The organism is Citrobacter sp. C348 (assembly GCF_047467975.1).
GTDB lineage: Bacteria > Pseudomonadota > Gammaproteobacteria > Enterobacterales > Enterobacteriaceae > Citrobacter > Citrobacter gillenii.
Genome location: NZ_JASJUJ010000012.1, coordinates 1 through 115,343, shown reverse-complemented (window position 1 = coordinate 115,343; position 115,343 = coordinate 1). Strand labels below are relative to the sequence as shown.

The 115,343-nt window shown below is 53.4% G+C and carries 102 protein-coding genes and 1 pseudogene (1 of these 103 running past the window's edge); 49 read left to right on the top strand and 54 right to left on the bottom strand.

Going from position 1 to position 115,343, the window contains the following annotated elements; translation table 11 throughout:
• A protein-coding gene (locus QNN86_RS20260; protein WP_174361432.1) for a YjbH domain-containing protein crosses the window boundary here: on the top strand, nucleotides 1–883 show its end. The gene continues 1,214 nt to the left of window position 1, outside the view; the window shows 883 of its 2,097 coding nt (coding positions 1,215–2,097); its start codon lies off the left edge, out of view; it ends in the stop codon at nucleotides 881–883.
• Between the two features lie 170 nt (nucleotides 884–1,053).
• Nucleotides 1,054–1,464 carry a phosphate-starvation-inducible protein PsiE gene (gene psiE / locus QNN86_RS20255; protein WP_096758732.1) on the top strand — a complete coding sequence of 137 codons (411 nt, stop codon included), beginning with the start codon at nucleotides 1,054–1,056 and terminating at the stop codon, nucleotides 1,462–1,464.
• A gap of 44 nt (nucleotides 1,465–1,508) precedes the next feature.
• On the opposite strand, the gene xylE is transcribed toward psiE, so the two are convergent.
• From xylE to malE, 4 genes are all read right to left on the bottom strand, one after another.
• Complete coding sequence (xylE, locus tag QNN86_RS20250) at nucleotides 1,509–2,984, bottom strand: D-xylose transporter XylE (protein WP_181618071.1); 1,476 nt, start codon at nucleotides 2,982–2,984, stop codon at nucleotides 1,509–1,511.
• 323 nt (nucleotides 2,985–3,307) lie between these two features.
• On the bottom strand, nucleotides 3,308–4,198 hold the full coding sequence (malG, locus tag QNN86_RS20245) for a maltose ABC transporter permease MalG (protein ID WP_043018069.1): 891 nt from the start codon (nucleotides 4,196–4,198) through the stop codon (nucleotides 3,308–3,310).
• A 14-nt stretch (nucleotides 4,199–4,212) separates the two neighbouring features.
• Nucleotides 4,213–5,757, bottom strand: a complete 1,545-nt coding sequence (malF, locus tag QNN86_RS20240; protein ID WP_414212284.1) for a maltose ABC transporter permease MalF — start codon at nucleotides 5,755–5,757, stop codon at nucleotides 4,213–4,215.
• Between the two features lie 186 nt (nucleotides 5,758–5,943).
• Nucleotides 5,944–7,134, bottom strand: a complete 1,191-nt coding sequence (gene malE / locus QNN86_RS20235; protein ID WP_096758727.1) for a maltose/maltodextrin ABC transporter substrate-binding protein MalE — start codon at nucleotides 7,132–7,134, stop codon at nucleotides 5,944–5,946.
• A 371-nt stretch (nucleotides 7,135–7,505) separates the two neighbouring features.
• Here malE and malK point away from each other — a divergent pair, with 371 nt between their 5' ends.
• The 5 genes from malK (at nucleotide 7,506) to ubiA (ending at nucleotide 12,680) form a co-directional block, all read left to right on the top strand.
• On the top strand, nucleotides 7,506–8,615 hold the full coding sequence (gene malK / locus QNN86_RS20230) for a maltose/maltodextrin ABC transporter ATP-binding protein MalK (protein ID WP_414212283.1): 1,110 nt from the start codon (nucleotides 7,506–7,508) through the stop codon (nucleotides 8,613–8,615).
• Between the two features lie 75 nt (nucleotides 8,616–8,690).
• A complete protein-coding gene (locus tag QNN86_RS20225) occupies nucleotides 8,691–10,052 on the top strand; it encodes a maltoporin (RefSeq protein WP_096758725.1) in 1,362 nt (453 codons plus the stop codon).
• Between the two features lie 113 nt (nucleotides 10,053–10,165).
• On the top strand, nucleotides 10,166–11,116 hold the full coding sequence (gene malM, locus QNN86_RS20220) for a maltose operon protein MalM (RefSeq protein WP_115259707.1): 951 nt from the start codon (nucleotides 10,166–10,168) through the stop codon (nucleotides 11,114–11,116).
• Nucleotides 11,117–11,296: 180 nt separating this feature from the next.
• Complete coding sequence (ubiC, locus tag QNN86_RS20215; RefSeq protein WP_414212282.1) at nucleotides 11,297–11,794, top strand: chorismate lyase; 498 nt, start codon at nucleotides 11,297–11,299, stop codon at nucleotides 11,792–11,794.
• Nucleotides 11,795–11,807: 13 nt separating this feature from the next.
• Nucleotides 11,808–12,680, top strand: a complete 873-nt coding sequence (ubiA, locus tag QNN86_RS20210) for a 4-hydroxybenzoate octaprenyltransferase (RefSeq protein ID WP_096758722.1) — start codon at nucleotides 11,808–11,810, stop codon at nucleotides 12,678–12,680.
• Between the two features lie 52 nt (nucleotides 12,681–12,732).
• On the opposite strand, the gene plsB is transcribed toward ubiA, so the two are convergent.
• Complete coding sequence (gene plsB / locus QNN86_RS20205) at nucleotides 12,733–15,153, bottom strand: glycerol-3-phosphate 1-O-acyltransferase PlsB (protein WP_181618068.1); 2,421 nt, start codon at nucleotides 15,151–15,153, stop codon at nucleotides 12,733–12,735.
• Between the two features lie 170 nt (nucleotides 15,154–15,323).
• Between plsB and QNN86_RS20200 the strand changes: the two genes are divergently transcribed.
• The 4 genes from QNN86_RS20200 to QNN86_RS20185 all read left to right on the top strand — a co-directional run bounded on the left by QNN86_RS20200 (nucleotide 15,324) and on the right by QNN86_RS20185 (nucleotide 18,207).
• Nucleotides 15,324–15,692 (top strand): diacylglycerol kinase, encoded by a 369-nt coding sequence (locus tag QNN86_RS20200; RefSeq protein WP_045438520.1) that lies wholly within the window; start codon nucleotides 15,324–15,326, stop codon nucleotides 15,690–15,692.
• A 109-nt stretch (nucleotides 15,693–15,801) separates the two neighbouring features.
• Complete coding sequence (gene lexA, locus QNN86_RS20195; protein WP_096758720.1) at nucleotides 15,802–16,410, top strand: transcriptional repressor LexA; 609 nt, start codon at nucleotides 15,802–15,804, stop codon at nucleotides 16,408–16,410.
• Nucleotides 16,411–16,541: 131 nt separating this feature from the next.
• Nucleotides 16,542–17,861 (top strand): MATE family efflux transporter DinF, encoded by a 1,320-nt coding sequence (gene dinF, locus QNN86_RS20190; protein ID WP_414212281.1) that lies wholly within the window; start codon nucleotides 16,542–16,544, stop codon nucleotides 17,859–17,861.
• Between the two features lie 136 nt (nucleotides 17,862–17,997).
• Nucleotides 17,998–18,207 carry a CsbD family protein gene (locus QNN86_RS20185; RefSeq protein WP_096758718.1) on the top strand — a complete coding sequence of 70 codons (210 nt, stop codon included), beginning with the start codon at nucleotides 17,998–18,000 and terminating at the stop codon, nucleotides 18,205–18,207.
• Between the two features lie 44 nt (nucleotides 18,208–18,251).
• Here the strand turns inward: QNN86_RS20185 and zur are convergent, their stop codons facing one another.
• Nucleotides 18,252–18,770 carry a zinc uptake transcriptional repressor Zur gene (gene zur / locus QNN86_RS20180; protein ID WP_096758717.1) on the bottom strand — a complete coding sequence of 173 codons (519 nt, stop codon included), beginning with the start codon at nucleotides 18,768–18,770 and terminating at the stop codon, nucleotides 18,252–18,254.
• Nucleotides 18,771–18,887: 117 nt separating this feature from the next.
• On the opposite strand from zur, the gene QNN86_RS20175 reads away from it, so the two are divergent.
• The 3 genes from QNN86_RS20175 (at nucleotide 18,888) to pspG (ending at nucleotide 20,842) form a co-directional block, all read left to right on the top strand.
• Nucleotides 18,888–19,376 carry a cupin domain-containing protein gene (locus QNN86_RS20175; protein ID WP_414212280.1) on the top strand — a complete coding sequence of 163 codons (489 nt, stop codon included), beginning with the start codon at nucleotides 18,888–18,890 and terminating at the stop codon, nucleotides 19,374–19,376.
• A gap of 91 nt (nucleotides 19,377–19,467) precedes the next feature.
• Nucleotides 19,468–20,466, top strand: a complete 999-nt coding sequence (gene dusA / locus QNN86_RS20170) for a tRNA dihydrouridine(20/20a) synthase DusA (RefSeq protein ID WP_096758715.1) — start codon at nucleotides 19,468–19,470, stop codon at nucleotides 20,464–20,466.
• A 133-nt stretch (nucleotides 20,467–20,599) separates the two neighbouring features.
• On the top strand, nucleotides 20,600–20,842 hold the full coding sequence (gene pspG / locus QNN86_RS20165) for an envelope stress response protein PspG (protein ID WP_096758714.1): 243 nt from the start codon (nucleotides 20,600–20,602) through the stop codon (nucleotides 20,840–20,842).
• A gap of 228 nt (nucleotides 20,843–21,070) precedes the next feature.
• Here pspG and QNN86_RS20160 read toward each other — a convergent pair whose 3' ends face one another.
• Nucleotides 21,071–22,054 carry a quinone oxidoreductase gene (locus QNN86_RS20160; RefSeq protein ID WP_181618066.1) on the bottom strand — a complete coding sequence of 328 codons (984 nt, stop codon included), beginning with the start codon at nucleotides 22,052–22,054 and terminating at the stop codon, nucleotides 21,071–21,073.
• A 61-nt stretch (nucleotides 22,055–22,115) separates the two neighbouring features.
• On the opposite strand from QNN86_RS20160, the gene dnaB reads away from it, so the two are divergent.
• The 5 genes from dnaB to QNN86_RS20135 all read left to right on the top strand — a co-directional run bounded on the left by dnaB (nucleotide 22,116) and on the right by QNN86_RS20135 (nucleotide 27,404).
• Nucleotides 22,116–23,531, top strand: coding sequence for a replicative DNA helicase (gene dnaB, locus QNN86_RS20155; protein WP_096758712.1), 1,416 nt, complete (start codon nucleotides 22,116–22,118; stop codon nucleotides 23,529–23,531).
• Nucleotides 23,532–23,562: 31 nt separating this feature from the next.
• Complete coding sequence (alr, locus tag QNN86_RS20150) at nucleotides 23,563–24,642, top strand: alanine racemase (protein WP_115259702.1); 1,080 nt, start codon at nucleotides 23,563–23,565, stop codon at nucleotides 24,640–24,642.
• Between the two features lie 131 nt (nucleotides 24,643–24,773).
• Nucleotides 24,774–25,967 (top strand): aromatic amino acid transaminase, encoded by a 1,194-nt coding sequence (gene tyrB, locus QNN86_RS20145; RefSeq protein WP_117343605.1) that lies wholly within the window; start codon nucleotides 24,774–24,776, stop codon nucleotides 25,965–25,967.
• A 239-nt stretch (nucleotides 25,968–26,206) separates the two neighbouring features.
• The gene (gene aphA / locus QNN86_RS20140) at nucleotides 26,207–26,920 is read left to right on the top strand and encodes an acid phosphatase AphA (protein ID WP_117343604.1); all 714 of its coding nucleotides are present in this window, start codon (nucleotides 26,207–26,209) and stop codon (nucleotides 26,918–26,920) included.
• 127 nt (nucleotides 26,921–27,047) lie between these two features.
• On the top strand, nucleotides 27,048–27,404 hold the full coding sequence (locus tag QNN86_RS20135) for an MmcQ/YjbR family DNA-binding protein (protein WP_096758708.1): 357 nt from the start codon (nucleotides 27,048–27,050) through the stop codon (nucleotides 27,402–27,404).
• A 97-nt stretch (nucleotides 27,405–27,501) separates the two neighbouring features.
• On the opposite strand, the gene uvrA is transcribed toward QNN86_RS20135, so the two are convergent.
• Nucleotides 27,502–30,324, bottom strand: coding sequence for an excinuclease ABC subunit UvrA (gene uvrA / locus QNN86_RS20130; RefSeq protein ID WP_096758707.1), 2,823 nt, complete (start codon nucleotides 30,322–30,324; stop codon nucleotides 27,502–27,504).
• A gap of 251 nt (nucleotides 30,325–30,575) precedes the next feature.
• Between uvrA and ssb1 the strand changes: the two genes are divergently transcribed.
• Together ssb1 and QNN86_RS20120 are read left to right on the top strand one after the other, a co-directional pair.
• Complete coding sequence (gene ssb1 / locus QNN86_RS20125; RefSeq protein ID WP_181517652.1) at nucleotides 30,576–31,109, top strand: single-stranded DNA-binding protein SSB1; 534 nt, start codon at nucleotides 30,576–30,578, stop codon at nucleotides 31,107–31,109.
• A gap of 378 nt (nucleotides 31,110–31,487) precedes the next feature.
• Nucleotides 31,488–33,797, top strand: a complete 2,310-nt coding sequence (locus QNN86_RS20120; protein ID WP_174361436.1) for an autotransporter outer membrane beta-barrel domain-containing protein — start codon at nucleotides 31,488–31,490, stop codon at nucleotides 33,795–33,797.
• Between the two features lie 81 nt (nucleotides 33,798–33,878).
• Here the strand turns inward: QNN86_RS20120 and QNN86_RS20115 are convergent, their stop codons facing one another.
• Complete coding sequence (locus QNN86_RS20115; RefSeq protein ID WP_096758704.1) at nucleotides 33,879–34,160, bottom strand: YjcB family protein; 282 nt, start codon at nucleotides 34,158–34,160, stop codon at nucleotides 33,879–33,881.
• A gap of 548 nt (nucleotides 34,161–34,708) precedes the next feature.
• On the opposite strand from QNN86_RS20115, the gene QNN86_RS20110 reads away from it, so the two are divergent.
• Nucleotides 34,709–36,295: an EAL domain-containing protein gene (locus QNN86_RS20110; protein WP_115259698.1), complete on the top strand. Its 1,587-nt coding sequence runs from the start codon at nucleotides 34,709–34,711 to the stop codon at nucleotides 36,293–36,295.
• A 2-nt stretch (nucleotides 36,296–36,297) separates the two neighbouring features.
• Here QNN86_RS20110 and soxS read toward each other — a convergent pair whose 3' ends face one another.
• Nucleotides 36,298–36,621: a superoxide response transcriptional regulator SoxS gene (gene soxS, locus QNN86_RS20105; protein ID WP_096758702.1), complete on the bottom strand. Its 324-nt coding sequence runs from the start codon at nucleotides 36,619–36,621 to the stop codon at nucleotides 36,298–36,300.
• An 86-nt stretch (nucleotides 36,622–36,707) separates the two neighbouring features.
• Between soxS and soxR the strand changes: the two genes are divergently transcribed.
• The 3 genes from soxR (at nucleotide 36,708) to QNN86_RS20090 (ending at nucleotide 40,920) form a co-directional block, all read left to right on the top strand.
• Nucleotides 36,708–37,166, top strand: coding sequence for a redox-sensitive transcriptional activator SoxR (gene soxR, locus QNN86_RS20100; protein ID WP_096758701.1), 459 nt, complete (start codon nucleotides 36,708–36,710; stop codon nucleotides 37,164–37,166).
• 599 nt (nucleotides 37,167–37,765) lie between these two features.
• Nucleotides 37,766–39,115, top strand: a complete 1,350-nt coding sequence (ghxP, locus tag QNN86_RS20095; RefSeq protein ID WP_096758700.1) for a guanine/hypoxanthine transporter GhxP — start codon at nucleotides 37,766–37,768, stop codon at nucleotides 39,113–39,115.
• A gap of 158 nt (nucleotides 39,116–39,273) precedes the next feature.
• Nucleotides 39,274–40,920: a Na+/H+ antiporter gene (locus tag QNN86_RS20090; protein WP_181618061.1), complete on the top strand. Its 1,647-nt coding sequence runs from the start codon at nucleotides 39,274–39,276 to the stop codon at nucleotides 40,918–40,920.
• A gap of 82 nt (nucleotides 40,921–41,002) precedes the next feature.
• On the opposite strand, the gene QNN86_RS20085 is transcribed toward QNN86_RS20090, so the two are convergent.
• Nucleotides 41,003–41,893 carry a LysR family transcriptional regulator gene (locus tag QNN86_RS20085; RefSeq protein ID WP_096758697.1) on the bottom strand — a complete coding sequence of 297 codons (891 nt, stop codon included), beginning with the start codon at nucleotides 41,891–41,893 and terminating at the stop codon, nucleotides 41,003–41,005.
• Between the two features lie 101 nt (nucleotides 41,894–41,994).
• Here QNN86_RS20085 and QNN86_RS20080 point away from each other — a divergent pair, with 101 nt between their 5' ends.
• Both QNN86_RS20080 and QNN86_RS20075 read left to right on the top strand, forming a co-directional pair.
• Nucleotides 41,995–42,405, top strand: a complete 411-nt coding sequence (locus tag QNN86_RS20080) for a CidA/LrgA family protein (RefSeq protein ID WP_414212279.1) — start codon at nucleotides 41,995–41,997, stop codon at nucleotides 42,403–42,405.
• Nucleotides 42,398–43,087, top strand: a complete 690-nt coding sequence (locus QNN86_RS20075) for an LrgB family protein (protein ID WP_115259693.1) — start codon at nucleotides 42,398–42,400, stop codon at nucleotides 43,085–43,087. Before QNN86_RS20080 ends, QNN86_RS20075 begins: the two co-directional genes overlap by 8 nt.
• A gap of 15 nt (nucleotides 43,088–43,102) precedes the next feature.
• Here the strand turns inward: QNN86_RS20075 and QNN86_RS20070 are convergent, their stop codons facing one another.
• The 4 genes from QNN86_RS20070 to acs all read right to left on the bottom strand — a co-directional run bounded on the left by QNN86_RS20070 (nucleotide 43,103) and on the right by acs (nucleotide 48,704).
• Entirely contained in the window at nucleotides 43,103–44,392 is a 1,290-nt protein-coding gene (locus QNN86_RS20070) for a Gfo/Idh/MocA family protein (RefSeq protein ID WP_279277382.1), read from the bottom strand.
• A gap of 154 nt (nucleotides 44,393–44,546) precedes the next feature.
• Nucleotides 44,547–46,196: a cation/acetate symporter ActP gene (gene actP / locus QNN86_RS20065; RefSeq protein ID WP_096758694.1), complete on the bottom strand. Its 1,650-nt coding sequence runs from the start codon at nucleotides 46,194–46,196 to the stop codon at nucleotides 44,547–44,549.
• Nucleotides 46,193–46,507, bottom strand: a complete 315-nt coding sequence (locus tag QNN86_RS20060; RefSeq protein ID WP_096758693.1) for a DUF485 domain-containing protein — start codon at nucleotides 46,505–46,507, stop codon at nucleotides 46,193–46,195. The genes actP and QNN86_RS20060 overlap by 4 nt, the downstream gene beginning before the upstream one ends.
• Before the next feature lie 238 nt (nucleotides 46,508–46,745).
• Nucleotides 46,746–48,704, bottom strand: coding sequence for an acetate--CoA ligase (acs, locus tag QNN86_RS20055; protein ID WP_181618059.1), 1,959 nt, complete (start codon nucleotides 48,702–48,704; stop codon nucleotides 46,746–46,748).
• A gap of 436 nt (nucleotides 48,705–49,140) precedes the next feature.
• Between acs and nrfA the strand changes: the two genes are divergently transcribed.
• From nrfA to gltP, 8 genes and pseudogenes are all read left to right on the top strand, one after another.
• Nucleotides 49,141–50,577 (top strand): ammonia-forming nitrite reductase cytochrome c552 subunit, encoded by a 1,437-nt coding sequence (gene nrfA / locus QNN86_RS20050; RefSeq protein WP_096758690.1) that lies wholly within the window; start codon nucleotides 49,141–49,143, stop codon nucleotides 50,575–50,577.
• A gap of 44 nt (nucleotides 50,578–50,621) precedes the next feature.
• A complete protein-coding gene (gene nrfB / locus QNN86_RS20045) occupies nucleotides 50,622–51,188 on the top strand; it encodes a cytochrome c nitrite reductase pentaheme subunit (protein ID WP_146718042.1) in 567 nt (188 codons plus the stop codon).
• Nucleotides 51,185–51,856: a cytochrome c nitrite reductase Fe-S protein gene (gene nrfC / locus QNN86_RS20040; protein ID WP_135912720.1), complete on the top strand. Its 672-nt coding sequence runs from the start codon at nucleotides 51,185–51,187 to the stop codon at nucleotides 51,854–51,856. Before nrfB ends, nrfC begins: the two co-directional genes overlap by 4 nt.
• Nucleotides 51,853–52,809 carry a cytochrome c nitrite reductase subunit NrfD gene (gene nrfD, locus QNN86_RS20035; protein ID WP_414212278.1) on the top strand — a complete coding sequence of 319 codons (957 nt, stop codon included), beginning with the start codon at nucleotides 51,853–51,855 and terminating at the stop codon, nucleotides 52,807–52,809. Before nrfC ends, nrfD begins: the two co-directional genes overlap by 4 nt.
• A gap of 13 nt (nucleotides 52,810–52,822) precedes the next feature.
• The gene (locus tag QNN86_RS20030; RefSeq protein ID WP_414212292.1) at nucleotides 52,823–54,550 is read left to right on the top strand and encodes a heme lyase CcmF/NrfE family subunit; all 1,728 of its coding nucleotides are present in this window, start codon (nucleotides 52,823–52,825) and stop codon (nucleotides 54,548–54,550) included.
• Nucleotides 54,551–54,632: 82 nt separating this feature from the next.
• Nucleotides 54,633–55,052: pseudogene (gene nrfF, locus QNN86_RS20025) on the top strand (heme lyase NrfEFG subunit NrfF); the annotation flags it as partial.
• The gene (nrfG, locus tag QNN86_RS20020; RefSeq protein ID WP_414212277.1) at nucleotides 55,049–55,666 is read left to right on the top strand and encodes a heme lyase NrfEFG subunit NrfG; all 618 of its coding nucleotides are present in this window, start codon (nucleotides 55,049–55,051) and stop codon (nucleotides 55,664–55,666) included. The pseudogene nrfF and the gene nrfG, both read left to right, overlap by 4 nt.
• 344 nt (nucleotides 55,667–56,010) lie before the next feature.
• Nucleotides 56,011–57,324 (top strand): glutamate/aspartate:proton symporter GltP, encoded by a 1,314-nt coding sequence (gene gltP, locus QNN86_RS20015; protein ID WP_279277380.1) that lies wholly within the window; start codon nucleotides 56,011–56,013, stop codon nucleotides 57,322–57,324.
• Nucleotides 57,325–57,432: 108 nt separating this feature from the next.
• On the opposite strand, the gene yjcO is transcribed toward gltP, so the two are convergent.
• Together yjcO and fdhF are read right to left on the bottom strand one after the other, a co-directional pair.
• The gene (yjcO, locus tag QNN86_RS20010; protein WP_182270591.1) at nucleotides 57,433–58,116 is read right to left on the bottom strand and encodes a Sel1 family TPR-like repeat protein YjcO; all 684 of its coding nucleotides are present in this window, start codon (nucleotides 58,114–58,116) and stop codon (nucleotides 57,433–57,435) included.
• Between the two features lie 182 nt (nucleotides 58,117–58,298).
• A complete protein-coding gene (gene fdhF / locus QNN86_RS20005) occupies nucleotides 58,299–60,446 on the bottom strand; it encodes a formate dehydrogenase subunit alpha (RefSeq protein ID WP_279277379.1) in 2,148 nt (715 codons plus the stop codon).
• Nucleotides 60,447–60,734: 288 nt separating this feature from the next.
• On the opposite strand from fdhF, the gene QNN86_RS20000 reads away from it, so the two are divergent.
• Entirely contained in the window at nucleotides 60,735–61,466 is a 732-nt protein-coding gene (locus QNN86_RS20000) for a response regulator (RefSeq protein ID WP_414212276.1), read from the top strand.
• An 87-nt stretch (nucleotides 61,467–61,553) separates the two neighbouring features.
• Here the strand turns inward: QNN86_RS20000 and QNN86_RS19995 are convergent, their stop codons facing one another.
• Genes QNN86_RS19995 through QNN86_RS19985 form a run of 3 tightly spaced genes read right to left on the bottom strand, consistent with a single transcriptional unit; the run spans nucleotide 61,554 to nucleotide 64,113 of the window.
• Nucleotides 61,554–62,558 carry a carbohydrate kinase family protein gene (locus QNN86_RS19995; RefSeq protein ID WP_414212291.1) on the bottom strand — a complete coding sequence of 335 codons (1,005 nt, stop codon included), beginning with the start codon at nucleotides 62,556–62,558 and terminating at the stop codon, nucleotides 61,554–61,556.
• Nucleotides 62,555–63,415 (bottom strand): ketose 1,6-bisphosphate aldolase, encoded by an 861-nt coding sequence (locus tag QNN86_RS19990; protein WP_181618055.1) that lies wholly within the window; start codon nucleotides 63,413–63,415, stop codon nucleotides 62,555–62,557. Before QNN86_RS19990 ends, QNN86_RS19995 begins: the two co-directional genes overlap by 4 nt.
• A gap of 14 nt (nucleotides 63,416–63,429) precedes the next feature.
• The gene (locus QNN86_RS19985; RefSeq protein ID WP_115259680.1) at nucleotides 63,430–64,113 is read right to left on the bottom strand and encodes a D-lyxose/D-mannose family sugar isomerase; all 684 of its coding nucleotides are present in this window, start codon (nucleotides 64,111–64,113) and stop codon (nucleotides 63,430–63,432) included.
• 559 nt (nucleotides 64,114–64,672) lie between these two features.
• On the opposite strand from QNN86_RS19985, the gene QNN86_RS19980 reads away from it, so the two are divergent.
• From QNN86_RS19980 to QNN86_RS19950, 7 genes are read left to right on the top strand one after another with little or no spacing between them, the layout of a single operon-like run.
• On the top strand, nucleotides 64,673–67,213 hold the full coding sequence (locus tag QNN86_RS19980) for a type VI secretion system Vgr family protein (protein ID WP_414212275.1): 2,541 nt from the start codon (nucleotides 64,673–64,675) through the stop codon (nucleotides 67,211–67,213).
• Nucleotides 67,206–69,302, top strand: a complete 2,097-nt coding sequence (locus tag QNN86_RS19975) for a DUF3274 domain-containing protein (RefSeq protein ID WP_414212274.1) — start codon at nucleotides 67,206–67,208, stop codon at nucleotides 69,300–69,302. Before QNN86_RS19980 ends, QNN86_RS19975 begins: the two co-directional genes overlap by 8 nt.
• Nucleotides 69,303–69,311: 9 nt before the next feature.
• The gene (locus QNN86_RS19970) at nucleotides 69,312–70,091 is read left to right on the top strand and encodes a hypothetical protein (protein ID WP_414212273.1); all 780 of its coding nucleotides are present in this window, start codon (nucleotides 69,312–69,314) and stop codon (nucleotides 70,089–70,091) included.
• A gap of 46 nt (nucleotides 70,092–70,137) precedes the next feature.
• The gene (locus QNN86_RS19965) at nucleotides 70,138–70,923 is read left to right on the top strand and encodes a hypothetical protein (protein WP_414212272.1); all 786 of its coding nucleotides are present in this window, start codon (nucleotides 70,138–70,140) and stop codon (nucleotides 70,921–70,923) included.
• Between the two features lie 46 nt (nucleotides 70,924–70,969).
• Nucleotides 70,970–71,749, top strand: coding sequence for a hypothetical protein (locus QNN86_RS19960; protein WP_414212271.1), 780 nt, complete (start codon nucleotides 70,970–70,972; stop codon nucleotides 71,747–71,749).
• A gap of 1 nt (nucleotide 71,750) precedes the next feature.
• Nucleotides 71,751–72,011, top strand: a complete 261-nt coding sequence (locus QNN86_RS19955) for a PAAR domain-containing protein (protein ID WP_096758672.1) — start codon at nucleotides 71,751–71,753, stop codon at nucleotides 72,009–72,011.
• Nucleotides 72,008–73,414, top strand: coding sequence for a hypothetical protein (locus tag QNN86_RS19950; RefSeq protein ID WP_414212270.1), 1,407 nt, complete (start codon nucleotides 72,008–72,010; stop codon nucleotides 73,412–73,414). Before QNN86_RS19955 ends, QNN86_RS19950 begins: the two co-directional genes overlap by 4 nt.
• A 71-nt stretch (nucleotides 73,415–73,485) precedes the next feature.
• On the opposite strand, the gene QNN86_RS19945 is transcribed toward QNN86_RS19950, so the two are convergent.
• The 3 genes from QNN86_RS19945 to QNN86_RS19935 all read right to left on the bottom strand — a co-directional run bounded on the left by QNN86_RS19945 (nucleotide 73,486) and on the right by QNN86_RS19935 (nucleotide 77,027).
• Nucleotides 73,486–74,427 (bottom strand): ABC transporter substrate-binding protein, encoded by a 942-nt coding sequence (locus tag QNN86_RS19945; protein WP_279277376.1) that lies wholly within the window; start codon nucleotides 74,425–74,427, stop codon nucleotides 73,486–73,488.
• Nucleotides 74,428–74,515: 88 nt separating this feature from the next.
• On the bottom strand, nucleotides 74,516–75,511 hold the full coding sequence (locus tag QNN86_RS19940; protein ID WP_096758670.1) for an ABC transporter permease subunit: 996 nt from the start codon (nucleotides 75,509–75,511) through the stop codon (nucleotides 74,516–74,518).
• Complete coding sequence (locus QNN86_RS19935) at nucleotides 75,504–77,027, bottom strand: sugar ABC transporter ATP-binding protein (protein ID WP_096758669.1); 1,524 nt, start codon at nucleotides 77,025–77,027, stop codon at nucleotides 75,504–75,506. The genes QNN86_RS19940 and QNN86_RS19935 overlap by 8 nt, the downstream gene beginning before the upstream one ends.
• A 114-nt stretch (nucleotides 77,028–77,141) precedes the next feature.
• On the opposite strand from QNN86_RS19935, the gene QNN86_RS19930 reads away from it, so the two are divergent.
• Nucleotides 77,142–79,406 carry an ATP-binding protein gene (locus QNN86_RS19930; RefSeq protein WP_414212269.1) on the top strand — a complete coding sequence of 755 codons (2,265 nt, stop codon included), beginning with the start codon at nucleotides 77,142–77,144 and terminating at the stop codon, nucleotides 79,404–79,406.
• A 69-nt stretch (nucleotides 79,407–79,475) separates the two neighbouring features.
• Complete coding sequence (gene yjdP, locus QNN86_RS19925; RefSeq protein WP_414212268.1) at nucleotides 79,476–79,805, top strand: DDRRRQL repeat protein YjdP; 330 nt, start codon at nucleotides 79,476–79,478, stop codon at nucleotides 79,803–79,805.
• Here yjdP and QNN86_RS19920 read toward each other — a convergent pair.
• The 18 genes from QNN86_RS19920 to QNN86_RS19835 all read right to left on the bottom strand — a co-directional run bounded on the left by QNN86_RS19920 (nucleotide 79,802) and on the right by QNN86_RS19835 (nucleotide 92,285).
• A complete protein-coding gene (locus QNN86_RS19920) occupies nucleotides 79,802–80,089 on the bottom strand; it encodes a type II toxin-antitoxin system RelE family toxin (RefSeq protein ID WP_414212267.1) in 288 nt (95 codons plus the stop codon). The two genes, yjdP and QNN86_RS19920, sit on opposite strands and share 4 nt — an antisense overlap.
• Nucleotides 80,086–80,337 carry a type II toxin-antitoxin system Phd/YefM family antitoxin gene (locus tag QNN86_RS19915; RefSeq protein WP_414212266.1) on the bottom strand — a complete coding sequence of 84 codons (252 nt, stop codon included), beginning with the start codon at nucleotides 80,335–80,337 and terminating at the stop codon, nucleotides 80,086–80,088. Before QNN86_RS19915 ends, QNN86_RS19920 begins: the two co-directional genes overlap by 4 nt.
• Nucleotides 80,338–80,420: 83 nt before the next feature.
• Nucleotides 80,421–81,179, bottom strand: coding sequence for a phosphonate metabolism protein PhnP (gene phnP / locus QNN86_RS19910; protein ID WP_414212265.1), 759 nt, complete (start codon nucleotides 81,177–81,179; stop codon nucleotides 80,421–80,423).
• A gap of 8 nt (nucleotides 81,180–81,187) precedes the next feature.
• Nucleotides 81,188–81,622 (bottom strand): aminoalkylphosphonate N-acetyltransferase, encoded by a 435-nt coding sequence (phnO, locus tag QNN86_RS19905; protein ID WP_182270586.1) that lies wholly within the window; start codon nucleotides 81,620–81,622, stop codon nucleotides 81,188–81,190.
• A complete protein-coding gene (gene phnN / locus QNN86_RS19900) occupies nucleotides 81,609–82,163 on the bottom strand; it encodes a ribose 1,5-bisphosphokinase (RefSeq protein WP_182270585.1) in 555 nt (184 codons plus the stop codon). Before phnN ends, phnO begins: the two co-directional genes overlap by 14 nt.
• Nucleotides 82,164–82,165: 2 nt before the next feature.
• The gene (gene phnM / locus QNN86_RS19895) at nucleotides 82,166–83,302 is read right to left on the bottom strand and encodes an alpha-D-ribose 1-methylphosphonate 5-triphosphate diphosphatase (protein WP_182270584.1); all 1,137 of its coding nucleotides are present in this window, start codon (nucleotides 83,300–83,302) and stop codon (nucleotides 82,166–82,168) included.
• Nucleotides 83,299–83,979: a phosphonate C-P lyase system protein PhnL gene (phnL, locus tag QNN86_RS19890; RefSeq protein WP_414212264.1), complete on the bottom strand. Its 681-nt coding sequence runs from the start codon at nucleotides 83,977–83,979 to the stop codon at nucleotides 83,299–83,301. Before phnL ends, phnM begins: the two co-directional genes overlap by 4 nt.
• Nucleotides 83,980–84,085: 106 nt before the next feature.
• A complete protein-coding gene (gene phnK / locus QNN86_RS19885) occupies nucleotides 84,086–84,844 on the bottom strand; it encodes a phosphonate C-P lyase system protein PhnK (protein ID WP_182270582.1) in 759 nt (252 codons plus the stop codon).
• Entirely contained in the window at nucleotides 84,841–85,632 is a 792-nt protein-coding gene (locus tag QNN86_RS19880) for an alpha-D-ribose 1-methylphosphonate 5-phosphate C-P-lyase PhnJ (RefSeq protein WP_279278129.1), read from the bottom strand. Before QNN86_RS19880 ends, phnK begins: the two co-directional genes overlap by 4 nt.
• Before the next feature lie 46 nt (nucleotides 85,633–85,678).
• Nucleotides 85,679–86,746 carry a carbon-phosphorus lyase complex subunit PhnI gene (locus QNN86_RS19875; RefSeq protein WP_414212263.1) on the bottom strand — a complete coding sequence of 356 codons (1,068 nt, stop codon included), beginning with the start codon at nucleotides 86,744–86,746 and terminating at the stop codon, nucleotides 85,679–85,681.
• Nucleotides 86,746–87,342 carry a phosphonate C-P lyase system protein PhnH gene (phnH, locus tag QNN86_RS19870; protein WP_182270580.1) on the bottom strand — a complete coding sequence of 199 codons (597 nt, stop codon included), beginning with the start codon at nucleotides 87,340–87,342 and terminating at the stop codon, nucleotides 86,746–86,748. The genes QNN86_RS19875 and phnH overlap by 1 nt, the downstream gene beginning before the upstream one ends.
• The gene (phnG, locus tag QNN86_RS19865) at nucleotides 87,339–87,791 is read right to left on the bottom strand and encodes a phosphonate C-P lyase system protein PhnG (RefSeq protein WP_279277367.1); all 453 of its coding nucleotides are present in this window, start codon (nucleotides 87,789–87,791) and stop codon (nucleotides 87,339–87,341) included. The genes phnH and phnG overlap by 4 nt, the downstream gene beginning before the upstream one ends.
• Entirely contained in the window at nucleotides 87,792–88,517 is a 726-nt protein-coding gene (gene phnF / locus QNN86_RS19860) for a phosphonate metabolism transcriptional regulator PhnF (RefSeq protein ID WP_414212262.1), read from the bottom strand.
• Nucleotides 88,518–88,537: 20 nt separating this feature from the next.
• Nucleotides 88,538–89,317, bottom strand: a complete 780-nt coding sequence (gene phnE, locus QNN86_RS19855) for a phosphonate ABC transporter, permease protein PhnE (protein ID WP_414212290.1) — start codon at nucleotides 89,315–89,317, stop codon at nucleotides 88,538–88,540.
• A gap of 104 nt (nucleotides 89,318–89,421) precedes the next feature.
• On the bottom strand, nucleotides 89,422–90,438 hold the full coding sequence (gene phnD, locus QNN86_RS19850) for a phosphonate ABC transporter substrate-binding protein (protein WP_182270577.1): 1,017 nt from the start codon (nucleotides 90,436–90,438) through the stop codon (nucleotides 89,422–89,424).
• A gap of 23 nt (nucleotides 90,439–90,461) precedes the next feature.
• Nucleotides 90,462–91,250 (bottom strand): phosphonate ABC transporter ATP-binding protein, encoded by a 789-nt coding sequence (gene phnC, locus QNN86_RS19845; RefSeq protein ID WP_117343576.1) that lies wholly within the window; start codon nucleotides 91,248–91,250, stop codon nucleotides 90,462–90,464.
• 132 nt (nucleotides 91,251–91,382) lie between these two features.
• On the bottom strand, nucleotides 91,383–91,832 hold the full coding sequence (gene yjdN / locus QNN86_RS19840; RefSeq protein WP_414212261.1) for a VOC family metalloprotein YjdN: 450 nt from the start codon (nucleotides 91,830–91,832) through the stop codon (nucleotides 91,383–91,385).
• Between the two features lie 117 nt (nucleotides 91,833–91,949).
• Nucleotides 91,950–92,285: a zinc ribbon domain-containing protein YjdM gene (locus QNN86_RS19835; protein ID WP_414212260.1), complete on the bottom strand. Its 336-nt coding sequence runs from the start codon at nucleotides 92,283–92,285 to the stop codon at nucleotides 91,950–91,952.
• Between the two features lie 553 nt (nucleotides 92,286–92,838).
• Between QNN86_RS19835 and crfC the strand changes: the two genes are divergently transcribed.
• Nucleotides 92,839–95,193: a clamp-binding protein CrfC gene (gene crfC / locus QNN86_RS19830; protein ID WP_414212259.1), complete on the top strand. Its 2,355-nt coding sequence runs from the start codon at nucleotides 92,839–92,841 to the stop codon at nucleotides 95,191–95,193.
• Complete coding sequence (locus tag QNN86_RS19825; protein WP_414212258.1) at nucleotides 95,190–96,083, top strand: diguanylate cyclase regulator RdcB family protein; 894 nt, start codon at nucleotides 95,190–95,192, stop codon at nucleotides 96,081–96,083. The genes crfC and QNN86_RS19825 overlap by 4 nt, the downstream gene beginning before the upstream one ends.
• Nucleotides 96,084–96,109: 26 nt before the next feature.
• On the opposite strand, the gene kdgT is transcribed toward QNN86_RS19825, so the two are convergent.
• On the bottom strand, nucleotides 96,110–97,108 hold the full coding sequence (gene kdgT, locus QNN86_RS19820; RefSeq protein WP_096758648.1) for a 2-keto-3-deoxygluconate transporter: 999 nt from the start codon (nucleotides 97,106–97,108) through the stop codon (nucleotides 96,110–96,112).
• Nucleotides 97,109–97,807: 699 nt separating this feature from the next.
• Between kdgT and proP the strand changes: the two genes are divergently transcribed.
• Entirely contained in the window at nucleotides 97,808–99,310 is a 1,503-nt protein-coding gene (gene proP, locus QNN86_RS19815; protein WP_115259664.1) for a glycine betaine/L-proline transporter ProP, read from the top strand.
• Nucleotides 99,311–99,467: 157 nt separating this feature from the next.
• Entirely contained in the window at nucleotides 99,468–99,557 is a 90-nt protein-coding gene (gene pmrR / locus QNN86_RS19810) for an LpxT activity modulator PmrR (protein ID WP_096758646.1), read from the top strand.
• Here the strand turns inward: pmrR and pmrB are convergent.
• The 12 genes from pmrB to QNN86_RS19750 all read right to left on the bottom strand — a co-directional run bounded on the left by pmrB (nucleotide 99,551) and on the right by QNN86_RS19750 (nucleotide 115,080).
• A complete protein-coding gene (gene pmrB / locus QNN86_RS19805) occupies nucleotides 99,551–100,633 on the bottom strand; it encodes a two-component system sensor histidine kinase PmrB (protein ID WP_414212257.1) in 1,083 nt (360 codons plus the stop codon). The two genes, pmrR and pmrB, sit on opposite strands and share 7 nt — an antisense overlap.
• A complete protein-coding gene (gene pmrA / locus QNN86_RS19800; RefSeq protein ID WP_414212256.1) occupies nucleotides 100,634–101,302 on the bottom strand; it encodes a two-component system response regulator PmrA in 669 nt (222 codons plus the stop codon).
• Between the two features lie 4 nt (nucleotides 101,303–101,306).
• Entirely contained in the window at nucleotides 101,307–102,944 is a 1,638-nt protein-coding gene (eptA, locus tag QNN86_RS19795) for a phosphoethanolamine transferase EptA (RefSeq protein WP_414212255.1), read from the bottom strand.
• Nucleotides 102,945–103,080: 136 nt separating this feature from the next.
• On the bottom strand, nucleotides 103,081–104,418 hold the full coding sequence (adiC, locus tag QNN86_RS19790) for an arginine/agmatine antiporter (protein ID WP_096758642.1): 1,338 nt from the start codon (nucleotides 104,416–104,418) through the stop codon (nucleotides 103,081–103,083).
• A gap of 127 nt (nucleotides 104,419–104,545) precedes the next feature.
• Complete coding sequence (locus QNN86_RS19785) at nucleotides 104,546–105,307, bottom strand: AraC family transcriptional regulator (RefSeq protein ID WP_096758641.1); 762 nt, start codon at nucleotides 105,305–105,307, stop codon at nucleotides 104,546–104,548.
• A gap of 313 nt (nucleotides 105,308–105,620) precedes the next feature.
• The gene (adiA, locus tag QNN86_RS19780) at nucleotides 105,621–107,888 is read right to left on the bottom strand and encodes an arginine decarboxylase (RefSeq protein ID WP_414212254.1); all 2,268 of its coding nucleotides are present in this window, start codon (nucleotides 107,886–107,888) and stop codon (nucleotides 105,621–105,623) included.
• A 217-nt stretch (nucleotides 107,889–108,105) separates the two neighbouring features.
• The gene (locus tag QNN86_RS19775) at nucleotides 108,106–108,738 is read right to left on the bottom strand and encodes a DUF2238 domain-containing protein (protein WP_414212253.1); all 633 of its coding nucleotides are present in this window, start codon (nucleotides 108,736–108,738) and stop codon (nucleotides 108,106–108,108) included.
• 160 nt (nucleotides 108,739–108,898) lie between these two features.
• Nucleotides 108,899–110,545 carry a class I fumarate hydratase FumA gene (gene fumA, locus QNN86_RS19770; protein ID WP_182270573.1) on the bottom strand — a complete coding sequence of 549 codons (1,647 nt, stop codon included), beginning with the start codon at nucleotides 110,543–110,545 and terminating at the stop codon, nucleotides 108,899–108,901.
• 95 nt (nucleotides 110,546–110,640) lie between these two features.
• Nucleotides 110,641–111,981: an anaerobic C4-dicarboxylate transporter DcuB gene (gene dcuB / locus QNN86_RS19765; protein WP_182270572.1), complete on the bottom strand. Its 1,341-nt coding sequence runs from the start codon at nucleotides 111,979–111,981 to the stop codon at nucleotides 110,641–110,643.
• 154 nt (nucleotides 111,982–112,135) lie between these two features.
• On the bottom strand, nucleotides 112,136–112,435 hold the full coding sequence (locus QNN86_RS19760) for a hypothetical protein (protein ID WP_414212252.1): 300 nt from the start codon (nucleotides 112,433–112,435) through the stop codon (nucleotides 112,136–112,138).
• A gap of 297 nt (nucleotides 112,436–112,732) precedes the next feature.
• Nucleotides 112,733–113,452 carry a two-component system response regulator DcuR gene (dcuR, locus tag QNN86_RS19755; RefSeq protein WP_096758636.1) on the bottom strand — a complete coding sequence of 240 codons (720 nt, stop codon included), beginning with the start codon at nucleotides 113,450–113,452 and terminating at the stop codon, nucleotides 112,733–112,735.
• Complete coding sequence (locus QNN86_RS19750) at nucleotides 113,449–115,080, bottom strand: sensor histidine kinase (RefSeq protein WP_117343563.1); 1,632 nt, start codon at nucleotides 115,078–115,080, stop codon at nucleotides 113,449–113,451. Before QNN86_RS19750 ends, dcuR begins: the two co-directional genes overlap by 4 nt.
• Nucleotides 115,081–115,343 lie beyond the last annotated feature (263 nt).

The window sequence follows — 115,343 nt, the reverse complement described above, 5'->3', positions numbered from 1 at the left end:
GCCCGTGGTGCCGCAGACCACCGAGCAGGGCTGGTATATCGATAAATCACGCTTTGATTTTCATATCGATCCGGTGCTCAACCAGTCGGTGGGCGGCCCGGAAAACTTCTATATGTATCAGTTGGGCGTCATGGGGACGGCAGATCTATGGGTGACAGACCATCTGCTGACGACTGGCAGTCTGTTTGCTAACCTGGCCAATAACTACGACAAGTTTAACTACACCAATCCGCCCAGTGATTCACATTTGCCGCGGGTCCGTACTCACGTGCGTGACTACGTGCAGAACGATGTGTATGTGAATAACCTGCAGGCCAACTACTTCCAGTCACTCGGCAACGGGTTTTACGGACAAGTGTACGGTGGCTATCTGGAAACCATGTTTGGCGGCGCAGGGGCTGAAGTGCTGTACCGTCCACTGGACAGCAATTGGGCGTTTGGCGTTGACGCCAACTATGTGAAGCAGCGTGACTGGCGGAGTGCGCAGGACATGATGAAATTCACCGACTACAGCGTGAAGACCGGACATCTGACGGCGTACTGGAACCCGTCGTTCGCCCAGGATGTACTGGTAAAAGCCAGCGTGGGGCAGTACCTGGCGGGCGATAAAGGCGGGACCCTTGAAATCGCCAAACGCTTCGACAGCGGCGTGGTGGTCGGCGGTTATGCAACTCTCACCGATGCATCACCGGATGAGTATGGGGAAGGTGATTTCACCAAAGGCGTGTATGTCTCCGTGCCGCTGGATCTCTTCTCTTCGGGACCAACCCGCAGCCGTGCGGCAATTGGCTGGACACCGTTGACGCGTGATGGGGGCCAGCAGCTTGGACGTAAGTTCGGTCTGTACGATATGACCAGCGATCGGAGCGAGAATTTCCGCTAATACCTGCTTGCCCGGTGGCGCTACGCTTACCGGGCCTACGGTAGGCCGGATAAGGCAAAGCCGCCATCCGGCAAGAACCGTTGTGTGAACAAAACATAAACAAAAAATGTAGATCTCCGTCACATTTTTGCGTTATACAGGAACTTCGCCATTGAGCAAAAGGGGCTGCTATGACGCCGATATCTCGTCCGCGCGTGGAGTTTATCTCCACGATGTTACAGACTGTGTTGAATCTTGGGCTACTGAGTCTGGGGCTGATTCTGGTGGTATTCCTCGGCAAAGAGACGCTGCATCTGGCGGATGTGCTGTTCGCGCCGGAACAAACCAGCAAATACGAGCTGGTGGAAGGGCTGGTGGTTTACTTCCTCTACTTTGAATTTATCGCGCTGATTGTGAAGTACTTTCAGTCAGGTTTTCACTTTCCGCTGCGCTACTTTGTTTATATCGGGATCACGGCGATTGTGCGATTGATCATCGTCGATCATAAAGCACCGATGGATGTGCTGATCTATTCCGCGGCGATCCTGCTGCTGGTGATCACGCTGTGGCTGTGTAATTCCAAACGGTTGAAGCGTGAGTAAAAAATAACACGCCGCATTGCGCTGCGGCGTGTTATTCACGTTGATTACTGCGCAGACGCGGGCTGCGTTTTCTCTGCAGCGGGTTCCCACAGCTCTTCGAGTTCTTCCAGCGTTTTGCCTTTGGTTTCCGGCACGAACTTCCACATAAACAGCGCTGCCAGAATGCCCATGCAACCGTAAATCCAGTAGGAGAAACCGTTGTGGAAATGGGCAACCAGCCACGAATTTTTGTCCATCATCGGGAAGGTCCAGGAGACAAAGTAGTTCGCCAGCCACTGAGCGGCTACCGCAATGGCGAGCGCTTTGCCGCGAATGGCGTTCGGGAAGATTTCTGCCAGCAGTACCCAGCACACCGGGCCCCAGGACATGGCGAATGCCGCAACATAAAACAGCATCGACAGCAGCGCCACCAGACCAGAAGCCTGGGTATAAAACGCAGTACCGAGGCTGAACATGCCGATGGCCATACCCAGCGCGCCAATAATTTGCAGCGGTTTACGGCCAAATTTATCCACCGTCATGATTGCCAGCACGGTGAAGCTCAGGTTGATCACGCCCACGATGATGGTCTGCAACAGCGCGACGTCGGTGCTGGCGCCCAGGGTTTTAAAAACTTCCGGCGCGTAGTACAGCACAACGTTGATGCCGACGAACTGCTGGAAGATGGATAGCATCACGCCGATGACGATGACCGCAGTGCCAAACATCAGCAGACGCCCGCCCGTTTTGCGACCGTGATCCAGTGACTGATTGATCTCCTGCATCGCCTGGGTAGCAAGATTGCTGCCCATAATTTTGCGCAGAATACCTTCTGCCTGCTCGTGTCTGCCGCGCGCCATCAGCCAGCGTGGGCTTTCCGGTACGGTATACAACAGGATTAAAAACAGCAGGGCGGGAATACTTTCAGAAGCAAACATATAACGCCAGCCATCGGTATTCAGCCAGCTGGCGTCGCCGGAACGGGCAATGAAATAGTTCACGCAGTACACCAGTAGTTGGCCGAAAATAATCGCGAACTGGTTAAAGGAAACCAGTTTTCCACGAATATGTGCCGGGGCCAGTTCAGCAATATACATCGGTGAGAGCATGGAGGCTAACCCGACGCCGATACCACCAATAATACGATAAATAACAAATTCGGGGACGTATCCGGCTAAATAAACAGGAACAGCGTTATCCGGATTAATGGCGGTAAAACCTAATTCCGGCCATGCGGAACCGATGCCGGAAATAAAGAACAGGATCGCGGCGATTTTGAGCGAATCGCGACGACCAAAGCGGTTACTGCAATAGCCCCCCAGCGCACCACCAATGATACAGCCAATCAACGCGCTGGCGACACAGAAGCCTAGCAGTGAGTTTGCGGCGGATTCGCTCAGATGTTGTGGGGCGACAAAAACCGTATTTAAGGACTCGACGGTACCGGAGATGACAGCGGTGTCGTAGCCGAATAACAGCCCTCCTAATGTGGCAACTAATGTAATCGAAAAAATATAACTGGAATTATATTGGGTATTCATTCAGACCTGCCTTAGAAGATACAGCTCTTTTTATCAGTGTTGTGATGGTGGATTTAACAGGCAGGTATGACAATTATCATTTTTTACATTGCAATTACGTTTTGTCTTTTCTGTGATCTTCACTCTGTTTAATTAATGTCCGCTCAGGCGAGAAATAAAATTGCAGTGATGGCGAGCACGAAAGAAAATAATCGTAACCGCAATGCAAAATTACATAAAAAAAGGGCGCTCCGTAGAGCGCCGAAAAACAGTCACAGGTTGGGATAACATAAGTTGAGGGTTGCAGTGGCATGCCCGTTGCCGGGCGGGTACATCGATGAAACTTAGCCTTTCACACCGCCTGCCGTCAGGCCGTTAACCAGCCAGCGCTGGGCCAGCAGGAACACCAGGGTGATCGGAATAGCAGAAAGCACGGCTGCAGCGGCAAAGTCGCCCCACAAATAGTTCTGTGGATTGAGATACTGCTGCATACCGACTGCCAGGGTATAGCTGTTCACATCACGCAACAACAGTGAGGCGACCGGGACTTCGGTAATTGCGGCGATGAACGACAGAATGAACACCACCGCCAGAATCGGCACCGACAACGGCAACAGCACCAGGCGGAATGCCTGCCACGGCGTTGCGCCATCCAGCGCAGCCGCTTCTTCCAGTGAACCGTCGATGGTTTCGAAATACCCCTTGATTGTCCAGACGTGCAGCGCAATGCCGCCAAGGTAGGCGAAGATCACGCCACCGTGGGTGTTCAGACCGATAAACGGAATGTACTGGCCCAGACGGTCAAACAAGGCATATAACGCCACCAGCGACAGTACCGCCGGGAACATCTGGAAAATCAGCATGCCTTTCAGCAACGTGGCTTTACCTGGGAAGCGCATGCGGGCGAAGGCGTAAGCACAGGTGGTGGAGAGGGTCACGATACCGATCGCGGTAATGGTGGCCACTTTCACCGAGTTCCACAGCCACAGCAGCACCGGGAACGGAGGCGGCGTCACGCGGCCATCCGCGTGTTCCACGCTAAAGCCCAGCGCCAGTTTCCAGTGCTCCCAGGAGATATTTTCCGGGATCAGACTGCCGGTGGCGAAGTTACCTTCGCGCAGCGAGATGGCAATGACCATCAGCAGCGGGAACATAATTGCCGCGATAAAAATCAGCAGACCTAAGTGCGTTGCGAATAAACGTAACTTTTGTGATTTCGGTTGGACCATAGCCATTGTCGTTATCTCCCTTAATCAAACTTCATACGTGTGGCTTTCAGGTTCACAATGGCCAGCGCACCGACCAGCAGGAAGATCAGGGTGGCTATCGCCGCCGCCAGACCGAAGTCCTGACCGCCGCCGCCTTCAAAGGCGATACGGTAGGTGTAGCTGACGAGCAGGTCGGTATAACCGGCTGGCGTGGTGGTACCGAGTCGGTCCGGACCACCGTTGGTCAACAGCTGAATCAGCACGAAGTTGTTAAAGTTAAAGGCGAAGCTGGCGATCATCAGCGGCGTCAGCGGCTTGATCAGCAACGGCAGCGTAATCTTAAAGAAGTTCTGGAATGGGCCAGCGCCATCCATTGCCGAGGCTTCATACAGATCGTCGGGAATCGCCTTCAGCAGCCCCATGCACAGGATCATCATGTACGGATAGCCCAGCCAGGTGTTGACGATGATAATCATCGAACGCGCGGTGGTTGGGTCGCTGAACCAGGCCGGCTTGATGCCGAACAGCGCGCTCAACATCATGTTGATTTCACCGAAGCTCTGGTTAAATAACCCCTTGAAAATCAGTATCGAGATAAACGATGGCACGGCGTAAGGCAGAATCAGCAGCACGCGATAAATCGCTTTGCCTTTCAGCGATTCCCATTGCACCAGACAGGCCAGAATCATACCGACGGCAACGGTCAGGATGACGGTGAGCACCGAGAAGACAACGGTCCAGATAAAGATCGCGAAGAACGGTTTCTGAATGCCTTCATCGGTAAAGACACGGGTGAAGTTATCCCAGCCGATGGCGACGGTATAGCCTGGGCTGAGTTTCTCTGTACCCCAGTTACCGTCCGCCGCGAGTGACTGATAGTAACCAATATCGTTATTGGCACGGTATTTTACGCCGCTCTGATTGTTGGTGAGCGTGCCGTCATCAGCAAGCGTATACAGCGGCTGCGTACCGGAGAACTGGCGCAGCGAGCTCATAATCACCTTGCTATCATCCGGCAGCACGGCGGTCAGTTGGGTCAGCGCTTGGCGGTTTTGCGTGATGATACGCAGCGTGGCGCGTTCACCTGCTGGCAGCGCTTCGGCTTCTTTCAATTGTAGTTTCTGCTCGCCGCCAAATTTAAAGGCGTCGGAGACATAATTTTTACCTGTTTCACCGTCGGTGAGGGCAAGTTGCCACTCCGTACCCGCCGGATACAGGCCAAAGTTGTAGGTTTTACCCGCCTGATAAGAACGGTCCATCAGGACTTCCTGGGCGCGCTCAAAGGTCAGTTGGTTGGTACTGCTGTAGTTGGTAAAGGCAATTGCAATGGTGCAAATGAGTGGGAACAGAACAAATAACCCCATACCAGCCACGCCAGGATAGACATAGCGCCAGGCATAGGCTTTACGGTTGGCGAAAATATACAGGCCAGCAGAGCTTAAAATAAGCGTCATGATGGCAAACAGGTACTCCCCCTGAGCGTACATCAAAACAACAAGGTAGCCCACCAGCAGACCCAGCAGACCCATCACTGACCATTTCAGCGTGTCGCTTTGCCACCAGTATTTCTTTTTAATGACATCCATGGGGATCTTCCTCTTTACGCTTTATCCTTCGCACTACCTCTTTGTTGGCTGCGGAAGCGCACCCCAGTCACTTACTTATGTAAGCTCCTGGGGATTTGCCTCCTTGCCGCCTCGATGTAGCGCGAATGATTTCGCGTAACAACGTATTCAATAAACCTGATTCCCTAAGAAATAAGGGAAACCGTATTACTTGGTGATACGACCTTGTGCATCTTTCAGCGCAGCATCGACGGTTTGACGACCGCTGGCGGCGTTGATCACTGCGGTACGAACGGCATACCAGAATGCAGACATCTGCGGGATGTTCGGCATGATTTCGCCTTTCTCGGCGTTACCCATGGTGGCCGCGATACGTGGATCTTTCGCTAACTCTTCCTGGAAGGATTTCAGCGCGACGGCACCCAGCGGTTTGTCCTTGTTCACTTCATCCAGACCCTGATCGGTCAGCAGGTAGTTTTCGAGGAACTCTTTCGCCAGTTCTTTGTTCGGGCTGGCGGCGTTAATACCGGCGCTCAGTACGCCGACAAACGGTTTAGACGCTTTGCCTTTGAAGGTTGGCAGCAGCGTTACGCCGTAATTCACCTTGCTCTTATCGATGTTCGACCAGGCCCACGGACCGTTGATGGTCATCGCGGTATCGCCTTTGTTAAAGGCCGCTTCAGCGATGGAGTAGTCGGTATCCGCGTTCATGTGTTTGTTCTTAATCAGATCGACCAGGAAGGTCAGACCCGCTTTCGCGCCAGCGTTATCCACGCCCACGTCTTTGACGTCGTATTTGCCGTTTTCAAACTTGAACGCGTATCCGCCGTCGGCAGCAATCAGCGGCCAGGTGAAGTACGGTTCTTGCAGGTTGAACATCAGGGCAGATTTGCCTTTCGCCTTCAGCTCTTTATCCAGCGCAGGAATTTCTTCCCAGGTTTTCGGTGGGTTTGGCACGAGGTCTTTGTTGTAAATCAGCGACAGTGCTTCAACGGCGATCGGGTAGGCGATCAGCTTACCGTTGTAACGTACGGCATCCCAGGTGAACGGGAACAGTTTGTCCTGGAAAGCTTTGTCTGGCGTAACTTCAGCCAGCAGGCCAGATTGCGCGTAGCCGCCAAAACGGTCATGCGCCCAGAAGATGATGTCCGGGCCGTCACCAGTTGCAGCAACCTGCGGGAATTTTTCTTCCAGCTTATCCGGATGTTCAATGGTGACTTTGATGCCAGTGTCTTTCTCGAATTTTTTACCCACTTCAGCGAGGCCGTTATAGCCTTTGTCGCCGTTGATCCAGATAACCAGTTTGCCCTCTTCAATCTTGGCGAGAGCCGAGGCGGAAAACATCATCGTCGTCAATGCAGACAATGCGAGGATGCGTGCGCCAGTTTTGATTTTCATATTCCCCATCCTTTTTGGTGATGTGCGCTTGGATACACAGAGGTGGCTTAACGGTATCTAGTTTCTTTATACGACAACCTCTTTCCATCCTCCTTACCCCTACGCCCCACCCCTTCTTTATGTGATCTGTGTTACAGAAATGTGAGTAATGCGTGCTGGCGCACATAAAAACCCACTGATTTTTGCGGACAACATCACGAAATTCCCTGGCGGCGTACGGCCCGGGTCTCAGACGCGACTCTCTCATCCTCCCGCCTCCTCCCCCATAAAAAAGCTGGGGGGTGGAGGATTCACGCGCCTAATGGATAACGCATAGTCAGCCCATGATGAATGTTGCTGTCGATGACAGGTTGTAACGAAGGGAGAAGGGCATGGCGAGCGTACAGCTGCGAAATGTAACGAAAGCCTGGGGTGACGTGGTGGTATCGAAAGATATCAATCTCGACATTCACGAAGGAGAGTTCGTGGTATTTGTCGGACCGTCAGGCTGCGGTAAGTCGACCTTGCTGCGTATGATCGCCGGGCTGGAAACCATCACCAGCGGCGACCTGTTTATCGGGGACACCCGAATGAACGACATCCCGCCCGCCGAACGCGGCGTGGGTATGGTCTTCCAGTCCTACGCGCTGTATCCCCATTTATCCGTCGCCGAGAACATGTCTTTCGGTCTCAAACTGGCCGGTGCCAAAAAAGACGTCATGAACCAGCGTGTGAATCAGGTCGCTGAAGTCCTGCAGCTGGCACACCTGCTCGAGCGTAAGCCAAAAGCGCTCTCTGGCGGTCAGCGTCAACGCGTGGCGATTGGCCGTACGCTGGTGGCCGAACCGCGCGTGTTCCTGCTTGATGAACCGCTTTCTAACCTGGATGCGGCACTGCGTGTGCAGATGCGTATCGAAATCTCCCGCCTGCATAAACGTCTGGGCCGCACGATGATTTACGTCACCCACGATCAGGTCGAAGCGATGACGCTGGCCGACAAAATCGTGGTGCTGGATGCGGGGCGCGTCGCGCAGGTCGGCAAGCCGCTGGAGCTGTATCACTACCCGGCTGACCGCTTTGTGGCGGGCTTTATTGGTTCACCGAAGATGAACTTCCTGCCGGTGAAAGTCACCGCGATCGCTATCGATCAGGTGCAGGTTGAATTACCTAACCGCCAGCAAATCTGGCTCCCGGTAGAAAGCCGCGCCGTGCAGGTTGGCGCCAACATGTCCTTAGGTATTCGCCCGGAACATCTGCTGCCCAGCGATATCGCTGACGTCACCCTCGAAGGTGAAGTTCAGGTGGTCGAGCAGTTGGGCCACGAAACGCAAATTCATATCCAGATCCCCGCCATCCGTCAAAACCTGGTGTACCGCCAGAATGACGTGGTGTTGGTAGAAGAGGGTGCCACATTCGCTATCGGCCTGCCGCCAGAGCGTTGCCATCTGTTCCGTGAAGATGGCACTGCATGTCGTCGGTTGCATCAAGAGCCGGGCGTTTAAGGTGTCCCATTAAAAAAAAGCGCAAATCCGTCAAGGTGAAGCGTTCAAAGAAAAGCAATGATCTCAGGAGATAGAATGATGATTACTCTGCGCAAACTCCCTCTGGCGGTTGCTGTAGCAGCAGGCATTATGTCTGTTCAGGCAATGGCCGTGGATTTCCATGGTTATGCTCGTTCCGGTATCGGCTGGACGGGTAGTGGCGGCGAACAACAGTGTTTCCAGGCAACCGGTGCACAAAGTAAATACCGTCTCGGTAACGAATGTGAAACCTATGCGGAAATTAAACTGGGTCAGGAAGTGTGGAAAGAGGGCGATAAGAGCTTCTACTTCGACACTAACGTCGCCTACTCCGTCGCACAGCAGAATGACTGGGAAGGAACTGACCCGGCATTCCGTGAAGCAAACGTGCAGGGTAAAAACCTGATCGAATGGCTGCCAGGCTCCACTATCTGGGCCGGTAAGCGCTTCTATCAGCGTCATGATGTGCACATGATCGACTTCTACTACTGGGATATTTCAGGTCCTGGTGCCGGTATTGAAAACATCGATCTGGGCTTCGGTAAACTGGCGCTGGCAGCGACCCGTTCTCAGGAAGCGGGCGGCTCTTACGCGTTCAGCAGCCAGAATATTTATGATCGTACCAAAGACACCGCCAACGACGTGTTCGATGTGCGTTTAGCGCAAATGGCGATTAACCCGGACGGTATGCTGGAACTGGGTGTGGACTACGGTCGTGCTAACACCACCGATGACTACAGACTGGCAGATGGCGCATCAAAAGATGGCTGGATGTTCACCGCTGAACATACCCAGAGCATGCTGAAAGGCTATAACAAGTTTGTTGTTCAGTACGCGACAGACTCTATGACCACGCAGGGTAAAGGCCTGAACCAGGGCTCTTACGGTTCTTCTACTACCACAATTGAAGATCCAGTGACCGGCGTTAAGACCAACTTCGCCAATAACGTGGTGAATAACAACGGTAGCCTGTTCCGCGTGCTGGACCACGGTGCTATCTCGCTGGGCGACAAATGGGACCTGATGTACGTCGGTATGTACCAGAACCTCGACATGGATAACGACCTGGGTACCGAATGGTACACCGTGGGTATCCGTCCGATGTACAAATGGACGCCGATCATGAGCACCCTGCTGGAAGTGGGCTATGACAACGTGAAATCGCAGCAGACCAGCGATCGCAACAGCCAGTACAAAGTCACCCTGGCCCAACAATGGCAGGCTGGCGACAGCATCTGGTCTCGTCCGGCAATCCGCGTCTTCGCAACCTATGCCAAATGGGATGAAGAGTGGGGCTACGTGAAAAATGGTAACGATGTTACCAAATTCGCGGCAGCAACCAACTCTGGTCTCAGCACCACCAGCCGTGGCGACAGCGATGAGTGGTCCTTCGGTGCCCAGATGGAAATCTGGTGGTAATCCAGCATTAATCTGACGTAAAGACCGAAAGAGGGGCGTAAGCCCCTCTTACTTAAGGTTTAGCGCGCTATTGCCTGGCCACCGCTGAACCCATGCTATCTGAGGTGATAACAATGAAAATGAAGAAAAGTCTCGTTGCCCTTTGTTTATCTGCAGGGTTATTTGCCAGTGCGCCCGGCATCAGCCTGGCCGATGTGAATTTTGTGCCGCAGAACACCACCGGCGCACCCGCGATTCCCACTGCTGCACTACAACAATTAGCCTGGACGCCCGTTGATCAATCCAAGGTGCAGTCCACACAGCTTGCGACCGCCGGTCAGCGTCTGGACGTGGCGGGGATTTCCGGTCCGGTTGCCGCCTATAGTGTACCTGCCAATATTGGCGAGCTGACCCTGACGCTCTCCAGTGAAGTGAACAAACAAACCAGCGTATTTGCGCCAAACGTCCTGATTCTTGATCAGAACATGACACCATCTGCCTTCTTCCCCAGCAGCTATTTCACCTATCAGGAGCCCGGCGTGATGAGCGCGGATCGCCTGGAAGGGGTCATGCGCCTGACGCCAGCGTTGGGCCAGCAGAAGCTCTATGTTCTGGTCTTCACCACCGAGAAAGATCTCCAGCAGACCACGACCCTGCTTGACCCGGCAAAAGCCTATGCCAAGGGCGTGGGTAACGCCGTGCCGGATATTCCGGATCCGATCGCCCGTCATACCACTGATGGCCTGCTGAAACTAAAAGTCAAAACCAGCTCCTCCTCCAGTGTGCTGGTCGGGCCGTTGTTTGGCTCATCCGGTCCGGGACCGGTGACGGTGGGTAACACTGCCGCCCCGGCAGCGGCCTATGCGGCTCCGGCTGCGGTGGCAGCTGCCCCGGTCGCCGCACCAGCCCCACAGAAAAGCGAGCCGATGCTGAACGACACGGAAAGCTATTTTAACCAGGCGATTAAGGATGCTGTGGCGAAAGGCGATGTCGATAAAGCACTGAAGCTGCTTGATGAGGCTGAACGTCTGGGATCCAAATCTGCCCGTTCCACCTTTATCAGCAGTGTAAAAGGCAAGGGGTAACCGTCTCCCCACATTGCTGATTTTGCAACAACTGGTGCGTCTCCTGGCGCACCTTTTTTTATCCTTCCATGCTACTTGTTACGCTTGTGTTGCTCCGCCGATCACTTAATCATGTTTGCTCACCCCGTAATGCCTTTTCTGCGATACAATGCCTGAACGTGATAAATCGGAGAGTAAGGCATGCCACACCCTGCGTTAACGCAACTGCGTGCGCTGCGTTATTTTGATGCGATCCCGACGCTGGACCCCCAACTGCTTGACTGGTTGTTACTGGAAGACTCCATGACCCAACGTTTTGAGCAGCAGGGAAAGCAGGTCAGCGTAACGTTGATACGAGAAGGATTTGTTGGGCAAAATGAGGTGGCCGAAGAACTGACGCTACTGCCGACAGAATCCCGCTATTGGTTACGTGAAATCCTGCTCTGCGCGGATGGTGAACCCTGGCTTGCCGGGCGCACCGTGGTGCCGGAATCGACATTGTGTGGCCCTGAACTGGCCTTGCAAAATCTGGGGAAAACCCCGCTCGGGCGCTACCTGTTTACGTCATCGACATTGACCCGAGATTTTATTGAGATTGGCCGCGATGCAGCGCTGTGGGGGCGTCGTTCCCGCCTGCGGCTGAGCGGTAAGCCACTGATGCTTACCGAGCTTTTTTTACCTGCATCGCCGTTGTACTGAGAGGAAGATAAAGATGGAGTGGAGTCTGACGCAGAATAAGCTGCTGGCGTTTCACCGCTTGATGCGTACGGATAAGCCAATCGGCGCCTTACTGCTGCTCTGGCCAACGCTGTGGGCGTTGTGGGTGGCGACCCCAGGGGTTCCGCAATTGTGGATCCTGGCGGTGTTTGTGGCTGGCGTCTGGTTAATGCGCGCCGCCGGATGCGTGGTGAATGATTATGCTGACCGCAAATTTGACGGTCATGTGAAACGCACCGCGAACCGACCGCTGCCAAGCGGCGCGGTGACGGAGAAAGAAGCCCGCACGTTGTTTGTTGTGCTGGTGCTGCTCGCTTTCCTGCTGGTCCTGACGCTCAACACGATGACCATTTTGTTGTCGATTGCCGCGTTGGCGCTGGCGTGGGTTTACCCCTTCATGAAGCGCTATACGCACCTGCCGCAGGTGGTGCTGGGCGCGGCGTTTGGCTGGTCTATCCCAATGGCGTTTGCCGCCGTGAGCGAGTCGGTGCCGCTCAGCTGCTGGTTGATGTTTCTGGCCAATATTCTCTGGGCAGTGGCCTATGACACCCAATATGCGATGGTCGACCGGGATGATGACCTGAAGATTGGCATTAAATCGACCGCTATCCTGTTTGGTCAGAATGATAAGTTGATTATTGGTCTTCTGCAGGTTGGCGTACTGGTGCTGATGGCGCTGGTGGGCTGGCTGAACGGACTGGCGCTGGGCTATTACTGGTCTTTGCTGGTGGCTGGGGCGCTGTTTGTGTATCAGCAGAAGCTGATCGTTAACCGCGAGCGGGATGCCTGCTTTAAAGCGTTTATGAATAACAACTACGTGGGCCTGGTGCTGTTCTTAGGGCTGGCGATGAGTTACTGGCATCTTTGAGTTTGGTCTGCGATAAAATAAAAACCGGTCATGTCGACCGGTTTTTTTATGCTTACTCGCCCTGTGTGGCGCTCTCGATGGTCAGACGGACATCCGACGTCACCAGTTCGGCCAGCATCTGGTAAATCTTCATCGTCTCTTCCGGCTCAGCATCACCGGTGTCGCTAATGAATCCCTCGTCACGCAGGGTCAGTACCAGGGAACTGAACACCGCTTTATCGAAGAATTCCGGCGCATTGATGCCGTGCAATACGGAAAGACGCTGAGCGACAGTGCGGCTCTCTTTCTCCAGCGTACCGCGGTTGATTGACGGGTTCGCACTCAGCAGCCAGAAGGTGATGGCGTAGCGCTGCAGAGTCTCGCGCGCACCTGCGGCCAGCAGTTGTAACGTACGGGCGCGCGCCGGGTTGATTTGCAGCTCGTCGTTTTGCAACGTAATCAGACCCTGACGCTGCATTTCTCCAGCCAGTTCGTCAATCACCCCAGCAAGCTCATCGCGCTCCCAGCGCAGGAACAGCTCGGCTTTCAGCATCGGATACAGCGCGTCAATATGCTGTTGCAATGCGGCACGTGAAATCCGGCGATGCTGGGTGACAATCGCTGCCATCAGTGACGGCAGCACCAGCATATGCGCAATATTGTTGCGATAGTAAGTCATCAATACCGCCTGCTCGCGCGGCAGAATGATGATGTCACCGATGGTATCTTTCTCGACCTCAAACTTGTTCATCTGCAGGGCGTGATCGATAAGCTCACCGGCACTCTGCGCAGGAACCGTTGCATCTGATGCATACGGTACGTTACGCAGCAGGCTGAGGTAGCAATCAAGCTGCTCAGTTAACTGCTCGCGGGTCAGGGAACGCTGGCGGGATGCCAGTAGCGCGGTACAGCACAGGTTCATGGCGTTGGCCGCACCGGCGTTGTTAATGCGCACCATCAGATCGGCGGCAATGTTATTGACCGTCGGCGTCAGCCAGGCAGGGCGAATCGACTCGATAGGATCGATAGACTCACGCCACTCCGGCACGTGCTGGTTGAGGTAGGTCATCAATGGCATCGGTTCGCCAAAGTTGACGTAGCCCTGACCCAGATTACGCAGTTTGCTTAAGCCACGCAGCATCTGCGGCAGGCTCTCTTTCTCTTTTGTCGCGCCACGCAGTTCTTTCGCGTAGGTGCCGACTTCCATCACGTGCTCGTAGCCAATGTAAATCGGCACCAGGGTGATAGGACGCGTACCGCCGCGCAGCATCGCCTGGATGGTCATCGACAGCGTGCCGGTTTTCGGGTCCAGCAAACGGCCGGTACGTGAGCGCCCGCCTTCGACAAAGTACTCAACCGAATAACCGCGGCTGAACAACTCGCCGAGGTATTCACGGAAGACGGTGGAATAGAGCTTATTGCCCTTGAAGGTACGACGAATAAAGAACGCACCCAGGCGGCGGAAAATCGGGCCAGCCGGCCAGAAGTTCAGGTTGATCCCGGCCGCAATGTGCGGAGGAACCAGCCCCTGGTGATACAGAACGTACGACAGCAGCATGTAATCCATATGGCTGCGGTGGCAGGGGACATAGACAATTTCATGCCCGTCGTGCGCCAGTTGGCGTACACGCTCTGCATTGTGAACGTTAATCCCCTGATACAGTCGGTTCCAGGTGAATCCCAGAATACGGTCCGTCAGGCGGATCATCTCGTAGGAGAAGTTGGCGGCGATCTCTTCCATCAGCGCAATGGCATTTTGCTGCGCTTTTTCGTGGGAGATTTTTTTACTGCGGGCTTCATCTTCTACCGCACGGGCGATTGCTTTTGAGGCCAGCAGCTTATTAAACAGATCCTGGCGGGCAGGGAGGCGCGGGCCAACAGCAGCTAAACGCTGACGGGCAAAGTGCATACGCGCCACGCGCGCCAGTTTCTGGGCGATGATTTTATCCGTACCGTGTTCGTCTGCCATGCGGCGCAGAGAGACCGACGGCGAGAAACGGACAAAACTGTCGCGACCGAGCCAGGAAACGGCGAAGAATTTCTGTACGCCGTTCAGCATGCGCAGCGGCGGGTTGACTTCACCTTTTTCGCGGCCAGGTGCGCGGCCAAACATCACCGAAACCGGCACCATCTGCACATCCAGGTCAGGATTGCTGCGATGCAGATCGAGATAGTTATGGAACAGCTTGATGGACTCTTCTTTTGGTGTGTAATAGGTGAACACACGCGGGCCGCCGTGAATAAACACGTAGCGCGGCAGTAAAGTCCCGTCTATCTCAAGCGGTTCCAGGGGATCGGGGAGGTCGTGCACCAGACATTGGGCACGCAGCGTCAGCAAGTCTGCTTTTGAGTTGTACGGTAGGACGTACATAATGGGACGAGAGGTATCGAGTCCCAACTCCGGGGCAGGTTCTGCCGGAATAGACTTGCTTTTTACCAGGACGCTTAATGGTAAATTCAGTAATTTGTAGTAAATTCGTGGCCAGCCGGACATAAACGATGTAAAGCCTCTGGTTAATAATGCAAATGCGCTGCAAGGATATCAGAAAGTTTAGTGAATTTCTGGTGTATCCCGTGATACTTTGCGCTGCTTTGCCACACCCTGAAACAAACGGGGTAACGTTACAATGACATTGACGCTAATAATGTAAAAAGGTTCTTTTGATGGCCAATAATACCACTGGATTCACCCGAATTATCAAAGCTGCTGGCTACTCGTGGAAAGGTTTTCGCGCCGCATGGATAAATGAAGCGGCATTTCGTCAGGAAAGCGTTGCTGTGCTGCTGGGCGTCGCCATCGCCTGCTGGCTGGACGTCGACGCCATTACCCGTGTGTTGTTGATTGGTTCAGTAATGCTGGTGATGATCGTTGAAATTTTAAACAGCGCTATTGAAGCAGTGGTCGACCGTATTGGATCGGAGTATCACGAACTTTCCGGTCGGGCGAAAGATATGGGGTCGGCAGCGGTTCTGCTGTCTATTTTTGTCGCCCTGATCACCTGGGGCATCCTATTGTGGTCCCATTTTCGATAAGGATTCCACAACTTCATAAATCTCCTGTTTTTTGTGCAGTTTGCGGTTCCAAAATCGCCTTTAGCTGTATATACTCACAGCATAACTGTATATACACCCAGGGGGCGGAATGAAAGCGTTAACGGCCAGGCAGCAAGAGGTGTTTGATCTCATTCGGGATCACATCAGCCAGACAGGTATGCCACCGACGCGTGCGGAGATCGCGCAGCGTTTGGGATTCCGTTCCCCAAACGCGGCTGAAGAACACCTTAAAGCGCTGGCGCGTAAAGGGGTGCTCGAAATCGTCTCTGGCGCATCGCGTGGTATTCGTCTGTTGCATGAAGAAGAGGTAGGATTACCGCTTGTAGGCCGCGTTGCTGCAGGTGAGCCGCTGCTGGCGCAACAGCACATCGAAGGCCACTATCAGGTTGATCCATCCCTGTTCAAACCTAATGCTGATTTCCTGCTGCGCGTCAGCGGTATGTCAATGAAAGATATTGGTATTATGGATGGTGATCTGCTGGCAGTGCATAAGACACAGGACGTGCGTAACGGCCAGGTGGTTGTTGCCCGCATTGATGATGAAGTGACGGTTAAACGCCTGAAAAAACAGGGGAATAAGGTCGAGCTTCTGCCAGAAAACAGCGAGTTCAAACCGATCGTTGTCGACCTGCGTGAGCAGAACTTCACCATTGAAGGACTGGCCGTCGGCGTTATCCGTAACGGTGAATGGCTGTAACGGTCTGTTGATTTCCTGTAGGCCGGATAAGACGTTTACGTCGTCATCCGGCAACGTGCCCGGTGGCACTCTGTTTACCGGGCCTATACGACTTTTTCCAGTCTATCTAACGTCTTCTCAGGCTCTCTTGTATGCCTTTTTTTACCTCCTCTGATAAAGCGCTCTGGCACCTTGCCCTGCCAATGATTTTCTCCAATATCACCGTTCCCCTGCTGGGACTGGTGGACACAGCTGTGATTGGTCATCTGGATAGCCCGGTCTATCTGGGGGGCGTCGCCGTGGGTGCGACGGCAACCAGTTTTCTCTTTATGCTGCTGCTCTTTTTACGCATGAGTACCACCGGGCTGACGGCTCAGGCGTTTGGCGCAAAAAATCCGCAGGCGCTGGCCCGTGCCCTGGTACAGCCGCTGATCCTGGCTTTGGGGGCGGGGGCGGCAATTGCGCTATTTCGTACGCCGATTATCGATCTGGCGCTACACATCGTGGGGGGGAGCGAAGCGGTACTGGAACAGGCCCGGCGCTTCCTTGAAATCCGCTGGCTCAGTGCGCCTGCCTCGCTGGCGAATCTGGTACTGCTCGGCTGGCTGCTGGGCGTTCAGTACGCGCGAGCGCCGGTGATCCTGTTGATTGTCGGCAATATCCTCAACATTGTGCTCGATATATGGCTGGTGATGGGCCTGCATATGAACGTGCAGGGTGCCGCACTGGCGACGGTGATTGCCGAATATGCCACGCTGCTGATTGGCCTGCTGATGGTGCACAGGGTTCTCCACCTGCGTGGCGTTTCGCTCATGATGCTGAAACAGGCATGGCGCGGAAACTTCCGCCGTTTGATGGCGCTTAACCGTGACATCATGCTGCGTTCGCTGTTGCTGCAGCTCTGTTTTGGCGCGATTACGGTGCTGGGGGCGCGTCTCGGGGGCGATATTATTGCGGTCAACGCCGTTCTGATGACCCTGTTGACCTTCACTGCCTATGCGCTGGACGGATTTGCCTATGCCGTGGAAGCGCACTCTGGTCAGGCTTATGGTGCGCGGGATGGCAGCCAACTGTTGGATGTCTGGCGCGCGGCGTGTCGACAGTCGGGCATTGTGGCAATCCTCTTTTCGCTGGTTTATGCCCTGTTCGGTGAACACATTATTGCCTCGTTGACCTCACTGCCGCAGATTCAGCACCTGGCCGATCGTTACCTTATCTGGCAGGTGGTGTTACCCCTGGTGGGCGTCTGGTGTTACCTGTTGGACGGCATGTTTATTGGCGCAACGCGTGCTGCGGAAATGCGTAACAGCATGGCCGTTGCCGCTGCGGGGTTTGGGTTAACCTTGTTCACGTTACCGCTGCTAGGCAACCACGGTTTGTGGCTGGCACTCGCTGTTTTTCTGGCGCTGCGCGGACTCTCGCTGGCTTTTATCTGGCGGCGTCACTGGCGAAATGGCACCTGGTTTTGCTGACTCGTATGGTTAAAAATTCCGAATAATAAATAGAACTCAGAATCACTGACTACACTTATTCTCACGTCCAGCAAAAACATAGCGTGTCTGGACGCAGCACTCTCGCTATTCACAACCTAACGATGAGGATTTGATGATGAATAAAGACGAAGTCGGTGGTAACTGGAAGCAGTTGAAAGGTAAAGTGAAAGAGCAATGGGGCAAACTGACCGATGATGATATGACGGTCATTGAAGGTAAACGTGACCAACTGGTGGGTAAAGTCCAGGAACGTTACGGTTATGCGAAAGATCAGGCGGAGAAAGAAGTGAAGGATTGGGAAACCCGCAACGACTACCGTTGGTAATTATCCCCTCCCGCCTGAATGTACAAGGATGTACGTTCTCCCGCTTAGCGCCCGACCTTCTTTTTTACCTGAATGGTATGATCATGCTGGCAGTCGCCAGGATGACGGCAGGCTTCAACTTCCACACAGACCTGACACAGGCCATGTGCCTCAATCACGTTATGACGCAGGGCAAAGCCCATTTTGGCCGCCAGCGTATGCATGATGTCTTCCACGCCTTCCGCACACTCCTCTTTCACCACGCCGCAGCGGTCACAAATGAACATCGCGGAGCTGTGGGTGGGCTGATCGAACAGATGGCAAAGCACGTAGCTGTTGGTGGATTCTACCTTGTGGACAAAACCTTGTTCGAGCAGAAAATCGAGCGCACGATAGACGGTCGGCGGCTTAGCCTGTGGTTCCGTTTCCCGCAACAGATCCAGCAGGTCATAGGCGCTGATTGCCCCTTCCTGGAGGCTCATCAGGCGCAGCACTTCGAGGCGTTGCGGCGTGAGCCGCACGTTACGTTGCGCACAGAGTTTCTCAGCGTGAGCCAGCAACTCCTGCGTAGGGGTTCTTTCCATTTTAGCGCCTCGATTTGCGTGGAAGGTTAATCCCTTACTTTATCATGTTCTGCATAAAACGCCGAGATCCGCCGCGGTGTGCTATACCTGACGCATCGCAATACTGGAAAATATAAGATGAAAAGACCGGATTGTATTCGCCACTGGCGTGAGGTGGAGGGGGCTGACGACTCCACCTATCCCGGCAGCGATGAGCTGTTTTCTATCGGCGCGCCGCTTGCTCGCAAGCTGGGCCTGGGTCGCCTCGGCATTCACCATGAACGCCTGCCGCCGGGCCGTCGCACCTCGTACCCTCATGCCGAAAGTGATGAAGAAGAGTTTATCTACGTGCTGGAAGGCTATCCGGAGGCCTGGATTAACGGTTATTTATGGAAACTGGAACCGGGCGACAGCGTCGGATTTCCGGCGGGAACCGGCGTGTGCCACACCTTTATCAATAACACCAGTGAAGAGGTGCGACTGCTGGTGGTCGGTGAGGCGAATAAAAAATTCAACCGTATCTATTACCCACTGAACCTGGTGTATGCGGCCACGCGCGAGGATCGCTGGGTTGACCATCCGCCGCAGTTTTTTGGTTCCCACGACGGAAAGCCCGGCGCGAAATAGCATGTGGGGATCCGCGACGATGTGGCTCCCTATCGTCGCGGTCTATGCTATAGTGGCGCCCCATTTTTAACCGGATGCTTAATTATTCGCCATGCTGCCTGAATCTCAGTCCACCGCTTTTCCTGCACATCGTTTTTCTATCGCGCCGATGCTCGACTGGACGGACAGACACTGCCGCTACTTTTTGCGCTTACTGTCCAGCCAGACGCTGCTCTATACGGAGATGGTGACCACTGGGGCAATCATTCATGGTAAAGGCGACTATCTGGCGTATAGCGACGAAGAGCATCCAATAGCCTTACAGCTTGGCGGTAGCGACCCGGCCGCGTTGGCACAGTGTGCGAAGCTGGCGGAAGCACGGGGCTATGACGAGATAAACCTCAACGTGGGCTGTCCCTCTGATCGCGTACAAAACGGGATGTTTGGCGCCTGCCTGATGGGCAATGCGCAGCTGGTTGCCGACTGCATCAAGGCGATGCGTGATGTGGTGTCGATTCCGGTCACGGTCAAAACCCGTATTGGCATTGATGACCAGGACAGCTACGAATTTCTGTGTGATTTCATCAACACGGTCTCCGGCAAAGGAGAATGTGAGATGTTTATCATTCATGCGCGCAAGGCCTGGTTGTCCGGGCTGAGCCCGAAAGAAAACCGAGAAATCCCACCGCTGGATTACGCCCGCGTGTACCAGCTGAAGCGTGATTTCCCGCAGCTGACCATGTCGATCAACGGCGGCATTAAGTCGCTGGAAGAAGCGAAAGCGCACCTTGAACATATGGACGGTGTGATGGTGGGACGTGAAGCCTATCAAAACCCCGGTATTCTGGCATCCGTGGATCGCGAAATTTTCGGTTCAACGGGTGCTGACGTGGACCCTGTTGCCGTGGTGCGCGCCATGTACCCGTATATTGAACGGGAACTGAGCCAGGGAACGTATCTGGGACATATTACCCGCCATATGCTGGGGCTGTTCCAGGGCATTCCGGGCGCGCGTCAGTGGCGTCGTTACCTGAGCGAAAATGCGCACAAAGCCGGTGCGGATATCAACGTGCTGGAACATGCGTTGAAGCTGGTAGCAGACAAACGTTAATTGTTCACCAAAAGTTAGTCAATTTCACCACGCCCTGCGCCCTGTCGCGGGGCGTTTTCTTTATAAATCAATCAATTAATTTTGGCATGATTCTTGTAATGCTTTGAGCAGAAATTCATTATGGGAGAGCATCATGCTGGAACTACTTTTTGTGATTGGCTTTTTTGTCATGCTGATGGTCACCGGCGTATCGCTGCTGGGGATTCTGGCCGCGCTGATGGTGGCGACTGCCGTGATGTTCCTCGGTGGGATGTTTGCGCTGATGATTAAACTGCTGCCGTGGCTGCTACTGGCTGTCGCCGTGGTGTGGGTTATCAAGGCCATAAAAGCGCCAAAAGTCCCGCACTATCAGCGCAATAACCGTCGGTTCTACTAAGGTATTGAGCGGTACGTCACAACCTGCAACATTGCCTTTAGAACCAAATAGGAATTGATTATTAAATCTGTCACTATTGCGCAGTTAACGAATTCATCGAGCTGTACCCTACATACAGCCGAACTAAAAAAAGAAAGGGCTTCCTGCGGGAAGCCCTAATTCTTTGCCTCCCCGTCATAATTCAAACCGCAGGTGTGTTGGCTGCTTGAATTATTTAAGAGGGAAGTCTCACGGGATCAGCAAACTCGACCCTTGCGTGGCCCGACTTTCCAGCACTTCATGCGCCCGCTGGGCATCTTTTAACGCAAATGTCTGACCTTGCGCGATATCGACTTTAATCACGCCGCTGGCAATCAGTGAAAATAGCTCATTACTGGCTTCGGTTAATTCATGGCGGTTGGTGATGTAACCCTGCAGAGAAGGACGGGTGGCGTACAGCGAGCCTTTTTGGTTCAGAATACCTAAGTTAACGCCGGTCACCGGCCCGGAAGAATTACCAAAACTCACCATCAGCCCCCGGCGTTGCAGACAGTCCAGCGAGGCTTCCCAGGTGTCTTTACCCACCGAGTCATAAACAACCCGGACTTTTTTACCGCCCGTAATTTCTTTAACCCGTTCGACAATGCTCTCTTCACGATAGTTAATCACCTGCCATGCGCCAGCCTGTAATGCAATTTGCGCCTTTTGCGCATTGCCGACGGTACCAATCAGCTTCGCCCCCAACGCTTTTGCCCACTGGCAGGCAATCAGACCAACGCCGCCTGCGGCGGCATGGAACAGAAACGGCTCGTCAGGCTGGATTTCATAGGTTTTACGCAACAGATAGAAAACGGTTAACCCTTTCAGGTAGGACGCGGCGGCCTGCTCAAACGAGATGGCATCCGGTAAAATAGCGGCTTTATCGGCAGGGACATTATGTACCGAACTGTAGGCACCAAGCATAGACTGGGCGTAGACCACGCGATCGCCAACGCTGATGTGGGTTACTTTGCTACCGACTTTGCTGACCACGCCAGCCGCTTCGGTGCCGAGTCCGCTGGGCAGAGAAGGGGGCGGATACAGTCCGCTGCGGATGTAGGTATCGATATAGTTGATGCCAATCGCTTTGTTTTCGACCTGGATTTCATGCTCGGCCGGATCAACGGGCGTAAAGTCCACAGCCTTCAGTACCTCAGGGCCGCCGTGCTTGTGAAATTCAATACGTGTTGCCATGCTTCCTCCAGAAATGTGGTAATCTTTCGACCCAATCATTATCTCGGTAACTCCATTCACTATGGCAGGAAATAAACCCTTCAACAAACAACAGACTGATGCTCGTGACCGCGATCTGCAGGTCGCCGGGCTGAAAGTACCGCCGCACTCGATTGAAGCGGAACAGTCGGTGTTGGGCGGTTTAATGCTGGATAACGAACGCTGGGACGATGTTGCCGAGCGTGTCGTCGCGGAGGATTTTTACACCCGACCGCACCGGCATATCTTCACCGAAATGCATCGTTTGCAGGAGATGGGCAAACCCATCGATCTGATAACCCTGGCCGAGTCGCTGGAAGTGCAGGGGCAACTCGACAGCGTCGGCGGTTTTGCTTATCTGGCTGAGTTATCTAAAAATACGCCAAGTGCAGCGAACATAAGCGCTTATGCGGATATCGTCCGCGAACGTGCCGTCGTGCGCGACATGATTTCGGTGGCCCATGAAATCGCGGAGGCCGGTTTTGACCCGCAAGGGCGTTCCAGTGAAGATTTGCTGGATCTCGCGGAATCCCGCGTTTTTAAAATCGCCGAAAGCCGCGCCAATAAAGACGAAGGCCCGAAAAATATTACCGAGGTGCTCGACGCCACCGTCGCGCGCATCGAACAGCTTTTCCAGCAGCCGCATGATGGCGTCACCGGGGTGAATACCGGCTACGATGACCTCAACAAAAAGACTGCCGGTCTACAGCCGTCGGACCTGATTATCGTCGCCGCGCGTCCGTCGATGGGTAAAACGACGTTTGCAATGAACCTCGTCGAAAATGCGGCGATGTTGCAGGATAAGCCGGTACTTATCTTCAGTCTTGAAATGCCCTCCGAACAGATCATGATGCGTTGTCTGGCATCTCTGTCGCGCGTAGACCAGACCAAAATCCGTACCGGTCAGTTGGATGACGAAGACTGGGCGCGAATTTCCGGCACCATGGGGATCTTACTGGAGAAACGAAACATCTACATTGATGACTCCTCCGGTTTGACGCCCACGGAAGTGCGTTCGCGCGCACGCCGAATCGCCCGTGAACACGGCGGTATCGGACTGATTATGATCGACTACCTGCAGCTGATGCGGGTGCCGTCGCTCTCCGATAACCGTACGCTGGAAATTGCTGAAATTTCGCGCTCGCTGAAATCATTAGCAAAAGAACTGCATGTGCCGGTGGTGGCGCTGTCGCAGCTTAACCGCTCTCTGGAACAACGCGCCGACAAGCGTCCGGTCAACTCGGATCTCCGTGAATCGGGGTCTATCGAGCAGGATGCCGACTTAATCATGTTTATTTATCGTGACGAGGTTTATCACGAAAACAGCGACTTAAAAGGCATCGCGGAAATTATTATTGGTAAGCAACGTAACGGCCCAATCGGTACGGTGCGCCTGACGTTTAACGGCCAGTGGTCACGCTTCGATAATTATGCCGGACCACAGTATGACGATGAGTAACGCTCCGTCGTCCATTTATTAAGGAACACAAATGCAAGCGGCAACTGTTGTCATTAACCGCCGCGCTCTGCGACACAACCTGCAACGTCTGCGCGAACTGGCACCTGCCAGTAAACTGGTTGCGGTGGTGAAAGCGAACGCTTACGGCCATGGTCTGTTAGAGACCGCGCGAACGCTCCCTGATGCGGACGCTTTTGGTGTCGCTCGTCTTGAAGAAGCTCTGCGACTGCGCGCGGGTGGGATCACGCAACCCATCCTGCTATTGGAGGGTTTTTTCGATGCCTCCGATCTGCCGACCATCTCCGCACAGCGGCTGCATACTGCCGTGCACAATGAGGAGCAGCTTGCGGCGCTGGAAGCGGCTGAACTGGCGGAACCCGTCACCGTCTGGATGAAGCTCGACACCGGGATGCACCGTCTGGGCGTACGTCCGGAGCAGGCTGAGGCGTTTTATCAACGCTTGACCCACTGTAAAAACGTGCGTCAGCCGGTCAACATCGTCAGCCACTTTGCCCGTGCAGACGAACCCGAATGTGGCGCGACGGAAAAGCAGCTCGATATCTTCAATCGTTTTTGTGAAGGCAAGCCGGGACAGCGTTCTATTGCCGCATCTGGCGGTATCCTGCTGTGGCCGCAGTCCCATTTCGACTGGGCGCGTCCGGGGCTAATTCTGTATGGCGTATCGCCGCTGGAGAATCATTCTGCCGGGACTGATTTTGGCTGCCAGCCGGTGATGTCGCTTACCTCCAGCCTGATCGCCGTGCGCGAGCACAAAGCGGGCGAACCTGTTGGCTATGGTGGAACGTGGGAAAGCGCGCGTGACACGCGCCTGGGCGTGGTGGCGATGGGTTATGGCGACGGGTATCCGCGTGCAGCGCCGTCCGGCACGCCGGTACTGGTCAATGGTCGGGAAGTGCCGATTGTTGGTCGTGTGGCAATGGACATGATCTGCGTTGATTTGGGACCAGAAGCGCAGGAAAAAGCCGGCGATCCGGTGATTCTGTGGGGCGATGGTCTGCCCGTTGAACGCATTGCTGAAATAACGAAAGTAAGTGCTTACGAACTTATCACGCGCCTGACATCAAGGGTAGCGATGAAGTACGTGGACTGAATCTGGCTGTCTGCCGGATAAAGCGGTTCTGCCGCCATCCGGCAATAATCCTCTCAACATCCTCTCGATCTTCTCCCGCTTCCGGTTTATTGTGTTCTTATCCCCTGCCTGTAAACCTGGAGAACCACCACGTGTTTCAAAAAGTTGACGCCTACGCCGGCGACCCGATTTTATCGCTCATGGAGCGCTTCAAGGAAGATTCACGTCGTGACAAAGTGAATCTCAGCATCGGTCTGTATTACAACGAAGACGGGATAATCCCTCAGCTTAACGCCGTAAGCGAAGCGGAAGCCCGGCTCAATGCTCAGCCGCAGGGTGCGTCGCTGTATTTACCGATGGAAGGCCTGAACAGCTATCGCCACACCATTGCGCCACTACTGTTTGGTGCAGAACACCCGGTTCTTCAGCAGCAGCGCGTGGCGACGATTCAGACGCTGGGAGGATCAGGTGCGCTAAAAGTAGGTGCGGATTTTCTGAAGCGTTACTTCCCTGATTCTGGCGTCTGGGTCAGCGATCCGACATGGGAAAACCACATCGCGATTTTTGAAGGGGCTGGATTCGAAGTAAGTACTTACCCCTGGTATGACAACACGACTAACGGCGTGCGCGTCAACGACCTGCTGGCAACCTTGAACACCTTACCGGCTCGCAGCATTGTACTGTTGCATCCGTGCTGCCATAACCCGACCGGTGCGGACTTGACGCCCGCGCAGTGGGATGCGGTTATCGAGATTCTGCAAGCGCGCGATCTAATCCCTTTCCTTGATATTGCCTATCAGGGATTTGGCGCGGGAATGGAAGACGACGCCTATGCGATCCGCGCCATTGCCAGCGCTGGATTGCCTGCCCTGGTCAGCAACTCGTTCTCTAAAATTTTCTCTTTATACGGTGAGCGTGTCGGCGGCCTTTCCGTGGTGTGCGAAGACGCTGAGACTGCGGGTCGCGTGCTGGGGCAGTTAAAAGCCACGGTGCGTCGTAACTACTCCAGCCCACCTAACTTTGGTGCGCAGGTAGTTGCCGCCGTGCTGGGCGATGATGCGCTTAAAGCCAACTGGCTGGCGGAAGTAGAAGCGATGCGTACCCGCATCCTGGCGATGCGTCAGGAATTGGTCAATGTTCTCCATGCCGAGATACCGGGCCGTAACTTTGACTACCTTCTGCAACAGCGCGGTATGTTCAGCTATACCGGGTTGAGCGCCGCCCAGGTCGATCGCCTGCGTGATGAATTCGGGGTTTACCTGATCGCCAGCGGCCGCATGTGCGTCGCCGGGTTGAATCACGGTAACGTCCAGCGTGTGGCGAAGGCATTTGCCGCAGTAATGTAATTGGGTGCCGGATGGCGGCGTAAACGCCTTATCCGGCCTACAAAGCATTGGATTTTCCGTTTGTGGGCCTGATGAGCATAGCGCCATCAGGCACGCTTTTTCTGTGTGATCGTCCTCTTTTTCTGTAACAAAACGAGAGAAAACCCTTCCTTTCACCTTCCCCAGGGGGTAAGGTCAGATAGTTTTTTGACCAGTTGTTAATAAAAAAATGATAACTAGCTGACTACTTAGGGAAAAATATGCGCAAGATTACGTTGGCACTTAGTGCCGTTTGCTTATTGTTCACGTTAAACCATTCCGCCCAGGCTTTAGTTTCTTCCCCCTCGCAGCTTAATCCAGGCACTAACGTTGCAAAACTCGCTGAGCAGTCTCCGGTTCACTGGGTCTCTGTTGCTCAGATTGAAAACAGCCTGACCGGACGCCCGCCAATGGCCGTCGGATTCGATATTGATGACACCGTTCTTTTTTCCAGCCCGGGTTTCTGGCGTGGCAAAAAAACCTGGTCCCCGGAGAGTGAGGATTACCTGAAGAATCCGGCGTTCTGGGAAAAAATGAACAATGGCTGGGATGAATTTAGTATTCCAAAAGAAGTCGCACGTCAGTTAATTGATATGCATGTTCGTCGCGGCGACAGCATCTTTTTTGTCACCGGACGTAGCCCGACAAAAACCGAGACCGTGTCTAAGACACTGTCCGATAACTTCCACATTCCATCCGCTAATATGAACCCGGTTATCTTTGCCGGTGATAAAGCCGGGCAGAACACCAAAACGCAGTGGTTACAGGATAAAAACATCCGCATGTTCTACGGCGATTCCGACAATGACATCACCGCCGCGCGCGACGTAGGTATTCGCGGTATTCGCATTTTGCGCGCCTCCAACTCCACCTATAAACCACTGCCGCAGGCCGGGGCATATGGCGAAGAGGTGATTGTAAACTCAGAATACTGAGGGTACAGGTTCTTTATTGGTGGTTTTTTAAACAAATTTGCGTTGCTGGCTTTTACCTTTGGCAGAGTTGCTGCACACTGAGTAAAAGATGTTCTCATTAGGCGAGCTGCTGGTAAGGGGAATAAAGATGACGAACTCGGAGTTGCTGCAATACTGCATGGCGAAAACAGGTGCCGAACAGAGCGTGCACAGCGACTGGAAAGCCACGCAAATTAAAGTCGAAGATGTGCTTTTTGCGATGGTAAAAGAGGTGGAAGAACGCCCTGCTGTGTCGCTGAAAACCAGCCCTGAACTGGCCGAGTTATTGCGCCAGCAGCATAGCGATGTCCGGCCAAGCCGGCATCTTAATAAGGCGCACTGGAGCACGGTGTACCTGGATGGTTCGCTGCCAGATTCACAAATTTACTATTTGGTGGACGCCTCATATCAACAGGCTATCAAGACGCTGCCAGAAGATAAACGCAGGATGTTGGCGCAGTTCTGAGCCTTTTTGCCGGATGCGGCGTAAGCGCCTTATCTGGCCTACAATCCAATACGTCTATCCTGTAGGCCCGATAGCTTGCGCCATCGGGCATGAGTAACTACAGCAGTGGTTTGAGGAAGCGGGCGGTGTGTGAGGCTTCACACTCTGCAACCGTTTCCGGCGTACCGGCAACCAGGATTTCTCCGCCGCCGCTACCCCCTTCCGGACCGAGATCGACAATCCAGTCGGCCGTTTTAATCACGTCCAGATTATGCTCAATGACCACGATGGTGTTGCCCTGATCCCTGAGCTGGTGCAGCACGTCCAGCAACTGCTGAATATCCGCAAAGTGCAGACCGGTAGTCGGCTCATCGAGGATGTACAGCGTTTGTCCTGTACCGCGTTTTGATAACTCACGCGCCAGCTTCACGCGCTGGGCCTCGCCGCCAGAAAGGGTTGTTGCGGACTGCCCAAGGCGAATATAAGTCAAGCCAACATCCATCAGCGTTTGCAGTTTACGCGCCAGCGCCGGGACGGCATCAAAGAACTCACGCGCCTCTTCAATGGTCATATCCAGCACTTCGTGGATAGTCTTGCCCTTGTACTTGATCTCCAACGTTTCACGGTTATAGCGCTTGCCTTTGCACTGGTCACACGGCACGTAGATATCCGGCAGGAAGTGCATCTCAACTTTGATTACGCCGTCGCCCTGACAGGCTTCACAACGTCCACCGCGCACGTTAAAGCTGAAGCGCCCTGGCGTGTAGCCGCGCGCGCGTGATTCCGGCACGCCAGCAAACAGTTCGCGGACGGGTGTAAATACGCCGGTATAGGTTGCCGGGTTGGAACGTGGCGTACGACCAATGGGGCTCTGGTCGATGTCGATAACTTTATCGAAATGCTCCAGCCCCTGAATGTCGCGATAAGGTGCAGGTTCAGCCAGCGTGGCGCCGTTGAGCTGGGTCTGAGCAATCGGGAACAGCGTGTCGTTTATCAGCGTTGATTTACCGGAACCGGATACGCCGGTAATACAGGTAAACAGGCCAACCGGCAGCGTCAGGGTGACATCTTTCAGGTTGTTGCCGCGCGCACCGGTGAGCTTCAGCACTTTTTCCGGGTTAGCGGGCACGCGTTGTTTCGGCACTTCAATCTTGCGCTTGCCGCTCATATACTGGCCGGTCAGTGACTCAGGCACTGCCATAATGTCATTGAGTGTACCCTCCGCCACTACCTGTCCACCGTGGACGCCCGCGCCTGGACCGATATCGATCACATGGTCAGCGGCGCGAATCGCATCTTCATCGTGCTCAACCACAATCACGGTATTACCCAGATTGCGCAGATGGATAAGCGTACCCAGCAGGCGTTCGTTATCGCGCTGGTGCAGACCGATGGACGGTTCATCCAGCACGTACATTACGCCGACCAGGCCCGCACCGATCTGGCTTGCCAGACGGATACGCTGGGCTTCGCCGCCGGAGAGCGTTTCGGCCGAACGCGACAGTGTCAGGTAGTTCAGACCGACGTTAACCAGGAACTTGAGGCGGTCGCCAATCTCTTTAAGGATTTTCTCCGCAATCTTCGCCCGTTGACCGGCAAGTTTGAGATTGTTGAAGAAATCCATCGCATGACCGATGCTCATGTCAGAAATAGTAGGCAGCGGTGTGTTCTCAACAAACACGTGGCGCGCTTCACGACGCAGGCGCGTGCCTTCACAGCTGGCGCACGGTCGGTTGCTGATGAACTTAGATAATTCTTCGCGTACCGCGCTGGATTCCGTCTCTTTATAACGGCGCTCCATATTGTGCAGCACACCTTCAAACGGGTGACGACGTACGGAAGTATCACCGCGGTCGTTCATATATTTGAATTCGATATTCTCTTTGCCGGAACCGTACAGCACCACTTTGTGAACCGTTGGGTTCAGGCTGGCCCATGGGGCTTCTATGTCGAACTTATAATGCTCTGCCAGTGACTTAAGCATCTGGAAGTAATAGAAGTTACGACGATCCCAGCCACGGATCGCGCCGCCAGCCAGCGACAGCTCTGGGTTTTGGATCACGCGGTCAGGGTCGAAATACTGCTGCACGCCGAGACCGTCGCAGGTAGGACATGCGCCCGCCGGGTTATTGAACGAGAACAAGCGGGGTTCCAGCTCGCGCATGCTGTAGCCGCAAATAGGGCAGGCAAAGTTGGCGGAGAAGAGCAGCTCCTCCGCTTTCGGGTTGTCCATATCGGCAACCACCGCCGTGCCACCGGAGAGATCCAGCGCGGTTTCAAAAGACTCCGCCAGACGCTGTGACAGGTCGTCACGGACTTTAAAGCGGTCGATGACCACTTCAATGGTATGTTTCTTTTGCAGTTCCAGCTTTGGTGGATCGGACAGGTCACACACTTCACCGTCAATACGGGCGCGGATATAACCCTGGCTTGCCAGATTCTCCAGCGTTTTCGTGTGTTCGCCTTTGCGCTCTTTGATGATCGGTGCCAGCAGCATCAGGCGCTTGCCTTCCGGTTGTGACAGCACGTTGTCCACCATCTGGCTAACGGTCTGCGCTGCCAGCGGTACGTCGTGATCCGGACAGCGCGGCTCACCGACGCGGGCAAACAGCAGGCGCAGGTAGTCGTGAATTTCGGTAATGGTGCCTACCGTGGATCGCGGGTTATGGGATGTCGATTTTTGTTCAATTGAGATGGCTGGCGACAGCCCCTCAATGTGGTCGACATCCGGTTTTTCCATCAGCGACAGGAACTGACGCGCATACGCGGAAAGCGATTCAACGTAACGACGCTGCCCTTCGGCATACAAGGTGTCGAAAGCCAGCGAGGATTTGCCTGAGCCCGAAAGCCCGGTGACGACAATCAGCTTGTCGCGCGGGATGACGAGGTTGATGTTTTTGAGATTATGGGTGCGGGCGCCCCGAACTTCGATCTTATCCATTCATCTTTCCCGGATTAAACGCTTTTTTGCCTGGCTGCATGGTGCTACCGGCGATCACAAACGGTTAATTATGACACAACCTGACCTGAATGGATATACAGTATTGGAATGCAAAACGCAGGTGTCTGTGTAACAATGTCTGGCTGAGGTTGTTTACTGGAATCCACCTCTCAACGTAGTAAAAGCGCTATTGGAAATGCTACAATCCCGCGCTTACACTTATTAAGAAACGTTTTTCAGGAGACACGATCATGGCCAGCAGAGGCGTAAACAAGGTGATTCTCGTCGGTAATCTGGGCCAGGACCCGGAAGTACGCTATATGCCGAATGGTGGTGCAGTTGCCAACATTACGCTGGCTACTTCCGAATCCTGGCGTGATAAAGCGACCGGCGAGATGAAAGAGCAGACTGAATGGCACCGTGTTGTGCTGTTTGGCAAACTGGCGGAAGTCGCCAGCGAATATCTGCGCAAAGGTTCTCAGGTCTACATTGAAGGTCAGCTGCGTACCCGCAAATGGACCGATCAGTCAGGTGTCGAGAAGTACACGACTGAAGTTGTTGTGAACGTCGGCGGCACCATGCAAATGCTGGGTGGTCGTCAGGGCGGCGGTGCACCGGCGGGCGGTAATGCAGGTGGCGGTCAACAGGGTGGTTGGGGTCAGCCTCAGCAGCCGCAGGGTGGCAACCAGTTCAGCGGCGGTGCACAGTCTCGTCCGCAGCAGTCCACTCCGGCAGCGCCGTCTAACGAACCGCCAATCGACTTTGACGACGACATTCCGTTCTGATCGTGATTTAACGATTATTACCGTAATGAATGAAAAGCCCCATTTAAAATGGGGCTTTTTTGTATTTGACGATCTTCTCACATATAATATTCGAATATTTTGCAAGGAAAAAACGAAATATAATCATTGTTTATAATTACTATTTTAATATATGCAATTAATAACATTGATAGTAATCAAATTTAAATAAACTATTGCGAAGTTATTTGTTTCATGATTCAAAAAATATTGACAGCGTGATGTACCGCATTAAATAATGCTCTGAGATTGTCAATTCATCATTGATACAAGTGTACTGCTCTCCGATCTCTTTTTATTAATGAGGATTTGATAGTCGTCTTGATATTTCTATATTCTTTTGTACTTCGGAGTCTATATATGTATCAATGGAAGAATAACGCTAAGGTAATATTGCCTTTAGCCTTGTCGGTGAGCATTAGTAATGCGCTATATTCTGGGGCAGCATTCGCTAAAGATTATACACTGAACTATATCGGTAAGGACCCCGAGCTCCCTGGTATCAGCATCAAAGATACGATTGCCGGCGACAACAACTACGATTTTACGGTTAAAATTGATAATCCTGTGCGAGGCGAAGGTAACGGTCTTGAGGTCAAGATTGGCAACATCACGAGTGATCAGGGCGGTGAGTATCATATTGGTAATTACAACGTCAATATTAGCGGGACCACGGAGCAGGAGCATCGTGCCGGGTTAGCCTTCTTTGGGTTGTCTGCAGAAGGCAGTGACACCAAAGTGACTGTCGACAATTTTAGTCTTAAAAATAATTTCCTAATTGGCAATAAGTACACACACAACAATACTGCGTTATATGTAGGCGGTGGCGCGGATGTGTCTGTGAACGGCAATGTGTACATTCGTTCTGAAGTTGAGCACACCAAACAGGGCGAAGATGCAACGCTGGCCAATAACGGAATTTATGCGCGGGGTGCGGGTTCAACCATTACGGCAAACGGTGGCGATGTTTACATTAATACCTATGCTAGTAACTTTAAAGAACTCCTGGAGAACAATAGCGGTTACCCGGAAGGCTCATCAAAAAGTGATGCGGTCAGTGCTAAAGACGGTGGTGTCGTTAATATTAATCAGGCTGGAGGCAACAAGGTTAATCTATTAGGTAACCTCGACTTCGGTGATAAGCTTTATTCTAATACAAGCCAGATGAATATTACGCTTAATGGGGCAGATTCATACTGGCATGGGCATGAAGCAAACTTCTTTGACGCAACAACCGGGAAATGGAGCGGCGATCTCAACCTTACGCTGGCGAATAACGCCCACTGGATCCCCGATGGTAAAGATGCGGAAATCAGTGCCATCACCCTGAAAGACGGCGGTACGGTAAACCTGCATGGTTTTAACCTGCACACCAATCAGAGTATCAACGAAACCGTTAAAATTCATGATTTGAAAGGGAACAACGGTATTTTCCTGATTGATGTCAATACCAATAAAACGGATGAGCAGCGACGTAACGGCAGCGACTTCATTGAAGTTGTTAAAAGTAGTACCGGCGGTACACATGCGATTGAAGCGTTGAATATCAACAAGCTCACTGATTTGAAGGAAGATATCTGGGTTGCCGATGCGGCAAGTAATGTGACATTCGAAGCGTACGATAAAGTCGATATTACGAACGAGTATGTGTATGACTATAAACCACTGCTGCGTTCTGATATCCGTGAAGGCGATCCGCAAAGCCAGTACGGTACCAACTGGTATATCACGGGTGTTTCGACGAAAGCCAGCGCAGGTAGTAACACCGTGATCGCCAATGCTGGGCTGAACTACGCAATGGCGACCGCTCGTCTTGAAATCGACAGCCTGAATAAGCGTTTAGGCGAACTCCGCCAGGATCAGCAGCAAAATGGTCTGTGGATACGCTATAAAGGTGGTGAAATAGAGAGTGATACTGGGAGCTACTTTAAAAACCTGTATAGCTTCTGGCAACTCGGTTATGACAACAAAGACGAAGGCGAATCGTCTGTCTGGACGCGAGGGATTGCCGCGCATTACATGAGAGGCAATGCCGACTTCACTTATGGTACTGGCGATAACAAGAACTACGGTGGTTCACTTTATGCTGCATGGAATCGCCCAGAGAAACAAGATTACCTGGATCTGGTGTTGAAATATAGCCGCCATGAAAGTGACTTCAATTACAGGAACACATACGGCAACTCTGGCTTTGCAGATAGCAGCACATGGTCAATCAGTGCCAGCGCAGAATACGGTCGCGAGTTTAGCTTAGGAAACTCTACGTTTATCGAACCGCAAGGTCAGCTCGTGTATACCTATCTGGATGAGGCCAGTTACACCACCAGTAGTGGGTTGAAAGTCCGTCAAAACGATATAGACAGCGTTATTGGCCGTGTCGGATTGCGCGGAGGTTATCGGTTTGAATCGCGCCCGGATAGCGATATTTACGTGAAGCTGGATTTGCTGCATGAGTTTGCTGGCGATCGTGATGTCACCGTTTGGGGTAAAGATGCCGCACTGAAAGTGAGCGAAGGGGGAAGTGACTCCTGGATCAACTATGGTATAGGTACCAATATCCATCTCACTCAGAACAATAACTCCCGGTTGTATGTTGATCTGGAAAGATCGGCGGGAGGTGACATTGATATGAACTGGCAGGTTAACGCGGGTTTCCGTATGGAGTGGTAGTTCATAGCTTTGAATGGGTTCACTTAACCTAAAAATAAGCGTCCGATTGAAATTTTAGTTCAGTCGGACGCTTTCTTTTGATCAGTTTAATACCATCGGCCACTCTGGCGGCGTATGGCTCATCACTTCTACCATCACAGACTGGATGTTATTCCAGATAGCGGACACGTCCATCAGGGTGATGCCGAGCAATCCGGTTGCAAACCAGCAGGCGAAAACCAGCCCTAAACCGCTGCTGATAACGGCCAGGCCAATATAATCTGATTTACGAAAACGGATATTGAGCGTGCTGGCTAAAAACATCAGCACTGCGCTCAGCAGTTGCCACCGCAGAAGAACTACGCCAGTTGTTATTGTTGCCATGAAAAACGTCCTCAAAAAGTCTTGATGCCCAGGACAGCACGGGGTTGTTCACAACAGGTGTGGCACTCTGGCTATCGGCGGGCATGCACATCAATGAAACACTGTTTCTGTTACATGATTTTTGTGAACTATATCACATCTGTTCGTTTGTTCACCAGTGCGGGACGCTCTTTTTATTGGTTAATAACCTTTATTGAATTGTGGTTATAGGATGTGGTGAGCGAATGCATCATTCGTAATAGAAGGTGTATTTACGCTGCTTGTTATCTTTATCCTAAATTAATCTTTAAAAAAATTTATGTATTTTTTATGCGAAGCCCGTATAACGCGAATAAAACATTACGACTTTTACAGTGTGCTATTTTCAAATAAGCTTAACTTTAAGTTTGCCTTACGGAAAAAGAATATCATCATCCGCTATTATCAGACTTTTACATAGAGACGGCGGTTGCGAATGTTGATAGATTCATACAACTTAACTAGCCGGCGTTTATAGCATCCTGCCTTGATGGGTACTGGCATATACGATACAGGGAAATAGGGCTGACATGACTCACAGTGCGCGACGTAAGACGCTGAGGTTCCTTGGAACACTCACGGTGGTATTGCTCCCCGTGGTACTGGCGTTATGGTTTGCTCATGTCAGGGCGACGTCCGAAACCCGCAATCAACTCCGCACTTTTGCGCAGCTGGCCCTCAATAAAACGGAGCTGGTGATCCAGCAAGCCGATCTCGCGCGTGATATGGCACAACTGTATCAAGGGGAGATGTGTACCCCGGCGCATCAAAAAAGTATGCTGAATATTATTCGTGGGCGTTTATATATCAGCGATCTCATTTATGCGCAGGGCGATCATTTTTTGTGCTCAACGTCGATGGTGCCGCCAGCCTCATATATTATGCCCACCGCTGACTATAAGCGGACGCCGGACATCTCCATTTATTACTATCGCGATACGCCGTTTTTTTCTGGCTACAGAATGACGTATATGCAAAGAGGAAACTACGTTGTCGTTATCAATCCTTTATCCTACAGCGAGGTCATGTCTGATGATCCGGACCTCGCCTGGGGGGTCTATGATACGGTAACGGATAGCTTTTTCTCTGCCAGTGAAGGGTCAAACGTTGCGCAATTACTGCCGCTGGTACGCGGCGATGCCCCGACATTCCAGCAAGACGATCGTTTCTATACCATCGTGCATTCAGAAAAGCGGCCCATTGCGGTTATTGTGTCGACCACGGACGATCGCGTTGATCAGAATTTCTATCATGAAGCTGTACTAACGCTCCCTTTCGGCGTGATCTGTAGCATCCTGATCCTACTGATGTGGTGGCGTACGCGCCAACAATACTATTCTCCTCGCCGTCTGTTAAAACGCGCGCTCAAAAAACGCCAGCTTTGCCTGCATTACCAGCCGATCATTGATATCAAAAATGGTCAATGCGTTGGGGCCGAGGCGCTGTTGCGCTGGCCCGGTTGCAAAGGTGAGGTCATGAGTCCGACAGAATTCATTCCGCTGGCGGAAAAGGAAGGGATGATTGAGAAGATAACGGATTATGTGGTCGAAGAAGTGTTCAACGATTTGGGCTATTTTCTGTCAGCACACCCTCAGCTTTACATCTCAATAAATCTCTCTGCCTCCGACTTTCATTCATCCCGGCTGATCGCGCTGATTGCTGAAAAATCACGCGACTACTCTGTACGTTCGCAGCAAATCAAGGTTGAAGTCACCGAGCGCGGATTTATTGATTTGCAGAAGATGACCCCGGTTATTCAGGCATTTCGTCAGGCGGGTTATGAAGTCGCGTTTGATGATTTTGGGACTGGGTATTCCAATCTGCACAATCTGTCTTCGTTGAATGTGGATATTCTGAAGATCGATAAATCGTTTATCAGTACGCTGACCACCAACAGTACCAGCCACATGATTGCCGAACATATCATCGAAATGGCGCAAAGTTTACACCTGAAGACAATTGCAGAAGGGGTCGAAACAGCGGATCAAATCAGCTGGCTGCTGGAGCGCGGCGTACAGTTTTGTCAGGGATGGTACTTTGCGAAAGCATTGCCGCCGCAGGAGTTCATGCACTGGGTTAAGCGCTCGCCCGCCATACTGACGCAGGGCGGGCAATAATTCTACAAACGATGGCGATAGTCGCTGGGGGTTCGATCAAACTCGCGGCGGAACACACGTGAGAATGTTTGTTGCGATACATAGCCGAGATCCATCGCAATATCAAAAATAGGTCGCTCAGTATTGCGTAGCTCAACGGCGGCCAGCAGCAGTCGACGCTGACGAATATAGTCGCCTAACGTCTGGCGCATCACCGTACGGAACATTCGCTGTAAATACCACTTTGAATAACCTGATTTTTTCGCGACCGCTTCGATATTCAGCGGTTGGTCGATATGTTCATCAATCCATTCAATAAGTGTCTGAATAATTTGCTGATGGGACATATGGCAGCCTCTTTCTCAGTATTCGATTCGTCGTTTTGTCTGTCGGCGAGTATAATTCCTCAAGTTAACTTGAGGTAAAGCGATTTATGGAAAAGAAATTACCCCGGATTAAAGCGCTGCTCACCCCTGGTGAAGTGGCAAAGCGTAGCGGCGTGGCAGTATCGACCCTGCATTTCTATGAAAGCAAAGGGTTAATCAGCAGCATGCGCAATAGCGGTAATCAGCGTCGATACAAACGAGATGTGCTGCGTTATGTGGCCATCATCAAGATTGCTCAACGGATTGGTATTCCGCTGGCAACAATTGGTGATGCGTTGGGCGTATTACCCGAAGGCCACTCGCTCAGTGCGAAGGAGTGGAGGCAGCTTTCTTCACAATGGCGCGAAGAGCTTGACCGACGCATTCATACTCTGGTGGCACTACGCGATGAGCTGGACGGCTGTATTGGCTGCGGCTGTTTGTCACGCAGTGATTGTCCGTTGCGTAACCCAGGCGATCAGCTTGGTGAGCAGGGGACTGGGGCGCGATTGCTGGAAGATGATTGATGAGTTTGAAACCGGTGATGGGTATAAAACTAAAGCGCCACAACTGGGCGCTTTAGTTTGGTTCCGGTCTTTGTCTTTCACTCTATCCCGCTGGTTCACGGGAGGGTTTCCCCCGACATCAACACCCCTCAGTCGAGCACGTAGTGGAGGTTCCGGTCTGTGTTGATAAAGTAATTGTAAGTCACCCCAGGACAATTGCCAGTCAATTGGCGGTTTTTTAGCCGAAATTTTTCCTGCATCTTCACCTGTTTTCCTGTGCGACTTTGCGCCTGAAATAGTAGCGCATGTTGCAATAACCCAGCGAAATTTGTTGCCAGATTGCGCATTAACGATAACGTTTGCGCATCGGTTGGCTATTTCTTGTGCGCTATAAGAAGAAATGCATAAAAAGCGGCAAAGTTCTGTTGAAAACCGCCGTATGATCGCAGGATAATCGTTTGCTTTTTTTTACCACCCGTTTTTTATGCGTGAAGCTAAACGTTTGCTTTTTTGCGACACCCCTTTTGGCGCAAACCTGGCACATGGAGAAAACGTTTAGCAGGCAGTGGATTGTCCATCACGCATATTGACGAAAAATAAACTCTCAGGGGATGTTTTCTATGTCTACGCCTTCAGCGCGTACCGGCGGCTCACTCGACGCCTGGTTTAAAATTTCGCACCGCGGCAGTACCGTTCGTCAGGAAGTCGTTGCCGGATTAACGACGTTCCTGGCAATGGTCTACTCCGTCATTGTGGTTCCGGGGATGTTGGGTAAAGCCGGGTTCCCACCGGCTGCAGTTTTCGTAGCGACCTGCCTGGTAGCCGGCGTGGGTTCTATTGTAATGGGCCTGTGGGCAAACCTGCCGCTGGCGATTGGTTGCGCTATCTCGCTGACGGCGTTTACCGCATTTAGCCTGGTGCTGGGGCAGCATATTAGCGTGCCAGTGGCGCTGGGTGCGGTGTTCCTGATGGGCGTCCTGTTTACCATTATTTCTGCGACCGGTATCCGTAGCTGGATCCTGCGCAACCTGCCGCAGGGCGTTGCGCACGGCACGGGGATTGGTATCGGCCTGTTCCTGCTGCTGATTGCGGCAAACGGCGTTGGGCTGGTGATTAAGAACCCACTGGACGGCCTGCCGGTTGCTCTGGGCGATTTCGATACCTTCCCGGTGATCATGTCGCTGATTGGCCTGGCGGTCATTATCGGCCTTGAAAAACTGAAAGTACCGGGCGGCATCCTGCTGACCATCATCGGTATTTCTGTTGTTGGCCTGATTTTCGACCCTACCGTGCATTTTTCCGGTATTTTTGCCATGCCTTCTTTGAGCGATGCGGAAGGGAATTCCCTGATCGGCAGCCTGGACATTATGGGGGCGTTGAACCCGATCGTCCTGCCGAGCGTATTGGCGCTGGTGATGACCGCCGTCTTCGATGCGACCGGGACTATCCGTGCCGTGGCGGGGCAGGCGAATCTGCTGGATAAAGACGGACAGATTATTGATGGCGGTAAAGCGTTAACCACCGACTCCCTGAGCAGCGTGTTCTCTGGTCTGGTGGGGGCGGCTCCTGCGGCAGTGTATATTGAGTCCGCAGCGGGTACGGCGGCGGGTGGTAAAACCGGTCTGACCGCGATCACCGTCGGCGTGCTGTTCCTGTTGATCCTGTTCCTCTCTCCGCTCTCTTATCTGGTTCCTGCCTACGCGACCGCACCGGCGCTGATGTATGTCGGCCTGCTGATGCTGAGCAACGTAGCGAAAATTGACTTCGCAGACTTTGTGGATGCGATGGCGGGTCTGGTGACTGCTGTGTTCATCGTGCTGACCTGTAACATCGTTACCGGCATTATGATCGGCTTTGCTACGCTGGTGATTGGACGCATTGTTTCCGGTGAATGGCGTAAACTGAACATCGGTACCGTAGTCATTTCTATCGCGCTGGTGGCCTTCTATGCCGGCGGCTGGGCAATCTGATTCTCACATCATGATGATCCTGAAAACGGGTGGCTTTTGCCGCCCGTTTTTATTTTCGGAACACATCTCGTTGTCTTTTGCGTTACTCTGAGGAAGATAGAATTGAGGCACGACGCCTCTCGTCGCATATCATAAGAAACATCGCAAACAGGGAACGCATGGAAATCTTTTTTACCATACTCATCATGACCCTTGTGGTCTCGCTGTCGGGGGTAGTGACTCGCGTATTGCCCTTCCAACTCCCTTTACCCCTTATGCAGATCGCCATCGGCGCCTTGCTGGCGTGGCCGACGTTTGGTTTGCATGTGGAGTTCGACCCTGAACTGTTTTTGGTTCTGTTTATCCCGCCGCTGCTGTTTGCCGATGGCTGGAAGACGCCAACGCGTGAGTTTCTCGAGCATGGGCGAGAGATTTTCGGCCTTGCGCTGGCGCTCGTGCTGGTCACGGTGGTCGGAATAGGCTTTATGATTTACTGGCTGGTGCCGGGCATTCCGCTGATCCCGGCTTTTGCGCTGGCCGCCGTGCTGTCGCCAACTGACGCCGTGGCACTTTCTGGCATTGTCGGTGAAGGCCGCATCCCGAAGAAAATCATGGGCATCCTGCAGGGCGAAGCGTTAATGAACGACGCCTCCGGTCTGGTTTCACTCAAGTTTGCTGTCGCGGTGGCGATGGGCACGATGGTGTTTACCGTCGGCGGTGCGACGGTTGAATTCTTCAAGGTGGCAATTGGCGGTATCCTGGCGGGGTTTGTGGTCAGCTGGCTGTACGGTCGCTCCCTGCGTTTTCTCAGCCGCTGGGGCGGCGATGAGCCCGCCACGCAAATTGTCCTGCTGTTCCTGCTGCCGTTTGCCTCTTATCTGATTGCTGAACATATCGGTGTTTCCGGGATCCTCGCGGCGGTGGCGGCTGGGATGACGATTACCCGTTCTGGCGTCATGCGTCGCGCACCGCTGGCGATGCGCTTACGTGCGAACAGCACCTGGGCCATGCTCGAGTTTGTGTTTAACGGCATGGTCTTCCTGCTGTTAGGACTACAGTTACCGGGTATTCTGGAGTCGTCGCTGGCGGCGGCAGACGCCGATCCGAATGTCGAAATGTGGATGCTGTTTACCGATATCGTGCTGATCTATGCAGCACTGATGCTGGTGCGTTTTGGCTGGCTGTGGACCATGAAAAACTTCAGCATGCGCTTTCTGAAGAAGAAGCCGATGGAGTTTGGCTCGTGGACCACGCGTGAAATCCTGATCGCCTCCTTTGCGGGGGTGCGTGGGGCCATCACGCTGGCTGGTGTCCTTTCTATTCCGCTATTGTTGCCAGACGGCAGCGGCTTCCCGGCACGTTATGAGCTGATCTTCCTTGCCGCCGGTGTGATTCTGTTCTCGCTGTTTGTTGGCGTGGTGATGCTGCCGATCCTGCTGCAGCATCTTGAAGTGGCGGATCACTCGCAGCAGCAAAAAGAGATCCGCATTGCTCGCGCCGCGACGGCGGAAGTGGCGATTGTGGCCATTCAGAAAATGGAAGAGCGTCTGGCTGCAGATAGTGAGGAGAATATCGATAATCAACTGCTGACTGAGGTGAGCTCGCGGGTGATTGGTAACCTGCGTCGTCGCGTCGATGGACGTAACGACGCCGAAAGCTCGATGCAGGAAGAAAACCTCGAACGGCGTTTCCGTCTGGCGGCGCTGCGCTCGGAGCGTGCAGAGCTGTATCATCTGCGCGCCACGCGCGAAATCAGCAATGAAACGCTGCAGAAACTGCTGCACGATCTGGATTTGCTGGAAGCACTGTTGATCGAGAATCAGTAAACGATTGTGCCGGATGGCGCTACGCTTATCAGGCCTACGGAACGCAATTGTAGGCCGGATAAGCGTAGCGCCATCCGGCAACTTACGTCTCCTGCGTTAACCAAAACCCTTCGCAGCATTTTAGCCATGCCTGTGCGCTGTGCGACAGATACACGCCTTCGCGCCAGATCATGCCCAACTGCCAGCGTAAATGGCTCTCCAGCGGGATCCAGCGTAGCGTCTGCTTATCCAGTTTTTGGCAAATGGGCTCCGGTAAAATGGCGATCCCAACTCCGGCTTGTACCATCGCGGCGAGGAAATCCCACTGCCCGCTGCGCACCGCAATGCGCGGCTTGACGTGATGCTGGCTAAACAACTCCAGCAACTGACGGCTCAGGGCGAAATCTTCGTTGTAGATTAGCAGCGGGTGCTCGGCCAGCGCCTCGGGGGAAATGGAATCACAGGTTGTCCACTGGCCGGAGCGCGGCACCAGCACGCAAAGTGGATGGCTGAAAAGCGGCAAGGTCGCCAGACCGCTCTCTTCTTCGACCGGTAGCGCCGTCATCGCCACATCCAGATCGCCGTTCATCACTGCCTGCTGGACGGTTAAGCCACCAAATTCTGATATTTTCAGCTCAACGCCGGGATAACGCTGGCGAAACAGGCTGATGGGGCCAGCCATTAGCATGCCGACCATCGGGGGAATACCGAGTCGCAGGATCCCTTTATTCAGATGGTTAATATCGCTCAGTTCCGCCTCCAGTTGGCGGAATTCGGCGAGGATCGCCAGGCCGCGCTCAAAGACGATGCGTCCGGTATCGGTCAGCAACAATCGCCGCCCATCGCGGATTAGCAGCGTGCAATTCAGCTCGTCTTCAAGGTTCTTCAACATTTTGCTGATGGTCGGCTGGGTGACAAACAACTTCTCCGCCGCGCGGGTAAAGCTCTGCTGGCGAACCACCTCAACAAAATATCGCAGCGTTCTGATATCCATGATTATTCCTTAAGACTATGCTTGCAATGAGTTTAATTCATTTCAGTCCTTGAGGGAGGGTCTCTATACTGGCGCTCTCTCTTTTTTACGGACATTCCCTCATGGCTGTGGCGATTAGCCGCGTGACGCCTGCGGTTATTCATCGACTCCAGGTCCCCGTTCAGGTTCTGTTGTACGCAGGTTTATTTGTTTTTGCTCAATATCTTGTCTCCTGGCTACATCTGCCGCTTCCCGCCAACCTGGTCGGGATGGTACTGATGCTGGCGCTGATTGTGTGTCGGGTGATCCCGCTTAGCTGGATACGCGCAGGCGCCCGTTGGCTGTTGGCCGAAATGCTGCTGTTTTTTGTCCCGGCGGTTGTCGCGGTGGTGAACTATACGCACCTGCTGCTGGTGGATGGCTGGCGCATTTTTGCCGTTATTGCCATCAGCACGCTGATGGTACTCGGCGCCACAGCGTGGGTGGTCGATAAAGTGTATCGCTATGAAATGCGCAGGCTAAACCGTGAGTAATTTCCAGTTAAGCGTGTTGTGTCTGGTGATTACGCTGGGTATCTATTTTGCCAACAAGCGCCTGTATCGTCGTTTTCGGACATTGCCGCTGATGCCGCTGGTCCTCACGCCCGCGCTGCTGGTGCTGATGCTGGTGTTCGGGCATATCTCCTGGCAAAACTATATTGGTGAATCGCACTGGCTGATGTGGCTGCTGGGCCCGGCGACCATCGCGTTTGCCGTGCCGGTTTACGATAACCTCGCGGTTATTAAGCGTCACTGGATGTCGCTGACGGCGGGCGTGGTGACGGCAACGCTGGTGGCTGTCACCAGTTCGGTTTGGCTGGCGCGTCTGTTTATGTTACCCGATGAGATCCAGCGCAGCCTGGCGGTGCGCTCGGTGACCACGCCATTTGCGCTGGCGGCGGCCGAGCCGCTGGGCGGGCAGCCGGATCTGGTGGCGCTGTTTGTGGTGATCACCGGCGTGTTCGGTATGGCGGTGGGCGACATGCTGTTTTTGCGCCTTTCTATTCGTGAAGGGATGGCGAAAGGGGCCGGGTTTGGTGCAGCGTCGCACGGTGCAGGCACCGCGCGCTCCTATGAGCTTGGCCAACAGGAAGGGGTGATTGCCAGCCTGGTGATGATGCTTTCCGGCGTGGTGATGGTGCTGGTGGCACCGCTGGTCGCGAGGCTGATGTTCTGACCAGCGGTCCGGACGCTATTTCAACCGTGAAATCAGTTCAAACTCTTTAAAATTTACCGGGCGCTGCTGCTGCATGGAGAGATTCCCGGCGATGCCGGTCATGATCGACATGGCTCCCGCGCGATGGTCGGCGGCGCGCTGCAGCGGATCGTGCCGCGGCTCGCCAAACAGATCGGCCAGCATCGCGTTATCACCGCCGCCGTGGCCGCCTTCGCCCAGCGTGAAGTCGGCCTGCCAGGGCGCAGCGAACATCGGGAAAACGGTAATATCACAGCTTTCCAGGCTGCCTTCGTTCTCCCTCGCCCCGCCTGCATTGACGTATGATTTCTCCACGATCTTCATCTCCAGGCGACCTTCGCTACCGTTAAACACCACGTTCAGTCCTTCCCACGGCAGATAAGTGTTCAACGAGTAGGTGAGCTGTACCTGGTTTTGATATTTCACCAGCACCGACAGCGTGTCTTCAATGGTGATGCCATCGCTGAATACACTTTGATCTCGGAAATAGTTGTCTTCGTGTTCGGCATCCAGATACAGCGCTTTAAGCTGTGGATTCTCCGACATTTGTAGTGCAAACGGATCGTCCTTGGCCTGCGCATAGCCATGAGCACGTGGATAAAACTGCGTCACACCGCGGTGTTCGGCATTTTCTTTTCCGTAGAAACGCAGGCTGCCTTCGGCATAAACACGCTGCGGATAGCTGTCCAGCCAGAAGTTCATCAGGTCAAAATGATGGGTCGATTTATGCACCAGCAGGCCGCCGCTGTTGCGTTTTTCCCGATGCCAGCGGCGGAAGTAATCGGCGCCGTGTTCGGTATTCAGTAACCACTCAAAGTGAACCGAAAAGACGTCGCCAATGGCACCGTTCATCAGCAGCTCGCGTACCTTGCTGTGATGTGGAGCATAGCGATAGTTAAAGGCGACGCGCACCTGGCGTCCGGTCTCTTCAATGGCGTCGAGAATACGCAGGGCGCGCTTCTCATCGATGGTCATCGGTTTTTCAGTGATCACATCACAGCCCGCGTGCAGCGCCCGCACGATATAGTCATCGTGGGTGCGGTCCATAGTGGTCACGATGATGACATCGGGGCGGGTTTCGCGGATCATGTCTTCAAACTGTGCGGCTTTCCAGGTGGATACCGGAGCGGCCCCCTCATTTTTTAATAGCTGATTCGCGTAGTTCATACGGGTTTGGTTGGTGTCGCAAAAGGCGACCAGCCGGGCGTTTTCCTTCCATTGCCCACCAATCGCTGAGATATACAGGCCCGCTCGCCCGCCGGTTCCTACCAGGGCATATTTCTTCATCGCATCCTCTTTTCTCAAAATGAATTAACGTGTTTATGTAATAAAAACAGTGTTTCAATTTCATTTTGGTACTGTAGCGCTATCAACAGTGATGGATACGTTGGAGAGAGAAAAATGTGATCCCCGGCCAAAAAGACCGGGGAAGAGGAGAGGATTAGTGCGCGCGACCTTGCTCTACGCCGTACCCGGTCTGGGAACGGATGAACTGAGCACGGAACTGCTCACGCTCGCGGTTACCTTCTGCAGAATTATCGGTAGCAGAGAAGAACCAAATACCGAGGAACGCCACGCTAATGGAGAACAGCGCCGGGTATTCATACGGGAAAATGGCTTTTTCGTGACCGAGAATTTGCACCCATACCGTTGGGCCAAGCACCATCAGCACCACTGCCGTTATCAGACCTAACCAGCCGCCCAGCATGGCACCACGCGTGGTCAGTCGTGACCAGTACATGGAAAGCAGGATGATTGGGAAGTTGCAGCTTGCCGCGATAGCGAACGCCAGGCCGACCATAAAGGCGATGTTCTGGTTTTCAAACAGCACGCCGAGCAGGATGGCAATCACGCCCAGTACCAGTACGGTAATTTTCGACACGCGCAGTTCTTCACGCTCGGTAGCACCTTTACGGAACACGTTAGCGTACAGATCGTGAGAGACCGCCGAGGCACCCGCCAGCGTCAGACCAGCAACCACGGCCAGAATGGTGGCAAAGGCCACTGCGGAGATAAAGCCGAGGAACAGGTTACCGCCCACCGCGTTGGCCAGATGCACCGCCGCCATGTTATTGCCGCCAATCAGCGCGCCAGCCGCGTCTTTATATGCCGGGTTTGCACCGACCAGCATGATTGCGCCAAAACCGATGATAAAGGTCAGGATGTAGAAATAACCCATAAAGCCGGTGGCGTAGAACACACTCTTACGCGCTTCGCGGGCATCGCTGACCGTGAAGAAACGCATCAGAATGTGCGGCAGACCCGCGGTTCCGAACATCAGTCCGAGGCCTAACGATAGCGCGGATATTGGGTCTTTCACCAATCCGCCCGGACTCATAATCGCCGAGCCTTTCGGGTGTACCGCCATCGCTTCGGTGAACAAGTTGTTGAAGCTGAAGCCGACGTGCTTCATGACCATAAAGGCCATAAAGCTGGCACCGAACAGCAGCAGTACGGCTTTGATGATTTGCACCCACGTAGTGGCCAGCATACCGCCGAACAGCACGTACATCATCATCAGCACACCAACCAGCACCACAGCAATGTGATAGTTCAGACCGAACAGCAGTTGGATTAGCTTCCCGGCACCCACCATCTGGGCGATCAGGTACAGCGCGACCACCACCAGTGAACCACAGGCCGACAGAATACGGATAGGCCCCTGCTTCAGACGGTAAGAGGCGACGTCCGCAAAGGTGTAGCGACCGAGGTTACGCAGACGTTCGGCAATCAGGAACAGAATGATTGGCCAGCCGACCAGGAAGCCGAGTGAGTAAATCAGCCCGTCATAGCCAGAGGTAAAGACCAGCGCGGAAATCCCGAGGAACGACGCCGCCGACATATAGTCGCCCGCAATCGCCAGCCCATTCTGGAAACCGGTGATGTTACCGCCCGCGGTGTAATAGTCGTTACGCGAACGCACGCGCTTAGACGCCCAGTAGGTAATGCCGAGCGTAAAGATGACGAAAATCAGGAACATAACAATCGCCTGCCAGTTGGTTGGCTGGCGTTGGACTGCACCGCTAATAGCATCCGCCGCATTTGCGGCGAAGGGCAGCGTGGCGGCTAGCGCCGTCAGGACTCTCTTCATGATGCTTTAACCTCGTGCAGAACCGCATTGTTAAGACGATCGAATTCACCGTTGGCCCGCCAGATATAGATTCCGGTCAGGAGGAAGGAGATGAGGATCACGCCCACCCCAATTGGAATACCTCGGGTGACGCTGGTTCCCGCATGTAGCGGTGTCCCCAGCCAGCCAGGCGCAAAGGCAATCAGTAAAATAAAGCTGATATAAACCACCAGCATGATGATGGATAGTACAGCGGCAAACCGTTGCCTTTTTTCAACTAACTCCCTGAAACGCGCACTGTCTTCTATCCGCTGATAAATATTGTCATTCATCGCAGAGCTCTCCAGAGGTCCCCTTTGTCTTTCACGCTGCAGGCATGACCTGTTAGCTGTCGCAGTCCGGCAACACGAAATCCTTTGGGGGAGGTTTTATAATTTCCCTCCCGATGAAGAGAGGGTAGGGGGATTTTTTATTTTGCCGGATGGCGGCTAACGCCTTATCCGGCCTACAAGGGATGCTGAACCTGTAGGCCCGATAAGCAGCGCGCCATCGGGCATTTCACGGTTAGGGTTATGATGGCATCGCGATAGCCTGCTTCTCTTCGAGCAGTTTCTCTACCACGCCAGGATCGGCGAGGGTCGAGGTATCGCCCAGATTGCTGGTATCGCCCGCCGCAATTTTGCGCAGAATACGGCGCATAATTTTGCCGGAGCGGGTTTTTGGCAGTGAGTCGGTCCAGTGCAGCACGTCTGGCGTTGCCAGTGGGCCAATTTCTTTACGCACCCAGTTGCGTACTTCAGCGTACAGCTCAGGTGTCGGCTCTTCGCCGTGGTTCAGCGTGACGTAGGCGTAGATGGCCTGGCCTTTAATATTATGCGGAATACCCACTACCGCGGCTTCGGCAATCTTCGGATGCGACACCAGCGCCGACTCGATTTCAGCCGTCCCCAGACGGTGGCCGGAAACGTTCAGCACGTCGTCCACGCGTCCTGTTATCCAGTAGTAGCCGTCTTCGTCACGACGCGCGCCGTCGCCGCTGAAGTACATATTCTTGAAGGTGGAGAAGTAGGTCTGCTCAAAACGATCGTGATCGCCAAACAGGGTTCTCGCCTGACCCGGCCAGGAATCGGTGATCACCAGGTTGCCTTCGGTCGCGCCTTCCAGCGGGTTGCCTTCGTTATCGACAATCGCCGGCTGCACGCCGAAGAACGGACGTGTTGCCGAACCGGCTTTCAGTTCGGTAGCGCCCGGCAGTGGGGTGATCATGAAACCGCCGGTTTCGGTCTGCCACCAGGTATCGACGACCGGGCATTTTTCGTTGCCAATCTTCTTCCAGTACCATTCCCAGGCTTCCGGGTTAATCGGCTCGCCGACAGAGCCCAGAATACGCAGTGACGAACGGTCGGTGCCTTCAATCGCTTTATCGCCTTCTGCCATCAGGGCGCGGATCGCGGTGGGTGCGGTATAGAGAATATTGACCTGATGCTTATCCACGACCTGCGACATACGCGCAGGCGTTGGCCAGTTGGGTACGCCTTCGAACATCAGCGTGGTAGCGCCGCAGGCCAGCGGGCCGTACAGCAAATAGCTGTGCCCGGTTACCCAGCCGACGTCAGCGGTACACCAGTAGATATCGCCCTGATGATAATCGAACACGTATTTGAAGGTGGTCGCTGCGTAAACCAGATACCCGCCGGTGGTGTGCAGCACGCCTTTTGGCTTACCGGTTGAACCGGAGGTATACAGAATAAACAGCGGATCTTCCGCGTTCATCTCTTCCGGCTGATGCTCAGGACTCGCTTTCTCAATAAGGTCGGACCACCACAGGTCGCGGCCTTCCTGCCAGTCTGTTTTTCCGCCGGTACGTTTGAGGACCACCACGTGCTCAACGGTCTTCACGTTCGGGTTTTTCAGCGCATCATCCACGTTCTTTTTCAGCGGGATGCCGCGTCCAGCACGCACACCTTCATCGGCGGTGATCACCAGGCGCGAGTTTGAGTCGATGATACGTCCGGCAACGGCTTCCGGCGAGAACCCGCCAAAGATCACCGAATGCACCGCGCCAATACGGGCGCAGGCCAGCATCGCCACCGCCGCTTCCGGGACCATTGGCATATAGATCGCCACCACATCGCCTTTTTTAATGCCTAAATCCAGCAATGTATTGGCAAAACGGCAAACGTCGCGATGCAATTCGCGATAGGTAATATGTTTACTCTGGGTCGCGTCATCGCCTTCCCAGATGATGGCGGTGCGATCGCCGTTTTCCTGCAGATGGCGGTCAAGGCAGTTTGCTGCCAGATTCAGCGTGCCGTCTTCGTACCATTTAATGGATACGTTGCCAGGCGCAAAAGAGGTGTTCTTTACCCGGCTATAAGGTTGTATCCAATCAAGAATTTTTCCCTGCTCACCCCAAAAAGTATCGGGTTCGGTAATAGATTGTTGGTATTTCGCGTCGTACTGCTCCGGGTTTATCAGGCAACGATCCGCAATATTTGCGGGAATAGCGTGTTTATGTATTTGGCTCATGGCTTTTGTTCTCCTTGTAGGATGTTAATAATATGTCTCATAAACGTTAAATGTAGGGGCATTTGGAGTTTTGTTTGGGATTTGAGCGGCAGATCACGCAATAAGCGAATTGTGCAAATTAGCGGCAAACTGATTTTTGAAGAGAACTAGCAAAAATTGATTAAATCTCGCGATAACATACAGTTATATGAAGAAGTTTGAAAAAGGTGATCGGTGTCGGGAATAGACCAAAGAGTGAGAGGCTGGAGGGGGTTACTAACTCTAAAGTGGTATTTTACATGCACTTACAATTGATTAAAAACAACATTCTAAGTGTGGTTTTTTGTTAAAAAGAGGGTGGAGCAATGTCATGACAGTATACGTGTGGTTGCTGTTATGGAAAACAATAAAAGAATCGCCATTGCAGACAATGGCGTCATCTGGATGAGACCCCCCTATGGCAAGGACAAAATCACCCGTACTCCGTTTCTTCAGCCTGATATTACCGTTTTTATTTATCTCTGCCGTTCACGCTGAACAAACCCCAGTACCCGCAAAAACCGTCACCGTTGAAGCGAAGAATGAAACCTTCGCCCCTCAGCATCCCGATCAATACCTCTCATGGAAAGCCACGTCGGAGCAGTCCGCACGTGAAGATGCGCTGGCAGAGGATCCACGACTGGTGATTCTGTGGGCGGGATATCCTTTCTCGCGTGATTACAACAAACCGCGTGGGCATGCTTACGCGGTGACCGATGTCCGTGAAACATTACGTACCGGCGCGCCAAAAACTGCCGAAGATGGTCCGCTGCCGATGGCCTGCTGGAGCTGTAAAAGCCCTGACGTGGCGCGCCTGATCCAGAAAGACGGCGAAGACGGTTATTTCCACGGTAAATGGGCGCGCGGCGGCCCGGAAATTGTTAACAATTTAGGCTGTGCGGATTGCCATAACACCGCCTCGGCAGATTTCGCCAAAGGGAAGCCCGAGCTGACGCTGTCCCGTCCTTATGCAGAACGCGCGATGGAAAGCATCGGTAAACCGTTTGATAAAGCCGGTCGCTTTGACCAGCAGTCCATGGTCTGCGGCCAGTGTCACGTGGAGTACTACTTCGACGGTAAAAACAAAGCCGTTAAGTTCCCGTGGGACGAGGGGATGAAAGTTGAGAACATGGAGAAATACTACGACGCCATTGCGTTCTCCGACTGGACCAACTCCCTGTCTAAAACGCCGATGCTGAAAGCGCAGCACCCGGAATATGAAACCTGGACTGCGGGCATTCACGGCAAGAACAATGTGACCTGCATCGACTGTCATATGCCGAAAGTGCAAAACGCTGAAGGCAAGATCTACACCGACCATAAAATTGGTAACCCGTTCGATAACTTCCCTCAGACCTGCGCCAACTGCCACACCCAGGACAAAGCGTCCCTGCAAAAAGTGGTTGCCGAGCGTAAACAAGCGATTCATGACCTGAAAATCAAGGTTGAAGATCAGCTGGTACATGCCCACTTCGAAGCGAAGGCTGCATGGGATGCGGGTGCAACGGAAGCTGAAATGAAGCCGATTCTGGAAGATATTCGCCATGCGCAATGGCGCTGGGATCTGTCTATCGCCTCGCACGGGATTCACATGCATGCGCCGGAAGAAGGTCTGCGTATGTTGGGTAGCGCGATGGATAAAGCGGCCGATGCCCGTACCAAACTGGTCCGTCTGCTGGCGACCAAAGGCATCACCCATGAAATTCCGCTGCCGGATATCTCGACGAAAGAGAAAGCCCAGAAGGCGATCGGTTTGAACATGCAGCAAATCAATGCTGAGAAGCAGGACTTCATCAAAACGGTGATTCCGCAGTGGGAAGACCAGGCGCGTAAAAACGGTCTGTTAAGCCAATAACCCCTTTCCGCCTCGCAAGGGGCGGATAACTCAACGGAGTGAATATGAGCGTATTACGTTCGTTATTAACTGCTGGGGTGCTGGCGTCAGGCCTGTTCTGGAGCCTGTGCGGGAATGCCGCGACCCCCACGCCACAGGACTCAGATCAACGCTTTACGGTCACCCAACAGCGTAATCCGGATGCCGCCTGTCTGGATTGTCACAAGCCGGACACCGAAGGCATGCATGGTAAACATGCCGAAGTCATCAACCCAAATAATAAACTGCCGGTTACCTGCACCAACTGTCACGGCCAGCCGTCACCCAATCACCGCGAAGGGGTGAAGGATGTGATGCGCTTTAATGAGCCGATGTACAACGTGGAGCAGCAGAACAGCGTCTGTATGTCCTGTCACCTGCCTGAGCAGTTGCAAAAAGCGTTCTGGCCGCACGATGTCCACGTGACGAAAGTAGCGTGTGCCAGCTGTCACTCACTGCATCCGAAGCAAGACACGATGCAGACGCTAAGCGATAAAGGACGGATCAAGATTTGCGTCGATTGCCACAGCGATCAGCGTAATAATCCAAACTTTAATCCGGCGTCGATTCCCTTGCTTAAGGAGCATCCATGAGTTGCTCTCGTCGCCAGTTTATCACCGGCGTCGGCGCGCTGGTGGCTGTTAGCGGGACGGCGGGACGCGTCGTGGCGAAGACGTTAAACATTAACGGCGTGCGTTACGGCATGATACATGATGAATCATTATGCATCGGCTGTACCGCCTGCATGGATGCCTGTCGGGAAGTGAACAACGTGCCGGAAGGCGTATCGCGTCTGACGATTATTCGCAGCGAGCCGCTGGGGACGTTTCCTGATGTGAAGTACCGCTTCTTCCGCCATTCGTGCCAGCACTGCGATCACGCCCCCTGTGTTGACGTCTGCCCGACGGGGGCATCGTATCGCGATGCTGCCACCGGCATTGTGGATGTGAACCCGGATCTGTGCGTCGGCTGCCAGTATTGCATCGCCGCCTGCCCGTATCGCGTACGCTTTATTCATCCGGTCAACAAGACGGCAGATAAGTGCGACTTCTGCCGTAAAACCAACCTGAAAGCGGGCAAGCAGCCTGCTTGCGTTGAGTCATGTCCGACGAAAGCGCTGACGTTTGGTAATCTGGACGATCCCAACAGCGAGATCTCTCGTCTGTTGCACCAGAAAAATACCTACCGTTACAAGCTGGCGTTAGGCACCAAACCGAAGGTCTACCGCGTTCCCTTTAAATACGGGGAGGTGAGCCAATGACACCCGCTTCTGCATTCCATTTTGAATCACTGGTGTGGGACTGGCCCATCGCCATCTATCTGTTCCTGATCGGTATTTCCGCCGGACTGGTTACGCTGTCGGTATTGCTTCGACGGCTGCATCCGGAAGCGGGCGGTTCAGACAGTACGTTACTGCGTACCACGCTGGTACTCGGGCCGGGAGCGATTATTCTCGGCCTGCTGATCCTGGTCTTGCACCTGACGCGTCCATGGACCTTCTGGAAACTGATGTTCCACTACAGCTTCACCTCGGTGATGTCGATGGGGGTCATGCTATTCCAGTTGTATATGGTGGTGCTGGTGCTGTGGCTGGCAAAAATCTTTGATAAAGAGGTTATTGCCCTGCAACAGCGCTTCGTGCCTCGTCTGACGATCGTGCCAAAACTGCTGGCGCTGATCGCGCCGCTCCATCGTCTGCTGGAAACAGTGATGCTGGTGCTGGCGGTGCTGCTCGGGGCCTACACCGGGTTCTTGCTGTCGGCATTGAAATCCTATCCGTTCCTGAATAACCCGATCTTGCCAGTGCTGTTCCTGTTTTCCGGGATCTCGTCCGGTGCGGCGGTGGCGCTGATCGCCATGGCATTGCGCCATCGCGGTAACCCGCACACCACCGAGGCGCATTTTGTACACCGCATGGAAACCCCGGTAGTGTGGCTGGAAATCTTCCTGCTGGCGGCGTTCTTTATCGGGCTGGCGCTGGGCGATGACGGCAAAATGCGCGCGCTGGTTGCGGCGTTGGGCGGTGGTTTCTGGACCTGGTGGTTCTGGCTGGGCGTGGCCGGGTTGGGGCTGATCCTGCCGATGCTGCTGAAACCGTGGGCGAATCGCAGCCCGACGTTTCACGGTGTGTTGGCAGTGTGTGGTGCCAGCCTGACCGGCGTGCTGCTGCTGCGCTTTTTCATTCTGTATGCAGGGCAACTGACGGTTGCGTAGGGCAAGGTGATTTCTGGACGTACTCCTTCCTGAAGCCGGTTTTCTGGCATTGTTGTTAAGTCTCGGGGTCAACGTGTTGACCCCGCTTGCCGTGCTGACGGGCGTACGTCAGCGCTGGCTGGGCGTTATGCGTCTGGCCTGCGTGGGCGTGTGGACGCAGTTTGCGCTGCTGTTGCTGGCCTTTGCCATTCTGGTGTTCTGTTTCCTGACCAGTGATTTCTCCGTCGTTTACGTGGCTCAGCACAGCTATAGCCTGCTGCCGTGGGGATTAAAACTGGCGGCGGTGTGGGGTGGTCATGAAGGATCGCTGCTACTGTGGGTGCTGTTTCTTTCTGCCTGGAGCGCACTGTTCGCCTGGCGCTCCCGGCGTGAGCCGGACGCGCTGTTTCCGTTAACCCTCAGCGTCCTGTCAATGATGACCGCGTCATTGCTGCTGTTCATGGTGGTGTGGTCCGATCCGTTCGTACGCATCTTCCCGCCGGCAATTGAAGGGCGCGACCTGAACCCGATGCTGCAACACCTGGGGCTGATCCTCCATCCGCCGCTGCTGTATCTGGGCTACGGTGGGCTGATGGTGGCGGCCGGCGTGGCGCTGGCTTCGCTGCTGCGCGGCGGCTTTAACGCACGGACTGCCTGGGTGTGCTGGCGCTGGGCGCTGCCCGGCTGGTGCGCCCTGACGCTTGGGATCATCCTTGGTTCCTGGTGGGCTTATTGTGAACTGGGCTGGGGCGGCTGGTGGTTCTGGGACCCGGTAGAAAACGCTTCCTTATTACCCTGGCTTTCCGCCAGTGCGTTACTGCATAGCCTGTATGTCTCACGGCAGCGTGGAGGTTTCCCGCACTGGTCGCTGCTGCTGGCGATTGTCACGCTGATTTTATCGCTGTTGGGCACGCTGATTGTGCGTTCCGGCATACTGGTTTCTGTTCATGCCTTTGCGCTGGACAACGTCCGCGCTGCGCCGCTGTTTGCGCTGTTTACCGTGTTAAGCCTGGCATCGCTCGGTCTGTATGCCTGGCGGGCGCGGGACGTCGGTCACACGGTACGTTTTGGCGGCTGGTCGCGTGAGATGATGATTCTGGTCGCGCTGCTGCTGTTTTGCGCGGTGCTGCTTATCGTGTTGATTGGCACGCTGTATCCGATGATTTACGGCCTGTTTGGTTGGGGACGACTCTCCGTTGGCGCGCCTTACTTCAACCGTGCAACGCTGCCGTTTGGCCTGCTGATGCTGGCGGTCATCGTGATAGCGACGATCAGAAGCCGGAAGGTGCCGCTGCGAAGCCAGCTTCCGGCGCTGCTGGCGCATGCTGGCGTGCTGGTTTTTGCTGCAGGGATCGTGTTCTCCAGCGGGAGCCGCCAGGAAGTGAGTCTGAATCTGAGTCCTGGGCAGCAGGTTGAACTGGCAGGCTATGTTTTCCGCTTTGAGCACCTCTCTCTGGAAGCAAAAGGAAACTACACCAGTGAAAAGGCGCTGATTACGCTCTGGCAGGATGAGAAACGCATCGGCAGCCTGCAGCCCGAAAGACGCTTCTATTCCGCGCGTCGCCAGCAAATGATGGAGCCGGGTATCCGTTGGAACCTGCTGCACGACTGGTACGCGGTGATCGGCGAAAAAACCGGACCGGAGCGCTATGCCATGCGCTTGTACGTGCAAAGTGGTGTGCGTTGGGTTTGGGGCGGAGCGCTGCTGATGGTATTCGGCGCGCTGCTCAGCGGCTGGCGAGGGAGAAAGCGCGATGCGTAAATTAATCACAGCGTTGCCAGATGGCGGCGTAAACGCCTTATCCGGTCTACAGGGTACGCAAACCGTAGGCAGGGTAAGCGCAGCGCCATCCGGCAGAAAGTTTTTACTCTTAACGATCGTCTTGTTTTTCATCACTTTCGCTACGCATGCCCAGGTTGTCGACACCTGGCGTTTTGACAACCCGCAACAGCAGGAAAAAGCGCTGTCTATTGCCAGCCAGTTGCGCTGCCCACAGTGCCAGAATCAAAACTTACTGGAATCCAATGCGCCGGTGGCGGTCAGTATGCGTCATCAGGTGTATAGCATGGTGGCAGAGGGCAAAAGTGAACATGAGATCACCACGTGGATGACCGATCGTTACGGTGATTTCGTCCGCTATAACCCGCCGCTCAATGAGCAGACGCTGTTGTTGTGGGCACTGCCGTGCCTGTTATTGCTGCTGGTGGGCGTGATTATCTGGCGGGTGAGAACGCGTCAGCGCGTAGAAGAGGATGAACGATGAGTCAGCCTGAATGTTGTGCACCGTTACGTCCGATGCCGGTAAAACGCCTGGCCGCTATAGCTGTGCTGATGGTGATTGCCTGCATGGGAGGTTATTTGTTGTCGCCAAAATGGCAGGCCGTCCAGCAGGAGCAGGCGCGACTGGCGGACCCGTTACATGCGTTTTCTGATGAAAATATGCAGGAAAAACAGCTGCTTTCGCTGCAATCAAAAATACGTGACAACCCGCAAGACAGCACGCAATGGGCGCAACTGGGTGAGTATTATCTTTGGCAAAACGCGTATCATAATGCGCTACTGGCCTATGAGCAGGCGCTGCGTTTGCGCGGTGAAAACGCCGAGATCTATTCGGCTCTGGCGACGGTGCTGTACTATCAGTCCGGGCAGCATATGACGCCGCAAACCCGTGAGATGATTGAGAAATCGCTGGCGCTGGACCCGACAGAAGTTACCGCGCTGATGCTGCTGGCTGCTGATGCGTTTATGCAGGCCGACTATGCACAGGCTATTTTGCAGTGGCAAAAAGTTCTCGATTTAAACTCGCCGAGGGTGGATCGTGCTCAGTTGATTGACTCAATCAATATGGCGAAATTGCTGCAGAATCGACAAAAATAATTTTTGTTATTTTGTGATTTGCGTCGTTTTTGCTGTGCAAAAAAACAGCAGTTGAACAAATTAGCGAAAAAAACGCACAGTCATAATTCTTCATTTTTTATCAAATGAATATTCTTTTATAACAAAAAGTTATTCATGATGACCCGCATAAACTCGCGTTTTTATGCATAAAATCAGCTAAAGGCCCTGTTCTTAAAGGGTTGCGCTGAATGCCATGCAAATGATAATGATAATAAGCGTTAAAAAATTCCATAAACGAACGCAACACAATTCATACCCTTTCAGTATGTACTATTCCCATAGGTTATATGTGAAATAGCGCTCCATCGAGGAAGTCCGTTGTTATGAAAAATTTGAAAGTCAGCCTGGCCTGGCAGATTTTGATCGCCATGGTGCTGGGCATTTTGCTGGGGAGTTACCTGCATTATCACAGTGACAGCCGCGAATGGCTGGTAGTTAACCTGCTGTCTCCGGCAGGGGATATCTTTATCCACCTGATCAAAATGATTGTTGTGCCGATAGTTATCTCCACGTTGATCGTCGGTATTGCCGGGGTCGGTGATGCCAAACAGCTGGGCCGTATTGGCGCCAAAACCATTATCTATTTCGAAGTGATCACCACCGTGGCAATTATCCTCGGCATCACGCTGGCGAATGTGTTCCAGCCAGGTACCGGTGTCGATATGTCGCAGCTGGCGACCGTGGATATTTCGAAATATCAAAGTACAACCGCAGAAGTGCAGAGCCACGCGCATGGCCTGATGGGTACGATTTTGTCACTGGTGCCGACCAACATCGTTGCGTCGATGGCGAAAGGCGACATGCTGCCGATTATCTTCTTCTCGGTGCTGTTTGGTCTGGGCCTGTCTTCACTGCCGGCCACTCACCGCGAACCGCTGGTGACCGTGTTCCGTTCCATCTCTGAAACGATGTTTAAAGTGACGCACATGGTGATGCGTTATGCGCCGGTCGGTGTCTTTGCGCTGATCGCCGTCACCGTGGCGAACTTCGGTTTTGCCTCCCTGTGGCCGCTGGCGAAGCTGGTGCTGCTGGTGCATTTCGCCATCCTGTTCTTCGCGCTGGTGGTGCTCGGTATCGTGGCGCGCGTGTGCGGTTTGAGCATCTGGATCCTGATTCGTATCCTGAAAGACGAACTGATTCTGGCCTACTCTACCGCCAGCTCTGAGAGCGTGCTGCCGCGTATTATTGAGAAGATGGAAGCCTATGGCGCACCGGCATCAATCACCAGTTTTGTGGTGCCGACCGGGTATTCGTTCAACCTTGACGGTTCGACGTTGTACCAGAGTATCGCCGCGATTTTTATCGCCCAGTTGTACGGCATTGACCTGTCTCTGTGGCAGGAAATCGTACTGGTGCTGACGCTGATGGTGACCTCGAAAGGGATCGCGGGCGTGCCGGGCGTGTCGTTTGTGGTGCTGTTGGCTACGCTGGGTAGCGTGGGTATTCCGCTGGAAGGTCTGGCATTTATCGCCGGTGTTGACCGTATCCTCGACATGGCGCGTACTGCGCTAAACGTGGTGGGTAACGCGCTGGCGGTACTGGTTATCGCCAAGTGGGAACACAAATTTGACCGTAAAAAAGCGCTGGCCTATGAGCGCGAAGTATTGGGCAAATTTGATAAGACCGCCAATCAGTAAGTAATGACAGATTGCCGGATAAGGCGCTTGCGCCGCCATCCGGCAATCTGCTCCGGGTTGCCTGATGGCGCTACGCTTATCAGGCCTACAACGACAACGCTTAAACCATTACCCGTTCGTTAACTTTTCAAACTCTTCGCAGCCGGTATCAAACCCTTCCGTACAGCTCAGATTCAACCAGTGCAGCGCCTTCTGTTTATTCTTTTCAATAAAACCCTGCTCACCGTTTAAGAACATCATCCCGGCCCAGTACTCAGAATACCCGGTACGCGAAATGGCCGAGCTGCGTTTGAAATACCAGGTAGCTTTGTCATCGTCTGCGGGAATGCCCACGCCGTTGGCATAAATCAGGCCGAGCAGCATCTGCGCATCAACGGCGGAGTCGTTTTCCAGATTCTCCGAGGCGTTTTGTAGCAACGTAATGGCTTTGGGGTAATCGGTGCGCCCCGTCTGGGTATTGACCAGGATACGTGCCAGCGTAATTTCGCCGCTCTTACTGCCGGCCTGAGCCGCTTTTTCGGCCAGCGTTTTAGCTTGTGGATAATCCAGACTGACCGGATTGGTAATCTTAATTTGCGCCAGCAGAGCCAGGGCGTCCGGATCGCCATTGTCGGCAGCCTTTTGCGCCCAGTATTCGGCTTTACTTAAATCGCCTGAACTAAACCAGGTATCGGCGAGGAAATACTGTGCGCGTCGGTCACCTGCCTCGGCGGCCTTCAGGAACTGGCTACCAGGTTCTTCGGCATGGGCAAAACATGTCAATAACACCATCAAGGCGAAAAGTCGTTTCATCTTATTTTTAGATTTAGAGTAGGGAACGAACAGTATAGAGAGATTATTTGCATAAAAAAACGGCCTCCGAATGGAGACCGTTGTAAGGAAAATGCCTGATGGCGATGCCAACGCATCTTATCAGGCCTACAGTGGAAACAGGTCGTAGGCCGGATAAGGCATTCATGCAGCCATCCGGCAGATCAGCCCATCGCGCTTTCGCGCAGACTGGCCTTCAGCTTGGTGTACTCATCAATTACATACTGCTCGGCAGCACGCTGATCGGCAATGCGCTCAACGTTGACGGCACAGTACTTGTACTCCGGCGTTTTGGTAATCGGACTCAGGTTCTCGGTGACCAGCTCATTACATGCGCCAATCCACCACTGGTAGGTCATGTAGATCGCGCCTTTGTTCGGACGATCGCTGACTGCCGCACGCGTGATGACACGACCTTTACGCGAGTTAACCCACACCAGATCTTCATCCTGAATACCCAGACGTTCTGCGTCGGCGGTGTTGATCTGGGCGTAGCCCGGCTCATCCGCTAACGCTGCCAGCGCCGCACAGTTGCCGGTCATTGAACGGCAAGAGTAGTGGCCGACTTCGCGCACCGTCGACAGGACCATCGGGTACTCGTCGGTCAGCTTGTCGATTGGCGCAACCCAGTCGCAGGTGAAGAACTGTGCCAGACCGTTCGGCGTGTCAAACTTCTCTTTGAAGAGGTAAGACGTGCCCTGATCGGCATCCGAGGTGTCGCGACAAGGCCACTGGATATAGCCCAGCTCGCCCATCTTCTCGTAGGTGGCGCCGTAGAAATCCGGGCACAGATGACGCAACTCATCCCAGATTTCCTGGGTGTTGTTGTAGTGCATCGGGTAGCCCATACGGGTAGCAATTTCACTGATAATCTGCCAATCCGTTTTCAGATCCCACTTCGGCTCAACCGCTTTAAAGAAGCGCTGGAAGCCACGGTCAGCCGCAGAGTAGACGCCTTCATGCTCACCCCATGACGTAGACGGTAAAATAACGTCTGCGGCAGCGGCGGTTTTGGTCATGAAGATATCCTGCACGATGACCAGTTCCAGATCCGCAAAACCTTTGCGCACTGCGGACAGTTCAGCATCGGTCTGTAACGGATCTTCACCCATAATGTACGCCGCGCGCACTTCGCCATGCGCCGCACGGTGCGGCAGCTCGCTGATGCGATAGCCGGTATGGGCAGGCAGGCTTTCTACGCCCCAGGCTTTAGCAAACTTCTCGCGGTTTTCCGGGAATTTAACGTACTGATAGCCCGGATAGGTATCCGGCAGCGCACCCATGTCGCACGCGCCCTGAACGTTGTTCTGGCCACGAACCGGGTTAACGCCGACGCTTGGCTTACCGAGGTTGCCGGTCAGCATGGCGAGGCTGGTCAGTGAACGCACGGTTTCCACACCCTGATAGAACTGGGTCACGCCCATGCCCCACAGGATAGCCGCACTTTTTGCCGATGCATACATACGTGCAGCCTGACGAATTTCCTGTGCGCTCACGCCAGTAATGTCTTCGACGGACTCCGGCGTATAGCCTTCGACAATCTTGCTGTACTCTTCGAAGCCTTCCGTACGTGAGGCCACGAACGCCTGGTCGTACAGTTTTTCTTCGATGATGACATGGCCCATAGCGTTGAGCAGCGCGATATTCGAGCCGTTTCTTAACGCGATGTGCATGTCGGCAATGCGCGCGGTTTCAATTTTGCGCGGATCGCAGACGATAATTTTCGCCCCGTTACGTTTAGCGTTAATCACGTGATTCGCCACGATAGGGTGGGAATCCGCCGGGTTGTACCCGAAAATAAACACTAAATCGGTGTTATCAATTTCGTTAATCGCATTACTCATTGCGCCGTTACCGACCGATTGGTGCAGACCTGCAACCGAAGGGCCGTGTCAGACGCGAGCGCAGCAGTCAACGTTATTGGTACCAATAACGGCGCGTGCGAATTTTTGCATTACATAGTTGGTTTCATTACCCGTTCCGCGAGATGAACCGGTCGTCTGAATAGCATCCGGGCCATACTTCGCTTTGATGGCGCTCAGGCGAGTTGCCACGTAATCCAGCGCTTCATCCCAGGAAACAGATTCCAGTTTGCCGCCACGTTGGCGACGGATCATTGGGGTTTTCAGGCGAGGGGTTAGGATCTGGGTATCGTTGATAAAATCCCAGCCATAATAGCCCTTCAGACACAGGGTACCCTGGTTGGTTTTCCCCTGCGCCGCCTCAGCCCGGACGATTTTGCCGTTATCGACCACCAGGTTGATTTTGCAACCTGATGCGCAATATGGGCAAACCGTGACGACTTTTTTCATCGGTCTCGCTCCAGTTAATCAAATCGCGCATACGCGCTTGTCGTTTTTGTTATGCATCTTTTATGCCATGTTTTTATCAGGGGCATTGGCCGATATTACGGGCATAATTTGCACAAAACCCTGACGAAAAACAGGCTGTCGTCATATTTGACGTGACGAATCCTGCACGTGTGACGGCCCGGCAGTGTGACCGGGGCTATGTTTCCCGCACATCCTTGTGCCCTGGCGCTGTCACTCCGTGCAGAATCATTCACACTCATTTGAGTTGGCGCGAAATGGGGAAAAACAATGAAACCGGCGATACTGGTTGTGGATGATGACGTAGGCGTCTGTACCTTGCTCAAGGACGTGCTGAGCGAACATGTCTTTGCCGTGACGGCCTGTCATAGCGGACAGGCGGCGTTGCGCTGCATTGAGACCCAGCCAGATATTGCGCTGGTATTGCTGGATATGGTGCTGCCCGACACCAACGGTCTGATGGTGCTGCAACAGGTACAAAAGATCAGACCCGGCCTGCCGGTGGTGATGCTGACGGGGATGGGGAGCGAGTCGGATGTGGTGGTCGGGCTGGAAATGGGCGCTGACGATTACATCGGTAAACCGTTCAACGTGCGGGTGTTGGTGGCGCGGGTGAAGGCGGTACTCAGACGCGTCGGCGTGCTCACGCCCGAAAGCGGCAGCTCGCAAACCACCGGGCTGTCTTTTAACGGCTGGCATCTGGATACCGCCGGCTGCCAGTTGCATAATCCCCAGCAGTTGAAAGTTGACCTGACGCAGGGTGAGTACAGCCTGCTGCTGGCGCTGGCGCAAAACGCCCGTCGGGTGCTGAGCCGCGAGCAGTTGCTGGAACTGACGCGCAGCGACAGCGTCGAGGTGTTTGATCGCACCATCGACGTATTAATCATGCGGTTGCGGCGCAAAATTGAGGTTAACCCGCATCAGCCTATGCTGATTAAGACTCTGCGCGGGTTAGGGTACGTGTTTGCCGCTGACGTCCAGCATCACGAAAAAGCGGCGTGATCGTGTGCAGTTGCTGGATGCGGCGTAAACGCCTTATCCAGCCTACAAAAGCGATAATGGCTACGTAGGCCTGATAAGCGCAGCGCATCAGGCATCAGCCACCCCAGCTTTTAACTCCTCCAGCGTTTTCGCGCCGTCGATGGCATTGGCGCACAGCAAGCTGGCCCGCGCGCAGGCGTGCGCCAGCCGGATACTCTCTTCCAGCGACCAGTGCTCATGGCAGCCATACAAAAATCCGGCGCAAAATGCATCCCCCGCACCGACGCTGCCCACGATCTCCTCCTGCGCCAGATACTGCGAAGGGATCCATGTGCCGTCTCGATCCGGCGTTTCGCCCCAGGCGCCTTCCGGGCAGTGGATCACCACCCGCTGGCGCACGCCCGCGTCCAGCAGCTCACGTGCGGCGCTGGCGATGTGCGGGATATGCAGCTCGCCGTTGGGCTGTCGGATAGTCAGTCCGCTGAACTCCCCGGCCTCCAGCTCGTTGATCACCAGATAGTCGAGATGACGTAATGCAGGCATCACCAGCGGTTGATAGCGCGGGTCGCCCTTGCGCGACACCAGGTCCAGCGACGTTTCAAACCCGTTATCGCGCATTTGCGCCAGTAGCCGGGCGCTACGGGTACCGAATTCAGCATCCGGCCTATCCAGGCTGTCGAGCAGCAGCAGATAGCCGAGATGGAAAATTTTCATCGTGCTATCAAGCTGCTCAAAGGCGGGGAGATCCAGCAACCGGTTTGCGCCGGGAGAATGAAAAAAAGTGCGCTGACCGCTCGGGTCGGTCATCACCTGCGACATCGAGGTAGGGGCGGATGTGGTGCGTTGCACGTGTTGGCGATTCACGTGGTACTGCTCAAGCATCGCCATAATGTAGTCGCCATCGCTGTCCTGACCGATCAATCCCACCGCCTGCAGCGGCAGCCCGGTGTGCATTTTTGCCAGCGTCAGCAGCACGTTCAGCGGCGCACCGCCGGTAGCGCGTTCGCTGTGGGTGATCTCCGCCAGCCAGCCGCACTCCGGCCACTGCACAATTTGATGCACATGATCGACCAGCATGTTGCCTGCGGCGATAATACCTCTGCGTTCCATCAGACCCGTCCCGCGCTGCCAAAGATGCGCATCTGTTCGGAGACGGTATCGGTAATGGCCTCTTCGATACCCAGCAGCAGCTCAGCAAATTCGTCGTACAGCGGCTGGCGATTTGCCATCCGCGTCTCCACCGCCGCCAGCGCCGCTTGCGACATGCCGGTATAGAAGTTGATTTTGTGGATGCCGAGCTCGATGGCGCGACGGAAATCGTCGTCGCTAATGCCGGAACCGCCGTGCAGCACCAGCGGGATCGCTGCCTGCTGGCGAATAGCGTCCAGCCGCGGGAAGTCGAGTTTGGGGTCGCCTTTGTACTTGCCGTGGGCATTGCCAATGGCGACGGCTAAGGCATCAATGCCGGTTCTGTCGACGAAATCCCGTGCCAGCATCGGGTCGGTAAACAGCGACTCGTCGGCATGGCCGTACAGCGCTCCGCCTTCATCGCCGCCGACGGCCCCCAGCTCCGCTTCCACCGATACGCCGACGGCGTGGCACATCTTCACCACCTCGCGGGTCTGACGAATATTCTCCTCGTACTCCAGCGTAGATCCATCGAACATCACCGAGCTGAAACCTAAGCGCAGCGCCCGCACCACCGACTCAAAATGCAGGCCGTGATCGAGGTTAAGCACCACCGGAATGTCATGGCGTGCGGCTTCGAACTTTACCGCTTCGACCAGAGAATCCAGCGAGATATATTTAAAATGTACTTCGGCAATGTTGATAATAAATGGCGATCGTTCCTGCTTCGCAGCGGCAAACAGCGCACGCAGGAAGTGCGAATCCAGAACGTTAAACGCGCCTAATGCATAGCGGTGCTCGCGGGCGTGGGCGAGGCCATCGGCGAGGGAAATCAACGGCATAATGCGCTCCTTGGTTAGCGGAACAGGCGATATTCGTTACACAACACCAGCAGCGCCGGTTCGTCTTCTTCAATGTCGTTATAGCGGGCGATGGGTTGCAGGAAATGGTTATCGTGATCGTCGTCGTTAACCGAAGAGACCTCGCCAACCAGCACGTCGCCAAACCCTTCTTCGGCCCAGAAGCTATGATACAGACCGGGCGTCAGACAGATGCTTTCCCCTGGCGTCAGGCGCAGCTGGCTGCCCGCTGCGTGCGTTTGCCGGCAGCCGTCAATCACTACGCTGACGTCGCTGTCTTCCGTTTGTTCTCTGACTCCGGCGTTCCACAGTTCGACAATCAAATTACCGCCGCCGCGATTGATAATGTCTTCGCGTTTGCGCCAGTGAAAATGCATGGGCGTGACCTGGCCATCGCGGACGTGCATGATTTTTTCGGCGTAGCATTTCTCATAGGGCATGCCTTTTGGTGAACCATTACGCAGGGTAAACAGCGTTAAGCCCAGGGCGGCAAAGTTATCACCGCCGAATGCGGTGACGTCCCAGCCGAGTTTGAGGTCAAAGACTTCACTCCAGGCTCCGGCGTCGAGTTTGCGCCATTGGGTGGGCGGGAAGCTGGCGAAGGGCGGGAGATGCACATCGTGCAGGGAAAAAAACTGGCGCGTGTGACCCAGAATCTCGTTTATTGCGGAGCGTTTCATCGATTCTCCTGTGGCTGATAAGATGACCTCTCAGTGGCCCTCTCTCAGGGGAGAGGGAGAAAATCAACAGCTTTCCCATGGGAGACATGGGCACAATCCAGTTAGCTCTCCCTGCGTAAAAGAATTAGGGAATGGTTATATTTTATTGTGTTTTTTATGAATGTATGTGATTTATTCGATAAAATAATAAATTAAAGATATTATTTTTAAAATATGATTGTAAATCATAAGTTTAACGTTTTGCCGTTTGTGGGGGAATCCCTGTCTTCTGGGGTTATTTGGAGAGAAGGCGGATCGTGTCCACGCGGTAATAAAATGCCATATCGTAGAATATAAATATTAAAACGCTATCATAAATAAATATGGATTAATTGGGTGTGGTAACTTCCAATTAACACATGGATTAATGCGCCTGAATTATATTACATGTTCGATTAATAGTTGGTAATCCATTTTTTATATTTGCTTTGAGAAAAGGTGACTTTTTTGTCATTATTGTTGATATGCTAGATAAACTCTATTTCTTATGTATTACTTTCTGCTTGCAAGGGATGCGATAATGAAAAAAGGTTCAGCCTTCTACAATCTTGATGGTATATATTTAGGTGATAGTATAAATAAGTATTTATTAACCGTAAGGGAGGCGGGTAATTCAGGGGTACTTGATGTTGAGACAATTGAAGGTCAGGAAAAGCTAAGTGAACCATATAGTTACAAAATTACCTTTACATCTAAAATTAAAAATATCTTACCAGACTCACTGTTAAACGTTGAAGCCACGCTACAAATCAGAGCGCCTAATAATAATTGGAGTGAATACATACGGGGTTCTGAGCGTTGGCTTCTTGAACGGCAAATAGAAGGAATAGTGACGTCATTTTCGCTAATTAGCACCTCCGCAGATGAATCACTGTACGAAATCAAGCTGGAACATAAGCTTGCATTACTCTCACGACGTAAGCGATCGGCTATTTATCTCAACACAAACGTTCCGAAACTGGTCACGCAGATCCTCAACGAACATGCTTTTGCCGATTATGAAATCGACTTTGATACGCTTGTTTGTATCTATCCCAACCGGGAAATGATCGTGCAGTGGGAGGAGTCAGATTTAGCGTTTATTAGCCGCATCCTCTCAGAAGTCGGGATCTGGTTCAGGATCGCAAATCATCATGATGTTCCGCACATTATGGTGCTTATCTTCAGTGATTCACAATGCCAATACATCTTTGATCAAAAGATTATGCACTCATCCCATGCTGGGCTGACATCAAATGATTATTCGATCGATAAGCTGGTATCAACGCACAACGTTGTTTCCGCAGGTGTTAAAGCAAAGAACTTTGACTACCGGCTTGCCAACTCGCTAATACTTCATGCTGATGCCAATGGGGCTGAACAAACATCGACGACGTATGGAATGGATTATCGTTATGCGGATATTCACCATCAGCCGGGATCGAAATTTGCTGAGGAACAACCGGGCGAGTCAAGCTGGTTCTATGCCAAACTGCATCACGAAATTATTCTTAATAATCAGTCCATTTTAAACGGCGTGACCACCAGTCCGTTGATTGTGCCTGGGATGGTGTTGGAAATCGGCGGCGTCATTCCACATGCCTTCACCTCGGGATTTGTGGTAACGGCAATGCGGGTGACGGGCAGGCGTGATGCGGCTCTTCAATCCCAACTGATCGGTATTCCTTACAGTGAGCGCGTTTGCTTTCGACCGCAGCCGTTACCCCGGCCACGTATCGCCGGTACGGTTCCCGCGATCGTTTCATCACCAATAGACAATGACCAATACGCGCATCTCGATGTGCAGGGGCGTTATTGGGTGAAGTTTGATTTTGACCTCGACCAGCACAGGCAAGGTTATGAAAGTATGCCCGTTCGTCTGGCGCGGATTTATGCCGGTGATACTTATGGTCATCACTTCCCCCTTGTCCAGGGGACAGAGGTCGCCATTGCGTTTGAAGGTGGCGATCCGGAAAGACCTTTTATTGCGCATGCGCTGCATCATGCCCCCAAGCCTGACCTCGTCACCAGCCGCAATAATACCCGCAACGTCATCCGCACTGCGGGACTCAACAAGCTGCGGATGGAGGATAAGCGCGGACAGGAACACGTCAAGCTAAGTACTGAGTACGTCAAGACACAGCTTAATATGGGCCATCTTGTCGATGCTGGCGGTAAACCGCGCGGCGAAGGTGCGGAACTGCGCACGGATGACCGGGCAGTGCTGAGGGCAGCAAAGGGGATATTGCTCACGACAGAGGCGCAGCCAAAAGCCCAGGGTAAGCAGCTCGATATGAGCGCGGTTGTTCAGCAGCTTCAGGATGCGCTGACGCTGGCAACGTCTCTGCAACAAAGTGCGCTGACGGCACAGGCGTTAAATGTCGAAATGGGGCCGCAGCAGCAGCTTAACGCCGCGCTTGAACAGCTCACCCGCTCGGGACTGGTGGCCTATGCCGATCATGGTATGGCCCTGCTTACACCGCAAACGATGGCACTGTCAGCAGACAAAGATTTGTCGCTAAACGCCGCCAGTAACGGCAGTTTTAACGTCTTTAAAAAACTGTCAATGGCTGTCGGACAGGGGCTGTCACTTTTCAGCAGAGCCATCGGTATCAAAATCATCGCTGCAAAAGATGATATTTCCGTGCAGGCACAGCGTGGCGAAATGGGCCTGCTTTCTGATAAGCATTTTCATATTCAGAGTATGAACGGCAACGTAACCATCAGCGCCAGGAAGAATATCCAGCTTTTGTGCGGTGGGGGCGGAATCAGAATAAATGAAGACGGCTCCGTAAAAATATTCTCCCCCGCCAAAGTGCAGTTGAAAGGCACCACTCTCGACTGGAGCGGACCGGAATCGGTAAAAGATAAAATCCCTGTCTTTCAGGAAGAGCAGTTTCATCGCCGCATTAAATTACATGGCTCTGGCAACCCAGACGATGTTCTGAAAAATACAAAATTCAAACTGACTAAGGCGTCAGGCGAAACCATTGAAGGCGTCACTGATGATGAAGGAATGACGCCGTTATTGGATATGACTGAAATGGATGAAATGAAAATGGAGATTTTGCCAAATGAGTAACAGTCCCTTTAATCCGCGGGTGGTGGCGACAGGTGTACAGGGCGTGCCTAAATCAACGGGCGGAAAAATGGCTGTCTGCGACGTACCTGTTAAGTATCCCATGCCCTGCATTGTGATCCTTGTGCACGGCGTCAACGATGTAGGCGAGGCATATCAGAATCAGGAGCAGGGTATTATTGCTGGCCTGAATGAACGTATGGGTCGCACGGATATGTATCCGCATGAATGGCACCAGTTCAAAATGGATATGGGCGACGGCGAGCAGCAGAATGTAAAAATGCCCGGACGCAGCCCGGTAATTCCATTTTATTGGGGGTATAAACCCGTCGATCATGCGACATATATAGAAGACCAGCGGCGTTATCGCGAAGAACGGGCTAAATCAGGAGACGCCGCAAAACTGCCTTACAACGCCTATCAGGAAGATGACAACGCAAAGCTGGAAAAGCTGGGGCATATTCCTCAAACCACGTTGAAATATCAGAATGATAATTTCGGCAACGTGCTGGACGATGTGTACGCCAAAAATGGGGGTACCTTTGCCAATGCGACAACCACTATTCCGGATATGTTAGGCCCGGGCTCCGGCGGCCTGGCGAACGGTGCGGCAGGATTTGCATCACTGTATATGAATGCCGGGGATTTTACGCACCCTATTTATGACAACCCGCACCGTATTTATCAGTTTTTTGCCGCACAGCGGCTGGCTGATTTAATCCTGATGATTCGAAGTGAACCGGCAACAAAACTGGACCCAATTAATATTGTTGCACATTCACAGGGGACTATTATCACTATGCTCGCCAATATGCTGGTTATGCAGGCTAATGAGAAACCCGCTGACTGCGTGATACTTAACCATTCCCCCTACGCACTGGAAAAAACGGCTGCTGAAGGTATGACGCCCGGACATCACCAGACGGATCGCGCCCGACAGCAGACGTTCCGCAATTTCTGCCAGTTGATGGCGACCAACGCCAGATACGGCAAGGGGCAATATCACACGCAGGCCGAGATTGATGAATTAGAAGGCGCGCTGTGTCTGAGTAAAACCAATGCACAGTGGCGGCAGAATATACTCTATACGCGTAATAACTTTGGCAAGGTCTATAATTATTTTTGCCCCAATGACAGCGTGGTTTCATTACTTAACGTCCAGGGTTTGGGCTGGCGGGGAGTCCCCCATAACATTGCCAGCGGAATAGACAATCTGCGCCAGCGGGTTTTTTGCGAAAATGGTCCGGAAATAGGCGGCAGCCCGCTGAGCGTGCCTTTTGAAATGCCGGCGTTAGAAAAGGATTGTTTTGATCAGGATACGGGCGCGACCAGACAATATACGTTTTCGGATGTGGTTGTTAACGGCGAGCAGCTCCCCGTTACCTTCAGGCATCAGTTACAGGGGGCGGGAAGTCAGTATAAATATTCGATAGCGCCGGGTTCACCCGATCAGGACATCTCATTTTCTGCAAAGGCGAATGTCATTGCGCGCACTGAAACTGACACTAAAAACCTGAGTGGGGCCGGTTTTGACTATTTACAGCCGGGCCAGGAATTAACGCCCACTGAACTCACGATATTCTCCAAAAAATATGGTAAGCCTTATACCAAAGGCGTTGTCCTGGGCGGGGGATACAATAAGACCGTTCAGTTGATTTATGAAAAAACGCCCGATGAGCTGCAAAAAGAATGGATGCAATCAGAGTGGATTGGTTACAGCCAGCACTCTTCTATTGTTATGTCGAAAGATGCCCCGGCGAAAGCGATGGCCTTCGATCTGGCGGTGGGAATATGCCGGGCATTTGATCACCGCTGCGGAGAATTCTGGACCGAGCTACTCCTGCGCGGGGACTGGCGTATGAAGCGTAATGGTTTTCAGGAAACAGTTGAATATTATAAATCAGGAGTGCTAAACGACAGGAAAACAAAAATATATATGAATAAACCAGATGATGTTTTACCGACAGGAGAGTTTGGCGTGGTTAATGAATATTGTCATTCAACAACGGTTAAACCTGCCAGACATAATGAAATATACAATACCGAGACTCCCAATCTGCAATGGGATATGCCTAAAACACTTAACGTTTAAGGATAAAATATGAAAATGGGAAATGTGGTAAGAGTAATTGTCGGAGTAATTTCACTATGTGTTATCTCTGGCTGTACGAAAAAAACACCCTCACAGATTATTTATCGTTATGATGATAATCGTTATCTGGAATTAAAAGGCTATAATTGTGAGGGAGCGCTTTGGTATCATGATATTAGAAAAAATATCCATAAAGAACTATATGATGGAATATTCGCTCCTTTCAGGATATTTTCGTGGATATATATCCATCCATCGGATAAATACATCTTTATTCCTGAATGGGAACCCGGTGCATACACAATATCTAAAGATTATGGACAAACGTGGCAGGTTGCAACGTATATGTCCCCATCTCAGGGGCAAGAGAAAAATTCAGATGGGAATATGGTCGACAGACCTGAAGGAAAAGAAATAAAAAGAGTGGTGGTGGTCAATAATCAGGCATTTATTACCACGGAGCAGGACCATTTATATATGAGTTCATACCCTTTTGACGACCCGCGTCTGGCCCCGGGTGGTCCGGGTATAGATTATCAATACTTCGATGATACGTATTATCTCTACAGGCCAGGCAAGCATAAATCCAGTGGCAAGTATGTGGACGGTCATACCAGTCCTGAGTTTCCAGGGCGCGCCTGGGGGACGGTGGTGTTTATGAAAGCATCCTTGGCCCATTTAACGGAAGGCTATAAGGCCAACTATCAAAATCTGCCGGACAAAGAACCGGAGGTGGTGGACTATAAGGGCTGGACCCGGATGCGCTGCGATATGGATGCGGGGAAATAATTTGCAATGAGATATGCCCAAACCGCTTAACGTTTAAGGATAAATTATGAATAAGGGAAGTGCGTTAAAAATAATAATCGGAACCATTTCGCTATGCGCTATCTCTGCCTGTACAAAAAAAATACCCTCACAGGTTATTTATCGCTATGATGATAACCGGTATCTGGAACTAAAGGGTTTCAATTGTGATGGCGCACTCTGGTATCATGATGTTAAAAGTAACATTCATAAAGAATTGATTGATGGCGTATTTGCCTCTTTCAGAATTTTCACCGAAACATATATCCATCCTTCCGATAAGTATATTCTCATTCCAAACTGGGAGCCAACGGCATATCTGATATCTAAAAATTATGGTCAAACGTGGCAAGTTGCAACGTATATGGCCTCTTTCCCGGCGTTGGAGAAAAACTCAGACGGTATTATGCGTGATTATCCAGAAGGAAAAGAAATAAAAAGAGTGGTGGTGGTCAATAATCAGGCGTTTATTACCACCTCACAACACCATTTGTATATGAGCTCATACCCTTTTGACGATCCGCGTTTAAAATCAGGCGGTCCGGGTATAGATTATCAATACTTTGATGACACCGACTATCTTTCTATATATACGGACGGAAAGCAAAAATCGAAAGGGAAATATGTGGATGCCCATATGAGACCTGAATCGCCTGGGCGCGCCTGGGGAACGGTCGTTTTTATGAAGGCAGCATTGCCGCATCTAACGGAAGGATATAAGGCGAATTATCAAAATCTTCCCGATAAAGAACCCATAGTGAAAGACTACAAGGGGTGGGATCGTATGCGCTGCAATATGAATGCGGGGAAATAATCTGCAATGGGATATGCCCAAATCGCTTAACGTTTAAGGATGAATTATGAAGCTGGGAAATACGGTAAGAGTAATCGTCGGAGCGATTTCACTATGCGCTATTGCTGCCTGTACAAAAAAAACACCATCACAGGTTATTTATCGCTATGATGATAACCGGTATCTGGAACTAAAGGGCTACGATTGTGAGGGGGCACTTTGGTATCATGACGGTAAAAGAAATATACACAAAGAATTAGTCGATGGTGTCTATTCTACATATCAGATATTTACCGGAGTGTATATTCATCCATCTGATAAGTATATCCTTATACCAAGATGGGAGCCAGATGCTTATAAAATATCCAAAGACTATGGTCAAACATGGCAAGTAGCGAATTATATGGCCTCTTTTTCAGCGCAAGTGAGAAACTCAGACGGCGTTATGCGTGATTATCCAGAAGGGAAAGAAATAAAAAGAGTTGTGGTGAGCAATAACCAAGCATTTATTTCAACTGCGCAGGGGTATTTGTATATGAGCTCATACCCTTTTGACGATCCGCGTTTAAAACCAGGTGGTCCGGGTATAGATTATAAATACTTTGATGATACATATTATCTCTACAGACCAGGCAAGCATAAATCCAGTGGCGAGTATGTAGACGGTCATACCAGTCCTGATTTTCCAGGTGCCGCCTGGGGAACGGTCGTTTTTATGAAGGCAGCATTGCCGCATCTAACGGAAGGATATAAGGCGAATTATCAAAATCTTCCCGATAAAGAACCCATAGTGAAAGACTACAAGGGGTGGGATCGTATGCGCTGCAATATGGAAGCAGGGAAATAAAATGAAAGGTGTTATCAGGTTAAATGACCCACTGGAGAACGGCGGGTATGTTAATAGAGCTTCCGGTAGCCTATTTATGGGGATTCCTGTTGCTTTGCAGGGGGATACTGTTGTTTGTATTCCGCACAAAGGCACCTTTCCCATACTTGATTTTGAGCCAACCTGGACAATGGACGGCAAAGGCGTCGTTGTGGATGGTTGTAGGGCTGCATGCGGCTGTGCAATAAAAACCACTCTGCCAACGGCGGGGACAAGCAAATGAGTAAATGGAAGATACCAAACAAGAATCCCTGGCAAGAATCAGAAAAATTCCCGCTGAATATTATGCTGATTATTAGCTGTGCTATATTTCTGTTTTTTATAACGTACAATATATTCAGCTGGTTGCAGGACAATAAAGTTCCTGATTGTTTGATATGGAATGCAATAGGTATCCCATCGCTAATCGTGTTAGCAATCTGGTGTGTGGTAGTCATCACCTACGGTGTTATATCTTTTCCATGTTACTATGCGGGTTATCTTGAACAGTATGGTATGAATAAGTGGAAAAACTGGGCAAAACAGGCATTGCCTCTTTTAGACTATTCATCCATTCTCCCGGTGCCTGAACTGGCATTAAAAATTCAGAAACTAGAGGGTGAAGCGCCAGCAGGTTCTGCAACGCCGTTACGAATTGATATTGAAGTTGACTCAATGGATGACGTCAGAGTTGATAACGTGCTAAGACAGTTGATAGAACCTCTCAAAAATTCCCTTGTCAGAGATTATCGTCCATTTAATACCTGGCTGTACGTTAAGGGAGCGGATGACACTATCGGCAATAGTTTCAAGGCGGTGCTGGCAAGCCTGGGCATCCCCAACGATAAGGTCGGGAAAATTAATATTCTTGACGAATGTCCTGATTATTTCTTAATCAATGACTGGATTGATTTAAATAACTCTGAAAACAACCTGGTTATTACTGTTGAATTGCACGATGAAAGTGATTCTGATTTTTTCGAGAGTGCTAATGCTTTTATTTTTACCAATGCAAAACTGCTTGCAGATAAAGACACGCCTTTATATTTATTACGCATGATGGACAGTACTCCATATTATCTTGATGAAATCGTAAGTACATATCTTTCTGCACAACAAGTGGATGTTGGAAAAATTAAAAAACTGTGGTTCAATTCACTGGATAAGCAGTCAAAATTCGTATTGTTTAGTGGGATAGAAAGCGCAACAACGAGTATTTTAGCCGATAGTCGATATGAACTGGAGGCTGTCACTGGGAAAAGCTCAGAGGTTCAGCGCTGGGTTATATTAGCGTTGGCTGCGGATGCAGCAAAATATGGGAAAGGGCATCAGTTATTCGCCAGTACATCCGCAGATACTATTCAATCCGGCATAATAGCTGCTAAATATCCAGGATGTTGCCCTGCACTTGATAAGCTGGATTTCCATGATTATTGGAGAATCATAAAATTGTGCGCAATTATTTTATGGTGTATCGGGTTTGTAAGTCTCGTACCACTGGAACTGTTCAAAAGTCACCCAGGGTATACGTTTATTCCTTTAGTTATTGGTATTCTGGTTATTTATACGGCGGTGATGATTTTTTCTTTTATACTGACTCATAATATAGAGCAGAAAATGAATATTTATTACTCGCAGTTTTTATGAGGTAAGCGCCCTGACGGGCGCTCTTGCTTCGTTTACTCTCTTGCGGAGGTGGGTATCAGTCAATTCAGGGCTTATTTCACCGTCCAACCCTTATAGCTGCCGACGTTGTTCTTATCGATCATCGTCACTGGGATCAGCACGGGCTCTTTCGGTGCGGGTTTACCCTGCAATATGTCATAGCCGATTTCGACCGCTTTGGCTGCCATTACCTGCGGATCTTGTGCCGGAGTCGCCACAAATAATGAGTTTTCTCGCTTCAGCGCCTCTTCGCCGTCCGGCGATCCGTCGACGCCGACAATAAAGAATTCACTACGCTGCGCCTGTTTTGCAGCCAGATCGGCCCCAATCGCTGTCGGATCGTTAATGGCGAACACGCCGTCGATCTTCGGATTGGCCGCCAGCAGAGCTGTCATGATCTCCAGCCCGCCTTCACGGCTGCCCTTCGCGTTCTGATTATGCGACAGCACCTTGATGTCCGGGTGGCGTTTGAACTCGGTCTGGCAGCCTTCTACGCGGTTCTGCACGGCGGAAACCGGCGGCCCGTTGATGATAACGACGTTGCCTTTGCCTTTCAGGCGGTCGGTAATGTATTTACAGGCCATTTCGCCGGCCTGGGTGTTATCGGAGGTAATGGTCGCGTCAGCGCCTTCGGCTGCCACGTCAACGGCGACCACCACGATCCCCGCGTCTTTCGCCCGTTTAACCGCCGGGCCGATGCCTTTGGAATCCGCCGCGTTAAGAATGATCATATCGACTTTGGCAGCAATAAAGTTGTCGATCTGCGACACCTGCTGGCCGAGGTCGTAGCCGCTGGACACCAGCGTCACTTTGACGTTATCACCCGCCAGTTTGCGCGCTTCCAGCTCCGCACCTTTGGTTATCTGCACGAAGAACGGGTTGGCAAGATCGCCGACCGTTACGCCGATGGATTTCAGTTCTTTTGCCTGCACATACGGCGTCGTGGCAAGCAGTGCGCCAGCACAGAGCGCGGTAACTAATGGCTTCAAACGCATACTCGTTTCCTCACGTAGGGTATTGTTGTTATACGCCTGATGGCGCTGTGCTTATCAGGCCTACAAATGGGTAGGCCAGTAAGCTTGTCTATGCACTTTGATGGTGTCGGGTACGGTATTTGTCGATGAGCACCGCTATGATGATCACCGCCCCTTTGATCACCAGTTGCCAGAAATAAGACACGCCCATTAGCGTCATGCCGTTATTGAGTGTAGCGATAATCAACGCCCCCACCAGCGTGCCGGTGATGGTGCCGATCCCGCCGACAAAACTGGTGCCGCCGAGGATCACCGCGGCGATGGCGTCCAGCTCATAGCCCATGCCCAGGTTGCCGTTGGCGCTGTACAGTCGCGAGGCGCTCATCACCCCGCCGAGGCCGGAAAGCAGCCCGCTCATGCCGTAGACGAACAGCAGCACCAGCCACACTTTGATACCGGTTAACCGTGCGGCCTGCATGTTGCCGCCCACCGCGTAAATATGAACGCCCAACGTGGTGCGACGCAGAATGAACCAGCACACCGCAATGACCGCCAACGCAATCACCACCAGCCACGGGATCGGGCCGAGGTAGTTGTTACCGATCCACTCGAAGCTGATATTGGAGTTGATAACCGTGGTGCCGTCCGCCAGCAGGTAAGCCGCGCCGCGCAGCGCGGTATAGGTGCCGAGGGTGACGATAAACGGTGGCAGTCCGGCAAAGGCGACCAGTGCGCCGTTAAACAGCCCCAGTGCCAGGCCAAGCATCAATGCCGCCGGGATCGACAACATTGCCAGCTCCGGGATCAGCGACACGACCATCGCCGCCACCGCGGTGGTGCCGAGAATGGAACCGACGGAAAGGTCGATCCCACCGGTGAGAATGATGAAGGTCATCCCCGCTGCCAGCACGATGTTGATCGACGCCTGACGGGTGATGTTGAGCAGGTTACTTTCGGTAAAAAAGTTGGGTGCGATAAAACCAAATACCGCCACAATCAGGATTAAAATGGGCAAGATACCGACCGTTTGCATCAGATCGCCCATCAACATTTTTTTCGCCGAGGCGGATTTGGCCACCGGCTGGGAAGGGGTTGGATTATTCATGGGACACCGCCTGATGATGGGAGTCGTTCACGCCGGTTGCCAGCGTCATAATATTTTCCTGAGTAATGCTTTGTCCGTTCAGCTCACCGGCAATACTGCCTTCGCGCATCACGTACACCCGGTCACTCATGCCGACCACTTCCGGCAGTTCGCTGGAGATCATTAAGATCGCCACACCTTTGCGCGCCATCTCGTTCATGATCCGGTAGATCTCGCTTTTGGCGCCGACGTCCACGCCGCGCGTGGGTTCGTCGAGGATCAAAATGCGTGGGCCAATCGCCACCCAGCGAGAGATAAGTAATTTTTGCTGATTGCCGCCGGACAGTCCGCCCGCGCGGACCTGCGCGTGGGGTACGCGGATGTTGAGCAACTGAATGGCGTCATCGGAGATGGTCTGCGCTTTTTTGCGGTTCAGCATGCCCCAGTTGGCGTCACGCTCCAGCGTGGCCATGGTGATGTTTTCTGCCGCTGCCAGCTCTAAAAACAGCCCCTGTTCTTTACGGTTCTCGGTCAGAAAGCCGATGCCGTGGTCGATGGCCTCACGCGGGGAGTGGATCACCACCGGCTCGCCGTCGACTTCAATCATGCCGCTGATGGCTTTGCGCACGCCAAAAATCAGCTGCGCCAGCTCGGAGCGACCGGCACCGACCAGCCCGGCCAGGCCGACAATCTCCCCGGAACGCACCAGTAAACTGCACGGCTGGACTTTGTTGCCATCGGTCAGGTGATGCACGTTCAGGCGCGCCTTGCCTAAAGGGATATCGCGTTCTTTGTTGAACAGATCGCTTAACGGGCGGCCGACCATCATGCGCACCAGTTCAGAGGCGTTAAGCTTGTCGCGGGTCAGGCTGCCGACGTACTGCCCGTCGCGCAACACGCTGACGCGATCCGAAAGTTCATATACTTCCGCCATGCGGTGGCTGATGTAGATAATTGCCATCCCTTCATCACGCAGGCGCATGATCAGCTCAAACAGGCGGTGGGTTTCACGTGAAGAGAGGGCGGCGGTGGGTTCATCCATGACCAGGATGCGGCTGTTACGGTGCAGGGCGCGGGCGATTTCGACCTGCTGCTGCTCGGCGATGGTCAGCGTCATGACCCGATCGCTGGCCTTAAACTGTGCCCCGAGCCGGTCGATGACCTTTTGCGCCTGCATCACCATCTCTTTGCGCTGTACCAGACCACCGCGCGACAGTTCGCTGCCAAGAAAGATATTTTCCGCCACCGTCAGATTTGGCGCGAGCTGCATCTCCTGATAAATCAGCGTGATGCCAGCGCTCAGCGCATCCTTGGGTCCGCGAATATGAAAGGGCTGACCGTCAATTAAGATCTCACCGCTGGTGGCGGTATAGGCCCCGGCGAGGATCTTCATCAGGGTACTTTTCCCGGCGCCGTTTTCACCCATCAGGGCGTGGATTTCGCCGGACCACACTGTTAAATCGACCCCTTTCAGCGCGTAAAATTTGCCGAATGCTTTGGCAATGTTGCGCATCTCCAGAACCGGTGTCTTGCTCATAACGGATCTCCTGCGGGGTGGCCGATATCAGCAGTCCATCACAGGAATGTAAATGCAAAATGTCAGAAGCCGTTCATATTTGTCATATTGCGATTTTTCTTCATGGAGCGTGATATGCCGCAACCCGGACGTCACTTTTTCGCCAGTGCGCGCGGGCGATTGCTGTTCTTCAATCTGCTGGTGGTGGCGGTCACGCTGATGGTCAGCGGCGTGGCGGTGCTGGGGTTTCAGCACGCCAGCCAGATCCAGGAACAGGTGCAACAGCAAACCGTTGATGACATGACCGGCAGCATGAATCTGGCGCGCGACACGGCGAACGTGGCGACGGCGGCGGTGCGGCTCTCACAGGTAGTGGGCGCCCTGGAATATAAGGGGGAAGCGGAACGGCTGCAGGAGACCCAGCGCGCGCTGAAACAGTCGCTGGAACAGTTGGCCAGCGCCCCGCTGGCGCAGCAGGAACCGGGGCTGGTCGAGCGCATTATCCAGCGCAGTAACGAACTGCAAAGTAGTGTGGAAGGCATGCTACAACGCGGGCAGTTACGACATCTGGAACGTAACGCGCTGCTCAGTTCGCTGTACCAGAATCAAAGTTATTTACGCCATCTACAAAAACTCACCGGCGCGCAGGATGACGCGCTGCTGAGGCAGATGGACCGCCTAATCGTTGCCGCCATTGAAACGCCGACACCGCGCTCGGTAATCAAACAACTGGGCGGCGTGATGCCCGCGCTTGTTCTGCAAAACCCCAGCCAGTTGGTGAATCGTATTCTTGGCGACTTCAACCTGGAACTGCATAAGCTGGAGCCGCTGTCGTCCGCGCTGGAGCAGAGTGACCTGGCGATCAGCTGGTATATGTTCCATATCAAAGCGCTGGTGGCGATCCTCAATAGCGATATCAACCAGTATGTCTCACAGGTGGCGAGTATCTCCGAGCAGCGGGTGGCGCAAAGCCATCAGGAACTGCAGTCCGGCGTGCTGTTTATCATGATTTTTGCACTGCTGGCGGTGGTGATCACCGGCTTTGCCGGCTGGTATATCTACCGCAACTTAGGTTCGAACCTGACGGCTATCTCGCGGGCGATGACCCGGCTGGCGCATGGTGAGTCAGACGTCAGCGTGCCGGCTCTGCAGCGGCGCGATGAGCTGGGTGAGCTGGCGCGCGCCTTTAGCGTGTTTGCCCGCAATACAGCGTCGCTCGAGCACACCACCCGGCTGCTGAAAGAAAAAACCACGCAGATGGAAATCGACCGTACCGAGCGTCAGGGGCTGGAAGAAGCGCTGCTGCACAGCCAAAAGCTGAAGGCGGTGGGACAACTGACGGGCGGGCTCGCGCATGATTTCAATAACCTGCTGGCGGTGATTATCGGCAGCCTGGATTTGGTCAGTCCGGACTCGCCCGATGCGCCGCGTATCAACCGGGCGCTAAAAGCCGCCGAGCGCGGGGCGCTACTGACTCAGCGACTGCTGGCTTTTTCGCGCAAGCAATCGTTGCACCCACATGCGGTGGAGCTGAAAACGTTGCTGGAGAACCTGGGGGAGCTGATGCGCCATTCGCTACCGGCGACGATGACGCTGGAGATTGAAGCCCAGTCACCCGCCTGGCCGGCGTGGATCGACGTCAGCCAGCTGGAAAACGCCATTATTAATCTGGTGATGAACGCCCGTGACGCGATGGACGGGCAGGCGGGCACGATTAAAATTCGCAGCTGGAATCAGCGGGTCACACGCAGCGACGGACGCAAGCAGGACATGGTGATGCTGGAGGTAGCCGACCAGGGCTGTGGGATGTCGCAGGAGATCAAAGCGCAGGTCTTTGAACCGTTCTTCACCACCAAACAGACCGGCAGCGGCAGCGGACTGGGCCTGTCGATGGTGTACGGTTTTGTGCGTCAGTCCGGTGGTCGGGTGGAAATTGAGAGCGCGCCGGGGCAGGGAGCCACGGTCCGGTTACAGCTCCCGCGCGCCATTGTGCCGGTGCTGCCTCAGGACATCCCTGTGGTGGAACACGCGGCGAACAACGCTGAGAAGCTGGTGTTGGTGCTCGAAGATGAGGCCGATGTGCGCCAGACGTTGTGTGAGCAACTGCACCTGCTGGGTTATCTGACGTTAGAAGCCGCCAACGGCGAGCAGGCAATGCATCTGCTCGCCGCGTCATCAGAGATTGATATTCTGATCAGCGACCTCATGCTGCCCGGTGGATTAAGCGGCGTGGATGTGGTTAACCATGCGCTAAAGCATTACCCGCAGTTGAGTATATTGCTGATCAGCGGTCAGGATTTGCGTCCGGCACATAACCCGGCCCTGCCGGAGGTGGCGCTATTGCGAAAACCGTTTACCCGGGGGGAGCTGGCGCAGGCGCTGCGCCACTCGCGTAATTGAGATTCCTCCGCTACTCGCGAGCAGGCGCTTTGATTACCGTGGGGCGAGTTTCTTGATGAGGCTGGTTTTATGCAACGTACCCCGACGTTCTTTTTATTCAGTTTACTGATGTTGCCCGGTATTTCGGCACAGGCGGATATTATTGATGATGCTATCGGCAATATTCAACGCGCCGTCAGCGACGCCTATAAGCCTGATAATAATCGGGATTACGACGACTCGCGCGATGAAAGCTGGCAACGCCAGGTAAGCGACGATCGCCGCAGGCAGTATGACGATCGTCGTCGCCAGTTTGAAGACCGCCGTCGGCAGCTGGATGACCGCCAGCGTCGGCTCGATCAGGAACGGCGTCAGCTGGAAGATGAAGAACGTAGAATGGAAGACGATTACGATCGTTAACGTAGTCTTTCGCTGGCAAGATTATAAACTTCACTACGCTCGCGTTTACCGACGGCAACGACAGCGATGACCAGGGTGTCGTCAATAACTTGATAAACAAGACGGAACCTTGAAGTGCGTAGTTTGATTTTATAGCAATCTTTTATTCCCCTGAGCTTTGCGGAGGGGACATGCGGATTTTCACAGCATTTCTTGAGTTCTCTGGCAAACTGCTGCTGAATGGTTTTATCCAGTTTTTGCCATTCTTTCAGCGCATCTTCCCTGAACTTTACCGTATAACTCATAAATAACTGTCCAGATCAACATCCACCAGCGGCTGTTGGCTCCGTTCATGGACTAATTTAACCAGTTGCTGATCGTCCAGTGCATCTAGCATTTTTTCGTAAAGCGCAGCTGGAACACAATAAAAGGCGGGCTGGTTACGGTTCAGGATTGCGACCGGAAACCCATCACCTGCGCTAACAGTCGCCATCGGGTTCTTTTTCAGCTCACTCACGCTGGCGGTGGTATCGCTTAAAATGATATGCGGCATAATCACTCCTAAAGACCATTTAACTGGTCTTAATATAGGATGGGAAAGACCTGTTAACAAGTCTTATTATGACGTGTCACCGCTTAATCCAGCACAATCTCCATGCCGTCATACCCGGCTTCGATGCCTGTCGGTAGCGGATTATGCATTAGCCACTCGTCGAACTGATGGCTGATGTGGGTCAGAATCACCCGTGGGCAGCGGATAACGTCATTGAGCGCAATCACGGTATTTACATCGCAGTGATTGCGCGGTGGTTGCGTGCGCGGGGCATGGCTACAGTCGATGATCATCGCCTGCGGCTGATTGTTGCGCAGAAATTTCAGCGTTTTGTCGGGCAGCCCGGCGGTATCAGAGAGCCACGCCACGCGGCTGTGCGCGGTTTCCAGCAGATAGCCAAACGTCAGCTTTGAGTGGTTGAGCGGCAGCGGTGTCACCTGTAACCCCTGCAAATCAAACACCACAAACGGTTCGACGGTGTGGCTGAAGTCGAGAATGCCGGGATGCTTAAACAGATCGTCGCAGCCTTGTTCGTCCGGCGGCCCGTATACCGGGATCGTTTTTCCCACGCCCCAGCGCAGCGGAAACAGTCCCTGAACATGATCCATGTGGTAGTGAGTGAGCAGAAACTGGCGGAAGCTGCCCGCTGGCCAGTCGTCCATCAGGTGCGGGATCCCCGCGTCGAGCAGCGTCACGGCATGGTTGAATTTGACCACGCCGCTACAGTGGCGGCGGCGATATTGCGATTGGATACGCGCTCGCTGACAGGCGGGGCAGTCGCAGCCAAATGCCGGAACCAGCTGCGCGCCGCCGGTGCCCGTTAACGTAATGGTCAGACTCATGGCTCCCCCTATAACGGTTTGGTGAATCGAAAATGACTCTGTAAATAGCCTTCGCGCAGGTAAAAGCGGTGCGCATCGTGGCGTTGAATGCTGGTGGACAGCTCGGTCATTTCCGCGCCTGCTTCACGCGCCGTCTCTTCGGCCCAGGCCAGCAGCTGGCTGCCCACTTTTAGCCCGCGCGCCTGCGGCATCACCACTAATTCCTGGATCTCGCCGATCCAGTTGGCGTGGTGCAGATGAAATTGCAGATGCAAACCAATCATCCCGACGACCTGTCCGTCGAGCAGCGCCAACTGGTAGCGCATGTTGGGATCCTGCAGATTGGCCGCATACCCGGCACTAAAAGCCTCGAGGTCGAATTTTCCCTGCTTCAACTCGCAGATCAGCGCGTAAACCGCATCGACATCGTACAGCGTGGCGCGGCGTAATTCACAGGCAGACATGTTTCTTCTCCTTGCGTCCCATCAGTGTGAGCAATGTATCGACTGACTGTAGCAAACTTCCATCGTTATTGAGCGTGTGACAGCCAAACGGTGCGTAGCGGGCGGCACGTTCGAGGCGGGCGGCGATCTCCGTCTCGCTCTCGCGTCCACGTGCCTGCAGGCGCTGGCGTAAAATGTCCGGGGACACCTGCAGGCTGATGGGCAGCAAGGTGTCCTCATAGCGTGCTTGCGCCTGCGGCAGATGGGCGCGGGAGCCGTTGACCACCACATCAAAACCGGCGTGTAGCCAGAGGTCAATCTCCACGCCGACGCCGTAGTACAAGCCGTTGGCATGCCAGCTCAGCGCCAGCAGGTTCTGTCCGGCGCGGGTGAAAAACTCTTGTTCGCTCAGCGCAATATGGTTTTCATTCCCGGCGTTGGCGGCCCGGGTAATGTAACGATGCGCCACCAGCAGTTGCGCCTGTTCCTGCTGGCGGAGTTCGGCCAGCAGGCTGTCCTTACCGGAGCCGGACGGCCCCATCAGCCAGATCAGTTTTCCCATAGTCAGAACACCCTTTTTCCCTGCCGCCAGACGTGGTCGATATGCACGTGATCGCCTTTGCGGTGCGCCAGCACCAGATCCGCGCGTTTACCCTCGGCGATGACGCCGCGATCGTCGAGATTCAGCGCCCGCGCCGGATTACGGGTCACCAGATGAATCGCCTGCGCCAGCGTGAAACGGTTGGCATCGTCGTCTGCCACACGAAACGCTGCGTCGAGCAGGCTGGCCGGGTAGTAATCAGACGAGAGAATATCCAACAGCCCCAGTTCAGCCAGCTTATGTGCCGCGACGTTGCCGGAGTGCGAGCCGCCGCGCACGATATTGGGTGCGCCCATCAGCACGTTCATGCCGTGCTGGCGTGAAGCCTCTGCGGCTGCAAAGGTGGTGGGAAACTCGGCGATCACGCTGCCAAGTTGATGTGATTCGAGCACATGGTCATGGGTAGCGTCGTCGTGGCTTGCCAGCGCAATATGGCGTTCGCGACACATCTGCGCGATGGCCGTGCGGTTGGGCTGCGACCAGCGCGCCGCGAGGGCTAACTGCTCCTCTTCATAGCGGGCCATCTGCTCATCGGTGAGTGAATACTTGCCCTGATAATATTCCCGGTATTTTTCGCGGTTGGCGAACTGGCGCTGGCCCGGCGAGTGATCCATCAGTGAAACCAGCGTCACCGGTTCGCGCCCGACCAGTTTTTCAAACAGCGGCAGGGTGGTGTGATGCGGCAGTTCGCAGCGCAGGTGCAGGCGATGCTCGGCGCGGTTGACCCCGCGCTTCTGCGTTTCTTCCACCGCATTGATCATCTTTTCCAGATTTTCCAGGCGATCGCCGCCGTCGCGAACATCGCCAATCGCCACGGCATCCAGCACGGTGGTGATACCGCTGGCGACCATCAGCGCGTCATGGCTGCTCATCGCCGAATGCGCGGGCCAGTCCACCTTCGGGCGCGGAGTGAAGAATTTGTCGAGATTATCGGTATGCAGTTCGATAAGCCCCGGCAGCAGCCAGCCACCTTCGCCGTCCAGCGCCTCGGGCAGACGGCTCTGGCTTTCGGTAAAGGCGCGAATAACGCCGTCTTCCATTTCCAGCGATCCTTGCACCACCTCGTCGTCCAGCACCAGCTTTACATTGTTGATAATCATGCTGTTGTTCCCATCAGGTGCAAACGGTCCGCCACGCGCTCGCGAACGTTCTCATCGTGAAAAATACCGACAATTGCCGCGCCACGCGTTTTGGCTTCTTCAATCAGTGTCACCACGGCAGCGCTGTTTTTGGCGTCCAGCGACGCGGTGGGCTCATCGAGCAGTAAAATTGGGTAATCGACGATAAACCCGCGCGCAATGTTGACGCGCTGCTGCTCGCCGCCGGAAAAGGTCGACGGTGCGAGATGCCACAGTTGTTCTGGTACGTTCAGACGTTCCAGCAGGCGCGCCGCTTTCGCCGCACACACGTCGCGGGAGACGCCCAGATCCAGCAGCGGTTGCATCACCACGTCCAGCGCCGAGACCCTGGGGATCACGCGCAGGAACTGGCTGACCCAGCCGATGGTGGAACGGCGCACTTCCAGCACTTTACGCGCCGGAGCCTGCACCAGATCCACCCACTCGTCGCCGTGCTGAATATGAATATGGCCGGTGTCCGGCAGATAGTTGGCGTACAGCGAACGCAGCAGCGTTGATTTTCCGCTGCCCGAGTGGCCGTGCAGCACCACGCATTCGCCGTTGTTGACCCCAAGGGAGGCATTTTTCAGCACCGGCAGGCGCACGCCGTTTTGCTGGTGGAGCACAAAGGTTTTACTGACATTTTCTACGCGGATCATGTTGGCCTCGTGGTTCGGGATGCCGGGTGGCGGCTACGCCTTACCCGGCCTACAGGTGCGCTGTTCGTAGGCCGGGTAAGCGCAGCGCCACCCGGCAACAGCAACCTCAATTTTGCAAAACGGATGACACCAGCAACTGGGTGTACGGATGATGCGGATCGTCGAGCACGCGGTCGGTTAATCCACTTTCCACCACCTGGCCCTGTTTCATCACCAGTAAACGGTCTGCCAGCAGGCGCGCCACGCCCAAATCATGGGTGACAATCACCACCGCTAAATCCAGTTCCACCACCAGGCCACGTAGCAGGTCCAGCAGTTTGGCCTGCACCGAGACGTCCAGCCCGCCGGTCGGTTCATCCATAAATACCAGCCTGGGATGGGTGACGAGGTTGCGGGCAATCTGTAAACGTTGCTGCATGCCGCCGGAGAAGGTGGTCGGCAGATCGTCGATGCGTGAGGCGGGAATTTCGACGTCGGTCAGCCAGCGCTGCGCGGTGGCGCGGATGTCGCCATAGTGGCGTGCGCCGGTGGCCATCAGGCGTTCGCCGATATTACCGCCCGCCGAAACCTGACGGCGCAAGCCGTCCATCGGGTGCTGATGTACCACACCCCATTCGGTGCGCAGCAGGCGGCGACGGTCGGCTTCGCTCATGCCGTACAGCGAACGGTTTTGATACAAAATCTCGCCAGATTGCGGCGTCAGGCGCGAGGAAATCGACTTCAGCAGGGTCGTTTTGCCGGAGCCGGACTCGCCCACAATGCCCAGCACTTCGCCAGGCCACAGGTCAAAAGAGACATCGCTGAAGCCTTTGCCCGGCGCGTAGAGATGGGTCAGGTTATTGACGGAAAGCAGCGGTTGCGTCATTGGCTTAGTGCCTCGCTCTGTTGGCGGCAGTAGTCGGTGTCGGAGCAGACAAACATCCGTTTGCCGCTGTCGTCGAGCACCACTTCGTCGAGATAGCTGTGCGTTGAACCGCAGATGGCGCAGGGCTCATCCCAGCTCTGTACGGTAAACGGGTGATCGTCGAAATCGAGGCTTTCGACTTGGGTATACGGCGGCACGGCGTAGATACGTTTTTCGCGCCCGGCTCCGAACAGTTGCAGGGCGGGCATCCTGTCCATTTTTGGGTTGTCGAATTTCGGGATCGGCGACGGATCCATCACATAGCGTCCGTTAACTTTGACCGGATAGGCGTAGGTGGTGGCGATATGGCCGAAGCGGGCGATATCCTCATACAGCTTCACCTGCATCACGCCGTACTCTTCCAGCGCGTGCATGGTGCGGGTTTCCGTTTCGCGCGGTTCGATAAAGCGCAGCGGCTCGGGGATCGGCACCTGGAAAATAATAATTTGATCTTCCGTGAGCGGTGTTTCCGGGATGCGGTGACGGGTCTGAATAAGCGTCGCGTCGCAGGTCGCGTCGGTGGTGTTAACCCCGGTCACGTGCCTGAAGAAGTTGCGAATGGACACCGCATTGGTGGTGTCATCCGCGCCCTGGTCGATGACCTTCAGTACGTCAGCTTCACCTATCACGCTGGCGGTAAGCTGAATACCGCCGGTGCCCCAGCCGTAGGGCATGGGCATTTCACGCCCGCCGAACGGCACCTGGTACCCCGGAATGGCGACCGCTTTCAGCAGTGCCCGGCGGATCATGCGTTTCGTTTGTTCATCGAGATAAGCAAAGTTGTAGCCGGAAAGATTAGCGGTCACGGACGGCCTCCTGTTGCAGGCGTTTGAGCAGTTCCAGCTCGGCCTGGAAATCGACGTAGTGGGGGAGTTTGAGGTGCGAAACAAAACCCGCCGCCTCGACGTTATCCGCATGCGCCAGCACGAACTCTTCGTCCTGCGCCGGTCCCGTGACCGTTTCATCGTAGTCGGGTGCCTGTAGGGCGCGGTCTACCAGCGCCATTGCCATCGCTTTGCGTTCGCTCATGCCGAACACCAGCCCGTAGCCGCGGGTAAAATGGGGAGAGTCATTTTCTGGCGCGACAAAGCCGTTCACCATTTCGCATTCGGTCATCAGCAGTTCGCCGACGTTTACCGCAAATCCCAGCTCTTCCGGTACTATTTCCAGCGCCACATAGCCGCTGCGGATCTCGGCGGCAAACGGGTGATTGCGCCCGTAGCCGCGCTGGGTGGAGTAAGCCAGCGCCAGCAGATACCCTTCGTCGCCGCGCATTAGCTGTTGCAGGCGCGAGGCGCGCGAGCAGGGGTACACCGGCGGCGTGCGGGTGATGTCATCGGGCTGAGCGCCGTCGTCCTCTTCGTGCTTCGCCAGCCCCTGATTTTCCAGCAGGGAGAAGACGTGCGGGGCGGCGTCCTGTTCACTCTCCGCGGCGCGCAGCGGCGGCGTCTCGCCGTTGGCCAGCAGAGTGAAATCAAGCAGGCGGTGGGTATAGTCGTAAGTTGAACCCAGCAACTGCCCGCCGGGAATATCCTTGTAGACGGCGGAAATACGCCGTTCCAGGCGCATCTCTGCGCTGTTGACCGGCTCGCTCACCGCCAGTTTTGCCAGCGTCGTGCGGTAAGCGCGTAGCAAAAAGATGGCTTCAATGTTGTCGCCGCTGGCCTGCTTGAGCGCCAGTGCCGCCAGTTCACGGTCGGCGATACCGCCTTCAGTCATGACCCGGTCAACGGCGAGGTTCATCTGCTGTTCGATTTGCGCCACGCTCAGTTCGGCAATGTGCGCATCGCCTCGGCGTCGGTTATCCTGCAGTGCGTGGGCGTTGGCTATTGCCTTCTCGCCCCCTTTGACGGCAACGTACATCAGCACACCTCCACGTGGGTGGTTCGCGGAATAGCCAGCAGCCGTTCGCCGCAGGTGAGGATCAGATCAATCCCCAGCGGGAACGGATGCGGGCGCTCGGTCAGTTCATGAATCAGGCATTCCGGTAACTGCGGGGCGATCATCCGTTCTTCGGCGATACCGGCCCCGGTCAGGCGCAGCATGCGTCCGCCGCTTAAGCCTGCGATCTGCACAATCAGGGTGGCGCTGGTCTCTGGTGCCACGGCGGAACCGGAAGAGAGGGCGTTGAGCTGTTCGCTGCTAATACGGTTATCGGCGATGGCAAAGGCGGCCTGTTGCGGCTGTTCTACCAGTGGGGCATTGGTGTGAAAACGCAGGTTCTGTCGGGCAATATCGTTATCCATCGAGGGGGCCAGCCACACCGGGGTATCACCGTCAACCAGGGTCAGCAGCACGCTGGTGGTTGCCAGACCCAGCGGCTGCCAGCCGTGTTTCAGCTGATGCAGGGCGACAATTACGCCCGGCTCGCTCATGGCTTTCAGCAGGCGACGAAAGCACTGCTGCGCATCCTGGACGGGTAAGTTAAAGGCGGTCTGTAGTGCCGTAGATCGTGTCATGCGTTATCTCCGCGTACCAGCGTGAAGAAGTCGACCCGGCTGGCGTTGACTTCGGCACGGCGTGCGCTAATCAGCGCATCGCGTTCCGCTTCCAGCGGGGCAATTAAGGTTTCCATTAGGTTGTGGAAATGCGTTTGTTCCTGCAGCAGCGCGTCAATCACCGCGCACTGCTCGGCGTGGGGTTTGTTGCGTCCCAGCAGGTAGCTATAACCCAGCGTGCCGCTCTTCAGGCGTACCACTGCGCGTGTAAGCGTGGTATCACCGGCAAAAAAACGGTTGCCGGTGCCGCCCATGCGGGCCTGGATCTGCATCAGCCCGCTTTCCGGTGCACGGATCAGTTCATAGTCCGGCGTCAGTTTCAGCGCGTTGATGCGCGCATTCAGGTCTTCAGCGTTGCTGTAAGCCAGCGCGCGCATCCAGCGCTGGCGGGTGGCGATATCGAAATGCATTCAGTGCTCCATGGTGAATTCGATCATGTCGGCGCGGGTCAGGCTGACGGAGTATTCCGCCGCATGTTCTTTGCCTTCACGGTGGTTCAGGGTGCGCACACACAGCAGCGGCGCCATGTTGGGGATTTCCAGCACCTTGCTCTCTTTGGCCTGTGCGCGGCGGGCGCTGATGCGCGTCTGTGTGCGCTTAAGCACCAGACCCGACTGCTCGCGCAGGTAGTCATGCAGCGAGCCGTGGTTAAAGCCTTGCAGTAGAGGCCAGAGGGTGAGGTCAGAAAAATAGTGGTCGATAAGACAGAGCGCGATGCCGTTCACCCGGCGCAGAGTGCGCAAATGGATGACGTTGTCGCCCTCGGTGACGCCGAGCGCGTCGGCAATATGGCTGGAGGCTGGGCGCAGCACCGCCAGCAGTTTTTCGCTGGTGGGATGACTGCCCTGGTCCAGCAGGTTCTGACTGAAGCGCGCCTGGGCATTCAGCGGGTAATCGAACGGGCGCATCAGCACCAGCACGCCGATACCCTGACGGCGCTGTACCCAGCCGCGTTCGACCAACTGGTCAATGGCGCGGCGCAGCGTGTGGCGGTTAACCTCATAGCGGGCGGCAAGCTGATGTTCGGCCGGTAGGTAGTCACCGCAGCGATAATGTTGACGAAGCTCCTGCTCAAGTCTGGCGGCAATTTCCTGATAACGCGTCGGATAACTGGTCGGATGTGTAGACAAGTGCATAGCAATCAATGCCTCGCTGATTAGATGAAGTGCTTACGCAAACGCTGAGAGAGGAAATCCAGCAGGCTGACGGTGACGATGATTAACACCATCAGGGCGCAGGTTTGCTGGAACTGAAAGCCGCGAATCGCCTCCCATAACGTCACGCCGATGCCGCCTGCGCCAACCATGCCGACCACCGTGGCGGAGCGGACATTGGACTCAAAGCGGTACAGCGAGTAGGAGATGAGTAGCGGCATGACCTGCGGCAGCACGCCGTAGAGGATCTCTTCAATTTTGTTAGCACCCGTGGCGCGAATGCCTTCGACCGGACCCGGCTCAATGGCTTCTACCGCCTCGGAAAGTAGCTTGGAGAGCACCCCGGTGGTGTGGATAAACAGCGCCATCACTCCGGCGAACGGCCCGAGACCGACCGCAACCACAAACAGCATGGCGAAGACCATTTCGTTGATGGCGCGACAGGCGTCCATCAGGCGACGCATCGGCTGGTAAATCCACCACGGCACGAGGTTGTCGGCGCACATCAGGCCGAAAGGAATCGACAGCACCACGGCGAGGGCGGTTCCCCAGACGGCGATTTGCAGGGTGACGGCCATTTCGCTGAGATAGTCCTGCCACTGGCTGAAGTCCGGCGGGAAGAAGTCGGCGGCGAAGGTCGCCATATTGCCGGAATCCTCGATCAGCGTGAGCGGTGCCATTTCGGCCCCTTTCCACGACACGATCAGCACGGCGAGAAGAAGGGCCCAGCTCAGCAGCGAGAACCAGCTACGCTTGGGCGGGGCGACGGTGATGGTTTGCATGTTTAGCTCCGTGCGTCGGTTATTGCCGGATGGCGGCGCTTGCGCCTTATCCGGCCTACGATGTCCTGTAGGCCCGGTAAGCGAAGCGCCACCGGGCATCAGGCTTACTGCACCGCTTTGGTGACGCTGGTCATGGCACCCAGCGCGGCGGTCAGGCGGTCAAGGTCATCCAGTTGCGCCTTAATCACCGAGGTTTTGCTGGTTTTCTCTTCCGCGTTCAGGCCCTTGTTGTCCTTCACGCCCTGCATCTCTTTAAACAGCGCCAGCTGGCGAATCGGTACCAGTTGCAGATCGCTGGAGGCGCGGAACGGCGCCCAGCCCAGGCGTTCCAGCGTGGCTTTCTCTTCCGGCGTTTTGCCGTAATTCATGAAGAAGTCGTACACCTTGTCTTTGGTGGTTTCGGAGAGATTTTTGCGCCAGACGATCGGATCGCCTGGGATCAGCGGTGACTTCCAGATAACCTTCAGCGCTTTCAATTTTTCCGGTGCAGAGGTTTTTAACTTGTCGAGGTTTTCTGTGTTGTTGGTAGCGACATCGACCTGTTTGTTGGCAACGGCCAGGGCGTTGGTTTCATGCCCGGCGTTAACGGTGCGCTTGAAGTCGCTGGCAGCAATGTTGTTTTTTGCGAAGACGTAGTAACCAGGGACGAGGTAGCCCGAGGTGGAGTTTGGATCGCCGTTGCCGAAGGTGAGATCCTTACGTTTGGCGATCAGATCGTTCAGATTGTTGATCGGACTGTCTTTATTGACGATCAATACGCTCCAGTAACCCGGCGATCCGTCTGCCGCGACGGTCTGGGCGAAGACCTGTCCATTGGCGCGATCCACCGCTTCCATCGCCGAGAGGTTGCCGTACCAGGCGATATCGACTTTGTTAAAGCGCATGCCCTGGATGATCCCGGCGTAGTCCGGGGCGAAGAAGGCATTGACTTTGACGCCCAGCGATTTTTCCATGTCCTTCAGGAACGGTTCCCACTGTGGCTTCAGGTTTTGCTGTGATTCGGTCGAAATAATGCCAAAGTTCAGCGCTTTTTCCTGTTCTTCGGCATATGCCGGGCTTAAGAAGGTGCTGAGACTAAACATGCTGGTGAAGGCCAGCGCGGCAACTGTCTTATAACTCATTTCCATTCCTCATTGTGGGGATGTCAGGCAGCCTGTGCGTTCTGGTCGACGCGGTTCATGCTGCGGTAGAGATGGTCAAAACGATCGTTATCAAACTGTTGGCTGCTGCCGTCGTAGAAGACGTGTCCCTGGCGCAGCGCAACAATGCGTTCGCAGTAGCGCAGGGCGTAATCCACCTGATGCAGCGTGACCACGACGGTGATGCCGTCGGTCTGGTTAATGTCGCGCAGGGTGTCCATCACGATGCGTGCAGATTCCGGGTCCAGCGAGGCAATCGGCTCATCGGCGAGGATCACTTTTGCCTGTTGCATCAGGGCGCGGGCGATGGCGACGCGCTGCTGCTGTCCGCCGGAGAGCGTAGAAACGCGCTGATAGGCAAAGTGCGCCATGCCAACGCGGGTCAGCGCCTGTAACGCCCGTTGCTTCTGCTGTGGCGTAAACCAGCTAAAACAGGTGCGCCAGAACGGCGTGCTGCCGAGCGCGCCAATCAGCACGTTCTCCAGCACGGTGAGACGGTTCACCAGATTGAACTGTTGGAAGATATAGCCCGTGTGGGCACGGCTTTTGCGGATGTCACGCGCCAGTCGGCCTTCACGTTGTACCGTGCGGCCTAATAGCTCGACGTGGCTACCTGGCGATTTATCACCGGTAATCAACCCGCTTAAATGACGTAAAAGGGTGGATTTGCCGGAACCTGATGGCCCAAGCAGAGCCACCATCTCACCGGAATGGATAGTCAGATCAACCGCATTCAGCGCCTGATGATGATTGAATGATTTGGAGAGTTTCTCGACGCGAATAACCGTTTGCATGATGCGGCCTCCCTAAAAAAGTGGCCCCATCGTGGCGGATTAATGTGACATTTTCGTTAAGGGATGGTTACTCGAAGATGAAGAGTTGAGCGATATTTGATGACAGTACGGGAGGACAAGCCTCCCGTAGGATTACTCCGTGGGGGGCTGCTGCTGTTTGACGACGTTGATCATCCACGGCACACCGTACTGGTCGGTGACTTTACCGAAACCGTGCGCCCAGAATGTTTCCTGCCAGTCCATTTCGATTTGACCTGTTGCTGCCAGGTTGTCAAACCAGCGCTTCCCTTCGTTGACATCCTGCGTGTCGAGGACCAGCGTGAAGCCGGAGTAATGGGCTTTTCCCGTCGCGACGCCGTCGCTCATCATGATGTCGCTGCCCGCAACGCGCAGGTTGGCGTGGGCGATGGCGGTATCAGGGAATTTGATTCCAGAAGGGCAACCCTCTTCACTGTCCTGCGCCGACTGGGGCATTTCACCGAAGTTGATTTTGTAGAGCAGTTCTGCGCCCAGCGTCTGTTGGTAGTACGCAATGGCGTCAGCGCAGTTGCCTGCAAAAGAGATGTAGGGACTTAACGACATGATCTTTACCTCAGGTAAAAGAAGCCCGTTAAGTGTAGTTAGCGTAGGCCTGGTAAGCGAAGCGCCACCGGGCAATAAAAGCCGGATGGCGACTAACGCCTTATCCGGCCAACAAAATTAGTTCTTTTTCACAAACTCGGATTTCAGTTTCATCGGGCCGAATCCATCAATCTTGCAATCGATGTTGTGGTCGCCTTCCACCAGGCGGATGTTTTTCACTTTGGTACCGATCTTCAGCATGGAAGAGCTACCTTTGACCTTCAGATCTTTCACGACGATTACGCTGTCGCCGTCGGCCAGCAGGTTACCGTTAGCGTCTTTCACGATCAGTTCGTCGCTGTCATGCGCGGGTTCAGCATCGTTCCATTCGTGAGCGCATTCCGGGCAGATGAACATGCCGTTATCTTCGTAGGTGTATTCGGAGTTGCATTGTGGGCAGTGTGGTAATGACATGTGGATTTCCTCAAAAGTCAGCAGGGGCAAAAGCGCCCAAAAAATGGCAGATTGCCGAAAAAGGCCGCAATTATACATAAAATCCCTGCGGTTGTCGGGACTACTGTCTGACTAAGCTCTGAGGCACGGCGCAGATAAAGGTCTCAATACCTGTACTTTCCACTACTTGCACGTTTGGCGGAATATTTTTTAAGGGAAATTGCTCCGCTTTGTTATTTAAGTTAAGGTGAGGCGAACCACCTAATATTCATCGGTATCATGACTTGTCAGCCAAGCTGAGTTATTGTGAGTGGATACCGCATACCCCTTAATTTAGGTAGGGGGATTAAGCTGGCATTTTTTAAAACTGAACTACTCTGTTTATCTTCCTTGCTTATTACAGTAAGGGAGAGGCATCAGGCCAACGGTTATAAAATAAAATTTATTCTAATAATATCAATTGGTTGTTTTGATTTTAATTATTTCTACACGTAATGATAAAAGCCGAAAGTCCATAAATAAAAAGATTTGGCTAAATAAAAGTAAGATTATTTGCGTTAAGGAAGAATTTTCCATGTACACACAGACAATATATGAATTAAGTCAGGAAGCTGAACGCTTGCTGATGCTCTCTCTTGACCATCTCAGGCAGTTGCAAAAATTGCCGACGACGTCGTTGGATGATGTCGCGCTGAAAAAAGGTGAGCATAGCGGGCACGTACAGCCCCTGCATTTCACTGCGCGTGGCATGGATGTCCAGCAAGCAACGCTCAATAATGAGCTACGGAAGGTCACGCGTCTGGAAATGGTACTGGCCATTGTCGGCACGATGAAAGCGGGAAAGTCGACGACGATTAATGCGATTGTGGGGACGGAAGTGTTACCCAATCGTAATCGTCCGATGACGGCCCTGCCGACGCTGATCCGCCATACGCCAGGCCAGAAAGATCCGGTGTTGTATTTTTCTCATGTCGCGCCGATTGATGCCTTAATGAAAACCTTGCAGCAGCGTGTGCGCGAGTGCGATCGCCAGTCTCTTAGCCATGAGCTGGAAATTGATAAAGATATGAATACGCTGCTGCTGCGTATTGAAAACGGTGTGGCGTTCGAGCGCACCTATTTAGGTGCCGAACCTATTTTCCAGTGCCTCAAGAGCCTGAACGATCTGGTGCGTCTGTCAAAAGCGCTGGAGGTTGATTTTCCTTTTTCTGCGTACGCCGCCATTGAGCATATTCCGGTGATTGAGGTTGAGTTTGTGCATTTGGCCGGGCAGGCAAATTATCCGGGGCAGTTAACCCTGCTGGATACGCCGGGGCCGAATGAAGCCGGACAGCCGCACTTACAAAAGATGCTGAAGGAACAGCTGGCGCGGGCGTCTGCGGTACTGGCGGTGATGGACTATACCCAACTGAAGTCGATTTCGGATGAGGAAGTGCGCCAGGCGATCACCGCGGTGGGTAAATCGGTACCGCTGTATGCCCTGGTCAATAAATTCGATCAAAAAGACCGTAATAGCGATGATGAAGAGCAGGTGCGGGCGCTGATTTCTGGCACGTTGATGAAGGGCGGTATTACGCCTGAGCGTATTTATCCGGTGTCTTCCATGTGGGGGTATCTGGCGAACCGCGCACGTCATGAACTGATGACTCACGGGCGGCTGCCGGATCACCAGCAACAACGTTGGGTACAGGATTTTGCCGAAGCGGCGCTGGGTCGGCGTTGGCGTACCGCCGATCTGGATGATACCGAGCATATTCGGCATGCTGCCGATTTACTGTGGCAAGACTCGCTGTTTGAGCAGCCGATTCAGAATGTTATTTATGCCGCCTACGCGAATGCCTCGCTCTATGCGCTCCGCTCCGCGTCCCATAAGCTGTTGAACTATGCGCAAAGCGCACACGAATACCTTGAGTTTCGCTATCACGGATTAACGGTCGCGTGTGACAAGCTGCAGCTGAACATCGACCATATTGAAGAGGATATGCAGCAGATCCAGGTGGGTCAGGAGCAGGTCAGCGATGAGGTTAAACACGAAGTTGATTTGGCACTGGAGGCGACCACCGCGTTTCTCAATCAGCAGCAGGCTGAGATCCTGGGCAGTATCGATAGGCTGTTTGAAAAAGAAAGCGTGCTGAGGATGTCACGACACGGTATGGGATCGGGCGTTGCGGCGGCGGAAATGGCCGGAGAAGTGCTGGTGCTGCATGATGAAGGGCAAGCGAAAATTGTGTTAGATAAAATTCGTTCCGCCTGTGAAGTCGTCCTGCTGGCGGCACAGGAGAGTATCAGCCGCGATTTAGCCCTGCGCTTTGAGCAACTTGAGTCGACGTTGTCGCGGGCGTTAAATGACGCCATACGACCTATTGAGCAGCGGGTGAAAGAGGAGTTGAGCCATGCCGGATTCCGTGCCCGGATCCGCTTTCCGGCGTTTCATTCGGCGATGTTTAACTTCAATACCCGCCAGTTGTTTAACGAAGCGATTGAGCAGGATACGCCGTTGGATGAAGGCACATCCTCCGCAGGCGGAGTGCGGGATACGTTCTCACGTTGGCTGAATCAGCCGAACTGGGGATGGAATGATGATGTCGCCGCAAAAACGCGGTACCTGATTGATATCAACGCACTGCACAACAGCCTTGGGCAGTACGTTACGCTGTTTTGCCAACAAATTCGTAAAGCTTTAGTGGCGCAGGTCGATATTTCTGTTACGGCTGGCATGGCGACGTTTTTTGCCGATTTCTCGCTGTGTCTGACGCAATTGCAGGCGAGCCTGCGTGAGAGTCTGATCCTGCGTCAGCAAAATGAATCTGCTGTGAGCGCATTGAGTGAACAACTGCAGCACCGTATTACGATTGCGTCATGGATTTATGAAGACTCCCGTTTGCTACGTGATGATATCCATACCCTTTTTGCAGCTGAGCATACATGACTAACGTGTTACTGGAAGGCCCCGGGCGGGCGCTGGAGTGCGTCTACCCAAAGTTTATGGTCGATCTGGTTCAGGGAGATGAAACCAAACGTTCCGGCGGTTTTCTGCAACAGCAGCAGCGTCTGCGCGCGCGCCTGACGCAGGAAGTGTTATCCCAGACACAGCTGCGGGCGTGGGTTCTGGCGGGCGTCTCCAGCGAGAATCTGATGATGCGCCTGAAGCTGGTGGAAAAACTGGCGAGCATGATTGACCCCGGTCATCTGGCGCTGGTGCGTATTACCGAAGGATTGGCGTTCCTGCAAGAGACGGAACGTCCGCGCGGGCAATCCACGCCCGGCATTATGCAGCAGATCAATACGCTCTCCAGCTGGTTTAGCCAACGCAGTGCTTATAAAGAGAAGGCGCTGACGCAGCGCGGGCTGACCGTTCAGGCGGGTGAACACAGCGAACAAATTTTTACCCGTTGGCGGGCGGGGGCGTATGACGGCTGGTCGCTGCCGGGGCGTTGTTTTGTCGCGCTGGAAGAGCTGCGCTGGGGCGCGTTTGGTGATGCTTGTCGGCTGGGCAATGCCGATGTGGTGGCGATGCTCAAAGATAATCTACGCATTATGGCGACCCAGGCGCTGGCGCACAGTGTGAATGCCGCACCCACCACGCGTCATTATTATCATCAATGGCTCAGTTCACCTCCCGCAGGGGGATCACGCGAGCATAACGATATGCTGAGTTGGTTGGGCGACTGGTGTGATATGGAGCAGCATCCGGTGAGCGGGTCGGTGACGCAGCGTTGGCAAAATGTGGCGCTGGGGATGCCGCGACTGTGTTCGGCGAAGCGACTGGTGGATGCGATGGTTGAGGAGATTTTTGCACCGTCCCCTCGCAGAGGCTGAGAAGGGACGGTGAGTACGCAGCGGACTTAGTGGTGTAACGAGTCTGCCGGCGCGGTTGTCGATTCTGTGACGACCGGTGTTTTGTTAAAACGTTTGGCGTACAGGGCGGTGATAATCGGGACCAGAATCGCCGTGACAATCACGCTGGCGGCAACCAACGCGGTCGCGGAGGCGGCAACCGGTTCAAATGCCGGGTTAATCTGGGCGATAATGACCGGGTTTGCTACCGCAGCACCGGCTGCAGAAGAAGCCGCTACGCCCGCCGTACCGTTCCCGCCACCAATCACACGGTCAGCAATAATCAGCGGGATACCGGTAATCACGATGACCGCGACACCCAGCAGGATACCCAGCAGACCGGTATCAACGATAACGCTCAGGTTAATGGTGTTCCCCAGTGCGAAACCGAAGAACGGAATCAGTACCGGCGTCGCTTTGCTGAAGAAAGTACGCAGGTCGTGATCCAGGTTACCCAACGTAAAACCAATCAGGAACGGTAATACGGCGCCAACGAAATGGTGTGGCTCAAAGGAGGCGAGACCTGCAGAACCCAGAATGACCATGGTCATCAGCGGGCCGGATTCCAGAGACATCAGGACAAATGCGCCGGACTCTTCTTTAGTACCGTACTGGTTCATCAGGCTGGCGTACAGACCGCCGTTGGTCATGTCCATTGCAGAGACAATTGCCAGGACGGAAAGACCCGCAAAGAATCCTGTTTGAATACCGGTATCAGGAATGAATGATGCGGCGATCATTGCCACTGCCCAGGCCACGGCGATTTTGGTTAATACCAGCGTACCGGACTTGCGTAATACCGTACCGGTTGCCCGTAAATCAATAGAAGCACCAATACAAAAGAACCACACGGCCAGAATGGGAACGGTGCCGCTAATCATCCCTTTAGTAAATGAACCGAAATACGCACCGGTATCGGGAGCTAACGTATTTAACACCGCACCTAATAACAGAGGAATCAACATCATTCCGCCGGGGATGCGTTCAATCGTGGCCTTAATTTTCATAAACGTCCTCATATCTTGTCGCCGATGATAAATGCGCAAGAAAACAAAATATTATTTAAATTCAACAGGTTATTCGTAATTCTTAACAAAGAAAAACAGCTATCTCTTTGTTTTTTAAAATCTAACGCGGCATACGTTGAGCATGTCATTGCCCCCAGGGATAGTGCGTCTGGAATTAGTGTGCATTCATAAGAACGATGATTCAATCAAAATAAAACAGCGTTTTAGTTATCTTCATCACATATTTCACGCAAAAATTCCTAAAGCTTCCGATTATTAAAAAACCTGTGAATAAGTTGTGACGGGATTAGGTGTTTTTTTGCCTGGCAGGGTAATAATGACGATCGTGATTGTTGATGCTGAAAAGCGATTTTTACTTGTAGTAAATAGGGAATTAATCGCAACCCTGATGTGTAAAAAAGTTGACTAAGAATGACCTTATTTACGCAGGTTGACGAAATGAAATACTATGTGTGAAGTTGATCACAGATTTAAACACTGTTAGGGTAAAGAGGTCATTAACCGCCCAATCAGGCGTCAACAGGTTCGGTTGTACTGCGCATTGCCGTTCAGTGTAAGTAAACCTGCTACGCTTGTTACAGGGATTGCGCCTGTGCATTCCCCGCTCGGCGATGACCTTAGCGCATGCTGCGTTGGGAGAGTCTCGTGCGCGACAGGGCTAAGTCTATGAGGACTGGTATGCTAAAAAGGAAAAAAATAAAACCCATTACGCTTCGCGACGTCACCATTATTGATGACGGTAAACTGCGAAAAGCCATTACCGCAGCGTCGCTGGGTAATGCGATGGAATGGTTCGATTTTGGCGTTTATGGATTTGTTGCTTACGCATTAGGTAAAGTGTTCTTTCCGGGGGCTGACCCCAGCGTGCAGATGGTTGCTGCACTCGCCACCTTCTCCGTTCCCTTTCTGATTCGACCGCTTGGCGGACTGTTCTTCGGTATGCTCGGCGATAAATACGGTCGCCAGAAGATCCTCGCTATCACCATTGTCATTATGTCGATAAGCACCTTCTGTATTGGGCTTATCCCGTCGTATGCCTCGATTGGTATCTGGGCGCCAATATTGCTGCTGCTGTGTAAGATGGCGCAGGGATTCTCGGTAGGCGGGGAATACACCGGTGCTTCGATTTTCGTCGCGGAATACTCCCCGGACCGTAAGCGCGGATTTATGGGCAGTTGGCTGGACTTCGGCTCGATCGCCGGGTTCGTGCTGGGTGCGGGCGTAGTCGTGCTGATCTCGACCGTCGTCGGTGAGGAAAACTTCCTTGAGTGGGGCTGGCGTATTCCGTTCTTCATCGCGCTGCCGTTAGGGCTGATTGGGCTGTATCTGCGCCACGCGCTGGAAGAAACCCCGGCGTTTCAGCAGCATGTCGATAAGCTGGAACAGGGCGATCGCCAGGGCCTGCAGGAAGGGCCGAAGGTTTCGTTTAAAGAAATCGCCACTAAACACTGGCGTAGTCTGCTGGCGTGTACCGGTCTGGTGATTGCCACCAACGTCACCTATTACATGCTGCTCACCTACATGCCGAGCTATCTGTCGCATAACCTGCATTACTCTGAAGATCATGGTGTGCTGATTATTATCGCCATTATGATTGGTATGCTGTTTGTGCAACCGATAATGGGGCTGCTGAGTGACCGTTTCGGGCGTCGACCGTTTGTGATCATGGGCAGTATTGCGCTGTTTGTGCTGGCCATCCCGGCCTTCATCCTGATTAACAGTAACGTCATCGGCCTGATTTTTGCCGGTTTACTGATGCTGGCGGTGATCCTCAACTGCTTTACCGGGGTGATGGCGTCAACGTTACCGGCAATGTTCCCGACGCACATTCGTTACAGTGCGCTGGCTGCGGCATTTAATATTTCGGTACTGATTGCTGGTCTGACACCGACGCTGGCCGCCTGGCTGGTGGAAAGTTCGCAGAACCTGATGATGCCGGCTTACTATCTGATGGTGGTTGCGGTGGTCGGTTTAATTACCGGTATGACCATGAAAGAGACCGCTAACCAGCCGCTGAAAGGGGCGACGCCTGCCGCTTCGGATATTCAGGAAGCGAAAGAAATCCTCGGCGAGCACTACGATAATATCGAGCAGAAGATTGAAGATATCGATCAGGAAATTGCGGATTTGCAGGTTAAGCGTTCACGCCTGGTCCAGCAGCATCCGCGTATTGATGAGTAATCGTGTTATTGCCTGATGGCGCGCAGCTTTCAGGCCTACGGGTAGCGTTGTACTCAGTAGGCCGGATAAGGCGTTAGCCGCCATCTGGCGCGTGGCCTTAAGGTTGGCTTAATCTCTGTCAGGCAAACTCTCCTCCATACTATCGGAGGAGAGTGTCATGAAAACCCGTATCTATGAAAGTTTAACCACCGTGTGCAGCCTGCTGATTGTGAGCAGCTTTGTGTACGTGTGGGTGAGCTCTTACTGATCTTTCTCCAGTGCTACGCTGGCTCGGGTGCCGGTGGCTCCCGTGCGATTTTGCAAAAAGAACTGCCCGCGATGGAGCTGGGTTATGCGGCTGACAATGCTCAGCCCCAGTCCAATACCGCCAAAACGACTGTCCATGCGCACAAACGCTTTGCTTAACTCCCCGCATTTACTTTCATCAATGCCCGGCCCTTCGTCTTCAATGACCATTTGCGCCTCCGGGTCAGTATGCAGGCTAATTCTAATATTACTTCCCTCCGGGCTGTAACGATGCGCATTTTCGACTAAGTTACGCAGCAGCATACGCAACAGCGTAACGTCGCCACGCACCACGACATCGGTAGCGCTCTCGGGTAATAGAAGCGTTTGTTGCCGCTGATCCAGCATGGTGCTGAGTTCATCGTAGGCAGGCAGTATGACGTCCTCCAGCAGTTTGACATGCTGGTAATTCCCCGCTGAAAACGACTGACCCACGCGGGCAAGCTGCAGCAGCTGCGACACGCAGTCCATCATTTGGTCTAAGCGGGCAATAAGCGGTGAAACGTCCACGTTGTGGGTTTTTGACAGTAATTCCAGGTGCAGGCGAACGCCAGATAACGGTGTGCGCAGCTCGTGAGCGACGTCGGCAGTAAACAGACGCTCATTGTCGAGAGTGTTGGTGAGTCGCGTCACCAGCTGATTCAGTGCCGTGACGACCGCCTGTATCTCAACGGTAGAGCTGCGGATCTCTATAGGGGTCAGGTTATCGGCCGTGCGCGCTTCTAACTCTTTTTGCAGGTTGGCAAGCGGGCGGGTGATCCGTCGAACTGCCTGATAGCAAATCAGCAGCGTCAGGCTGACCATAAAGAGACCGGGGACGATCAGGCTGGCGATGGCCTCGCGGATCTCATGCATGATGTGGCGATCGTTGTTACGGTTTTCGCGTAACGCCTGTTCGAACAGCTGTATTTGTTCGGTGCTTTCATGCCACAGCCAGAAGGTGCTAATCAGCTGAAAGACCACCAGAATCAGGCCGATCGTTATCATCAAACGATGGCGCAGCGGCAGCGGCTGTTTTAAATAACGTATCAGCTTCACTTAGTTTTCCTCAGTGGCGACCAGCATGTAGCCAAATCCCCTGACCGTGCGAATACGGGCTTTACCCACTTTATCGCGCAGGTTATGAATGTGAACTTCCAGCGTATTGGTCGACGGTTCGTTATCCCAGCTGTAGATATCGTTATACAGGATTTCCCGGTGTACCGGGCTGCCCGCTTTGAGCATCAAGCGCGACAGCAGCGCGTACTCTTTCGGCGTTAAGATAACCTCTTGCCCGTCCATCCATACCTGGCGACGACCAATGTTCAGCGTCAGGTTACCGACAGTCAACTCGCTCTCGCCCTGATTGTTATGGCGGCGCAGCAAGGCCCGAATACGGGCATGCAGTTCTTCCAGCGCGAACGGTTTGACCAGATAGTCATCGGCACCGGCGTCCAGCCCGGCAACCCGGTCTTTGAGCGTATCGCGGGCGGTGAGGATCAGCACTGGAATCGTGTATTTTTTCTGCCTGATGCGGTTGAGAAAGTGCAGGCCGTCTTCATCAGGTAAACCGAGATCCAGTACCACCAGACTATAATGCCCGGTCTCCAGACATTGCTCTGCGGCACGGGCGGTTGACACGCCGTCGCAGGCATAGCCTTCCGTTTGGGCGGCAAGGATCAGTCCCTGTAATAACAGCGTATCGTCTTCAACAATCAGAATTTTCATTCAGTTAGCCTCCCCGGCATGGGTGCAGAATATCATCTGCCGCCTGGTAATTCCTGGTCTGTACGCCCGTTAATCCCAGCAGGGTGGAGAACAGATTATCTTGTGAGAAGTCTTCTGCGCTGGCCCGTTTTTGCAAACATGTTTGCGAGATCTGGTAGCGTTGCTGGTAGTCCTCTGACAACCACAGCAGCATCGGTACATGCTTTTGTGTTTCTGGCGCGATGGAATACGGCAGGCCGTGTAAATAGACGCCGTTTTCCCCTAACGATTCACCGTGATCGGAAAGATAGACCAGGCTGGTGGTGAAATTGTCCTGATGTGCTTTCAGTATATTGATTGCTTTATCAACAATATAGTCAACATACAGGATGGTATTGTCGTAGGTATTCACCAGTTGTTGCTGCGAGCAGGTTTGGATCTCATTGGTGTCGCAGGTTGGGGTGAATTTCTTGAACTGCGGCGGATAGCGGTTGTAATAGGTCGGGCCGTGGCTGCCGATGGTGTGCAGCACAATCACGCCGTCGCCTTGCAGGTTATTTATATACTCTTCCAGCCCGTGGAACAGAACGTCGTCGTAGCATTCACCGTCGATGCACTGCCCCGGCAGATTCAGTTTGGTCATATTCTGATACGGTACGCGGTCGCATGCGCCTTTACAGCCGCCGTCGTTATCATTCCACAGCACGTTGATTCCCGCCCGCTGAATGACATCAAGTACGCCTTCCTGGTGGTGTGCCAGCTCTTCATCGTAGTGTGCGCGCGGCATGTCGGAGAACATGCAGGGGACGGACACCGCCGTCGCCGTCCCGCAGGACGTGGTGTGCGGGAAATAGACCACGTCATCTTTTTCCAGCCGCGGGTTGGTCTGGCGTGAATACCCCGACAGCGAGAAGTTATCCCCGCGCGAGGTTTCTCCCAGCACCACGATGGTGAGATTTTTACGCTTTTCTTTCAGCATTAACGGATTGCGGTGGGCATCTTCGCCAATACGCACCAGCGGCAAATCGGCCAGGCGCTGGTGTGAATACCAGGATGAGGTGGCGACGATGCTGTTGGACGGGCTGAGGGATTTAACCAGCTCTTTGTTGTTGCGAAACAGTGAGGCGTAATCTTTGTAGAAGAAGGTGGCGACCAGCACGATCAGCAGTACCGAGACCAGGATATTTGCCCCCCGGTACAGCACGCTACGCAACACCGGCGTCGTTGGCTTAATTTTGATCCAGCAGGCGATGATCGCCGCCAGAATACCGCTTATCCCGAGCGTGATGATCATTTGCGGCGTCAGCAAGGCGAAGGTTTCAGCGGGCGTGGTATCCATCATATTGGCGATCATCGAGCGGTCAATGATGATGCCGTAGGTCATGATGAAATATTGGGCAGAGGCACCCACCAGAATGAAAATGCAGGCCAACGGGCGGTTAAGCCACAGGAATGAAGCCAGCGTAAGCACAATGTTCATGACGCTGAAGGCCACCACCGGCATGGAGAGAAACACCAGCACGTTGCGCAGGGAGTCCAGCGGGAGGTCTTGCAGCACCTGCTTATAGAACGCGACGTTCAGAAAGGTGGCCAGATAAAAAGAGATCAGCAGCAGCCAGCTGATGTGCCCGAGAGTCGGTCTTTTAAACAGGTGCTTTAACATGAAGAGGAAATTCCATCGACTAAGTGGGGCAGATCCTCGCAAAGTAAAGTTAAGCCAACCTTAAGAACTTAAGATTGGCTTAATACCGGATGGCTGCGATGCCTTGTCCGGCCTATATGCACCCCTGCTGCTTACATTAATTATTGTTAACTGGGGCATCCAGTGGATACGGATTTTTATGGATCCGGTTGTAATTAAGGGCATACAGCGCGGTGATGATCATCAGCATCACGAATGACCACATCACTTCTTTGGCGCCCGAGCCGACCACTGCCCAGATGCAGTAGATAAATGCCACGAAGGTGACCAGCAAGTACAGAGGACGTGCTTTACCAAAGTGACCATGGCCCAGCAGCAACAGGGCGGCACAGGTATACAGGTAAGGCACCAGCGTGAAGATGACCGAGACAGAAGAGACCAGACCAAACTCTTTGGCGGCGTTCGGTGACATGCTGCTGAACTGGAAGAGAGTCATCAGGATCCCGACGATAATTAACCCGGCAACCGGCGTACCGGCTTTGTTGACGCGAGCGAAAATCGGTGGGAACAGACCGTCGTCGGCCGCCGCTTTTGCGGTTTGCCCGGCAAGCAACGTCCAGCCGCCCAGTGAGCCGAGACACCCGGCCGCTGCGCAGAAGGAGACAATCGCGCCTGCGGTGTCACCCAATGCCATGCGTGCCGCATCGCCGAATGGTGAAGCCGAAACGCGCAGCGCCGCGTTAGGGATCATGCCCATAATCGCGGTGGTAGAAAGCACGTAGCAGACGGCGGCAATCAGTACCCCGCCAATGGTGGCGATAGGAACGTTACGTTTAGGGTTTTTGACCACGCCCGCAGCCACAGAAGCACTTTCTACCCCGATGAATGACCACAGGGTGACGTTCAAGGTGCTTTGGATCGCGCCGAAGGTGTTCATGCCGCTGACGTTCCAGGCTGCCATATAGGTTTCACCGCGAAACCAGAACCAGCCGAAGACGGCAATCCCGACAATGGGCACCAGTGCCAGCACGGTAGCAATGGCCTGCACGCGGGTGATCATTTTCGGCCCGACGATATTCAGCAACACGAAGACCCACAGTACGGCGACGCAGGTCAGCGTTAACACCAGCGGATCTTTTAAGATGGGGAAAAAGTAGCTCAGGTAACCCACGCCAATGACCACCATCGCGATGTTACCGATCCAGCAGGCCAGCCAGTACAGGACGTTGGTTTGATAGCCTAAGAAGGGACCGAAGCAGCGGCGGGCATACGCGTAAGAACCACCGGGACTGGAGTCTAAGGACGACATTTTGGCGTACACCATCGACAGCGCCAGCGCGCCGATAATCGTGACCAGCCATCCGTAGATTGCAATCCCGCCAGTTGACGCCAGATTGGCGGGTAACAGGAATACACCGGAACCCATTATATTCCCCGACACCATTAAGGTGACGGGGATTAAGCCCACTTTGTGAGCATCAGCATCCGTCGACATATTTCTTAACTCCTGATAAGGATAAATGACGACGTATCATACCTCTGCAGAAGATGATTGAATTATGGCGAAAGGTTAGTATCGCCAATGCTGATATTATTATGGCTTATTGCTAAATGATTAAAAATCAGGCGGCCGTTTGTTCCCGGTGCAGGCTAACATAATGCAGTGGGGTCATCCCGTAGAACTCTTTGAATACAGAGATGAAGTATGACGTACTGTTATATCCGCACAGTTGCGACACCTGAGATATGTTTTTTCCGTCCATCAATAATTGATTGACGGCATAACGCATGCGACAGGTGGTAATTATTTGGCTGTAACTTGTATTTTCATTTTTGAGCTTTTTCTTTAACAAACTGGGGCTCAGGCACAGGCAACTGGCGACCAAACTCAAGTTCCAGTCTTTATGAATATCACTCTCAATGATGTGATAAACGCTGTCGCTAATGCGGCTGCGTAACATATGCATCAGCAGCGGGAGAAACTTTTTGCTGTCGAGAAAGCGTGATAGCACGGTGAACAGCAGTGCACGCGTCCGTTCTGCCTCCCCTTCGTTCAGCGTTTCCATCACGCTGTGCTGGGCGGCGACCCGAAACACATCCGGCGTCAGGCAGGCAGCGGTCATTACCGGGCTGGCACTGCGTTGCCAGAGGGGGATTTGTGAGAGATCTTTATTTAAAAATCGTAAGTAATCTTTAATAATGTCGCGACTGATGTGAACCACCAGGGCGTTATTGAGTGAAGAGAAGTCGATAATATTATTATCACATGCCACCAGTGCCATGTGGTTGGCTTTTAAACTGATGGCTTCTTTACCGTTAATCCTTAACCAAACATCTTTCTCCGTTAATACAACAACACAAGCTTCTTTGCTGCAAACCCTCATACCCGAACTCCTGGAATATGAATATAAAATACCGTCGCTCGCCGAAGGGTGAGTAATACCGGTTAAATAGAATTGTATGATGAATCAAAACCTGCGATAAAATAGCGTGATTCAAAGGAATTACAATATCTGTGGGGATTATTGGGGTGTACATAATAATTTACGCGAGTGGCAACGTGTTTTCGCTGCATAAAAAAAGCGCGGGGTGGCCCCGCGCAAAAGGTATGACAATGTTATTGTTTTGCAGCAATACTCAGGAATTACTCAAGCATGACATGTCTACCTTAAACATCGGACTATCTATAAAGCGACATTATGCTTTCACGCACATGACGTGATACATGCCGTCGATAATTTCCGTTCCTTCGGTTTCATGTTCAAAGCCAGGGAAGTTATGGTCCCAGGATTGCAACGAACGCAGGTAACTTATCTGTGGGCTATTGGCATCGCCAAAGTTTTCCCCGGACAGCAGCATCGGGATTCCCGGTGGGTAAGGGATAACGGAATTGGCGGCAATACGGCCCGGCAGATTTTCGATGGCTACCATCTCAACGTTGTCGCTCACGATCGCGTTATAGGCTTCGCGCGGGGTGATTTCAGCGACAGGCAGGCCGGAATAGGCCGCATTGAGGCGGCTACCTGGGTTATTTTCTTTCAGCCAGGCGAACATGGTGTCGCCCAGATCGTGAATGCCCATGTTGGCGTAAGTGTCAGGATGTTCCTCTACCAGTTCCGGCATCACCTGTGACAGCGGGGTATTGGTATCGTAATGGTGCTTGAAGGAACACAGCGTGTTGATAAGCGTGCCCCATTTCCCGCGGGTGATCCCCATTGAGAACAGGAACATAATCTGGAAGTCGGTGGTGCGGGTCGGTACGATACCGTGACGTCCAAGCCAGGCGGTGACCAGCGCGGCCGGCACGCCATTTTCTTCCAGCTCGCCGTCGTCGCCCATTCCCGGTGCCAGAATGCTGACCTTAATCGGGTCCAGCATGCTCCAGTTATCCGGCAGGTCTTTAAAGCCGTGCCAGGATTCACCCGGGCGCATCACCCAGCAATTCTGGTCGGTGGTCAGCAGTTGGGTCGGAGCATCCGCGAAGTCGTAGGTTTCGCCGGTTTGTGGATCGGTGACCACCTCTTTGTTCCACGGTTTGAAGAACCAGTCGCCCTCGGCGGTGAATTCTTTGTATAACCGCGCCATTGCCTGGCGGAAATCAACCGCTTCGTCGATCACTTCCTGAGTGAGCGACAGGCCGCTATTACCGTCCATCATTGAGACCGCCACGTCGTTTGAGGCGCAGATGGCATACAGCGGTGAGGTGGTGGCGTGCATCATATACGCCTGGTTAAAGCGGGAGAAATTCACCGCTCCACGGCCTTCACGCACGTGGATGTAAGAGGCCTGTGACAGCGCATTCAGCAGTTTGTGGGTGGAGTGCGTGGCAAATACGGTGGGGCCGTTATGGTCGCCCGGCTCTCCACGCATGGCGTAGTTGTCGTTGTAAATCGGGTTGAAGCGCGCATAACCGTACCAGGCTTCATCGAAGTGTATACGATCGCTGGTTTGTGCCAGCAGGTCTTGCGCTTCTTTCGCGTTGTAGCAGACGCCGTCGTAGGTACAGTTAGTGACCACGCTGTAAGATGGCTTTTGCCCGGCTTTACCTTGCGTCAGCGGGCTTTCGCTGATTTTTTTCTGCAACGTTTCCGGCTGCATTTCCTGCGGGTAGATAGGCCCGATAATGCCGTAACGGTTACGGCTTGGCACCATATACACCGGTTTTGCCCCGGTGAGGATCAGCCCCTGCTCGATCGATTTATGGCAGTTTCGGTCCAGAACGACCACGTCGTTGTCGGTCATGCAGGCCTGCATGATGGTGCGGTTAGAGCCGGATGTGCCGACCACTACGGACCACGAACGGTCAGCGCCAAAGACGCGGGCGGCATATTTTTCACTCTCGCCAAATGCGCCGGTGTGGTCAAGCAGTGAGCCGAGAGAGGCGCGTTCGATACCCATATCGCTACGGAACAGATTTTCACCGTAGTAATCATGGTAGAAACGACCCGCAGGGGTTTTGGTAAATCCGACGCCGCCCTGGTGGCCTGGTGCGGCCCAGGAATATTCATGGATGTCGCCGTATTTCATCAATGCGCTGAACAGTGGCGGCAGAAGCTGCTGGCGATAACGGGTCATTGCCGCAACGGCGCGCCCGGCGATAAAGTCGGCAGTATCTTCCAGAATCCAGGCGAATTCATCGACAAGCTCCAGCAGATCGCGATCCAGCGATGCGGTGGCTTTTTCCCGATCGCCCAGCAGGAAAACGGGAACATTTTGCTGACGTTCGTGAAGCTTGCCGATCAATTGTCTGACGTTCAGGTGCTCATCTTGTTGTTCCATTTGGTAACTGAACATCAGACAGTCAATGGCCTCATTGGCGGCCAGGATAGCGTAACCATCATCAAATGATGTGGACTTAATAACGGTGACATTTTGCCGACTCAGTGCGTCCGCCAGACGTTCGACCGCGTGGCCGACCCAGGTGTCCTGATGCAGAAATTCACTTTCAACAATTAATACTTTCATCGTCTGTTTCCCGTAGTGGAGGATGTGTGACGAGGGCAAGTATTTACCTGATAATTACGGGAGTAAAGGGGGCGAAAATCAGGCGATCTTGTAGTTTTATTTTTTAAAAACAGTAGGTTGGTTGGTGTGTTTGGCGATTTTTCCCCGTCGTTTATCGACAGGGGAATTATTTTTTTGGCTGATAGTGATATTGCCGGGTGTTCAGAGAGCTGCTGACTCAGTTGACGGTGATTAACCCATAGCGGCGCAGCTGCCGGCCATGAACCCGCGCCAGCAGTATCACCGTGGTTAATGCGCCGAGCAGGGCGCAGAACATATCTGACTGGGTATCCCACGGATCGCCCTGCGTGCCAAGGAAATCATCTGCACCTTGACCCATCGCCAGCGCCGCCCACCATTCAATCAGTTCATAGGTGGCGCTGATCGCCAGCGCGACACAGCAGACTAAAAACGCCAACATCTTACGCCCACGGACAATATTGCCGCGTACTAAAATCTCTCTGGCCGTCAGGGCAGGTACCAGCCCCTGGAAGAAGTGGCCCAGCTTGTCATAAGGGTTGCGGCTCAGATTCAGCCACTCCTGAACATCAAAGCCAATCGGCACCTTAGCGTAGGTGTACATACCGCCCACCATCAGAATGATGGCATGCAAGAATATCAGCGTGTAGAGCAGCGGCGTCAGCGGGTAGCGCTTAACGGTCACCAGCAGCAACGGGACGACAATAATGACCGGCGTGACTTCCATCAGCCAGGTGATTTTTTCTGTGGCGCAGAAGCCGGTGTAGGCAAGAATGAGTGCCAGCACCAGTGCGCCAGTATTCAGCATCGAAGTATTCAGTGTGCGGATCATGATGATTTAGCGAGTAGTCGAAAAGGCTACTATTTATCGGGCGTGATAAAAATTCAATACCCGTTATTGAGGGGGGAGAGTGGCCCGGGGGGATCACCGGGCTGTCCTCAACGGTTGGGTGTCCAACGATTGGGAGCAGTCCGGTGCCGGGCCAGATAGGTTACTTCGCGCAGTTAGCGCATTGCTTGCTGACAATTTGCTGGAAGAAATCGTTGCCTTTGTCATCGACCAGGATGAAAGCCGGGAAATCTTCGACTTCGATTTTCCAGATAGCTTCCATACCCAGTTCCGGATACTCCACGCATTCCAGATGCTTAATGCTCTGCTGCGCCAGTACTGCCGCCGGACCGCCGATGCTACCTAAGTAGAAGCCGCCGTGTTTATGGCAGGCGTCGGTCACCTGCTGGCTGCGGTTCCCTTTCGCCAGCATGATCATGCTGCCGCCGTGGGATTGCAGCAGATCAACGTAGGAGTCCATACGACCCGCGGTGGTTGGGCCTAAGGAGCCTGATGGATAACCCGCTGGTGTTTTTGCCGGACCCGCGTAGTAGATCGGGTGATCTTTCACGTACTGTGGCAGACCTTCACCGGAATCAATACGCTCTTTCAGCTTCGCATGGGCAATGTCGCGACCCACAATGATGGTGCCGCTTAACGACAGGCGCGTAGATACCGGGTACTGAGAAAGCTGGGCGAGGATCTCTTTCATCGGGCGGTTCAGGTCAACCTTAACCGCTTCACCTTCACCTGCCTGACGCAGCGATTCAGGAATGTACTGGGCTGGATTATGCTCCAGTTTTTCAATCCAGATACCGTCGCGATTAATTTTGGCCTTGATGTTACGGTCGGCAGAGCAGGATACACCCATGCCTACCGGGCAAGATGCACCGTGGCGAGGCAAGCGGATCACGCGGATATCGTGTGCGAAGTATTTGCCGCCAAACTGTGCGCCGAGACCCAGTTTCTGCGCTTCTTCAAGCAGTTCTTGTTCCAGTTGAACGTCACGGAACGCCTGACCATGGGCATTACCTTCGGTCGGCAGCGCGTCGTAGTAGTGCGTGCTGGCCAGTTTCACCGTTTTGAGGGTGCTTTCTGCTGAGGTGCCGCCAATGACAAAGGCGATGTGGTAAGGCGGGCAGGCCGCCGTACCCAGCGTGCGCATCTTATCAACCAGGTAATTTTTCAGCTTGCCGGGGGTCAGCAGTGCTTTCGTTTCCTGATAGAGGTACGTTTTGTTTGCTGAGCCGCCGCCTTTGGCCACACACAGGAATTTGTATTCGTCACCATCCACGCTGTACAGGTCGATTTGCGCGGGCAGGTTCGTCCCGGTATTGACCTCTTTGTACATATCCAGTGCGGCGTTTTGTGAATAGCGCAGGTTATCTTCAATGTAGGTATTAAAGACACCTTTGGAGAGCGCGGCGTCGTCCCCGCCACCGGTCCAGACGCGCTGGCCTTTTTTACCCATGATAATTGCCGTGCCGGTATCCTGACAGGTTGGCAACACGCCTTTGGCGGCGATTTCAGAGTTTCTCAGGAATTGCAGCGCCACGTACTTATCGTTTTCGCTGGCTTCTGGATCGTGAAGAATAGAGGCTACTTGCTGCTGGTGTTCCGGGCGGAGCATGAAGGAGGCATCGTGGAAGGCTTGCTGGGCCAGGAGCGTCAGTGCTTCTGGTTCTACCTTGAGGATTGTCTCGCCTTCAAACTCGCCGACGCTGACGTGATCGGATGTCAGCAGATAGTACTCAGTTTTGTCTTCCCCCAGCGGGAAAGGCGCCTGGTAAGTGAATTCAACTTTTGACATTTGCTTCCAGCCTTTTCTTTTTTATCAGAAACGTAAATTGTTCTGCATCTTATGAGTAGCGTGCCGTACACAAATCGACGGCACGCGAAGTGTGATTACAGGAAACCGTACATAGCAGCGAACACCCAGCCAAATACGCAGGATACGCTTACGCCGATCAAACCAGGCAGAATGAAGCTGTGGTTAATGACGAAGCGGCCAATGCGGGTGGTGCCGGAGCGGTCAAACTGAATGGCCGCCAGATCGCTTGGGTAGGTCGGCAGAATGTAGTAACCGTAGCATGCCGGAGCAGAGGCAACGATGTACGCTGGATCAACGCCGATAGCCAGCGCGACCGGCACGATAGCCGCCAGCGCCGCAGCCTGGGAGTTTACAAACTTGGAGACCAACAGCAGGACAACCGCATAGGCCCACGGATATTCTTTCACCATCTCGCCCAGTACGCCCTGAATTTCAGACATATGTGCGCCGAACATGGTTTCCGCCATCCAGGCAATACCGTACACCGCAACAATTGCGATCATACCTGAACGGAAAACTTCATTTTTAGAGATAGATGCGGGGTTGGTTTTGGTCAGGATGATAATCAGTGCGCCGGTCAGCAGCATGAACATCTGGATAACCAGAACCATTGACAGCGGTTTGCCGCCAAAAGAAGGACGCAGTTCTGATACCGCTCCGAGCACGGCAACGACAGCGATAGCGGCCAGGAAGATCCACATTGCCAGCCAGTTGCTCTTAGGCAGTTTTTTGTCTAACAGCGTGGCGGTATCGCCATAGACATATTTGTGGTTTTCAGGAACGGAAATGAATTTCTGAAAATCTTCGTCTTTGTCCAGATCTTTACCACGGAACCAGCTGAAAATACCGATCGCCAGAATACCCAGCAGGGTAGAGGGGATGGTGATAGCGAGCAGGTCGAGGAATTCGAGGTGCTTGCCTTCAAACGTTACATTACCCAGCATCGCAACCAGCGATACCACGGCCACGGAAACCGGGCTGGCAATGATACCCATCTGCGCACCGATAGAACTCGCCGCCATCGGACGTTCCGGGCGAATATTGTTCTTAATCGCAACGTCATAGATGATAGGCAGAATGGTGTATACCACGTGGCCTGTACCACACAGGATAGTCAGGGTACAGGTGACAAACGGTGCTACGATGGACACGTATTTTGGGTTACGACGCAGCAGCTTTTCAGCAATTTGCAGCATAACATCAAGACCGCCGGAGGCCTGCAAAGTTGCGGAAGCAGCGACCACGGCAATAATGACCAGCATGACGTCTACAGGCGGTTTACCCGGCTGGAGGTGGAACACGAAAACCAGAATGACCAGACCGATACCGCCTAACAAACCCAGCGCGATACCGCCCTTTCTGGCACCATAAAACAAACATATTAATATTATAAGAAGCTGTATACTAAATAACATTTTATTTACCCTCGCGAAAAACCCAGTCAATTTTTGATAAATGGATCTGTACCACATTCTTTTATGCTGGAATAAGCATCAGAAAGCGGTCAATATTCGGTATGTCCGTATTTGCGATTAATGTTCAAATATCTGGTCAGAAATTTTTTAAACGTTATTGGAAATATTTAGCTTTTTTTCTGTGGCTTTGTTCAGAGGAGAGAATCCTCAGGCGATGGGAAGCAGAGCGTGTTATGAAGAGCATTGGCTGACGTTGTAATGTAGGAACGTTGTCCCGGCTATCCGGAAACTTGTCGTTAGCTTTACGTTTTCTACTATTACGTGAACCACCGGCAGGATAGGTGAGTGTATTATTTATGTGATCACGCTCACGCCAGTTCATGATGCTATGAGGTTGGCGAACGGATACTTTTATTTGCTCACAAAAATGTACGGTGTCCATAGTACGTAGCATGTTCTCCATTGCTACCGATATAGATTTTTATGTCTGGTTAAAATCAGACTAATCCTTTAGGGGTAAAAATACACATTCTGCGAGTTAGATAATACTTAATTAACTTTTGTTAGTGATTTTGAAATTAAAAACAGTGTGATGTTTGTCAATAATAAAATAGAGCGTTAACATGCTGGATACAATTATATTTGATCTAACGCAAATTCAGTATTTTGCTGTCTAAGACAGCAGTAGGGGGATTTTTCATTATTTTAATAATTGTTACGTTTATATAACGAATAATCCCCGTAATGCTGTTTATTGGCAGTATTGTTTTAGCAGCGAATAATGCTCAGCCTGAACGCGATAACGATACACCGGTCTGCCAGTCACGCCGTAATGAATGCTGGTAAATAAGATATGACAATTGACCAGCCAGATGAGGTACTTGCGACAGGACACACGCGAGATATTGACTTCGTTCGCCAGCTCATCAGTAGAGAACTCTTGATCCTGGTGCTCATCAATCCACTGGCACAAAGTACGTAACGTTTGAGGCGTTAATCCTTTGGGTAAGCGACGTGTTTCCTGCTCGGTAGAGGAACTGCCGTGAATCAACTGATCAAGCTCCGACTGTTCATAGTACTGATGTTTTTCCATCTCCGTCTTTTTATGCAGCCAGCCGGTAAGCGCTTCTTCAAAACGGGAAGCCTGAAAAGGTTTTATCAGATAATCGACGACCCCGTAGTGGAGCGAGTCCTTAATGGTGGTAGCATCGGCGGCGGAAGAGATGACAATGACGTCACATTTGCAGCCTTCGCTATGCAGAACGGGCAGCAGATCCAGACCGTTCTCTTTTTGCATATAAATGTCTAACAAAATCAGGTCGATATGATGTTCGCCATGAAAAAGTATTTCTTTGGCTTTCTCCAGCGTAGACGCTGTCCCACAGCAATGAAAACCGGAGAGCTGCGCCACATATCGGCGATTTAACTCCGCTACCATTGCGTCGTCATCGACAATTAAGACATTGATCATCTGCTGGCCCTCTCACCATTCCACGGTAACTGTACAAAAAATTGGGTGAAGATCCCAGGTTCAGATTCGACGGCGATATTGCCGCCAACACTTTCAACCTGCTGTTTAACAAGCGCTAAACCAACGCCCCGTTCGCTTCCTTTTGACGAGACGCCTTTCTCAAATATGTGGTCAATGCGATCGGGAGCGATCCCCGGACCATCGTCATTAACTTCACAATGTAACCAGCCGTGTCGATAGTGTAAGGATACGCTGATCTCACCACCGGCTTCTTGACCTAACGCTTCCAGTGCGTTTTCAATCAAATTACCCAGAACGGTAATCAGCACGGTCACTTGATCTTCATTGCTGTTTTCCGGCAATTGGCTTTCATTGCTAATGACAAGGGTATGGCCTAAATCGGATGTGCGATTAATCTTACTGAGTAAAAATCCCGCGATAACCGGGGACTTTATTTTTCCCAGCAATGAGCCGATTTCTTCCTGATAGTTGTTGGCTGTCTTAATTATATAAGTTTCCAGTTGCTTATAACTTTTCAGATGCAATAATCCCAGAATCACGTGCAACTTATTCATGAATTCGTGGGATCGTTCACGAAGTGCATCGGCATAGTTGACCATACCATCAAGGCGTTGCATTAGTTTACGGACTTCCGTCTTATCCCTGAACGTTGAAATAGCACCGATGATTTTACCGTTGCTGATGACCGGCACGGTGTTGATCAGCAGTAGCCGGTCTTTCACGGTGATCTCTTCATCGCGCCGTGGTGTTCCATCACGTAAGACTTCAGAAAAATCGACCACCTGTGACCAGGCATGACTGAGCGTGGAGAGTTGCGCATCGTCTTGTGACTTGCGGTAATCCAGCAGTTCCTGCGCCGCCTGGTTTATCAGCGTGACTTCGCCACTGTCGTCAACGGCAATCACGCCTTCCTTTATAGAGTGCAGCATCGCCTGGCGCTGTTCAAACAGGTTGGAGATTTCATAGGGTTCGAGGCCAAACAGAATACGTTTGAGCACCTTGACCAACACCCAGGTACCCAACAGGCCCACCAGAACACCAAATAAGACGGACCAGAAGATACTGTCGCGACTGTTATTAATCTGTTCAGTGACTCTGCTGAGCTCAAGGCCAATCGATACGACGCCAATTTGGCGGTGGTTTTCGTCATAGATAGGGGTAAACACGCGCAGTGCTTTAGCCAGAAAGCCACGATTGATTGCGACGTTCTCTTTCCCTTCCAGGGCCAGCAAAATATCGTCGCCTTTAAACCGCTGGCCGATTCGCTGGGCCTCGGGATGTGAATAGCGGATGCTTTGCATATTGGTGACGACGATGAACAGAAAGTCGTTGCTTTTGTTCACCGCCTGGGCAATCGCCTGAATGCCACTTTCTTGAGGCGCTTTCTGCAGACCCTGACGGATCTCCGGGGAGTCAGCCAGCGTTCGGGCCACCGCAAGGGCTTTGTCCGCTAAGGCATCGCGCGTCATATTGCTAATTTGTGAGAAGTAAATCAGATGAACGACGAGCAGCACGGAGAAAAGTACGGCACTGACCATGAGGATCACGGTGGTGCCGAGCTTCATCGGGCGTTTGCGTATAGCAGTACGTTGCAGAGCGTTTCTCATCACGGTCCTGGAATGACTGATTGTGTGGTTATTATCACCTGATGGGATACGTAATTCAAAGATGGTAGGGGGATTATGGGGCTACTGCCGTTTGCTCTCCTTATATATAGAGTAGAAAACGGGTATGCGTTGGTTTCTTCTCTATAGGATAGGGAATTCCAGGTCGATTTCCATGGGATTCCGTAATATGAGGTTAGAGATTCTGACGACTTTGTGGATAACTCTGTGTGCAAATGGGTATAAGGCGGGGTTTTGCTGGGGAT

Excerpts from the sequence above, each read along its gene's own strand:
- psiE (WP_096758732.1), top strand. The coding sequence starts at position 1,054 with ATGACGCCGATATCTCGTCCGCGCGTGGAGTTTATCTCCACGATGTTA.
- xylE (WP_181618071.1), bottom strand. The coding sequence starts at position 2,984 with ATGAATACCCAATATAATTCCAGTTATATTTTTTCGATTACATTAGTT.
- malG (WP_043018069.1), bottom strand. The coding sequence starts at position 4,198 with ATGGCTATGGTCCAACCGAAATCACAAAAGTTACGTTTATTCGCAACG.
- malF (WP_414212284.1), bottom strand. The coding sequence starts at position 5,757 with ATGGATGTCATTAAAAAGAAATACTGGTGGCAAAGCGACACGCTGAAA.
- malE (WP_096758727.1), bottom strand. The coding sequence starts at position 7,134 with ATGAAAATCAAAACTGGCGCACGCATCCTCGCATTGTCTGCATTGACG.
- malK (WP_414212283.1), top strand. The coding sequence starts at position 7,506 with ATGGCGAGCGTACAGCTGCGAAATGTAACGAAAGCCTGGGGTGACGTG.
- QNN86_RS20225 (WP_096758725.1), top strand. The coding sequence starts at position 8,691 with ATGATGATTACTCTGCGCAAACTCCCTCTGGCGGTTGCTGTAGCAGCA.
- malM (WP_115259707.1), top strand. The coding sequence starts at position 10,166 with ATGAAAATGAAGAAAAGTCTCGTTGCCCTTTGTTTATCTGCAGGGTTA.
- ubiC (WP_414212282.1), top strand. The coding sequence starts at position 11,297 with ATGCCACACCCTGCGTTAACGCAACTGCGTGCGCTGCGTTATTTTGAT.
- ubiA (WP_096758722.1), top strand. The coding sequence starts at position 11,808 with ATGGAGTGGAGTCTGACGCAGAATAAGCTGCTGGCGTTTCACCGCTTG.
- plsB (WP_181618068.1), bottom strand. The coding sequence starts at position 15,153 with ATGTCCGGCTGGCCACGAATTTACTACAAATTACTGAATTTACCATTA.
- QNN86_RS20200 (WP_045438520.1), top strand. The coding sequence starts at position 15,324 with ATGGCCAATAATACCACTGGATTCACCCGAATTATCAAAGCTGCTGGC.
- lexA (WP_096758720.1), top strand. The coding sequence starts at position 15,802 with ATGAAAGCGTTAACGGCCAGGCAGCAAGAGGTGTTTGATCTCATTCGG.
- dinF (WP_414212281.1), top strand. The coding sequence starts at position 16,542 with ATGCCTTTTTTTACCTCCTCTGATAAAGCGCTCTGGCACCTTGCCCTG.
- QNN86_RS20185 (WP_096758718.1), top strand. The coding sequence starts at position 17,998 with ATGAATAAAGACGAAGTCGGTGGTAACTGGAAGCAGTTGAAAGGTAAA.
- zur (WP_096758717.1), bottom strand. The coding sequence starts at position 18,770 with ATGGAAAGAACCCCTACGCAGGAGTTGCTGGCTCACGCTGAGAAACTC.
- QNN86_RS20175 (WP_414212280.1), top strand. The coding sequence starts at position 18,888 with ATGAAAAGACCGGATTGTATTCGCCACTGGCGTGAGGTGGAGGGGGCT.
- dusA (WP_096758715.1), top strand. The coding sequence starts at position 19,468 with ATGCTGCCTGAATCTCAGTCCACCGCTTTTCCTGCACATCGTTTTTCT.
- pspG (WP_096758714.1), top strand. The coding sequence starts at position 20,600 with ATGCTGGAACTACTTTTTGTGATTGGCTTTTTTGTCATGCTGATGGTC.
- QNN86_RS20160 (WP_181618066.1), bottom strand. The coding sequence starts at position 22,054 with ATGGCAACACGTATTGAATTTCACAAGCACGGCGGCCCTGAGGTACTG.
- dnaB (WP_096758712.1), top strand. The coding sequence starts at position 22,116 with ATGGCAGGAAATAAACCCTTCAACAAACAACAGACTGATGCTCGTGAC.
- alr (WP_115259702.1), top strand. The coding sequence starts at position 23,563 with ATGCAAGCGGCAACTGTTGTCATTAACCGCCGCGCTCTGCGACACAAC.
- aphA (WP_117343604.1), top strand. The coding sequence starts at position 26,207 with ATGCGCAAGATTACGTTGGCACTTAGTGCCGTTTGCTTATTGTTCACG.
- QNN86_RS20135 (WP_096758708.1), top strand. The coding sequence starts at position 27,048 with ATGACGAACTCGGAGTTGCTGCAATACTGCATGGCGAAAACAGGTGCC.
- uvrA (WP_096758707.1), bottom strand. The coding sequence starts at position 30,324 with ATGGATAAGATCGAAGTTCGGGGCGCCCGCACCCATAATCTCAAAAAC.
- ssb1 (WP_181517652.1), top strand. The coding sequence starts at position 30,576 with ATGGCCAGCAGAGGCGTAAACAAGGTGATTCTCGTCGGTAATCTGGGC.
- QNN86_RS20120 (WP_174361436.1), top strand. The coding sequence starts at position 31,488 with ATGTATCAATGGAAGAATAACGCTAAGGTAATATTGCCTTTAGCCTTG.
- QNN86_RS20115 (WP_096758704.1), bottom strand. The coding sequence starts at position 34,160 with ATGGCAACAATAACAACTGGCGTAGTTCTTCTGCGGTGGCAACTGCTG.
- QNN86_RS20110 (WP_115259698.1), top strand. The coding sequence starts at position 34,709 with ATGACTCACAGTGCGCGACGTAAGACGCTGAGGTTCCTTGGAACACTC.
- soxS (WP_096758702.1), bottom strand. The coding sequence starts at position 36,621 with ATGTCCCATCAGCAAATTATTCAGACACTTATTGAATGGATTGATGAA.
- soxR (WP_096758701.1), top strand. The coding sequence starts at position 36,708 with ATGGAAAAGAAATTACCCCGGATTAAAGCGCTGCTCACCCCTGGTGAA.
- ghxP (WP_096758700.1), top strand. The coding sequence starts at position 37,766 with ATGTCTACGCCTTCAGCGCGTACCGGCGGCTCACTCGACGCCTGGTTT.
- QNN86_RS20090 (WP_181618061.1), top strand. The coding sequence starts at position 39,274 with ATGGAAATCTTTTTTACCATACTCATCATGACCCTTGTGGTCTCGCTG.
- QNN86_RS20085 (WP_096758697.1), bottom strand. The coding sequence starts at position 41,893 with ATGGATATCAGAACGCTGCGATATTTTGTTGAGGTGGTTCGCCAGCAG.
- QNN86_RS20080 (WP_414212279.1), top strand. The coding sequence starts at position 41,995 with ATGGCTGTGGCGATTAGCCGCGTGACGCCTGCGGTTATTCATCGACTC.
- QNN86_RS20070 (WP_279277382.1), bottom strand. The coding sequence starts at position 44,392 with ATGAAGAAATATGCCCTGGTAGGAACCGGCGGGCGAGCGGGCCTGTAT.
- actP (WP_096758694.1), bottom strand. The coding sequence starts at position 46,196 with ATGAAGAGAGTCCTGACGGCGCTAGCCGCCACGCTGCCCTTCGCCGCA.
- QNN86_RS20060 (WP_096758693.1), bottom strand. The coding sequence starts at position 46,507 with ATGAATGACAATATTTATCAGCGGATAGAAGACAGTGCGCGTTTCAGG.
- acs (WP_181618059.1), bottom strand. The coding sequence starts at position 48,704 with ATGAGCCAAATACATAAACACGCTATTCCCGCAAATATTGCGGATCGT.
- nrfA (WP_096758690.1), top strand. The coding sequence starts at position 49,141 with ATGGCAAGGACAAAATCACCCGTACTCCGTTTCTTCAGCCTGATATTA.
- nrfB (WP_146718042.1), top strand. The coding sequence starts at position 50,622 with ATGAGCGTATTACGTTCGTTATTAACTGCTGGGGTGCTGGCGTCAGGC.
- nrfC (WP_135912720.1), top strand. The coding sequence starts at position 51,185 with ATGAGTTGCTCTCGTCGCCAGTTTATCACCGGCGTCGGCGCGCTGGTG.
- nrfD (WP_414212278.1), top strand. The coding sequence starts at position 51,853 with ATGACACCCGCTTCTGCATTCCATTTTGAATCACTGGTGTGGGACTGG.
- nrfG (WP_414212277.1), top strand. The coding sequence starts at position 55,049 with ATGAGTCAGCCTGAATGTTGTGCACCGTTACGTCCGATGCCGGTAAAA.
- gltP (WP_279277380.1), top strand. The coding sequence starts at position 56,011 with ATGAAAAATTTGAAAGTCAGCCTGGCCTGGCAGATTTTGATCGCCATG.
- yjcO (WP_182270591.1), bottom strand. The coding sequence starts at position 58,116 with ATGAAACGACTTTTCGCCTTGATGGTGTTATTGACATGTTTTGCCCAT.
- QNN86_RS20000 (WP_414212276.1), top strand. The coding sequence starts at position 60,735 with ATGAAACCGGCGATACTGGTTGTGGATGATGACGTAGGCGTCTGTACC.
- QNN86_RS19990 (WP_181618055.1), bottom strand. The coding sequence starts at position 63,415 with ATGCCGTTGATTTCCCTCGCCGATGGCCTCGCCCACGCCCGCGAGCAC.
- QNN86_RS19985 (WP_115259680.1), bottom strand. The coding sequence starts at position 64,113 with ATGAAACGCTCCGCAATAAACGAGATTCTGGGTCACACGCGCCAGTTT.
- QNN86_RS19980 (WP_414212275.1), top strand. The coding sequence starts at position 64,673 with ATGAAAAAAGGTTCAGCCTTCTACAATCTTGATGGTATATATTTAGGT.
- QNN86_RS19975 (WP_414212274.1), top strand. The coding sequence starts at position 67,206 with ATGAGTAACAGTCCCTTTAATCCGCGGGTGGTGGCGACAGGTGTACAG.
- QNN86_RS19970 (WP_414212273.1), top strand. The coding sequence starts at position 69,312 with ATGAAAATGGGAAATGTGGTAAGAGTAATTGTCGGAGTAATTTCACTA.
- QNN86_RS19965 (WP_414212272.1), top strand. The coding sequence starts at position 70,138 with ATGAATAAGGGAAGTGCGTTAAAAATAATAATCGGAACCATTTCGCTA.
- QNN86_RS19960 (WP_414212271.1), top strand. The coding sequence starts at position 70,970 with ATGAAGCTGGGAAATACGGTAAGAGTAATCGTCGGAGCGATTTCACTA.
- QNN86_RS19955 (WP_096758672.1), top strand. The coding sequence starts at position 71,751 with ATGAAAGGTGTTATCAGGTTAAATGACCCACTGGAGAACGGCGGGTAT.
- QNN86_RS19950 (WP_414212270.1), top strand. The coding sequence starts at position 72,008 with ATGAGTAAATGGAAGATACCAAACAAGAATCCCTGGCAAGAATCAGAA.
- QNN86_RS19945 (WP_279277376.1), bottom strand. The coding sequence starts at position 74,427 with ATGCGTTTGAAGCCATTAGTTACCGCGCTCTGTGCTGGCGCACTGCTT.
- QNN86_RS19940 (WP_096758670.1), bottom strand. The coding sequence starts at position 75,511 with ATGAATAATCCAACCCCTTCCCAGCCGGTGGCCAAATCCGCCTCGGCG.
- QNN86_RS19935 (WP_096758669.1), bottom strand. The coding sequence starts at position 77,027 with ATGAGCAAGACACCGGTTCTGGAGATGCGCAACATTGCCAAAGCATTC.
- QNN86_RS19930 (WP_414212269.1), top strand. The coding sequence starts at position 77,142 with ATGCCGCAACCCGGACGTCACTTTTTCGCCAGTGCGCGCGGGCGATTG.
- yjdP (WP_414212268.1), top strand. The coding sequence starts at position 79,476 with ATGCAACGTACCCCGACGTTCTTTTTATTCAGTTTACTGATGTTGCCC.
- QNN86_RS19920 (WP_414212267.1), bottom strand. The coding sequence starts at position 80,089 with ATGAGTTATACGGTAAAGTTCAGGGAAGATGCGCTGAAAGAATGGCAA.
- QNN86_RS19915 (WP_414212266.1), bottom strand. The coding sequence starts at position 80,337 with ATGCCGCATATCATTTTAAGCGATACCACCGCCAGCGTGAGTGAGCTG.
- phnP (WP_414212265.1), bottom strand. The coding sequence starts at position 81,179 with ATGAGTCTGACCATTACGTTAACGGGCACCGGCGGCGCGCAGCTGGTT.
- phnO (WP_182270586.1), bottom strand. The coding sequence starts at position 81,622 with ATGTCTGCCTGTGAATTACGCCGCGCCACGCTGTACGATGTCGATGCG.
- phnN (WP_182270585.1), bottom strand. The coding sequence starts at position 82,163 with ATGGGAAAACTGATCTGGCTGATGGGGCCGTCCGGCTCCGGTAAGGAC.
- phnM (WP_182270584.1), bottom strand. The coding sequence starts at position 83,302 with ATGATTATCAACAATGTAAAGCTGGTGCTGGACGACGAGGTGGTGCAA.
- phnL (WP_414212264.1), bottom strand. The coding sequence starts at position 83,979 with ATGATCCGCGTAGAAAATGTCAGTAAAACCTTTGTGCTCCACCAGCAA.
- phnK (WP_182270582.1), bottom strand. The coding sequence starts at position 84,844 with ATGACGCAACCGCTGCTTTCCGTCAATAACCTGACCCATCTCTACGCG.
- QNN86_RS19880 (WP_279278129.1), bottom strand. The coding sequence starts at position 85,632 with ATGATCCGCCGGGCACTGCTGAAAGCGGTCGCCATTCCGGGGTACCAG.
- QNN86_RS19875 (WP_414212263.1), bottom strand. The coding sequence starts at position 86,746 with ATGTACGTTGCCGTCAAAGGGGGCGAGAAGGCAATAGCCAACGCCCAC.
- phnH (WP_182270580.1), bottom strand. The coding sequence starts at position 87,342 with ATGACACGATCTACGGCACTACAGACCGCCTTTAACTTACCCGTCCAG.
- phnG (WP_279277367.1), bottom strand. The coding sequence starts at position 87,791 with ATGCATTTCGATATCGCCACCCGCCAGCGCTGGATGCGCGCGCTGGCT.
- phnF (WP_414212262.1), bottom strand. The coding sequence starts at position 88,517 with ATGCACTTGTCTACACATCCGACCAGTTATCCGACGCGTTATCAGGAA.
- phnE (WP_414212290.1), bottom strand. The coding sequence starts at position 89,317 with ATGCAAACCATCACCGTCGCCCCGCCCAAGCGTAGCTGGTTCTCGCTG.
- phnD (WP_182270577.1), bottom strand. The coding sequence starts at position 90,438 with ATGAGTTATAAGACAGTTGCCGCGCTGGCCTTCACCAGCATGTTTAGT.
- phnC (WP_117343576.1), bottom strand. The coding sequence starts at position 91,250 with ATGCAAACGGTTATTCGCGTCGAGAAACTCTCCAAATCATTCAATCAT.
- yjdN (WP_414212261.1), bottom strand. The coding sequence starts at position 91,832 with ATGTCGTTAAGTCCCTACATCTCTTTTGCAGGCAACTGCGCTGACGCC.
- QNN86_RS19835 (WP_414212260.1), bottom strand. The coding sequence starts at position 92,285 with ATGTCATTACCACACTGCCCACAATGCAACTCCGAATACACCTACGAA.
- crfC (WP_414212259.1), top strand. The coding sequence starts at position 92,839 with ATGTACACACAGACAATATATGAATTAAGTCAGGAAGCTGAACGCTTG.
- QNN86_RS19825 (WP_414212258.1), top strand. The coding sequence starts at position 95,190 with ATGACTAACGTGTTACTGGAAGGCCCCGGGCGGGCGCTGGAGTGCGTC.
- kdgT (WP_096758648.1), bottom strand. The coding sequence starts at position 97,108 with ATGAAAATTAAGGCCACGATTGAACGCATCCCCGGCGGAATGATGTTG.
- proP (WP_115259664.1), top strand. The coding sequence starts at position 97,808 with ATGCTAAAAAGGAAAAAAATAAAACCCATTACGCTTCGCGACGTCACC.
- pmrR (WP_096758646.1), top strand. The coding sequence starts at position 99,468 with ATGAAAACCCGTATCTATGAAAGTTTAACCACCGTGTGCAGCCTGCTG.
- pmrA (WP_414212256.1), bottom strand. The coding sequence starts at position 101,302 with ATGAAAATTCTGATTGTTGAAGACGATACGCTGTTATTACAGGGACTG.
- eptA (WP_414212255.1), bottom strand. The coding sequence starts at position 102,944 with ATGTTAAAGCACCTGTTTAAAAGACCGACTCTCGGGCACATCAGCTGG.
- adiC (WP_096758642.1), bottom strand. The coding sequence starts at position 104,418 with ATGTCGACGGATGCTGATGCTCACAAAGTGGGCTTAATCCCCGTCACC.
- QNN86_RS19785 (WP_096758641.1), bottom strand. The coding sequence starts at position 105,307 with ATGAGGGTTTGCAGCAAAGAAGCTTGTGTTGTTGTATTAACGGAGAAA.
- adiA (WP_414212254.1), bottom strand. The coding sequence starts at position 107,888 with ATGAAAGTATTAATTGTTGAAAGTGAATTTCTGCATCAGGACACCTGG.
- QNN86_RS19775 (WP_414212253.1), bottom strand. The coding sequence starts at position 108,738 with ATGATCCGCACACTGAATACTTCGATGCTGAATACTGGCGCACTGGTG.
- fumA (WP_182270573.1), bottom strand. The coding sequence starts at position 110,545 with ATGTCAAAAGTTGAATTCACTTACCAGGCGCCTTTCCCGCTGGGGGAA.
- dcuB (WP_182270572.1), bottom strand. The coding sequence starts at position 111,981 with ATGTTATTTAGTATACAGCTTCTTATAATATTAATATGTTTGTTTTAT.
- QNN86_RS19760 (WP_414212252.1), bottom strand. The coding sequence starts at position 112,435 with ATGCTACGTACTATGGACACCGTACATTTTTGTGAGCAAATAAAAGTA.
- dcuR (WP_096758636.1), bottom strand. The coding sequence starts at position 113,452 with ATGATCAATGTCTTAATTGTCGATGACGACGCAATGGTAGCGGAGTTA.
- QNN86_RS19750 (WP_117343563.1), bottom strand. The coding sequence starts at position 115,080 with ATGAGAAACGCTCTGCAACGTACTGCTATACGCAAACGCCCGATGAAG.